We start from the raw sequence: 115,343 nt of genomic DNA on the forward strand, positions 1-115,343 counted from the left end.
TTGGATTGCGTACATCTGCAAAAAACAGGTCGGCTGTCAGGCCGCCTTCGCGAGCAAGCTCGCTCCTACAGTTGGATTGCGTACATCTGCAAAAACAGGTCGGCTATCAGGCCGCCTTCGCGAGCAAGCTCGCTCTCACAGAAAAGCGAGAGCAGATCGCTTCTGCTCCTCACCACTCAACAGGATGAGCGTTAGCTCGGCTGCAGCTTTTGATCTTAAGGCCCGTCGGCAGGCTGAGTGGAGGGATTGATCCGGGGGTGGGAGCGCAGCGACCGTTCGACGAAGTCGAACACATCGAGAGGAGGTGCAGCGAAGCAAACCGTAGGCGATGCGCCCGGATCAATCCCGGAGCGAAGGAACCCCGAGCCCCAGCGAGCGGGCCGAACGTCAGGGCAAAGACCTTTGGTTCCTTTGGGGCGTTTGCCAAAGGGACTCGCTGTAAGAGCGAAACCGCCAGCGGCAGCACCCGCAGAAACGGATATACACCCAACCCCCCAAGAACATGGTCGGCCCAAAGGCCGCCACGTCACAAAAGAATCAAGCGCCCTTACGCACCCGGAACCAAGCCGCATACAACGCCGGCAAAAACAAAAGCGTCAGCGCAGTCGCAACAATCAACCCACCCATGATCGCCACCGCCATCGGCCCAAAAAACACACTACGTGACAACGGAATCATCGCCAGCACCGCCGCCAGCGCCGTCAACACAATCGGCCTGAAGCGTCGAACCGTAGCCTCGATAATCGCCTGCCAAGGCTTAAGCCCCGAAGCAATGTCCTGCTCGATCTGATCCACCAGAATCACCGAATTGCGCATGATCATCCCGGACAACGCAATCGTCCCCAGCATCGCCACAAACCCGAACGGCTGACGGAACACCATCAAAAACAACGTCACCCCGATCAACCCCAGCGGCGCCGTCAAAAACACCATCACCGTGCGCGAAAAACTGCGCAACTGCACCATCAGCAAGGTCAGCACCACCACGATGAACATCGGCACCCCGGCATTCACCGACTTCTGCCCACGCTCGGAATCCTCCACCGTACCGCCGACATCCAGCAGATAACCATCGGGCAACTCGGCGCGAATCGAATCCAGCGTCGGCATGATCTGCTTCACCAATGTCGCCGGCTGCTCCTTGCCATAAATATCCGCACGCACGGTCACGTTCGGCAGACGATTGCGATGCCAGATAATCCCTTCCTCAAAGCCATATTCCAGCGTGGCAATCTGCGACAACGCCACACTGCGGCCGTTATCCGTCGGCACCGCCAGACTCGGCAACAAGGACAATTCAGTGCGTTCATGCACCGTGCCGCGCAGCAGAATCTCGATCAATTCGTTGTCTTCGCGATACTGACTGACACTCGACCCGGTCAACGAACTCTGCAGGAATTTCGCCAGATTGGCCGTGCTTACACCCAATGCTCGCGCGCGATCCTGATCGATGTTCAGGTACACGACCTTGCTCGGTTCTTCCCAATCCAGATGCACATTGACCACATGCGGATTCTCGCGAACCTTGGCCGCGACCTTGCGCGCCAACGCCCGGACTTCTTCGATATGTTCACCGGTGACGCGGAACTGCACCGGATAACCAACCGGAGGACCGTTCTCCAGACGCGTCACCCGCGAACGCAGGGCCGGGAATTGCTCGTTAAGCGTCTCGATCAACCAACTGCGCAGCGCTTCACGTTCCTCAATGGTTTTCGCCAACACCACAAACTGCGCAAAACTGGCCGCCGGCAACTGTTGATCCAAAGGCAGATAAAAGCGCGGCGATCCGGTGCCGACATACGCCACATAATTATCAATACCGGCGTGATCCTTGAGCATCGCCTCCAGACGTTTCACCTCACCGGTGGTATTGGCCAGCGACGCGCCTTCGGCCAGCTTCAGATCGACCATCAACTCCAGTCGATTGGAAGCCGGGAAAAACTGCTGCGGGACGAAACGGAACAACATCACCGAGGCGATAAACAGCCCCACCGTCAGCACGATCACGGTCTTGCGGTGCGCCACGCACCACTCCACCAAGCGCCGAACGCGCTGATAAAACGGCGTGCCGTACGGATCAGCCTGACCATCGGCGGTACCATGTTTGGCCGCATGAATTTTCGCCAGATCCGGCAGGAGTTTTTCCCCCAGATACGGCACGAACATCACCGCCGCCACCCAGGACGCGAGCAAGGCGATGGTCACCACCTGGAAGATCGAACGGGTGTATTCGCCAGTGCCGGATTGCGCCGTGGCAATCGGCAGAAACCCGGCGGCGGTGATCAACGTACCGGTGAGCATAGGGAACGCGGTACTGGTCCAGGCATAACTCGCCGCGCGGATGCGATCAAAGCCCTGCTCCATTTTGATCGCCATCATTTCCACGGCGATGATCGCGTCATCCACCAGCAAGCCCAGCGCCAGCACCAACGCACCAAGGGAGATCTTGTGCAGGCCGATGCCGAGGTAATACATGCAGGCGAAGGTCATCGCCAGCACCAGTGGAATGGTCAGTGCCACGACCATGCCGGTGCGCACGCCGAGGGAGAAGAAGCTCACCAGCAAGACAATCGCCAGCGCCTCGACCAGCACCTGGACGAACTCGCCGACTCCGGTTTTCACCGCCGCCGGCTGATCGGAAACCTTGCGCAATTGCATGCCGGCCGGAAGGTTTTTCTGGATGCGCGAGAACTCGCCTTCCAGCGCTTTACCCAGCACCAGAATGTCGCCGCCATCCTTCATCGCCACCGCGAGACCAATCGCATCTTCGCCCATGAAGCGCATGCGCGGCGCCGGTGGATCGTTGAACCCGCGACGCACATCGGCGACATCGGAGATGCGGAACGTACGATCGCCGACGCGGATCGGGAAGTTCTTTATCTCCTCGACCGTCTGAAAATTCCCCGAGACCCGTAGCTGCAAGCGCTCGCTACCGGTTTCAAAGAACCCGGCGGTCGACACCGCGTTCTGTTCTTGCAGCGCTTGTTGCACTGCTGCCAGCGGCAAGCCAAGGGTCGCCAGTTTGACGTTGGACAGTTCGACCCAGATTTTCTCGTCCTGCAAACCGAGCAAGTCGACCTTGCCGACATCCTTGACCCGTTGCAGCTGGATCTGGATGCGGTCGGCGTAATCCTTGAGCACCGCGTAATCGAAACCGTCCCCGGTCAGCGCATAGATATTGCCGAACGTGGTGCCGAACTCATCGTTGAAAAACGGCCCCTGAATATCCGGCGGCAAGGTCTGGCGAATATCACTGACCTTCTTGCGCACCTGATACCAGAGGTCGGGGATTTGCTTGGAATGCATCGAGTCGCGGGCAATGAACGTGACCTGCGATTCGCCGGGGCGCGAGAACGACACGATGCGCTCGTACTCACCGGTTTCCATCAGTTTCTTTTCAATACGCTCGGTGACCTGCCGCGAGACTTCCTGCGCGGTCGCCCCCGGCCAACGGGTTTGAATCACCATGGCTTTGAACGTGAACGGCGGGTCTTCACTCTGGCCGAGTTTGGTGTAGGACAACGCACCGACGATGGCCAGCAAAAGCATCAGGAACAGTACGATCTGGCGATTACGCAGCGCCCATTCGGAAAGGTTGAAGCGCATCGGGGCTTACTCCTTGTTCGCCAGATTGACCACGCGATTGGAGCGATCCACCGGACGCACCTGCTGCCCTTCGAGCAACACATGCACGCCAGCAGCCACCACCCAGTCACTGGCGTTCAAGCCTTCGAGCACCGGCACGGTTTTCTCGCCGAACGGGCCGATGCGCACCGGGGTTTTCTTCAAGGTGTTGTTGGCGCTGACGACCCAGACGTAGGTCACACCGTTTTCGGCGGTGAGTGCCGAGAGCGGCACCGAGAGGGAAACGCTATCGGCCGATTGCACAAACACCCGGGCGCTCTGCCCCAGTTCGGCCGGGACTTTGCCGCTGACGAAAGAAATGCGCGCAGCGAAAGTGCGCGAGCGTGGATCGGCGGCGGGCGACAATTCGCGGATTTGCCCGGCGAAGCGCTGGTTCTGCTGTGTCCACAGTTCGACGGTCACAGGCTGGCCAACCTTGAAGCGCCCGAAGCTCTGCTCCGGCAGGCTGATCAGTACTTCGCGCTCGCCATCAGTGGCAAGAGTGAAAACAGTCTGTCCGGCGGCAACCACTTGGCCGACTTCCACCGAGCGTTTAGCCACCACGCCATCCTGCGGCGCGCGCAGCACCGCGTAACTGGCCTGATTGGTCGACACGTTGAATTCGGCTTTGATCTGTTTAAGGCGGGCTTCACCGGAGCGGTAAAGGTTTTCGGCGTTGTCGTAGGCCGAGCGGCTGACCATCTGCCGATCCATCAGGGTCTTGTAGCGATCACGTTCGGCGCGGACCAGATTGAGATTGGCTTCGGCGGCAGCCACCTGGGCGCGAGTGGCTTCCAGTTGCAGGCGCACGTCCTGCGGATCGAGTTCGGCGAGTGGCTGATCAGCCTTCACGCGCTGACCTTCATCGACCAGTCGTCGGCTGACTTTGCCGCCAATGCGGAATGCCAGATCCGGTTCGTAGCGGGCGCGCACCTCGCCCGGATAACTTTCCATCGCCTGTGCCGAAGGCTCTGGCTGCACCACCATGGCTGGTCGCACGGCGACTTGCGTCGCCTCTTCCTGACCGCATGCTGACAAAAGGAACGCCAGACTCACTGGCAACGCGAGGGACAACGCATGGCGGAACATGGTGACGGACCTTTCGCTAATGGTGCTTGGAATAATTATACTGGCGGGTATGTTATTAATAGCAAACTCACCAGTCCAGTATTAAAAGCGAAGAATGTCGAACAATCTTTCAGCTCCAAACGGCCCGGGCCGCCCCAAGGATCTGGCCAAGCGCCAAGCGATCCTCGACGCGGCGAAAATTCTGTTTCTGAGTCATGGCTACGCCAACACCAGCATGGACGCGGTCGCCAGCGAGGCCGGCGTGTCGAAGTTGACGGTCTACAGCCATTTCAACGACAAGGAGACGCTGTTCTCCGCCGCCGTGGTGGCCAAATGCGAGGAGCAATTACCGCCGCTGTTCTTCGAATTGCCCGAAGGCATCGCCGTCGAAAATGTGTTGCTGAACATTGCGCGAGGCTTTCATCACCTGATCAACAGCGATGAATCGGTGAATCTGCACCGTTTGATCATGGCGCTCGGCAGTCAGGATCCGAAGCTGTCGCTGATCTTCTTCGAGGCGGGTCCGCAACGCATGGTGCAGGGCATGGAACGGCTGTTGACGCGCATCCACGAGACCGGCGCGCTGAGCATCGATCTGCCGCGCAATGCTGCTGAGCATTTCTTCTGCCTGATCAAGGGCGCGGGGAATTTTCGTTTGTTGTATGGCTGTGGTGAACCGTTGAGCGAAGAGGCTTCGGAGAGCCATGTGCAGGAAGTGGTGGGGTTGTTTATGCGTGCTTACAGGTCCTGACTTTTAAGGTGTCTGAGGGGACGCCTTCGCGAGCAAGCTCGCTCCCACATTGGAATGCATTTCAAATGTGGGAGCGAGCTTGCTCGCGAATGGGGGCAACTCGGTTTAAGGCTTGAGCGCTTTCTTCGGGTAGATATCGTATCGACTGGACTTGCCATCCAGCGCATGACTCGGCTTCGGCCCCGCAATGCACGGCGCCTTGCGCGGTCGCTTGACCACCACCCGGTGCGTCGCCAACGCCAACGCGGCTTCGAGCAACGCCGGGGCATCCGGATCATCGCCCACCAACGGCCGGAACAGACGCATTTCCTTTTTCACCAGCGCGGTCTTCTCACGGTGCGGAAACATCGGGTCGAGGTAGATCACCTGCGGCGCCTCACCCTCCCAGTTCTGCATGACCTCGATGGAGTTGCCCTTGAGCAATTTCATCCGCGCCACAATCGGCGCCACGTCGAAATCTTCCGCCGCGCGCGCCAGACCATCCTCCAGCAAGGCGCCGATCAGCGGCTGGCGTTCGATCAGGCTCATCTCGCAACCGAGGCTGGCCAGCACGAACGCATCCTTGCCCAATCCCGCCGTGGCATCCAGCACCCGCGGGCGCACGCCCTGAGCGATGCCGACAGCCTTGGCGATCATCTGCCCGCTGCCGCCGCCGTATAGCCGACGATGCGCCGCGCCACCCTCAACAAAGTCGACCCGCACCGGCCCCGGTGCGTCCGGGCCGAGCTGTTGCAACTGCAAACCCTGGTCGCCGACCTGCAAGGCGAACTCGCCGTCCGCCACTGCAAGCGGCAGACCGAGGCGTTCGGCCCACTGCTCGGCTTGCGCTTCAAACGTCGGGCCGAGGGCCTGGACATGGATGCGGCAGGCCGCGGGTTGCTCGATCATGGAAAACACGCTCAAAAATTCAAGGATCGGCAAAAACCGCCGATAATTCATTCAACGCGCATTTTGCCAGAGCTGAGCGTCAACCGAAAAAAATGTCAGGCATTCTTCCCACATCGATTGGCTACATCTCGCCCCATGGCGACTTTAGCCGTCACAACACTCAAGCACTGAGCGGCGTCAGTCACCTGTGGCAGGATTTCTTTGCCCAAGCGATGGCCGAACAGACGAGTGAAGTGGTGCCTGCCTGCGGTACATTTCCGCCGGTTGACCTGAGCAGCCCGGAAGAACCGACCATCGGCAGCGAGCTGCACGCGCACATCGTCAGCCAGCGCGAGTGCGATGTGGTGGAAACCGAAGTGCGTCCGCCAGAGCCGCTGTTCCTGCCAATCGCCGAATTCGAAATGGAACTGCTGGACAAGCCGTTCCCGCCATTCCCGCCAGAAGAACTGCAAGCTCAGCAGGCGCAGCAGGATTTCGACAGCAGTTGGGTTCGCCCGGTGGTGATCAACAATGGTCAGCCCGTTCCAGAGCCTGGCCCGGCCCCGCAGAAGAAGCCGCTGTACTTGCCGATTGCCGAGTTCGATCTGGATCTGCTGCAGAAGCCTTACCCGCCGTTCCCGCCGGAAGAAATCGTCGAGCAACAGAAAGCACTGGATTTTGATAACGGTTGGGCGCGCCCGATCGTTCTGCAGAACCTGCGCCTCGCCGCCTAAGCCTCAGCGACACACGCTCCAGCGTCCGACATCGACATGAAAGTGATTGCGGTGGGCGGTGTTGTAATCCGGACCCAAAAACACACTGAACGCCTCGCAGGCGCCATCGCGCACCTGACGCAGAAATTGTGCGTCTTGATTTTGCTTCGGCCAGTCCTTGAGCACGCTGATGCTGCGGCCGTCGGCGAGACGAAACCCGGCGATGTCCAGCGCATCGGCACTGGCATGGCGGCTGAGCGCGCCGCTTTCGCGATTGTAGATATTGCGACAGGCGAAGCTGCCGAGGTGATCAAGGCGTGCGACCTTCTGCCCGTACACGGATTGTGCAGCAGGTTGCAGCGTGTGCTGTTCAAACATCGCGTAGGCCACCGCCAGCGGACAACTGGCGAGGAAACTGCTGCTCAGCGCCACCTCACCGCCCTGTACGCGCAAGGCACCGATCAGCGGGCACTTGGCGTCCGGGCTATCGGCTTGTCGCGTGACCCGCAGATCAGAGCTGTTCAACGCCTGGGCACAGAGTTCAGGATCACTGCGCAAACGCATCAGCTTGTAGCCGGTCAGCCAGTTGGGCGCGGTTTTTACGTCCAGTGGCGCCCATGGATTCCATGACGGCGGCACGTCCAGCCAACCGCGCCACACACTGATCAACGCGCCGCCAGTGATCAGCAACACGGTTAGCGCGATCCACCGCCCCATGCTCAGCCTTTGAAGAATTGATTGGCTTTGGCGTACGGCATCGACTGCGAGGTAAACCCGAAGGTGCCGGATTGCTGGATTTCTTCAGCGGCACGGAAGAATTCGCCGAACGCCGCCAACGCCAGTGCCGAACCGGTACTGATGCGCCGCACGCCCATTTCTTGCAGCTCCTGCACGGTCAGTTTCAAACCGCCGGACATCAGCACATTGACCGGTTTCGGCGCCACCGCACGCACCACTGCCAGCACTTCTTCGGCGTTGCGCAAACCTGGCGCATACAACACGTCGGCCCCTGCCTCGGCGAAGGCCTGCAGGCGGCGAATGGTGTCGTTGAGATCGGGATTACCGTGCAGGTAGTTTTCCGCCCGCGCGGTGAGGATGAAGGGAAAAGGTAGCGTGCGCACCGCAGCGACAGCGGCCTCGATGCGCGCCACAGCGTGTTCGAAGCAGTAGATTGGCGCATCCGCGCGGCCCGTGGCGTCTTCAATCGAACCACCAACAGCGCCGGCCTCGGCAGCACGCAGCAGACTCTTGGCGCATTCAGCCGGGTCATCAGCGAAACCGTTTTCCAGATCCACCGCTACCGGCAAATCGGTGGCAGCGACAATCGCGCGGACATTGGCCAAGGTCTCATCAAGGCTCAACGCGCCATCGGCCTTGCCTTGGGAAAACGCATAACCGGCACTGGTGGTCGCCAAAGCCTGATAGCCAAGACTGGCGAGCATTTTTGCCGACCCCGCATCCCACGGATTAGGAATCACGAAAATCCCCGATTGGTCATGCAGGGCTTTGAAGGCGTGGGCTTTACGGGCTTGGGCATCCATCGGCAGACTCCTGGGCAGAAAAAAATCCGCTTCAGAGCAGGCCAAGTTGCTCCGCGGCGGGTTCTCTGTATAGCGCAGGCAGCGCTGGCAGGCCAGGCAAACGTTGCATCAGTTGTGCGTGAAAACGTTGCGCCAGTTTCGCCGCCAGCAGGTTATCGGCGGTGTGCAGGAAGATGTACGGCGTGCGGCCCTCTTCGATCCACTCGGCGATTTTCGCCACCCACGGCACTAGGAACGGGTCGTTGGCTTCCAGTTCCGGATGGCCGATAAAACGCACTTGCGGGAACTGGGTGAACGCCGCCGGGCGCGTCGGCACGCGTGGCTTTTTCGATTGCGCGTGGATTACCGAAGATTCAGTCGACAAGCAACTGAACAGCGCACGCGGGTCGAGGCAGATGCGCTCAACGCCACGATCCAGCAGCAGGCGATTGAGCAGACGTTCGCTCTCGCCCTTGGCGAAGAACTGTTCATGGCGCACTTCCACCGCCAACGGGCAATCCAGCGCATCAATAAACGCCGCCAGTTCCGGCAGCCGCTGCGGCGTGAAGCTTTTCGACAGTTGCAACCACATCGGCGAGACGCGCTCACCGAGGGGTTTGAGTAATTGCAGAAATGTTTCGGCGGCGGTCAGTTGCTCGCGCAGGTCACCGCTGTGACTGATGTCGCCGGGGAATTTGGCGGTGAAGCGGAAGTGCTCGGGCATGACCTCGGCCCAACGCTGCACCGTGGCGGGCGACGGGCTGGCGTAGAAGGTCGTGTTGCCTTCAACGGCGTTGAACACTTGGGAATAGAGACCGAGGAAATCGGAGGTTTTGGCGTCTACCGGGTACAGATACTCGCGCCAGGCGTTTTCGCTCCAGGACGGACAACCGAGGTAGTAAGGCAGACCCATCAGATATACAGATCGAGGCCCAGCACGTCTGCATCCCAATCGACAAAACCGGCGGTGCTCAGGTAGCTGGCGAGGGCCATCGCTACGCTTTTGCTCATGGCGCGGTGGTAAATCATGTCTTGTTGGCGGGCGGGCAGATTGCTCAGGCGTTGCGCGGCGGCTTTGGCGGCAGCACGGGCAGCCAGTTGCTCTTCAGTCGGAAATTCCAGCTCACCGTCGATGTCATCGACGGACTCATCCACAGTCACATGGCCTTTGCGAGGCTTGCGCTTGATGGGGTAGGACTGAGAGGAAAGGCCGTCTATACGCATAATTTCATGCTCGGTATCGATGATGGCAATTTAGCGGCACTTGACCGACTTAGCAAACTGCCGAGTGATAACTAGAACACATAAAGCGCAAAAGGTTTAAAGCGAGGGATTAGAAACTGACGATTGGCGGATTCGCGGGCGACTTAATTCCCTGTGGGAGCGAGCTTGCTCGCGAAGAGTTCAGCACATTCAACATTGATATTGGCTGACCAGAAGCCTTCGCGAGCAAGCTCGCTCCCACAGGGTTCGTGACGAGTTAGCGGGCTTTCGGGGTGGCGACTTTATCGCGCAGGTAAACCGGTTGCGCATCGTCAGCCGGGATCGACTCGCCGCGCTCCCAGGCGAAGCGCGCCAGGGTCAGCAAGTCTTCGGCGTGGGGCAGCATGGCGGCATCGGAACCGGTCAGATTGACCGCGATGCGCTCGGCATAACCCCAACCGGTACCAGCACCGAACCAGTCGCCACTGGCATCGGCCGGCAGCGCCGCGACTTCCGGCGGCAACACCGCTTCGGCACCAACCAGACGCATCTCCCCCGCCGTCTCGCGGTAGCAGCCCCAATACACTTCATCCATCCGCGCATCAATGGCCGCCGCGACCTGGCTCACGCCACGCTCGCGCAACGCCCGCTGCGCCAGCACGGCCAGGTTGGAAACCGGCAATACCGGACGATCCAGCGCAAACGCCAGACCCTGCACCACACCGATGGCAATCCGCACCCCGGTGAACGCACCCGGCCCACGACCGAAAGCAATCGCATCGACCGCTTGCAACGTGGTGCCGGCGTCGGCCAGCAGTTGCTGGATCATCGGCAGCAGTTTCTGCGCGTGCAGGCGCGGGATCACCTCGTAATGGCTCGTGACCTTGCCGTCATGCAGCAAGGCAACGGAGCAAGCTTCAGTCGCGGTGTCCAGGGCCAGCAAGGTGCTCATCGATGTTTCCAAAACAGGTGTGGGAAAAAGGGCGTCAGTATAAACAACTACGGCCCGCAAGCGGGCCGTGGATGATGCAGCCGATCAGACTTTTCAGCTCAGCGCTGCCAGCACCTTGGTGGTGATTGCATCAACCGAACCAACGCCTTCGATGTGGCTGTACTTTGGCTTGCCGTTGGCAGCCGACAGCTTCTGGTAGAAATCCACCAGCGGCTTGGTCTGCGAATGGTAGACCGACAGGCGATGACGCACGGTTTCTTCGGTGTCGTCCTTGCGCTGTACCAGCTCTTCGCCGGTGATGTCGTCTTTGCCTGCGATTTTCGGCGGGTTGTAGACGATGTGGTAAACGCGGCCGCTGGCTTCGTGAACACGACGGCCGGCGATGCGTTGAACGATTTCTTCGTCTTCAACAGCGATTTCAACCACTGCATCCAGCTCAACGCCGGCAGAAACCAGAGCTTCAGCCTGCGGAATGGTGCGCGGGAAGCCGTCGAACAGGAAACCGTTGGCGCAGTCTGGCTGAGCGATGCGGTCCTGAACCAGTGCGATGATCAGGTCATCCGACACCAGGCCGCCGGCATCCATGATGCTCTTGGCTTGAACGCCCAGTGGAGTACCGGCCTTGACCGCTGCACGCAGCATGTCGCCGGTGGAAATTTGTGGAATGCCGAATTTTTCGGTGATGAACTTAGCCTGAGTACCTTTACCGGCCCCGGGAGCTCCCAGCAGAATGACGCGCATTAGATGTGCTCCTCAATTTTTTTATAAAAAGCTTTTACAAAACAAAGGATTCGCCTCTTGGGACGAATCCTGAAAATACGGGTCGTGGCCGCATAAACGGCCAAAGGCTGATCAAGATACACAGCAGGCTGCGCCCACACAAGACGCCAAAAGTCGGAGAAACCGACGCCCCCCGCGACCTCGCGACGCGGTAACCCAAGTCGCAACCCCATCATTAACTGTCGCCTCGCGGCACTTTCGCCGGTCAGGCAACGCGACAGCCAAGTCTTCGTCCGGCTACCGCGCACCCGACAAAAACCTTAGCCGGTATTTCGCAAACCAGCGGCAATCCCCGCCACAGACACCAGCAACGCCTGTTCCACCGGGCTGCCCTGCTCGACATCCTGCTGCCGCGAACGGGCCAGCAGTTCGGCCTGCAATAGATGCAGCGGGTCGAGGTAGGTGTTGCGCAGGCGGATGAATTCAAGGGTGTCAGGGCTATGTGCCAGCAGTTGCGACTGGCCAGTCAGGCCGAGCACCACCGCGCACGCCTGCGACAATAGGTCGCGTAACTGCGCGCCCAACGGCAGCAGATCAGGCTCGACCAGACGCTGATCGTAGGACAGCGCAATATCCGCATCAGCCTTGGCCAGGACCATTTCCAGCATGTCGATACGCGTACGGAAGAACGGCCATTGTTCGCGCATCTGCCCGAGCAACTCGCCCTCACCGCGCTCCAGCGCCTTGCTCAGCGCCGACTCCCACCCCAGCCACGCCGGCAGCATTAGCCGCGTTTGTGTCCAGCCGAAGATCCACGGAATCGCCCGCAGACTTTCGATCCCGCCGGCGCGGCGTTTGGCCGGACGACTGCCCAGTGGCAAGCGACCCAACTCCTGCTCTGGCGTGGACTGACGGAAGTACTCGACGAATTGCGGATTTTCCCGCACGACCTGGCGATAAGCGCTGACGCCATCGGCCGCCAACTCGTCCATCAAGTGACGCCATTCTGGTGTCGGCGGCGGCGGTGGCAGTAGCGTTGCTTCAAGCACCGCCGCCAGATACAGATTGAGGTTTTGCTCGGCGATGTCCGGCAGGCCGAATTTGAATCGAATCATTTCCCCCTGCTCGGTGGTGCGGAAACGCCCGGCCACCGAGCCCGGCGGTTGCGACAGAATCGCCGCATGCGCCGGGCCACCGCCCCGGCCCACGGTGCCGCCGCGACCGTGGAACAGCAGCAGTTCGACTTGTTGCTCGCGGCAGATTTCCACCAAGCGTTCCTGCGCGCGATATTGCGCCCACGCTGCCGCCGTGGTGCCGGCGTCCTTGGCCGAATCGGAATAGCCGATCATCACTTCCTGCGGACCTTGCAGCCGTGCGCGGTAACCCGGCAGCAGCAACAGCCGCTCCATCACCGGCCCGGCGTTGTCGAGGTCGGCGAGGGTTTCGAACAACGGCACCACGCGCATCGGCCGCAGCACGCCGGACTCTTTGAGCAGCAGTTGCACGGCGAGCACATCGGAAGCTGCACCGGCCATGGAGATCACGTAGGAACCGAGCGAAGCGCCCGGCGCCGCGGCAATTTCCTTGCAGGTGTTGAGCACTTCGGCGGTGTCAGCGGACGGTTTGAAATGCGCTGGCAGCAGTGGCCGACGATTGCTCAGTTCGCGGGTCAGAAAGGTGATGCGCTGCTCTTCGTCCCAGTCTTCGTAGCGACCGAGGCCGAGGTAATCGGTGATTTCAGTCATCGCCGAGCTATGGCGTGACGAGTCCTGGCGCACATCCAGACGCACAAGGAACAGGCCGAAGGTCACCGCCCGACGCAGACAGTCGAGCAACGGACCATCAGCGATCACGCCCATGCCGCACTCGTGCAGCGAGTTGAAGCACAGCTCCAGTGGATCGAGCAGATCGCGGTTGTTGTGCAGCACGTCTGTCGGCGCTGGCGTCGGTGCAGTCAGCGCAGCGTGTGCCCAATTGCGCGTGGCGCGCAGGCGTTCGCGCAGTTGCTTGAGCACCGCACGATACGGTTCGGCGCTGTCGCCGGCCTTGGCTTTGAGTGCATCGCTGGCCTGTTGCATCGACAATTCGGCGGCAAGATGATCGACATCACGCAGGTACAGATCGGCGGCCATCCAGCGCGCCAGCAGCAACACTTCGCGGGTCACCGCAGCGGTAACGTTGGGGTTGCCATCACGGTCGCCACCCATCCATGAGGCGAAGCGAATCGGCGCGGCTTCCAATGGCAGACGCAGGCCGGTCGCTTCATACAACGCCTTGTCGGCCTTGCGCATATGGTTGGGAATCGCCTGCCACAGTGAGTGTTCGATCACCGCGAAACCCCATTTGGCTTCATCGACTGGCGTGGGGCGCGTGCGGCGGATTTCTTCGGTGTGCCAGGCTTCTGCAATCAGCCGTTGCAGGGTGTTTTGAATCTGTTCGCGTTCGGCGCTGGTCAGGTCGCGATGATCCTGCGCGGCGAGTTGCCCGGCGATCGCGTCGTACTTCTGGATCAGCGTGCGCCGCGCCACTTCGGTCGGGTGCGCAGTAAGCACCAGCTCGATTTCCAGCCGCGCCAGTTGCCGGGCCAGCGATTCGGCGCTGTGGCCTTCACTGCGCAAACGCGCGAGCAATTCCGGCAGCACGCGGGATTCGAACGGCGCCGGCTGCGACTCCTCGCGACGATGAATCAACTGATACTGCTCGGCGATGTTCGCCAGGTTGAGAAACTGGTTGAACGCGCGCGCCACGGGGAGCAATTCGTCTTCGCTCAATTGATTGAGGCTGGCGCTCAGTTCGGCGTCCATAGAACCACGCCGATCGGCCTTGGCGCCCTTGCGGATCTGCTCGATCTTGTCGAGGAAAGCCTCGCCGTACTGATCTCGAATGGTGTTGCCCAGCAGCTCTCCGAGCAGGTGAACGTCTTCGCGCAAGCGTGCATCAATATCGGTCATCAGCAATTCCCCAGCAGTAATCCGGACGGCTTAGAAACGAGTGCATGACCTAGAGAGTGCCGCTCTACGACGCTTCTTACAAGCATCCGACCAAGGGACGTTAAACCTTGTGGGCGAAAGCTAGTCTCAACAGTAAGCCGCACAACGGCTTGCCGCCGGCCCCGGCGGACACTCACCCAGACCTGCCATGAGCAGGTGCGAAATGAGGTCATCATGAAAATTCGTGAACTCGCCCAGCATTGGGAAGAAAACGCCAAGGGTCGCCTGACCGACACTGGCTACGCGATTCATCTGGACGTTGAAGCTGCTGCGCGTCTGGCAGCGATTACCGAGATGTACCCCAAACGTCATGTCGAAGAATTGCTTGGCGAACTGATCGGCGCGGCGCTTGAAGAGTTTGAAGCGAGCCTGCCGTATGTGAAGGGTTCGACGGTGGTGGCGACCGATGAGGAAGGTGATCCGCTGTATGAAGACGTCGGGCCTACGCCGCGTTTTCTGGCCCTTTCGCGCCGGCATTTGCATGACCTCTCGGCCGCAGCAGGCAAGCAAAAACACTGACACCACACAGATCAAACTGTAGGAGTGAGCCTGCTCGCGATGGCGGATTTTCAGTCGACATTTTTGTTGTCTGATACACCGCTATCGCGAGCAGGCTCACTCCTACAAAGATCGTATTCCAGTTCAAAATCAGTGTGTTTTCGGGATCCGAAAACTCCGCGCGTACCGCTTCATCCCGCCAAAGTTCCCGCTCTAGAGCCTTGTCCATTCGATCAAAAATTATTTTGGCGATAGGCCATCTTTTCTGAACTTTTGAAAAACGCCTCCGGTCGGAACCTGTAACCACGCCTGGAACGAGCGTTTCAAAAACGCCTTTCACACGACGCTTTCGGCTCCTCGACCAGGATGGATTCAGTTGTTTTCAGGAGATGCCTAATGGAGTTGAAGACCATGAAAAACCAAACCTCGTTTACCCACCTGCGCGGTCTGAAACTGGCGGCTCTGGCCATCGGCACCAGCTTCGTACTGGCCGGTTGCGCCGGTAACCCACCGACCGAGCAATACGCCGTGACCCAGTCGGCGGTGAACAGCGCCGTCAGCGCTGGCGGTACCGAGTTCGCTGCCGTTGAGATGAAGCAAGCACAGGACAAACTGAAACAAGCCGAAATCGCCATGCACGACAAGAAGTATGACGAAGCTCGCATCCTGTCCGAGCAAGCCGAGTGGGACGCTCGCGTCGCCGAACGCAAGGCTCAGGCCGCTAAAGCCGAACAGGCTGTGAAGGATTCCCAGAAAGGTGTTCAGGAACTGCGTCAGGAAAGTCAGCGCACCGTGCAGTAAGCGCGCATCCCGACCGCAAAGCTGAATCTCTTACCGATAGAAAGGACGACAAATTATGCGTAAGCAACTGATGATCCCCGCTCTCCTCGCCGCAAGTGTTGCCTTGGCTGCCTGCTCGACTCCGCCTAACCCGAATCTGGAAAACGCGCGCACCAACTACGCCGGCCTGCAAGCCAACCCCCAGGCGAGCAAAGTCGCGGCACTGGAAACCAAAGACGCCAGCGATTACCTGGACAAGGCCGACAAGGCCTACCTGGACAAGCAAGACGCGGCCAAGGTTGACCAACTGGCTTACCTGACCAACCAGCGTGTGGAAGTGGCCAAGCAGACCATCGCCCTGCGCACTGCGGAAAATAACCTGAAGAACGCCGCCGCCCAACGTGCCCAGGCGCGTCTGGATGCTCGCGATCAGCAGATCAAACAACTGCAGGACAGCCTGAACGCCAAGCAGACCGATCGCGGTACGCTGGTGACTTTCGGTGACGTACTGTTCGCCACCGACCGTGCTGACCTGAAGTCCAGCGGTCTGGTCAACATCAACAAACTGGCGCAGTTCCTTCAGGAAAACCCGGATCGCAAAGTGATCGTCGAGGGTTACACCGACAGCACCGGGACCGCCAGCCACAACCAGTCGCTGTCCGAGCGTCGCGCAAACTCCGTGCGCACCGCACTGGTGAAAATGGGCGTTGATCCAGCGCGCATCGTCACCCAAGGCTACGGTAAGGAATACCCGGTTGCCGAGAACGGCAGCGCTTCCGGCCGTGCGATGAACCGTCGTGTGGAAGTGACCATTTCCAACGACAACCAGCCAGTGATGCCACGTTCGGCGGTCAGCTCGAACTAAGCGCCCTGCTGTAACGCAAAAGCCCCGCCTGACTGAGTCAGGCGGGGCTTTTTTGTGCGGGCTGAAATGGTGGCCCCTCACCCCAGCCCTCTCCCGAGGGAGAGGGAGCCGATTTATGGCGCTTTCAGAATTTGTGTTCGACGCGATGGATCAGGTCGGCGCAACTCGAAAGAACACCTCGGTCAGTCCCCTCTCCCTCTGGGCGGTCCGACGTTTCGGGAGGGTTAGGGTGAGGGCTGGTCCTGCAGAATCACTGCTCAAGCTTCTGCGGGGTTTCTTCGCCCATGCAGCGCACGGCTTTTTTCTGTGCGTTGATCAACACACCGGTCAGACCTTTCTGCTCGGTATCGAACAACACCAGCACCCCATCAATGCACTGCGCCACTTGCGGCGCGGGGTCCAGCGAGACTTTGTAATCCTCACCCGGAACAGTCTTGAGCATGGTGAATTCGTTGAGCAGCAACGCATCCTCGGGTTTGGCGAAGTGCAGGTAGCCGTAGTACCACAGCGCCCCGACGGTGCCGAGGATGCTGCAGATACCGGTGATGATCAGCGGGATGGCGTTACGTTCTTCAGTCATTGCGGACTCTCGTCTTCAGAATTCGGGGGTGTCGGATAATTGGGGATTTCGCCGAGGCGGCGCAGGCCGTTGAAGTGCTCGGGATCGTCGAGGTAGCGCAGCATGACCTGGCGCCACACCGGGTCGCCGAAGGTCTGCACATGGCCGCCACGGGTCAGTTGCAGCACGCGCGGCGGTGGCGCCGCTTGATACAGACGGATGCCGTTGGACAGCGGCACCAGTGGATCGTCGATACTGTGGAAGATCAGTTTCGGCACGCCGTTGAGTTGCGGCATCGAGTTGATCGCGCTGTCGCTGTCCGGCACCAGCCACGACAACGGCACCTGAAATGGCCAGGTCAGCCACGAAGTGCTGAGCGCGTATTGGCCGACGCTGCGATAGCTCGCGGGCACGCCGTCGAGCACCAGCGCTTTCAGCTGTTTTTGCCGCTCGGGATGCTGCACCAGCCAATGCACCGCCATCGAACCGCCGAGGCTTTGGCCGAGCAGGATCAGCGGCTTGCCTTTGACTTCCGGCGCCTTGTCCAGCCATGCGAACGCGGCGTCGATGTCCTGATAGATCGCCGGCAGGCTCGGTTTGCCTTCGGACAAGCCATAACCGCGATAGTCGACCAGCAGCACTTGATAGCCGTTTTTTGGCAGCCACCAGCTCCCGCCCAAATGCATAGGCAGATTGCCGCCATTGCCGTGCAGGTGCAGGACTGTGCCTTTGACCTCTACGCCGGGTTTGGCCGGCAGCCACCAAGCGTTGAGCTTCAAGCCATCCGCCGTGACCAGGGTGACGGTGCGGTATTCGAGCTTGGCTTTTTCCGGGGTGAAGATCTGGCCCGGCTCAGGGTAGAACAACAGCGAACTGCAACCGCCGAGGGTCAGGAGCAGGCAAATGATGCCGAGGATTCTCATCCGGTGAAACCTCGCAGAATTTGGTAATACGATTCGGAGAAAAACATATAACCCTGTGGGAGTGAGCTTGCTCACGAAGGCGGAGTGTCAGTCGACATATGCGCTGAGTTTCAAACCGCTTTCGCGAGCAAGCTCGCTCCCACAGGTTAAGGGTTTGGCTTAAAGGATATTGGAGTAATCCGCTTCGATCCGGTCCAGGCTCAAATGGTTGAGGAAGTTGGAGAAGCACATCCACGCCGACAACGCATTCAAATCGCGGAACTGGTCAGGCAGATACTTCGGCGGTACCACCAATCCTTCATCCACCAGTTGGCGCAAGGTACGCATGTCTTCCAGCGTGGTCTTGCCGCAGAACAACAACGGAATCTGCTCAAGCTTGCCCTTACGCACGGCCAACTGAATGTAGTTGTAAACCATGATAAAGCCCTTGAGGTAGGACAAGTCTTTGGTGAATGGCAGCCCCGTCGGCGTCGATCCACGGAAAACGCGACTGGCGTTGCCGTAACTTTCCGCCATCTCGAAGCCCTGCTCACGGAAGAATTCGAAAACCTGCAGGAAGTCCGCGCCCTCCTCGACCATATGAATGGCGCGGGTGCGGTTGGTCAGTTTGCGCAGGCGGCTCGGGTAGGAGGCGAAGGTGATGATTTCCATCAGGATCGCCAGGCCTTCCTGGGTCACCGTCGACGACGGTGGGCCTTTGGACAGGAAGGTGCAGATCGGCTGGTTCAAACCGTTGAGCGTGGTGCCCACGTGGACCAGGCCTTCGTGGACTTCCAGCGCGCGCACGTCACGGTCGTTGAACATCGCGTCGGTGCGGATCTTGATGTAGTCAGCGCCTGCCGCTGCGTCGGCAACAATGCCGTCGGACTCGAATACGCGGATGGTTTCTTCGGCCTCGCCGAACACTTTGTTCAGACGGGTTTGCAGCAGATGCACGGCGTCCTTGGCGGTGAGGATCTTCGGCTCGTCCTTCAAATCGCCACGGCCATCAATGTTGTTCAGGTAGTCGGACATCATCAGGCCGAGGTCGGCCAGGGTCGGGTCACCGGCGTGGAACGCATCAGACGCGGCGCCATACAACTCTTGGGAGATCAGACCGAAATCTTCGGTACCGCGCGCTTCGAGCATGCGCACCACCATGCGGTATTCCTTGCACATGCGCCGCATGATCTGCCCGACCGGGTTGAACTGGCCAAGCTGGCGGGTGATGTCGCGCTCGATGTTCTGGAACTCCAGCTTGACCTTGCTCGAATCGAAACTCAGCGGCCGATTGAGGTAGTAGTCGCGATCCACCGCCGGCATTTCCTTGCCTTTGGCCTTGAGGAACCCCTTGCGAATGTTCTCGTCCCACTTGACGGCGTCGAGCACACGGATCGGCGTCTGCGCCAGCACAATGCGATCGGACAACATGCGTATCGTCTGCTGGTAATCGTCCACCCGAAACTCCTGTAGAAAACCTGACGTAATGAATTATTGGGCGCGGGCCTGGCGCTGGTAGCGCACGGCTTCCACGAAGACATCGGAATTGGCCGGATCATCGAGGTAAGCAAAGACCTTATCGAGGTTACTGTCGACTTGCACGCCGTCGCCATCGTCGGTCTGGAAGGCCTGACCGTCGAGGGCTTTTTGTTTGATCGCCTGGTTGATCTGCTCGAGATCGAGGTTGTAGACCACCAGTTCGTGTTTGTCGGTGAGTTCGAAGCCGGCGATGGTGAAGTGGCCACCGTACTGCGCCGGGACTTTCGCCGACAGATACCAGCGGCTGCCATGGCGCGACACAGTGAAGGGATAGGCTTCGCGTTCGCGGGGTTTGGCCTTGAAGTACGTGACAGCCTGATAGCGGTCCTTGCCCAGGCGCGTCAACTCAAGGTTCATCGGCTCGCCCCAGGCGTTGGTGCTCGACCATTTGCCGAGCAGGCCCTTGGGCGCCGGGTCACTGGCGGTCAGCGGCTCCTTGAAGGTCACCAGACAGCCACTGAGCAGCAGGAACGACAAGGCGATCAGCACGCCACGCCAGGCTTTCATTCAATACTCCCTATGAACACAAGGCCCTTAACATCGCCACATTACCCTGTGGGAGCGAGCCTGCTCGCGAAAGCGGTGTGTCAGGCAACAGAGATGTTGAATGTCAGACCGCATTCGCGAGCAGGCTCGCTCCCACAGGGTGAAGCAACAGCGGATTACACCGACGCGAGCACCAGATGCATATAGCGCGTCAGAATGCCGAGCATGTCCTCTTCGGCCAAAGGCTCGGCGTCGTTGAGCAGGCCCTGATATTCCATCCGACCGATAATCGCCGTCAACACCTTGGCATCCTGTTGCGGTTCACGCGAGCCCAGCACCTGGAACAACTGGCAGGTGCCCTGCAACAGAATCTGCTGATGCGAACGCACCAGAATCGCCAGACGCGGATTAAGCAATGCTTCCTGACGGAACGCCTGTTCAGCCATCAAATGTTCACGACGGTTAACCAACTGACGATGCACGTAGTCAGCCATCAACCGCGCGATGTCATCAGCCAGTTGCGAGCGCGACTCCGGGCTGCCGTCGCCACTGACGACCATTTCGCGCAGCAAACCTTCGTTGTTGACCCACAGCTTGGCCATGTACGCCGCGCTGCGTTCAACGTATTGAGCGAAGGTATCGGTGAGCAGGTCGTCGATATCCTTGAAGTAATAGGTGGTCGCCGACAGCGGCACTCCGGCCTCGGCCGCCACCGCGCGGTGGCGCACGGCACGCACACCGTCACGCACGACAATGCGCATCGCCGCGTCGAGAATGTCCTGGCGACGCTGCTCACTGCCCTGTCGGCTGGCCTTGCGACCCTGGTACTGAACGCTTTCAGCGACCGCAGTGGCGATACCCGCTGCACCTTCTTGAGCTATTGCACCCATCACGACAGAACTTCCTCTGCAATTCAAAAGTAACCAATTGATACATTTGTACCAGACAGGCAATAAAAAGCCGCCTGTTTTAGGCGGCTTTTTAACTGAAACGTTTACGCTTGCGGTCGCATGTGCGGGAACAGGATCACATCGCGAATCGACGGCGAGTTGGTCAGCAACATCACCAGACGATCGATGCCGATACCTTCACCGGCCGTTGGCGGCATGCCGTACTCCAGCGCGCGCACGAAGTCGGCGTCGTAGTGCATGGCTTCGTCGTCGCCGGCGTCCTTGTCGGCCACCTGCGCCATGAAGCGCTCGGCCTGGTCTTCCGCGTCGTTCAACTCGGAGTAGGCGTTGGCGATTTCACGGCCACCGATGAACAGCTCGAAGCGGTCGGTGACGTTCGGGTTGTCGTCGTTGCGACGCGCCAGCGGCGACACTTCAAACGGGTACTGAGTGATGAAGTGCGGCTGTTCCAGCTTGTGCTCGACCAGCTCTTCGAAAATCATCACCTGCAGTTTGCCCAGACCTTCGAAGCCCAGCACCTTGGCGCCGGCCTTCTTGGCGATGGCGCGCGCCTTGTCGATGTCGTTCAGATCATCGGCGGTCAGCTCAGGGTTGTACTTGAGGATCGAGTCGAACACCGACAGGCGCACGAACGGCTCGCCGAAGTGGAACACCTTGTCGCCGTACGGCACGTCGGTGCTGCCCAGTACCAGCTGCGCCAGTTCACGGAACAGTTCTTCGGTCAGGTCCATGTTGTCTTCGTAATCGGCGTACGCCTGATAGAACTCCAACATGGTGAATTCAGGGTTGTGACGAGTCGAAACGCCTTCGTTACGGAAGTTGCGGTTGATCTCGAAGACCTTTTCAAAACCACCGACCACCAGACGCTTCAGATACAGCTCTGGCGCGATACGCAGGAACATTTCCATGTCCAGCGCGTTGTGGTGGGTTTCGAACGGCTTGGCCGCAGCGCCGCCCGGAATGGTCTGCAGCATCGGCGTTTCGACTTCGAGGAAGTCGCGCTTCATCAGGAAGCTGCGGATGTGCGCGATCACTTGCGAACGCACGCGGAAGGTCTGGCGCACGTCTTCGTTGACGATCAGGTCAACGTAGCGCTGACGGTAGCGCTGTTCGGTGTCGGTCAGGCCGTGGTGCTTGTCCGGCAGCGGACGCAGAGATTTGGTCAGCAGACGCACGCTGGTCATTTCAACGTACAGGTCGCCCTTGCCGGAACGCGCCAGGGTGCCTTCAGCGGCAATGATGTCGCCCATGTCCCAGGTTTTCACCGCGGCGAGGGTGTCTTCCGACAGGGTTTTACGGTTGACGTAGACCTGGATGCGACCGGTCATGTCCTGGATCACCATGAACGAGCCACGGTTGAGCATGATGCGACCGGCAACCTTGACCGGGATTGCAGCCTCTGCCAGCTCTTCCTTGGTCTTGTCCGCGTACTGTTTCTGCAGTGCATCGCAGTAGTTTTCGCGGCGGAAGTCGTTCGGGAAGGCGTTGCCCTTGGCGCGCTCGGCAGCCAGCTTTTCCTTGCGCAGGGCGATCAGGGAGTTTTCTTCCTGTTGCAGGGCTTGCGGGTCGAGTTGTTGGTCGCTCATGTCTTTAGATATTCCATCAGGTTCGTTGCCCCCGGGCCTTGCGGCCCGGGGATCGCCAGCAGGGCTGGCTCCTACAGGGATCGGGTTGAATCAGCCGATCCTGTAATGCGTCTTTTACAGCCCGGATTTCAGGCTGGCTTCCAGGTATTCGTCGATATCGCCGTCGAGTACCTTGTCGCAGTCGCTGCGTTCGATGTTGGTGCGCAGATCCTTGATCCGCGACGCATCGAGCACGTACGAGCGAATCTGGTGACCCCAGCCGATGTCCGACTTGGTGTCTTCCAGCGCTTGCGACGCGGCGTTGCGTTTCTGCATTTCCTGCTCGTACAACTTGGCCCGCAGCATTTTCATGGCGGTGTCCTTGTTGGCGTGCTGGGAACGTTCGTTCTGGCAGCTGACCACGGTGTTGGTCGGTACGTGAGTGATACGTACGGCCGAGTCGGTGGTGTTTACGTGCTGACCACCGGCACCGGAGGAACGATAGGTGTCGATCCGCAGGTCTGCCGGGTTGATTTCGATTTCCACCTTGTCATCGATCTCCGGCGAGACGAAAACCGCGGAGAACGAGGTGTGACGACGGTTGCCGGAGTCAAACGGGCTCTTGCGCACCAGACGGTGTACGCCGATTTCGGTACGCAGCCAGCCAAAGGCGTATTCGCCCTTGATGTGCACGGTCGCACCTTTGATACCGGCGACTTCACCGGCCGACAGTTCCATGATGGTCGCGTCGAAACCGCGTTTATCCGCCCAGCGCAGGTACATGCGCAGGAGGATGTTGGCCCAATCCTGGGCTTCGGTGCCGCCGGAACCGGCCTGGATGTCCAGGTACGCGTTGTTCGGATCCATTTCATGGCTGAACATGCGGCGGAATTCCAGCTTGGCCAGATTTTCCTCGAGACGGGCCAGCTCGGCGACGACATCGCCCACTGCGCCTTCGTCGTTTTCTTCGACGGCCATGTCCAGCAGGTCGCGGCAATCGGCCAGACCGCCGTTCAGTTCATCGAGGGTATCGACGATCTGCGCCAGCGCAGCGCGCTCGCGGCCCAGTTCCTGGGCGTATTCAGGTTTGTTCCAGACGCTCGGATCTTCAAGCTCGCGATTGACTTCGGTCAGACGCTCATGCTTTTGATCGTAGTCAAAGATACCCCCGAATAGTTTCGGAGCGCTCGGACAGGTCCTTGATGGTGTTCAGGATCGGGTTGATTTCCATGACGGGCAGCACTCGTTGGCGAACTTTTGAAAGCCGGCGAGTATAACGTAATCAGGCTGTGACGGCAGCCCGTCTGGCGGGTGTGGGGATCATTAAAGCCTTTGCCCTCACCCTAACCCTCTCCCAGAGGTAGAGGGGACTGATCAGGGGATATTCGGGAGGTACGCCGACGTGAAAGGGCTTTGCCGAATCCATAATCGCCAAGGCTTTCAGGCGGAAATTGGCGTATGGGCCTGCCCTCACCCTAGCCCTCTCCCAGAGGTAGAGGGGACTGATCGGGGGATATTCGGGAGGTACGCCGACGTGAAAGGGCTTTGCCGAATCCATGATCGCCAAGCTTGAAGATCCATAATCGACTCGGTCGATCAGGTCGATGTTCAGCGCCAGACACCCCGGTCGGCCCCCTCTCCCATTGGGAGAGGGCTGGGGTGAGGGTCAGCGTTTACTCGATCCCGACCTGATTACGCCCATTGTTCTTCGCCAGGTAAAGGCCACGATCCGCCGCCGAAATCAGCAACCGACAATCACTACCCGCCTGCGGCACCATGGTCGCCAGACCAATACTGATGGTCAGGCTCGCCCCTTCCGCCGGGGTGTTGTGCGGGATTTTCAAGGATGCCACGGTCTGGCGCAGTTTCTCCGCGACCAGCCGCGCGCCGCCCGGCGAGGTGTTCGGCAGCACCAGCACAAACTCCTCACCGCCATAACGCGCCGGCAGATCTGACGGTCGTGCGCTGGCCTCGCGGATCGCCGTAGCGACCTTGCGTAACGCTTCGTCGCCTTCAACGTGACCAAAGCTGTCGTTGTAGGACTTGAAGTAATCGACGTCGATCATCAACAGCGACAACTGACTCTGTTCCCGCAGTGAGCGGCGCCACTCCAGTTCCAGGTACTCGTCGAAGTGCCGGCGGTTGGACAGCCCGGTCAGGCCGTCGGAGTTCATCAGGCGTTGCAGCACCAGATTGGTGTCGAGCAATTGCTGCTGGCTGACGCGCAGCGCGCGGTACGCCGCGTCGCGCTGCAGCAAGGTCATGTAGGAACGCGAGTGATAGCGGATGCGCGCCACCAGCTCGATGGTATCCGGCAGTTTCACCAGGTAATCGTTGGCGCCGGCAGAGAACGCCGCGCTCTTGATCAGCGGGTCTTCCTTGGTCGACAGGACGATGATCGGAATGTCCTTGGTCGCCGGGTGATTGCGGTATTCGCGCACCAGGCTCAGGCCATCGAGGCCGGGCATCACCAGGTCCTGGAGAATCACCGTCGGTTTGATCCGCACCGCCTGGGCAATGGCCTGCTGCGGGTCGGAGCAGAAGTGGAAGTCGATGTTTTCTTGATTCGACAGCCCACGGCGCACCGCTTCGCCGATCATCGCTTGATCGTCCACCAACAACACCATGGCGGCGTTTTCGTCGGTTTTAATGTCGTCGATCTGTAAGTCATTCATGGGCGGTCACCTGAGTACTGCGGGGGCCAGGATTGCGGATAAACCTGTTCATTTGGGAAAAACCTCCAGCAATCGTGGCGCTATCTTTTCCAGCGCACGGATTTCAACCGCGGCATCAATCGCCGCGGCGGCTTTGGGCATGCCGTACACCGCACTGCTTTGCTGATCCTGCGCGATGGTCAAGTAACCCTGCTGGCGCATGAGCTTAAGCCCTTGCGCGCCGTCGCGTCCCATCCCGGTCAATAAAACCCCGATCGCGTCGCCATTCCAATAACTGGCGACACTTTCGAAAAACACATCGATCGAGGGGCGGTAGATCTCGTTGACCGGCTCGGCGGTGTAGGCCAGCGTGCCGTTTTTCAACAAGCGAATATGGTGGTTGGTGCCGGCCAGCAACACGGCGCCGGCCTGCGGCGGTTCGCCTTCACGGGCCAGACGCACATCGAGGCCACTGGCGCTGGCCAGCCATTCGGCCATGCCGGCAGCAAAGACCTGATCGACATGCTGCACTAGCACAATCGCCGCCGAGAAATCCTTGGGCAAGCCTTTGAGCAGCACCTCCAGCGCCGCCGGCCCGCCTGCAGATGAGCCGATCGCCACCAGTCGCTGACACGACGCAGAACTGCGCTGGGCCGTCGGCGTCGGCCGCGAGCGCGTGGGTTTCTCGCCGATCAGCCAGCCGATATTGAGGATCTTGCGCAGCAACGGCGCCGCCGCTTCCTGGGCATTGCCGGCGCCGAGCGCCGGGGTATCGACCACGTCCAGCGCGCCGTGGCCCATGGCTTCGAAGACCCGGTGCACGTTCTGCTGGCGATCGACCGTCACAATGACGATCGCGCACGGGGTTTCGGCCATGATCCGGCGCGTGGCTTCGACGCCGTCCATCACCGGCATGATCAGATCCATCAGGATCAGATCCGGAGTATTTTCAGCGCACAGTTGCACTGCCTCGGCACCATTGCGGGCGACCCAGACCACCTGATGGGCTGGCTCGAAGGCCAGCGCCCGGCGCAGGGCCTCCACCGCCATGGGCATGTCGTTGACGATGGCGATCTTCATGCCCGCGCTCCTCCAATAAGCTCGACCACTGCGTCGAGCAGGGCGTCGTCATGAAAACTGGCTTTGGCTAAATAATAGTCGGCGCCGGCATCGAGGCCACGGCGGCGGTCCTCTTCCCGATCCTTGTATGACACAACCATCACCGGCAGCGATTGCAGACGGTTGTCGCGGCGCAGCAGGGTGACCAGCTCGATGCCGTCCATGCGCGGCATGTCGATGTCGGTGATCAGCAAATCGAAGTCTTCCGAACGCAGCGCGTTCCAACCGTCCATGCCGTCCACCGCCACGGCGACATCGTAGCCGCGATTGAGCAGCAGTTTGCGTTGCAGCTCGCGCACGGTCAGCGAGTCGTCGACCACCAGCACCCGCTTGCGCGCCGCCTCGGCAGCTTGATTGCCGTGACGCGCGATGCGCTCAAGGCGCCCGGTATTGAGCAGTTTGTCCACCGAGCGCAGCATGTCTTCGACGTCGACGATCAGCACCACCGAGCCGTCATCAAGCAAGGCGCCAGCGGAGATGTCCTGCACTTTGCCCAGACGCTCATCGAGCGGCAAGACCACCAGCGTGCGTTCGCCAATAAAGCGCTCCACGGCAACCCCGTAAACCGCATCGCGCTCACGGATCACCACAACTTTAAGGGTTTCGCCACTGTTCTGGCTGGCCGGGCGGTTGAGCAACTGGCTGGCCGCAACCAGCCCGACGTGCTGGCCTTCGTGCCAGAAATGCTGACGGCCTTCGACCTGCACGATGTCCTCCGGCGCCAAATCACACATGCGTTCGATGTGCGCCAGCGGGAAGGCGTAGGCCTCTTCGCCAACTTCCACCACCAGACTGCGCACCACCGACAAGGTCAGCGGTACTTCCAGATGAAAGCGACTGCCCTCTCCCGCCGTTTGCTCCAGCACCACGGCCCCGCGCAACTGGCGAACCATGTGCTGAACGGCATCGAGGCCAACGCCCCGTCCAGACACTTCGGTGACCGTGTCGCGCAAGCTGAAACCGGGCAGGAACAGGAACGTCAGCAGTTCTTCTTCGCTCAGTTGCGCAGCGGTTTCGGCTGGAGATAACTGCCGCTCGACAATACTGCGGCGGACCTTCTCCAGGTCGACGCCATTGCCGTCATCGCTCAACTCCAGCACTAGCAGACCGGCCTGATGCGAGGCGCGCAGGCGGATCAAGCCTTCTTCCGGTTTGCCCTTGAGCAGCCGTTGTTCCGGGGTTTCGATGCCGTGATCGACCGCATTGCGCAGCAAATGCGTCAGCGGTGCTTCGAGTTTTTCCAGCACATCGCGATCGACCTGGGTTTTCTCGCCTTCGATCTCCAGCCGTACCTGCTTGCCGAGGCTGCGGCCCAGATCGCGGACCATGCGCACCTGACCGGTCAGCACGTCCGCAAAGGGCCGCATGCGGCAGGCCAACGCCGTGTCGTAGAGCACTTGTGCGCGCTGGCTGGCCTGCCAGGCGAACTCGTCGAGTTCGGCGTTTTTCTCGCTCAGCAATTGCTGGGATTCGGCGAGCAAACGGCGCGCGTCCTCCAAGGCTTCCAGCGCTTCAAGGCTCAGCGCGTGTTCCTTGAGGTGCACGTTGAGATTTTCCAGCGCACGCAAGCCGTTGTTCTGCATGCGTTTGAGGCGCTGCATGGTCGCCAGATGCGGTTTGAGGCGCTGGGTTTCCACCAGCGACTTGCTCGACAGATCGAGCAAACTGTTCAGGCGTTCAGCGGTGACCCGCAGCACCCGTTCGCCACCTTCGGTGGTGCGTTTGCTTTTGCGTGGCGCCGGTTCAGAGGGTTCGACCGGGGCTTCGATGATCGGCGCTGGCGTCAGTTCAAATACGGGCGGCGCTTGAAGTTGCAACTCGGCCATCGGCGGCGCAACGAACGCTGCCGGCGGCGTCGACGGATCGAGCAAACCCGCCATCAACGCCACATAAGTTTCAATATCGCTCGGCTGCGGCGCATTGGTCGGTGTGGCGATGCGCATCAGCAAATCGGTGCCCTGCAACAGCGCATCGATGTGTTCGGGCCGCAGCAACAAGCGCCCTTCCTGCGCGCTGACCAGGCAATCTTCCATGACATGGGCGACGCTGACGCCGCTATCGATGCCAACAATTCGCGCCGCGCCTTTGAGCGAATGCGCCGCGCGCATGCACGATTCCAGTTGATCGGCCTGGGTCGGGTTGCGCTCCAGGGCCAGCAATCCGGCGCTGAGCACTTGGGTCTGGGCTTCGGCTTCGAGGCTGAACAGCTCAAGCAGCGAGGCGTCGCGCATTTGCTCGGGGGTCATGTGAGGCTCCGGGTCACGGCGGACAGCAGCTGTTCTTCATCCAGCCAACGCAGGCTGCGACCGCGATACTGCAGAACACCACGGGTGTATTTGGCACTGGCTTGCGCGCCGGATTGCGAGGCGGCATCAAGAATGCGCTCGTCGATGGCATGAATACCGTCGACCTCATCCACCGGCACCACCACCGGCCCGCCACGGGCGGCGATGATCAGCATCCGCGGCATGATGCGCGCGCCGGTGGCTGGCGCGGCGTTGCCATCCAGATCGAGCAATTCAACCAGCGACAGGCAGGCCACCAACGCGCCGCGCACATTGGCCACACCGAGCAATGCGCGTGAGCGCTGGTGCGGCAATGAATGAATCGCCTGCAGTGGCGCGACTTCGACGAGACTGCGCGTCGCCAGCCCCAACCATTCTTCACCGAGCCGGAACATCAGTAGCGAGCGGGTTTTCACATCGCTTTCGACAGCGATCGCCACCGGGTCGCGTTCGTCCTGTTGCAACGCATAACGGTCGAGCAGGCGCGTGGCGGCGGCGGAATACACCGAACAATTGCGGCAATGAATGTGGTCTTCGAGCAGCGGACAGGACTTGTCGCCATGAATGCCGATGCGGTTCCAGCAATCGTCGATGGCCCGGGCGTCTTCGTGGGTGACGTTCAAGGTGTCGGACGGGATCATCGTTTACGCTCACTGTCGGCGGTGCGGCCGCTGCGGGCGGCACGCTCCTGCAATCGTCTGGCACCCGCTGTATCGCCCTGAGCCTGCAACAACGCGGCCAGGTGCATCAACGCTTCAGGGTGTTGCGGTTCGAGGTACAACGCCTTGCGGTAGAAGCCCTGAGCTTCGAGGGTCAGGCCGGCGACGTCGCTGAGCAGACCGAGCCAGTAAAACACCTGAGCCACCGGTTCATGGCTACGCAAATACTGTTCGCAGGCCGCCCGGGCTTCAGCGCTTTTGCCTTCGTTGGCCAGCGCGGCGATATTGGCCAGCAGGGTCGCCGCATCCGGGTTGGCACTTTTGCTGGCGGTCGGCAGTGGCGTTACGGCGGCAAACGGTCGAGTGCGCACTGGTGCTGGCTGCGTGCTGCGAGGCGGTTGGGTGACCGGCACCACAATGGGCTTGGGCGTTGGCAACGGCTCGGGGTGCGGATCGCTGTGGCGACTGAACGCGAAGGATTGCGGGATACCGATCGAACGCATGCCCAGACGCCCGAGCAAACTGCCCTCGGCCGGGCCGATAAACAGCACGCCATCGAAATGGGTCAGGCGCTTGAGCACCTCGAACACCTGCTTCTGCGTCGGCTGGTCGAAATAGATCAGCAGGTTGCGGCAGAACACGAAATCGAACGCTGGCTCGCTGGTCAGCAGCGTCGGATCGAGCACATTGCCGACCTGCAAACGCACTTGCTCACGCACATAGTCATTGACCCGATGGCCGTCCTGCTCAGGCGTGAAGTGCCGTTCGCGAAAGTCCAGATCCTGGCCGCGAAACGAATTCTTGCCGTACAGCGCACGCCGCGCCTTCTCCACCGACAGCGGGCTGACGTCCATGCCATCGACCTTGAACTGATGCGGTTTGAGCCCGGCATCGAGCAAGGCCATGGCAATCGAATAGGGTTCTTCGCCGGTGGAACATGGCAGGCTGAGAATGCGCAAAGCACGCATATTGTTCAGTTCAGCGAGGCGATTGCGCGCCAGTTTGCCCAGCGTGGCAAAAGACTCTGGATAACGGAAAAACCACGTCTCGGGGACGATCACCGCTTCGATCAGCGCCTGTTGTTCGTCTCGCGAGCCTTGCAGCAATTGCCAATACTCATCGGCATGCGCGGCTTGCGAGAGTGTCGTGCGCTGGCGCACAGCGCGCTCGATGATCGCCGGGCCAACCGAGGTCACATCGAGGCCGATGCGCTCCTTGAGAAAGTCGAAAAAGCGCTGATCACTGCTCATGACTGCGCCTCAAGCTGCGCCGGACTCAGCGGCGGATCGGGGAACAGCAAAGTACGCACGGCGTCATCGAGCAAGTCATTGACCCGTACCCATTGCACCAATCCCTGGGCATCTTCACGCACCGGGCCGAGGTAAGGCGCCGCGCGGTTGTCGAGGCCGTAAGGCTGAAACTCTTGCGGATGGCAACGCAGGGTGTCGGTGGCCTGTTCGAGAATCAGCCCGAGCCATTGCGCGGGTTGCGCTTCATCCGGCCGATAATTGACCAATACCAGACGGGTGCTGGTGCGCGCCTCGGCGGGATGACCGAAGGTCAATGCGCTGAGGTCGATCACCGGCACCACCGCACCGCGATAGGCGAACACCCCGGCGACCCACTGCGGCGCCCGGGCGATTGGCTTGAGCGGCAGGCGCGGCAGCACTTCCGCCACTTCGGTGGCGCGCAAGGCGTAGCGCTCGCTGCCGATGCGAAACAGCAGGAATAACGCCGTCTTCGCCACCTGCGCGGCGCTGCGTTTGGCGAGGATTTCGCTCATCAGACTTTGAATCGCGAAACGCCGCTGCGCAGCCCGACGGCCACCTGGCTCAGTTCGTCGATGGCGAAACTGGCCTGACGCAGCGACTCGACGGTCTGGCTGCTGGCGTCGCCCAACTGCACCAGCGCGTGATTGATCTGCTCGGCACCGGTGGCCTGGGCCTGCATGCCTTCGTTGACCATCAACACCCGCGGCGCCAGCGCCTGCACTTGATGGATGATCTGCGACAGCTGCTCGCCAACCTGCTGCACTTCGGACATGCCACGGCGCACTTCTTCGGAGAACTTGTCCATGCCCATGACACCCGCCGACACCGCCGACTGGATCTCACGGACCATTTGCTCGATGTCGTAAGTGGCGACAGCGGTCTGATCCGCCAGACGCCGCACTTCGGTGGCAACCACGGCAAAACCGCGACCGTATTCACCGGCCTTTTCGGCTTCAATCGCTGCGTTGAGCGACAACAGGTTGGTCTGGTCGGCAACCTTGACGATGGTCACCACCACCTGATTGATGTTGCCGGCCTTCTCATTGAGGATCGCCAGTTTGGCGTTGACCAGATCGGCCGCGCCCATCACCGAGTGCATGGTGTCTTCCATGCGCGCCAGGCCTTGCTGGCCGGAGCCGGCCAGCACCGAGGCCTGATCGGCGGCGGTGGACACTTCGGTCATGGTGCGTACCAGATCGCGCGAGGTAGCGGCGATCTCGCGCGAAGTCGCGCCGATCTCGGTGGTGGTCGCGGCGGTTTCGGTAGCGGTGGCTTGTTGTTGCTTGGAGGTGGCAGCGATTTCGGTCACCGAGGTGGTGACCTGCACCGACGAACGTTGCGCCTGGGATACCAGCGCAGTCAGCTCGGTCATCATGTCGTTGAAGCCGGTTTCGACGGCGCCGAACTCGTCCTTGCGGTCGAGGTTGAGACGCGAACTGAGGTCGCCGGTACGCATGGTTTCGAGAATCTGCACAATGCGGTTCATCGGCGCCATGATCGCGCGCATCAACAGCAAGCCGCAGGCACCGGCCGCCAGCACAGCCACCAGCAGCGAGACGAACATGCTGACCTTGGCCGCCGCCACCGCCTCGTCGATGTTGTTCATGGCCTGATCGGCGACTCTCTTGTTCTCGCCGATGATGTCGTTGAGCTTCATACGCCCGGAATACCAGGCTGGCGTCAGCTTTTCGTGGAACATCCTGACCGCGTCCGCTTCCAGGTTGCGCTTGTGCAGGTCCAGCACGGCATCCTGAATCTGGAGGTAGCCGTCGTGGTACTTCTCGAACGCGGCAAACTCGAGACGATCCTCGTCGGTCGCCATCGTCTTGCGATAGTTCTCCATCTGCTCCTGCAAACGCGCCTCGAAAGCCTTGTAGTCGGCCGCGTCCTCGCTGGAAATCCCCTGACCTTCCTTGAGTCCGAGCAGTTCTTGCGTCTGCATGTAACTGTCGACCCACGCGCCACGGATCATCGAGCTGTAATAGACGCCGGGAATCGCGTCATCACGCACGCTGTTTTCACTGGCCTCGATCTTCAGCAACCGCGAATAAGAGACGACAACCATCAGCAACATGATGGCGATAATCACCGCAAAGCTCGCCAAAATGCGTTGGCGCAACGTCCAGTTCTTCACAGTGATTCCTCGTGCCTAGTCGAAATGCGGGGAGTATAGCCGAGGGCGGTGTTTCATTTATAAGACGCTTTGTAACCCTCGGGCCTGTCCGCCTTGGTCGCGGGAGGGCTCTGGGCTAGGACTGTCCGACAATTGCGGGTGGGCGTGCCAGTGGGGTAATGGCAAAAAGAGGCGATAGATCTGTCATTGCCGCCGGGGTGCGGCGGAAAATGCCTTGGCGAGCAAGCTCGCTCCCACATTGGAACGCAATCCCCTGTGGGAGCGAGCTTGCTCGCGAAAGGGCCAGCCGGGTTTACACCGATGCGATGCGCACCTGCTTCTCCAACTCCACCTTCAACCCCGGCTCCAGCTTCAGTTGCCGCGCCAGTTCATCCAGATAGCTCTTCTCCATAAAGCTTTCCTCATCCACCAGCATCACACTGGCGATGTACATTTCTGCCGCCATCTCCGGCGTGCTCGCGGCCCGGGCGACGTCGGTCGGGTCCAAGGGTTTGTTGAGCTCGGCGTGCAGCCAGTGTTGCAGTTCCTGATCGTTGTCGAGTTTGGTGAATTCGCCTTCGATCAGTTGGCGTTCACGGTCATCGATATGGCCGTCAGCCTTGGCGGCCGCCACCAGTGCTTTGAGAATGGCCTGACTGTGCTGTTCGGCTTGTGCCGGTGGCAAGCGATCGAGGGTCTGCGGTTCGCTTTGTGGAGCGGTGCCTTTCTGGGCGTTGTAGTTACCGTAAGCCTTGTAGGCCAACACACCCAGCGCCGCGAGGCCGCCGTAGATCGCAACTTTGCCGCCGACCTTGCGCACTTTCTTGTTACCGAGCAGCAGGCCCATCGCACCTGCGGCCAATGCACCACCACCTGCACCTGACAGCAGACTGCCGAGGCCACCAGAGCCTGATGCGCCGCCGAGCAAACCGCCCAAGCCTCCGGCAGCCGGTTTGTTCTGCGTTCCGCCAGCCTTGTTCTGCAATAGATCCTGGCCGGACTTGAGCAGTTGATCGAGCAATCCACGGGTGTTCATGTTCCGCCTCCAAACAGGGGTTATCCGGATCTATAAGGCCCTCAGCCTAGTTCGAAAGTGCCCCTGTCCGACCTGCGAGTGTGCTTCCAGATGTTGCTCGCCCTGCAGCAGCCCTTCGTGAAAATAGATATACACTCAGGCCAATCTATAAAAACCGCCCACTGGGTAGCCCTTCTCATGATGACCCTGCGTCAGATTCGTCACTTCATCGCCGTGGCCGAGACCGGCTCGATCTCCGCCGCCGCGCAAACCGCGTTCATATCCCAATCGACCCTGACCCTGGCGATCCAGCAACTGGAAGAGGAAATCGGCGTCAGCCTGTTCAGCCGCCACGCCAAGGGCATGACGCTGACACACCAAGGTCATCAATTCCTACGCCAGGCGCACCTGATTCTGGCGACCGTGGACAACGCCAAACGCAGCCTGCAACAGAGTACCGATCAGGTTGCCGGGCAGTTGATCGTCGGCGTAACCAGTCTGGTCGCCGGTTATTACCTGGCGGATCTGCTCACCCGGTTTCAGCGCGCGTATCCCAATGTCGAAATCAGAGTGATGGAAGACGAACGGCCCTACATCGAGCATTTGCTGGTCAGTGGCGAGATCGATGTCGGCGTATTGATCCTCTCCAACCTCGAAGATCGCCACGCTTTGCAGACTGAAGTACTGACTCACTCACCGCACCGTTTGTGGCTTCCGGCCCAGCATCCACTGCTGGAGCACGACAGCATCAATCTCGCCGACGTCGCCCGCGAACCGTTGATTCAACTTAACGTCGATGAAATGGATCGCAATGCCCAGCGTTTCTGGCGCGGTTCCGGGCTGCAACCGAAAATCACTCTGAGAACCGCGTCCACCGAGGCCGTGCGAAGTCTGGTCGCCGCCGGATTGGGCGTGTCGATCCAGCCGGACATGACTTATCGCCCATGGTCGCTGGAGGGCGACATCATCGAAGCGCGTCCGATCGCCGACCTCAATCAGACCTTGGACGTCGGCCTGGCCTGGCGCCGTGGCACCGCGCGTCCCACATTGGTCGACCCATTCCTGACTGTCGCACGCGAGCAACCCCACGGCGGGCGCAAGCCATCTATTTAATCGAATGCTGCCTTCAGTATTTAGTATTTGTCGACCTCGGAGCCGCGCACTAGTCTTGCTGCATCTATAAGACGGCCGGCTCCCGGGTTTCAGGGAGCAACAATGGCCACACAAGAAAAGAGATCGCGGAAAATGGCTGGCGCGCAGACCCCGATGTGTACCGCGTTGTTGATTGATGGCGAACTGGTCGCCGGGGAAGGTTTTGTCGAGCCGATTCTCAATCCGGCCACCGGCGAAATCCTCACGCACATCGCCGAAGCCAGCACCGAGCAAGTCGAAGCCGCCATCCTCGCCGCCCACCGCGCCTTCGCCGATTGGTCGCGCACCACGCCTCAGCAACGTTCGAACCTGTTGCTCGAGATCGCCAACGCCGTGGAAAAACACGCCGACCACCTCGCCCGCCTCGAATCGCTGAACTGCGGCAAGCCGTTGCACCTGGCGCGTCAGGACGATTTGACCGCGACGGTCGATGTGTTCCGTTTCTTCGCTGGCGCCGTACGCTGCCAGACCGGGCAGCTCAGTGGCGAATACCTGCCGGGCTACACCAGCATGGTCCGTCGCGATCCGATTGGCGTGGTCGCCTCGATTGCGCCTTGGAATTACCCGATCATGATGGCCGCGTGGAAAATCGCCCCGGCCCTCGCCGCCGGCAACACGCTGGTGTTCAAACCGTCCGAACACACGCCGCTGTCGATCCTCGCTCTGGCGCCAGCGCTGGCCGAAATCCTCCCGCGCGGGGTCATCAACATCATCTGCGGTGGCGGCGAAGGCGTCGGCAGCCATTTGGTCGGCCACGCCAAGGTGCGCATGGTCTCGCTGACCGGCGATATCGTTACCGGGCAGAAAATCCTCCAGGCCGCCGCGAAAACCCTGAAACGCACGCACCTCGAACTCGGCGGCAAAGCCCCGGTGATCGTCTGCAACGACGCCGACATCCAGGCCGTGGTCGATGGCGTGCGCACTTACGGTTACTACAACGCCGGGCAGGACTGCACCGCTGCCTGCCGGATCTACGCGCAGGCCGGGATTCACGACAAATTGGTCGCCGAACTCGGCGCCGCCGTCAGCAGCCTGCGCTTCGCCGGCAAACGTGATGCCGATAATGAGATCGGCCCGCTGATCAGCACCCGTCAGCGCGACCGCGTCGCCAGTTTCGTCGAGCGCGCCCTCGGCCAGCCGCACATCGAACGCGTGACCGGTGCGGCGGTGCACTCCGGTGCCGGTTTCTACTATCAGCCGACGCTGCTCGCCGGTTGCAAACAGAGCGACGAAATCGTTCAGCGCGAAGTGTTCGGCCCGGTGGTCACCGTGACCCGTTTCGACGAACTCGCGCAGGCCGTCGACTGGGCCAACGACTCCGAATACGGCCTCGCCTCGTCGGTCTGGACGCAGAATCTCGACAAGGCCATGCAGGTTGCCGCGCGCTTGCAGTACGGCTGCACGTGGATCAACAGTCATTTCATGCTGGTCAGCGAAATGCCCCACGGCGGGCTGAAGCGCTCCGGTTACGGCAAAGACTTATCCAGTGATTCGTTGCAGGACTACAGCGTGGTGCGGCACATCATGGCCCGCCACGGCCAGCATCTCTGACTACGCTAATAACAAGCCGCCAACGGCATGCTTCACCGCGTTCACAACTGCCCCGACCATAATTTAAAGAAGAGGGTTCAACCATGTTCGTGCACAAGACCGCACTGCTCAGTGCAATCACCACGGCCCTGCTGGCCAGCGCCAGCCTGCAAGCGGCCGAGCCGTTAAAGGCTGTCGGTGCTGGCGAAGGTCAGCTGGATATCGTTGCGTGGCCGGGTTACATCGAACGTGGTGAGAGCGACAAAGCCTATGACTGGGTGACCGGTTTCGAGAAAGAAACCGGCTGCAAGGTCAATGTGAAAACCGCCGCTACCTCGGACGAAATGGTCAGCCTGATGGCCAAGGGCGGTTACGACCTGGTCACCGCATCAGGCGATGCCTCACTGCGGTTGATCGTCGGCAAACGGGTGCAACCGATCAACACCGCGCTGATCCCGAACTGGAACACCCTCGACCCACGCCTGAAAGATGCGCCGTGGTACGTGGTCAACCAGCAGACTTACGGCACCCCGTACCAGTGGGGACCGAACGTGCTGATGTACAACACCAACGTGTTCAAGACTGCGCCGACCAGTTGGAACGTGGTGTTCACCGCTCAGGATCTGCCCGACGGCAAGCCGAACAAGGGCCGCGTGCAGGCGTATGACGGCCCGATCTACATCGCAGATGCGGCGCTGTATCTGAAGTCGACCAAGCCTGAACTGGGTATCAAGGATCCGTATCAACTGACCGAAGATCAGTACAAAGCCGTGCTTGATCTGTTGCGCGCACAGCAGCCGCTGATCCACCGCTACTGGCACGACACCACGGTGCAGATGAGCGACTTCAAAAACGAAGGCGTGGTCGCCTCCAGCGCCTGGCCGTATCAGGTCAACGGCCTGATGAACGAGAAACAGCCGATTGCTTCGACCATTCCCAAAGAAGGCGCCACCGGCTGGGCCGACACCACCATGCTCCACGCCGAAGCCAAGCACCCGAACTGCGCGTACAAGTGGATGGACTGGTCGCTGAAACCGAAAGTCCAGGGCGATGTGGCGGCGTGGTTTGGTTCGTTGCCGGCCGTTCCTGCGGCGTGCAAAGAAAGTGAGTTGCTTGGCGCTGAAGGTTGCAAGACCAACGGTTTCGACCAGTTCGACAAGATCGCCTTCTGGAAAACCCCGCAGGCCGACGGTGGAAAATTTGTGCCGTATAGCCGCTGGACCCAGGACTACATCGCGATCATGGGCGGCCGCTAGCTCTCAATAACGACGCGGTCTTCTCCCTTTCCCCCTCGCCCCCTTGAGGGAGAGGGCTGGGGTGAGGGGGTAGCTTTTGACCTTGCCTTTGACTTCAGAGCAACGGCCAATAAGCCACCCTCACCCCCCGCCCTCTCCCGGAGGGAGAGGGAGCTAAAAGCAGATCGCATCTCGTCCGCCGAATGTGTGAGCCAAGCAAACCGTAAAACGATTCAGATTTTTCAGAAGTCCAGGCAGGGCCGCTGCGACGGCCCTCGCCTTTTTGGAGCACCGCACCATGACGCTTGCAGTCCAGTTCACCAACGTTTCCCGGCAGTTCGGCGAGGTCAAGGCCGTTGACCGGGTTTCCATCGATATCGAGGACGGCGAGTTCTTTTCCATGCTCGGCCCATCCGGCTCGGGCAAAACCACCTGCCTGCGGCTGATCGCCGGGTTCGAACAACCGAGCGCCGGTTCGATCCGCATTCACGGGGCCGAGGCGGCCGGTTTGCCGCCGTATCAACGTGACGTCAATACAGTGTTTCAGGATTACGCGCTGTTCCCGCACATGAACGTCCTCGACAACGTCGCCTACGGTTTGAAGGTCAAAGGCATCGGCAAAACCGAACGGCATAAACGCGCCGAAGAAGCTTTGGACATGGTCGCCCTCGGCGGTTACGGCGCACGCAAACCGGTGCAGTTGTCCGGCGGTCAGCGCCAACGTGTCGCCCTCGCCCGCGCCTTGGTCAATCGCCCGCGTGTGCTGTTGCTCGATGAGCCGCTTGGCGCCCTCGACCTGAAACTGCGCGAACAAATGCAGAGCGAACTGAAGAAGCTGCAACGCCAGCTCGGCATCACTTTCATCTTCGTCACTCACGATCAAACCGAAGCGCTGTCGATGTCCGATCGCGTCGCCGTGTTCAACAAGGGCCGCATCGAGCAGGTCGACACGCCGCGCAATCTGTACATGAAACCGACCACCACTTTCGTCGCCGAATTCGTCGGCACCTCGAATGTGATTCGTGGCGATCTGGCGCGCCAGATCAGCGGCCATCCCCAGCCGTTTTCGATCCGCCCGGAACACGTGCGGTTTGCCGAAGGCCCGTTGGCCAGCCACGAAATCGAAATCAGCGGTCTGCTGCACGACATCCAGTACCAGGGCAGCGCCACGCGCTATGAACTGAAGCTGGAAAACGGCCAGACCCTGAGCATCAGCCACGCCAACACTCAGTGGGTCGACAGCAGCGCGCAGCACCAGACCGGCCAGCGCCTGAGCGCGCGTTGGGCACGGGAAGCGATGATTCCGTTGCACGACACCGTGGCGAGCGGGGTTTGATATGAGCACGCTCGCGATGACTGCCTCGCCGCCGTTGCGCAGATTTTCCAACCTGCTCTACCGCAAGCCGAACCTGTATCTGTCGATGCTGCTGGTGCCGCCGCTGCTGTGGTTTGGCGCGATTTATCTCGGCTCGTTGCTGGTGCTGCTGTGGCAGGGTTTCTACACCTTCGACGACTTCACCATGGCGGTCACTCCGGACCTGACCCTGGCCAATTTTGCCGCGCTGTTTCAGCCGTCGAACTTCGACATCATCCTGCGCACGCTGAGCATGGCCATCGTTGTGTCGATCGCCAGTGCCATCGTCGCGTTCCCGATTGCCTACTACATGGCGCGCTACACCACCGGCAAGACCAAGGCGTTTTTCTACATCGCGGTGATGATGCCGATGTGGGCCAGTTACATCGTCAAGGCGTATGCGTGGACGTTGCTGCTGGCCAAGGGAGGCGTGGCGCAGTGGTTTGTGCAACACCTTGGATTGGAGCCGGTGTTGCAGTTCATTCTGGGGATTCCCGGCGTCGGTGGCAGCACCTTGTCGACCTCGCATCTGGGGCGGTTCATGGTGTTTGTGTACATCTGGCTGCCGTTCATGATTCTGCCGATTCAGGCGTCGCTGGAACGTCTGCCGCCGTCGCTGTTGCAGGCTTCTGCCGACCTCGGCGCCAAGCCGCGCCAGACCTTTATGCAGGTGATTCTGCCGCTGTCGATTCCGGGCATTGCGGCCGGTTCGATCTTTACGTTTTCGCTGACCTTGGGCGATTTCATCGTGCCGCAACTGGTCGGGCCACCGGGCTACTTTGTCGGCAGCATGGTCTACGCGCAGCAGGGGGCGATTGGCAATATGCCTATGGCGGCGGCGTTTACGTTGGTGCCGATTGTGTTGATCGCGGTTTACCTGTCCATTGTCAAACGACTGGGGGCTTTCGATGCGCTCTGACTCTTCATCACAAGGGCAGGCCTCACTGGGCTTAAAAATCGCAGCCTGGGGCGGGTTGGTATTTTTGCACTTCCCGATCCTGATCATCTTCCTTTACGCCTTCAACACTGAAGAAGCCGCGTTCAGCTTTCCGCCGAAGGGCTTCACGCTGCACTGGTTCAGCGTGGCGTTTTCGCGGCCGGATGTTCTGGAGGCGATCAAGCTTTCATTGCAGATCGCAGCCATCGCCACGTTGATTGCCATGGTGCTCGGTACGCTCGCGTCAGCCGCGCTTTATCGCCGGGATTTCTTCGGCAAGCAGGGCATCTCGCTGATGCTGATCCTGCCGATCGCATTGCCGGGGATCATCACCGGGATCGCGCTGCTGGCAACCTTCAAGACGCTGGGGATCGAACCGGGGATGTTCACCATCATCGTCGGCCACGCGACCTTCTGCGTGGTGATCGTCTACAACAACGTCATCGCCCGCCTGCGCCGCACTTCGCACAGTTTGATCGAGGCCTCGATGGACCTCGGCGCCGATGGCTGGCAGACGTTTCGCTACATCATCCTGCCGAACCTTGGCTCGGCGTTGCTGGCCGGCGGCATGTTGGCGTTTGCGCTGTCGTTCGACGAAATCATCGTCACCACGTTTACCGCCGGGCATGAACGCACGTTGCCGTTGTGGTTGCTCAATCAACTTAGCCGACCACGGGATGTACCGGTGACCAATGTCGTCGCGATGCTGGTGATGATGGTGACGATGCTGCCGATTTTGGGCGCTTATTACCTGACCCGGGGTGGCGAAAGCGTTGCCGGTAGCGGCGGCAAATAAACATCTGAAAGACACCACTTTCCCCTGTGGGAGCGAGCTTGCTCGCGAAGAGGCCGTCACATCCGACATTGATGTCGACTGACACACCGCTTTCGCGAGCAAGCTCGCTCCCACAGGGTTATCGATTCGGCCAGAACAATAAAAGTATTAGTGAGGACAACAGACATGCAAACCAAACTCTTGATCAACGGCCAACTGGTCAACGGCGAAGGCCCGGCACAACCGGTGCTCAACCCCTCGCGCGGCGAAGTCCTGGTGGAGATCAACGAAGCCACTGAAGCTCAGGTCGACGCCGCCGTACGCGCTGCCGACAACGCGTTCGCCGACTGGTCGCAAACCGCGCCGAAAGACCGTTCGCTACTGCTGCTCAAACTCGCCGACGCCATCGAAGCCCACGGCGAAGAACTGGCCAAGCTCGAATCCGACAACTGCGGCAAACCCTACAGTGCCGCGCTCAACGACGAGATTCCGGCGATTGCCGACGTGTTCCGTTTCTTCGCCGGCGCCAGCCGTTGCATGAGCGGCTCGGCCGCTGGCGAATACCTGCCCGGCCACACCTCGATGATCCGCCGCGATCCGGTGGGCGTGATCGCCTCCATTGCGCCGTGGAACTACCCGCTGATGATGGTCGCCTGGAAAATCGCCCCGGCACTGGCGGCCGGTAATACCGTGGTGCTCAAACCGTCAGAGCAAACGCCTCTGACCGCGTTGCGTCTGGCTGAACTGGCGTCGGAAATATTCCCGGCCGGTGTACTCAATCTGGTGTTTGGTCGCGGTCCTACCGTTGGCAGCCCATTGGTTACGCACCCGAAAGTGCGCATGGTTTCGCTGACCGGTTCGATCGCCACAGGCGCCAACATCATTTCCAGCACCGCCGACAGCGTTAAACGCATGCACATGGAACTGGGCGGTAAAGCGCCGGTAATCATCTTCGATGACGCCGATATCGATGCGGCGGTGGAAGGCATTCGCACCTTCGGTTTCTACAACGCCGGGCAGGATTGCACGGCGGCCTGTCGGATCTACGCGCAGCAAGGCATTTACGACAAATTCGTCGAGAAGCTCGGCGCGGCGGTCAGCAGCATCAAGTATGGCTTGCAGGATGATCCGTCGACTGAACTGGGGCCGTTGATCACCGCGCAACATCGCGACCGCGTTGCCGGGTTTGTCGAGCGTGCTGTGGCGCAGCCGCACATTCGTTTGATCACTGGCGGTAAGGCTGTTGACGGTAACGGCTTCTTCTTCGAGCCGACGGTGTTGGCCGATGCGCAGCAGGACGACGAAATCGTCCGCCGCGAAGTATTTGGGCCGGTGGTTTCAGTGACCAAGTTCACTGATGAAGCGCAGGCGTTGGAATGGGCTAACGATTCGGACTACGGCCTCGCCTCCTCCGTGTGGACGGCAGATGTAGGACGCGCGCATCGCATGTCGGCGCGGTTGCAGTACGGCTGCACGTGGGTGAATACGCACTTCATGCTTGTCAGCGAAATGCCCCATGGCGGTCAGAAATTGTCTGGTTACGGGAAAGACATGTCGATGTATGGACTGGAGGACTACACCACGGTTCGGCATGTGATGTTCAAGCACTAAGCCTTTAAAAGCTTCGCGAGCAGGCTCGCGCCCACAGGAGTAAGTATTCCAAATGTGGGAGCGAGCCTGCTCGCGAAGGCGTCACCCCGGTATCAGGAAAGAAACCGGCACTACGCACCACCAGGATTCCACACCTAACAATAACTACCGAACCGGGCGGCGCCCACAAAGCCCCGCCACGGCCTCGGCCATCCGAAATCTGCCGATTTCACGGAGCAATCACACATGAGTGCCTCACCCGATCTCGCCGCAGCCGTTGCCGACAGCGATGCCGAACAACTGCGCAAACTGGGCTACACCTCGAACTTCAACCGCAGCATGAGTCTGTGGGAAAACTTCGCCTTGGGCTTCACTTATCTCTCACCGGTCGTAGGGGTTTATACCCTCTTCGGTCTGTGCCTCGCCGCCGGCGGGCCACCGATGTTCTGGGCCTATTTGCTGGTCGGTTGCGGCCAGTTGCTGGTGTGCCTGATCTTCGGCGAAGTGGTTTCGCAGTTCCCGATTTCCGGCGGTGTTTACCCTTGGGCACGCCGATTGGTCGGCAAGAAATGGGCATGGATGGTCGGCTGGATCTACTCCATCGCCCTCTGCGTCACCATTGCTGCAGTTGCGGTCGGCGCTGGCCCGTATCTGGCCGCCATGCTCGGTTTTGAGCCAAGCAACAACACCAACATCGTCATCGCCCTAGTGCTGACCCTGTTCGCCACACTGGTCAACCTCAGCGGCACCAAAGTGCTGGCGCGTATCGCTATGTTCGGCTTCCTCTGCGAACTGGTTGGCGCAGTGATCGTCGGTGTTTACCTGTTGGTGTTCGAGCGTCACCAACCGCTGAGCGTGCTGTTCAACACCTTCGACATCAGCGTTGACGGCTCATACCTGCCGGCCTTCCTCACCGCATCGCTGGCGGGGATGTTCCTCTACTACGGCTTCGAGGCCTGCGGCGACGTCGCTGAAGAAACCCCGAACCCGAGCGCAAAAATCCCGGTGGCCATGCGCATGACCATCTACATCGGCGGCATCGCGGCAATGTTCGCCTGCCTGGCGCTGATTCTCGCCGTGCCGGACATGCAAGCGGTGATCAACGGCACCGACAAAGACCCGGTCACCACCATCCTCAACAACGCCTTCGGCCCGGTCGGTTCGAAAGTGGTGATGGGCGTGGTAATGATTTCCTTCATCTCCTGCGTCATCAGCCTACAAGCAGCGGCAAGCCGTCTCCTGTACTCCTACGCTCGCGATGAAATGGTCATCGGCAGCCGACTGCTGAAAAAGATTTCTCCTACCACCCAAGTACCGGTTGCCGCACTGTTTGTGTCCGGCGTCCTGCCGGCCCTGATCATCGCCCTCGGCTTCTTCCTGCAAGACGCCGTGGCCACCATCGTCAGCTTCGCCGCCATCGGCATCTACCTCGCGTTCCAGATGATCGTCCTGGCCGCACTGTACGCCCGCAGTAAAGGCTGGAAGCCGAGCGGCAAATTCACCCTCGGCGCATGGGGCTGGCCGGTGAACATCGGCGCGCTGGTGTATGGCGTTGGCGCGATCATCAACATGGCCTGGCCACGTACGCCGGATGCGGCGTGGTACGTGAACTATGCGATGGTGTTGAGTACTGCGATCGTGATTGGCTTGGGCTTGGTTTACATGTGGATTGGCAAGCCGTATGACCATGGCAAGGCGCCGGCTGGGGATGCGTGGAAGGTGAGTCGCTAAGAAGAATCACCCCGGAATCGAGATTTGATTCCGGGGTCTCCTCGAAGCACTGTCATCAATTCATCAGTACGCCATTTGATATCGGCTTTACCTCTAACAGCTTCGAAGCGATCCAGATCGATCACCTTTCTCTTTTTACCCCTCGCTTCATCTTTGCTCACAGAATTGCTTCTCCCTTTTCCCGATTGCTAACTCATAAAGGAAAATCTTCGGTGCAGGGATGGTTTAGCAGCGGAATCTAAAAAAACAGGCATTTCCTACAGACACAGCCTGCCTGAAAAAGCCCCATTTCCTACGATGTGTGGCGAAAGGGTAGACTTGTCGCCGCAAGCGCCTGACCGATAGGCTTTATCCCGTCGCTGTTAATTCAGCGATCCGGGGTCGAAGCCGGGACATCATCAACATGACGCTCAGCGCCCACCATAGAAACCCAGGCATTTCTGTCTGTCAGTTTCGCTTTATGGCGGGCTGTGTGGCGCGGGCCTCTCGGCTTACATGTTGATCGAGAATGTTCCGACTTCGAACGCCGCACGGTTCGCCACCCAGATCTTTCGAAGGATTCGTGGCGACTCTCATTTCAACATGGAGTCAGAAATGCATTCGTCAAATTCAGATGAAACACACTCGCACTTCACCCCCACCATCTTCACCCGCCACAACCGTTTCCTCCACGCCTTCATGCAAGATCACGAAGCCTGGTTCTGTGTTCAGGATCTCGGTCGCTTGATGGGCTATCCGCTAAACGAACGCCTCACCCTGAAACTCGATCCCGACCAGCGTCGCAATGTCCTCCTGCGCAAGGACGGCGAAATCATCGATTGCGCGATGGTCAGCGAATCCGGACTGTTCGCCCTGCTCATCCATCACTTCGTCCCGGAAAACCGGCATCTGCGCCAATGGTTGAGCCATGAAGTCATCCCGATGCTGCGCGAAACCCAATCAAGCCCTGTGGAAAACCACCCGAGCTTGAGTTCAGTGCATTGGGCAGGCGTTACCGTGCCGCTGCTGCACTGGCAAAAGCAGGCGTGGGTCAAATGGCGGGATGTGCCGGAGTTGATGCGCGGCCAGCGGCCGTATCCAGTACTGGGAACGTGTAGCTGATCCAAATAAAAAAGGGGCGGACCTTTCAGTCCGCCCCTTTTTATTTCCACTCAAAACCGCGAAACACTCCGCATCGCATCCACCAGATACCGCATCGCAATCCGGTCATTCTCCGAAAGCTCCCGATAACGCTCCACCAGCTTCACTTCGTCAGAGCTGAGCCGGCGCCTTTTGCGGCCGCTGCCCAGGCAAGGAAAGATGCCCAACATGTCGGTGATCCCTTGTATTTTTGCCATGGACGATGTCCTTCAATACTTCAAAGAATTGCTAAACCACCACATCGCCCTGCCCCTTACAGCAGCGCCGTGTGCCCTACCGGTCAGCACCGGTCATGCCCATAGAATAGAAATTAAATCGGCGCTGAAAAGCGGTTTTTAGAGTAATTAGTCGAAAAAAGCAGATATGCCGTGTAAATCAGAATGCCCTGTCAGATGTTTAACCGACATGTCTTGTTTCATTGACACACTGGCGCGGTGAATCAACGAATTTTGCATTGCGAGCGAACCGTTTAAGCTAGCGGGCATCTGTTAATAGTCCGTTGCGTTTGGCCGAAGGCTTGTCCGAACCGTTATTTCTGATCCAGCACGTGCCAGGAACGGCGCGGGATTGCACACGACAGGTTGTATATATGCACCGCAGGAATTTGCTCAAAGCGTCCATGGCCATTGCGGCTTACACCGGTCTTTCGGCCACTGGCCTGCTGGCCAGCCGTGCATGGGCGGCCAATGGCGGCGCCGCCGATGGCGAGGCTCAGGCCTTCGACTTCGAAGCGCTTAAGCGCCAGGCCAAGCAACTGGCCGGCAGCGCCTATCAGGACACCAAACAGGTGCTGCCGCCAACCCTGGCGACCATGACCCCGCAGAACTTCAATGCGATCCGCTACGACGGCGAGCATTCGCTGTGGAAGGAAAACAAGGGTCAGCTGGACGTGCAGTTCTTCCACGTCGGCATGGGGTTCCGTCAGCCGGTGCGCATGTACAGCGTCGACGCCAAGACGCGCACTGCCCGCGAGGTGCATTTCCGCCCGGCGCTGTTCAACTATGAAAACACTTCGGTCGACACCCAGCAGCTCAAGGGTGACCTCGGTTTTGCCGGCTTCAAGCTGTTCAAAGCGCCGGAGCTGGATCGTCACGATGTGTTGTCGTTCCTCGGCGCCAGCTATTTCCGTGCGGTAGACGCTACTGGCCAATATGGCCTCTCGGCGCGCGGCCTGGCGATCGACACTTACGCCAAGAAACGCGAAGAATTCCCTGACTTCACCAAGTTCTGGTTCGAGACACCGGACCAGAACGCCACACGTTTTGTGGTCTACGCACTGCTCGACTCGCCGAGCGCCACTGGCGCTTATCGTTTCGACATCGATTGCCAGGCCGAACGCGTGGTGATGGAAGTCGATGCGCACATCAATGCGCGTACGGCGATCGAGCAATTGGGCATCTCGCCGATGACCAGTATGTTCAGTTGTGGCACCCACGAGCGCCGCATGTGCGACACCATCCACCCGCAGATCCACGACTCGGATCGTCTGGCGATGTGGCGCGGCAACGGCGAGTGGATCTGCCGCCCGCTGAACAACCCGGCGACCCTGCAATTCAATGCGTTTGCCGACACCGATCCGAAAGGCTTCGGTCTGGTGCAGACCGACCATGAATTCGCCAACTATCAGGACACCGTGGACTGGTACAGCAAGCGCCCGAGCCTGTGGGTAGAACCGACCACGGCGTGGGGCGAAGGCTCTATCGATCTGCTGGAAATCCCTACCACCGGCGAGACTCTCGATAACATCGTCGCGTTCTGGACCCCGAAAAAACCGGTGGCTGCCGGGGATTCGCTGAACTACGGCTACAAGCTTTACTGGAGCGCATTGCCGCCCGTGGGCACGCCGTTGGCACGGGTGCACGCGACCCGTTCCGGCATGGGCGGATTCACCGAAGGCTGGGCACCGGGAGAGCATTACCCGCCGGTGTGGGCGCGTCGTTTTGCCGTGGACTTCACTGGCGGTGGTCTGGATCGACTGCCGCAAGGCACCGGAATCGAACCGGTGGTGACGTGCTCGAACGGCAAGGTGCAGGATTTCAGCGTACTGGTGCTGGATGACATCAAGGGCTATCGGATTCTGTTTGACTGGTACCCGACCAGTGACAGCGTGGAGCCGGTGGAGCTGCGGTTGTTTATTCGCACCAACGATCGCACGTTGAGCGAGACCTGGTTGTACCAGTATTTCCCGCCGGCGCCGGACAAGCGTAAGTACCCTTGAGGGTTCTCCGGCGTCTGATTGGGCCTCATCGCGAGCAGGCTCACTCCTACAGGGTTATGTGTCGTTAACAAGATGTGTGTGCGACGCAGATCAACTGTAGGAGTGAGCCTGCTCGCGATAGCATCCGCCCAGTCAGCACAAAAACACCCAACAGAAACAAAGCCCCGGCCATCACTGACCGGGGCTTTTTGCTTTTTCACAACTCACTCAATCGCGCAAATCAGACTCATGAATCGGCTGATCACGATGCGTTGCCCGTTGATATTGCGCCGGCCACACCGCTTTGCGCCCCCCCAGATCATCGTCGGCATGCAGTGGCCAGTAAGGATCACGCAGCAGCTCCCGAGCGAGGAAAATGATGTCAGCCTGACAGGTGCGCAGAATATGCTCGGCCTGCGCCGGCTCGGTAATCATTCCCACGGTGCCGGTGGCGATGCCTGACTCTTTGCGCACACGCTCTGCGAAGCGCGTCTGATAGCCCGGCCCGACCGGAATTTCCGCGTTGGCCGCCGTCCCGCCCGACGACACATCGATAAGATCCGCGCCGAGGGTGTGCAGACGTCGCGCCAGTTCCACGGTTTCATCCGGGTTCCAGCCGTCTTCCACCCAGTCAGTGGCCGACACGCGAACAAACACCGGTAACTCCTCCGGCCAGACCGCCCTCACCGCTTCGGTCACTTGCAGCACCAGACGAATGCGGTTCTCGAACGATCCCCCGTACTGATCGCGACGCTGATTACTCAGCGGCGAAAGAAACTGGTGCAGCAGATAACCATGCGCCGCGTGTACCTCGACCACGCTGAAACCCGCCTTCAGCGCGCGTTTGGCGGCGTCGACAAACGCCTGAATGACGTCGGCGATCTGCCCTTCATCCAGCTGTTTCGGTTGCGTGTGCTGCGGATCGAAAGCAATCGGTGACGGGCCGACCGGTGTCCAGCCGCCATCATCGGGTTTGACACTGCCATGCTTGCCGATCCACGGCCGATGGGTGCTGGCCTTGCGCCCGGCGTGGGCCAGTTGAATCCCGGCGACCGCACCTTGGGCGGTGATGAAGCGGGTGATGCGTTGTAGCGGCTCGATCTGTTCGTCGTTCCACAGGCCAAGGTCTTCGGCGGTGATCCGCCCGTCGGCCGTGACCGCCGTGGCTTCGGTAAATACCAGACCCGCGCCACCTACCGCGCGACTGCCGAGGTGTACCAGATGCCAGTCGTTAGCGAGGCCGTCGACACTGGAGTATTGGCACATCGGTGACACCGCGATGCGGTTGGGCAGGGTCAGTTGGCGCAGAGTGAAGGGTTCAAGCAGCAGACTCATGGGGCACCTCTCAAATCAGTGGGCAGGCTCCAGGGTTCTGTTTGAATAGTCGACGAGTGACAGGAAAAAGATGCAGCACCCGCCCCCGCGGGCAAAAAATTCGACAAGACGTCACAAGGCCAATCAAGCAGTGCTTAGAGCCTAGTCGACAACCGGGGATGAGGGAGGGTTCAGAGTGATTCAGTGTGTGAAAGGACGCTTTCGCGAGCAGGCTCGCTCCCACAAAGGACAACACCGTACCTGTGGGAGCGAGCCTGCTCGCGAAGGGCTTAGCGCGGTTCGATGTGGGCAATCATCAACTGAACAGTCTCATTACCCCGAAACTCATTAACGTCGAGCTTATAAGCCAGTTCAACCCACTGAATCGTCGGGTTCGGCCAGATATCGCGGTCAACGCCGAAGGCAATACCATCCAGCTTCACCGAGCCACATTCGCTCTTCAGCACCACTTTCAGGTGCCGTTCGCCGACCACTCGCTGTTCGACCAACTGAAACACGCCATGAAACAGCGGCTCCGGGAAGTGCTGCCCCCAAGGCCCGGCATGGCGCAAGGCGCGGGCCAGTTCGAGGTGGAATTCTTCAACCGCCAGCGTGCCATCGGTCAGCATGCGCCCGGTCAGATCTTCTTCGCGAAGTTGCCTACGCACCTCAGCGTCAAAGGCCTCGGCGAAAAGCGGAAAATTCTCCTGCGGCAAGGTAAGACCAGCGGCCATTGCGTGGCCACCATACTTGGCGATCAGGTTCGGATGCTGCGCCGCCACCACGCTCAACGCGTCACGAATGTGGAAGCCTTGCACCGAACGCCCGGAGCCCTTGAGCAAGCCATCACCGGCATCGGCGAAGGCAATGGTCGGACGGAAATAGCGCTCTTTCATCCGCGACGCGAGAATCCCGATTACACCCTGGTGCCACTCCGGGTCGAACAGGCACAGACCAAACGGCATCGATTCGACCGGCAAGTCCTTGAGCTGCGCCAGCGCCTCGCGCTGCATGCCTTGTTCGATAGATTTGCGATCCTGGTTCATGCCGTCCAGTTGCGCGGCCATTTCCCGGGCCAGGTTGGCGTCGGCAGTGAGCAGGCATTCGATGCCCAGGCTCATGTCATCCAGACGTCCGGCAGCATTCAGGCGCGGGCCGACAATAAAGCCAAGATCGGTGGAGGTAATGCGCGCAGCGTCTCGCTTGGCCACTTCAAGGATCGCTTTGATCCCCGGCCGTGCGCGCCCGGCGCGAATCCGCTCGAGACCTTGATGCACCAGAATCCGGTTGTTGGCGTCCAGCGGCACCACATCGGCAACGCTGCCCAGCGCCACCAGGTCGAGCAGTTCACCGATGTTCGGCTGCGGCTTGTTCTCGTACCAGCCGAGACTGCGCAAACGTGCACGCAACGCCATCAACACATAGAAAATCACCCCGACGCCGGCCAGTGCCTTGCTCGGGAATTCGCAGCCGGGCTGGTTCGGGTTGACCAGCGCATCGGCCAGCGGCAGTTCATCGCCAGGCAAGTGGTGGTCGGTGATCAGTACATTGAGGCCGGCCTTTTTGGCAGCGGCCACGCCTTCGACGCTGGAGATGCCGTTGTCGACGGTGATCAGCAATTGCGGTTCGCGGGTCAGTGCGACCTCGACGATTTCCGGGGTCAGGCCGTAGCCATATTCGAAGCGGTTCGGCACCAGATAATCGACGTGCGCCGCACCGAGCAAGCGCAAACCAAGCATGCCGACGGTACTGGCGGTCGCCCCGTCCGCGTCGAAGTCGCCGACGATGAGGATGCGCTGGCGTTGCTCCAGCGCCGTCACCAGCAGGTCTACCGCCGCATCGATGCCCTTGAGTTGCTGAAACGGGATCAACCGCGCCAGGCTCTTGTCCAGCTCCGCCTCGGACTGCACGCCCCGCGCCGCGTACAAGCGGGTCAGCAAGGGTGGCAGATCACCGAGAAACGGCAGAGTGGCAGGCAGTTGACGAGGTTCGATACGCATGGGGTGACAGAGACTTCTCTTGATTACGTGGGATTATTGCGGTGGTGATGCGGGATCAGCCGCGCTCACCTTGCAGCCATTGCAACTGGACTTCGTGCTGACCCCGGTCGTCGGTGACGAAGATCGTGCCTTCGCTGATCATCACGTCCCACTTGATAACGCGGGGCATGTCCTTGGCCAGGGTTTCCAGTACTTCTTGCGGGACCGCTGCGATGTTGACGTTCTTCAGGTTTTTGATCGCCGGGATCACCTTGGTTTCCCAGACACGCAGGCTGCCGTAGGCCAGCAGGCTGGTGCGCTCGGTGCGACGCGAGCACCAGGTCAGGCGATCAGCGTCAGGCTGGCCAACTTCGATCCAGTGCAGAACACGGTCGTCCAGGCTCTTTTCCCACAGTGCAGGTTCATCCACGTCTGACAGACCGCGACCAAACGACAACTGCTCGTTGTACCAGAGGGCGTAGGCCAGCAGTCGCACGGTCATGCGCTCTTCGGTTTCCGAAGGGTGACGGGCGATGGTCTGCTTGACGCTCTCGTAGACACTGCGGTCGAGGTCGGTGAGGTTCAGTTCAAATTTGTAGGTAGTGGACGGCTGGGCCATGAACGGGCTTCTTGATACGAGGAAAGTCGGCAAGTCTAACCGATGCAGTAGGCAATCATCGAATTGATGGCGATCAAGCTGCGGCGTCTGACAGCCGGCTATGTTAAAACGCTGTATCCGCTCAGCCTTGTCCTACAGGATTTCGCATGCCGTTCACTAGCAAACCGCTCTCGGGTCTGAAAGTCATTGAATTGGGTACATTGATTGCCGGGCCGTTTGCCTCGCGTATTTGCGGCGAGTTCGGCGCCGAAGTGATCAAGATCGAGTCACCGGACGGCGGTGATCCGCTGCGCAAATGGCGAAAACTGTACGAAGGCACGTCGTTGTGGTGGTTCGTTCAGGCACGCAACAAGAAGTCGCTGACGCTGAACCTCAAACACCCTGACGGCTTGGCGATTCTGAAAAAACTGCTCAGTGAAGCCGACATCCTCATCGAGAACTTCCGCCCCGGCGTGCTGGAAAAACTGGGCTTGGGTTGGGAAACCCTGCACGCGTTGAACCCGAAACTGGTGATGGTGCGCCTGTCCGGTTTTGGCCAGACCGGGCCGATGAAGGATCAGCCCGGCTTCGGTGCGGTGGGTGAGTCCATGGGCGGCTTGCGCTACATCACCGGTTTCGAGGACCGCCCACCGGTGCGCACCGGAATTTCCATCGGCGATTCGATTGCCGCGCTATGGGGCGTGATCGGCGCGCTAATGGCGCTGCGTCATCGTGAGGTCAATGGTGGCACCGGACAAGTTGTCGATGTCGCGTTGTATGAAGCGATTTTCGCGATGATGGAAAGCATGGTGCCGGAGTTCGACGTGTTCGGTTTTATCCGCGAGCGCACCGGCAACATCATGCCCGGCATCACGCCCTCCTCTATCCACACCAGTGCCGATGGCAAACACGTGCAGATCGGCGCCAATGGTGACGCGATCTTCAAACGCTTCATGCTGATCATCGGCCGTGAAGACCTGGCCAATGACCCTACGCTGGCCAGCAACGACGGGCGTGACAATCGTCGCGACGAGTTGTACGGCGTGATCGATCGCTGGGTCAATTCGTTGCCGCTGCAATCCGTGCTCGACCTGCTCAATCAGGCCGAAGTACCGGCCAGCCGGATCTTCAGCGCCGAGGACATGTTCAGCGATCCGCAGTACCTGGCCCGAGAGATGTTCCTGCAGGCCAAGCTGCCCGGCGGCAAAGATTTCAAGATGCCGGGCATCGTGCCGAAACTCTCAGAGACACCCGGCAGTTCGGAATGGGTCGGACCGCAATTGGGTGAACACAATGCGCAGGTACTTCACGATCTTGGCTACGACGAGCGCCAGATCGCCAAGTTGCGCGAAGACGGAGCCATTTAAGCTGAAACGCCGGCAGACATCGCACACCAACCGCGCCCATCACTGGTGGACGTGGCGGTTGTTCGGCTTGTTGTTTTTACTCATGTTGTCGAACGGCGCGCAGGCGAAACCGACGCTGACCTGGTTACTGCGCGACCTGCCGCCCCTGACCATTTTTGAAGGCCCGAAAAAAGGCCAGGGTGTCATTGATCACCTCATGCCGATGCTGATTGCCGGCATGCCGCAATACGAACACAAGTTGATGCGAGTCAATCGAGCCCGAGGCATCCAGATGCTTCACGAAGCCTCCTTCACCTGCGACCCGTCGCTGATCTGGAGCAAGGAGCGCGCGCAATGGATCGCGTATTCCATCCCGGCCTTCCGCGCCGTCAGTAATGGGCTGGTGGTGCGTCAGAAAGATCGCGAAGTGTTGGCACCGTTTCTCGTGGAAGGTGAAATCGATCTGGCATCGCTTCTAGCCAATGGCCAAGTGAAAATCGGTGTCGTGGCGGAACGCAGTTACGGTGCAATAGTCGATGACTTGCTGCGCCAGGCCCCCACGGACGCCCTGACGCCTCATTACGGCAACGAGGCCCTGAACAATCTGCTGCTGATGCAGCGCCTGGGACGATTACAGGTGGTGCTGGGCTATTGGCCAGAAATTCGTTATCAGGCTCATCTGGCGCAAATCGCCGAAGACGAGTTGCTGTTTTATCCGATCCGCGGCACCGGTAAATACCTGTCGGGCTACATCGGCTGCTCCGACACACACCAGGGCCGTCAGGCAATCAGCGAAATAAACCAACTGCTGCGCACCCTTCCCCACGATCAACTGAACCAGTTGTACGCCGACTGGCTGGACCCCGCGATGCGAAGTGACTACCTCGAACAGGCCCGATCGTTCTTCGAGCAACAAGCGGCGCCATGAGCAAATCGCAGACAAAAGAAACCCCGAGAAGTGGGGAGACGACTCGGGGTTAAACGTGGCCTACATAAAGACCCGTAGCAGCAAGCGACAAGCACCGGAGCACAATGCTTGATCCTGCTGTTACCGGGTCTGACTGACAGGGATGCAGGAAGGTTCCCACAAAAAATATTTCATCTTTACAGCGCCGCACGTTTATCCAGCGCGGCGTTGCGCAATGCCGCGATCACACAGGGTTCCAGCCTTCCCTCCGCAATCAGAACGTCGCGGTGCAAGCCGTCAACGACATCGGTCAACTGGCGCTTGTCGGTCAGTTGTGCCTGATTGAATTCGCGTTCCACCACAATGGCGCCGTGACTGTTCTTCAAGGTCACCAGGCATTCGCCATGGGAACCGTTTGGAGACAACGAAACCTGATACGGGCTCAGAGCCTCACCGAGCAATAGACTGATACTTTCCATCTCGATCTCCACTCAATAGTCCGAAAACTGTGTGCCTGGGGCGTGTTCACAATAAATGACCACCGGCCCGAGAAGAAAGTTCTGCATACCGATCGCTCCGCTCCTGGAGTCACCGGTCTGTCAGAGCATGCACGGCGAAGATGACAGAAAAATAACCGTCCCCGTCAAACCTGGAGAGTTGGCGAAGCGGCGCTCAGGTAACTGTCGAGCAAACCGCGCATCAGCACCGCCGACACCGGGGTTTGCAGGCGCCCCAGCAGCCGCAGGCGGTGTTCACACAGCAAAGGCTCTAGATCGTTCAGCAGGCTTGGTGCGACCGTCCCCAGCAGGATCAACGCACGCGCCTCATGCCGTGTCGCCAGATGATGAATCAGCGCCAGGCCATCGCCACCCTTGAGTTGCGGATCGCAAATGGCGATGTCGACCGCGCCGCGATGACCCAGCGAAGACAGCGCAGAGGCCAGCGACGGCGCCGTCAGCACGTCATAGATGCCAATGGCATTGAGCATTTGATGCAATGCCATCAGCTGGAACGGATTGGGTTCAAGTATCAGGACTTTAAGCGAGCGCATAAGCGACCTCTGGAGGCGACAATCGCGGACTCTCACCGCAGTTGTTGTCACTCTAGGGCAGCCGTCCTAAGCCTCCCATCGGAAAAGTAGTCGCGTCTTATAGGACATTTCCCATCTTCATTGCAGACATCGACACCCGCTCTCTGTACGACGCAGGGTGATGTCCGTCCAGCCCCCCAAAAGTCCACGCAGTTTGCCGTCGGCGCTGTAGAACGGCACTGTCCACTGATAGACCTCGCGGGGACCACTCTTGAATTGCAATCGGCGCTTGCTGAAGCGCGACTTGCGGGTACGCAACTGCACCAGGAACTCGTCGTGCAGCATCAGCGCCGTAGCCTGCGGCAGCGCGTCAACCTCGATCAGCAACTTCCCCAGCACCTGATCCAGTCGAATCGACAAGGCCTCCTCATAGCTGCGATTGCACATGATCAGCCGCCCTTGCAGATCACGGACGAACACCGGGTCGGGCATGGAGTCGATCAACGCGTGCTGAAACGCCAGTTGATCGCCCAGATCCTTTTCCGCCGCGCGACGCAGTTTGATCACGGCCGTCAGTCGCCGATTCCATATCAGGAAAAGCAGGCCAAACACGCCGAGTCCGCCCATGCCCCAGCAACCCCATTCGAGCATCTGCTGCCAGACCGACGGCACGGGCACCGGTGCAACACCCTCAAGCCATTTCAGCCGGATCGCCCGTAACTCCGCCGCAGGAAAAGCCTCAAGGGCCTTGTTGAGAATACTCAAGAGCACTGGCATGCCTTTACGCACGGCCAGGTTATCCGCTTCCCATTTACCTTCGACCAGACCGCCCACCTTGAGCAACCCCAAAGGATACAGCTGAGCGCCGATTTCGTTCTCGATGGTGGCGTAAGCTTCACCGCTCTCGACCAGTGCTCGCGCCTCAGCGTAGGTCTTGACCGAGCGAATCTCGATCGACGGGAAGTCACGCCGGATCATGTCTTCCAGCGCATGCCGGGCCGGCAGCACCAACACCCGTTGACTCAATTGCTCAAAAGCCTCCAGCCGGGGCGCGTCAGCGCGGCCGACAAACACCCAGCCCGCACCACCAAATGCATGGCTGTAATCCAGAAACGCCTTGCGCTCCTCGCTCATGGCCAGGGTCGTACTGATATCCGCCGATCCGCTTTCCAGACGTTCGAGCATGTGATCGGTGGAAAACGACTCCTGATGCACAAAACGCAACCCGGTCATCGCCGTCACGCGCTTGAGTACATCATTATTCAAGCCGCTCCACTGCCCGTGCTCATCCTGGAACAGATACAACGGGTACTGCAACGACGTCACCTTCACCTCGGGGTTGTCTCGAATCCACTGACGCTCGTGCGCAGCCAGTTCGATGGGCTGGACCCTGGAAGTCGCGGCATCGTCATGCAGCGCCAGTTGCGCCGCCTCGCTGCTGCGCATCAAAGCCAGTAATCCGAACAAGAACAGCCCACTCAGTGCCGGTTTCAAACCTCTATAAAACAGCATTGCCACTTCCTTCGTGATCGACTCACCCGTCCTTCGTGGGTGAAAACCCGCACAGTGTGGCAGCAGAAACAAAAAAGCCCGTCAGGAGACGGGCTTCAAAATGTGACAGCTTTTACCGGCTTAAAGCGGCTTGCCGCGGTTGCCATGCTGGCTGACAAAGGCTTGCACGGCTTTCAGCTCGTTTGGCAAAACGGTGCAACGCTCGTTTCGCTCAAACAAATCAGAAAGATGTGCAGGTAGCTCGAGCGCTTTTCCTACACCGGCTTTCTCTACCGCATCCGGGAATTTCACCGGATGTGCGGTGCCGAGAATCACCATCGGGATATCGAGGCTACGACGGCATTCGCGCGCGGCCTTGACGCCGATCGCGGTATGCGGATCCAGCACTTCACCGGTCTGCTCGTAAACTTCGGCGATGGTTTCGCAGGTTTGCGCGTCGTCCACGGCCAGCGAGTCGAACAGCTTGCGGGCTTCGGTCCAGCGTTCTTGCTCGACGCTGAAACCACCACCCTGCTTGAACGTGTCCATCAGACCGGCGATGGCCGCGCCGTTGCGACCGTGCAGGTCGAACAGCAGGCGTTCGAAGTTCGACGAGACCATGATGTCCATCGACGGCGACAGCGTGGCGTGCAGGGTTTCCTTGACGTACTGATTGCCGCTCATGAAGCGGTGCAGGATGTCGTTGCGGTTGGTGGCGACGATCAACTGGTTGATCGGCAGGCCCATGTTGCGCGCCAGGTAACCGGCGAAGATGTCGCCAAAGTTGCCGGTCGGCACCGAGAACGACACCGAACGCGCCGGACCGCCCAACTGCAGGGCCGCGTGGAAGTAGTAGACGATCTGGGCCATGATCCGCGCCCAGTTGATCGAGTTCACCGCCACCAGACGCGTGCCTTTGAGGAAGCTCTGGTCGGCGAAGCTCGCCTTGACCATTTCCTGGCAGTCATCGAAGTTGCCTTCGATGGCGATGTTGTGGATGTTCTCGCCGAAAATCGTGGTCATCTGGCGACGCTGCACTTCGGACACACGGTTGTGCGGGTGCAGAATGAAGATGTCGACGTTTTCGCAGTGCTTGCAGCCTTCGATGGCCGCCGAGCCGGTGTCACCCGAGGTGGCGCCGACGATGACCACGCGCTCACCGCGTTTTTCCAGCACGTAGTCGAGCAGACGACCGAGCAGTTGCAGAGCGAAGTCCTTGAACGCCAAAGTCGGGCCGTGGAACAACTCCAGCACCCATTCGTTGCCGTTCAACTGACGCAGCGGCGCCACGGCGCTGTGCGAGAACACACCGTAGGTTTCTTCAAGGATCTTTTTGAAATCGGCATCCGGAATGCTGCCGGTAACGAACGGACGCATCACCCGGAAGGCCAGCTCGTGATACGGCAGGCCGGCCCACGAAGCGATTTCTTCCTGAGTGAAACGTGGCAGGTTTTCCGGAACGTACAGACCGCCGTCGGTGGCGAGACCGGCCAGCAGGACGTCTTCGAAATTCAGGGCCGGTGCCTGGCCGCGGGTACTGATGTAACGCATGACTGACTCCAATGGAGAGTGTTCACGACACCCGCCCCGTGCACGGGACGGGTGCAGGACAACGACTTAGTTCAGGTGCTCGACGCGGATCCGGACAACCGGACCATTCACGCCGGCCAGGGCTTCGAGGGCGGCGATCGCATCGTTGATACGTTGCTCGACCACGCGGTGGGTCAGCAGGATCATCGGCACCAGACCGTCTTGCTCTTCAACTTCCTTCTGCATGATCGACTCGATGTTGATGCCGCGCTCCGAGAGGATGCTCGCCACCTGAGCCAGTACACCCGGATGGTCCTTGGCCTGGATGCGCAGGTAGTAGGCGCTTTCGCAGGCTTCGATCGGCAGGATCGGATGGGCCGACAGCGAATCCGGCTGGAATGCCAGGTGCGGTACGCGGTTTTCCGGGTCGGAAGTCATGGCGCGAACCACGTCGATCAGGTCGGCAATTACCGACGAGGCGGTTGGCTCCATGCCGGCGCCAGCGCCGTAGAACAGCGTCGAACCAGCCGCATCACCGTTGACCATCACCGCGTTCATCACGCCGTTGACGTTGGCGATCAGGCGATCGGCCGGGATCAGCGTCGGGTGCACGCGCAACTCGATGCCGGCGGCAGTGCTGCGCGCCACGCCGAGGTGCTTGATGCGGTAGCCCAGCGCTTCGGCGTAGTTGACGTCGGCGGTGGTCAGCTTGGTGATGCCTTCGGTGTAAGCCTTGTCGAATTGCAGCGGAATGCCGAACGCGATGGAGGCCAGAATCGTCAGTTTGTGCGCGGCGTCGATGCCTTCAACGTCGAAGGTCGGATCGACTTCGGCGTAACCCAGTGCCTGGGCTTCGGCCAGCACGTCTTCGAAGGTACGGCCCTTCTCGCGCATTTCGGTGAGGATGAAGTTACCGGTGCCGTTGATGATCCCGGCCACCCAGTTGATGCGGTTGGCGGACAGGCCTTCACGGATCGCCTTGATCACCGGAATGCCACCGGCCACGGCCGCTTCGAATGCCACGATCACGCCTTTCTCGCGTGCCTTGGCGAAAATCTCATTACCGTGAACGGCAATCAGTGCCTTGTTCGCGGTGACCACATGCTTGCCATTCTCGATGGCCTTGAGTACCAGCTCGCGGGCAACGGTGTAGCCGCCCATCAGCTCTATGACGATGTCGATCTCAGGGTTCGTGGCCACTTCGAAGACATCGTTGGTAATCGCAATACCGGTCGTCTGGAACTGAGGCTTTGGCGTGCGCATGGCAATTTGTGCCACTTCGATTCCACGCCCGGCACGACGAGCAATTTCCTCGGCGTTGCGCTGAAGTACGTTGAAGGTACCGCCACCGACGGTCCCTAACCCACAGATGCCTACTTTGACCGGATTCACTGTGAACTCCCCATAAAACGGCCGACGCGGGGTCGGCCGGAAAACAACCGCGTGCTCGCGGCTCTCTATTGATGGCCCGGCGATGCAGCTGCCGGACCATGATCGTCACGGCTGACCGTGACGACGCGAATCACTTCGCGCCCAGCGCCAGTTTGGCGACTTGTGGCGCAGGCTGGTAGCCCGGAATCACTTGTCCGTCAGCCAAAACGATGGCCGGTGTGCCGTTCACGCCGATCGACTGACCTAGGGCGAACTGCTTGGAAACCGGGTTATCGCACTTGGCGGCCTTGATCTCCTTGCCATCGACCATTTTGTCCATGGCGGCTTTCTTGTCTTTCGAGCACCACACGGCTTGCAGTTGCTCGTCACCCGGCGAGTTCAGACCCTGGCGCGGGAACGCAACGTAACGCACTTCGATGCCGCGCTTGTTCAGCTCCGGCACTTCGGCGTGCAGCTTGTGGCAGTACGGGCAGGTGGTGTCGGTGAACACGGTGATGTGCGACTTGGTTTCGCCCACAGCCGGGTAGACCACGGTTTCGGCCACCGGGATGGCATTGATCAGTTTGGAGATGCCCAGGCGTTCGGTCTTCTCGGTCAGGTTGACCGGTTTGCCGTCCTTGAGCTGGAACAGGTAACCCTGCACGATGTACTGGCCATCGGCGCTGGCGTAGAGCACGCGGCTGCCCTTGAGCTTGACTTCGTACATGCCCGGCAACGGGCTGGCGCTGATGCTTTCTACCGGAACCTCGAGTTCGAGTTTTTCCAGGCTTTGACGAATGGCTTTGTCGGCCGCGTCATCGGCGACGGCAAAGGTGCTGACCAACGCAATGGCTGCGGCGGCGAAAATCTGGGTCAGACGCATGAGAACTCCTGAAGGCGGACAAATGGATCGATCAGAACGCCCGTGCCGGAACACCGGGTCATAACCGTCCATCGTGCAAACCGGCAAAGCCTAACACATAAGGTCACGGTGGCCGAATGCGCCTGTCGCCACACTTTCAGGACTGCGCAGATCCTTGTGGGAGCGAGCCTGCTCGCGAAAGCGGTGTGTCAGCTAAATGAACGCTGACTGACACTCCCTCTTCGCGAGCAGGCTCGCTCCCACAGGAATTTTTGTTCAGCCGCGCGGGTGGTGTTTGGCGTGCAGATCCTGCAATCGAGCGCGGGCGACATGGGTGTAGATCTGTGTAGTAGAGAGGTCGCTGTGGCCGAGCAACATCTGCACCACGCGCAAATCCGCGCCATGGTTGAGCAAGTGCGTGGCAAACGCATGGCGCAAGGTGTGCGGCGACAGCGACTTGCCGATCCCGGCAACCTTGGCCTGGTGCTTGATCCGGTGCCAGAAGGTCTGGCGGGTCATCTGCTCGCCACGCTGACTGGGAAACAGCACATCGCTGGGGCGGCCACCGAGCAATTCGCTACGACCATCACGCATATAGCGCTCGACCCAGACGATCGCCTCTTCGCCCATGGGCACCAGCCGTTCCTTGCTGCCCTTGCCCATCACCCGCAACACACCTTGACGCAGGTTGACCTGTTCCAGCGTCAGGCTGACCAGTTCTGTCACGCGCAAACCACAGGCATACAACACTTCGAGCATGGCGCGGTCTCGCTGACCAATGGCTTCGCTCAGGTCCGGCGCTTTAAGCAACGCCTCGACGTCGGCTTCCGACAGCGATTTGGGCAGAGGCCTACCGAGTTGCGGCATGTCGACGCGCAATGTCGGGTCGACGCTGATCATCTTTTCCCGCAGCAAATAGCGATAAAAGCCACGCACCCCGGAAAGAAATCTGGCAGTGGAGCGCGGTTTGTAGTTCTGCTCCAGACGCCAGGCCAAGTGATCAAGGATCAGCTCACGGCCGGCATTGATCAGTTCCAGGTTTTTCTCCTGCAACCAGCCATTGAACAGCGCTAGGTCACTGCGATAAGCGCCACGGGTGTTATCGGACAGGCCTTTCTCCAGCCATAAAGCGTCGAGGAATTGATCAATCAGTGGATGGTCGATGGCAGGCATGGGCGCTCAAGTCACACAGCCTCAAGACTGTGCGCAAATGTAGAGTGAACTGTAGGAATGGGCGCTAGTCTTTCATAGCCCGCTAATTCAAGGAACAGGGAGCATCAATGAACGAGCAGCAAATTCTCTTGGCATTTGGCGGGATCGGCGCGGCCGCGCTGGGTTGCCAATGGCTGGCCTGGCGCCTGAAGTTGCCGGCGATTCTGTTTCTGTTGCTGACGGGGATTCTGGTCGGCCCGGTGCTGGGCTGGCTTGATCCACAGGAGATGTTCGGGCCGCTGCTGATGCCGCTGGTGTCGCTGGCGGTCGCGCTGATTCTGTTTGAGGGCAGCTTGACCCTGCACCTGTCGGAGTGGAAGGAGATCGGCAGCGTCGTTCATCGTCTGGTGACCATTGGCGCGATCTCGACCTGGATCGTCATCGCGGTCGCCACGCATTTTCTGCTCGGCTTCGACTGGATGCTGGGCATCCTGTTCGGCAGCCTGACACTGGTCACCGGCCCGACCGTCATCGTGCCGATGCTGCGCGTGGTGCGGCCGAAAGCCTCGATCGCCAACATTTTGCGCTGGGAGGGCATCGTTATCGACCCGATCGGCGCCCTCCTCGCCGTGGTGGTTTACAGCTTCATCATTGCCAGCGCCGAAGGGCACGGCCTCAAGCAGAGTCTGTTCACCTTTGGCGGGGTGATTCTCTGCGGCGCGGTGTTCGGCATTGTCGGTGGCTGGCTGCTCGGCACCGTGATCCGCCGGCAATGGCTGCCGGAGTATCTGCATAACCTCGCCTCGCTGGCGGCGGTGCTGGGGATTTTCATTGCCGCCAACGAAGTGATGCATGAATCCGGCCTGCTGGCGGTAACGCTGATGGGCATGTGGCTGGCGAACATGAAAGGTGTGGATGTACGGCACATCCTGCACTTCAAGGAAAACCTCAGTGTGCTGCTGATTTCCGGGCTGTTCATCCTGTTGGCGGCGCGCCTGGATTTGTACGCGCTGATCGGACTGGGGCCGCTGGTGCTGATTCTGCTGTTGGTGATTCAACTGATCGCTCGACCGCTGAACGTGCTGCTCAGCACGGCCGGTTCCAGCCTGAGTTGGCGTGAGCGCGCGTTGCTGTGCTGGATTGCGCCGCGCGGGATCGTTGCAGCGGCGGTGTCGGCGATTTTCGCGATTCGCCTGCATGAGGCCGGGCACGAGGGAGCATTGCTGCTGGTGCCGCTGACGTTTGCGGTGATCATCGGCACTGTGGTCCTGCAAAGTGCGACTGCGCGGCCACTGGCCCGACTGCTCAAGGTCGCGGAGCCGGCGCCGAGTGGCTTCCTGATCGTCGGTGCCAACGGCCCGGCGCGGGAGCTGGGCAAGTCGCTGCAGCAACTCGGCAGTCGCGTGCTGCTGACCGATTCGAGCTGGGAAAATATTCGTGCGGCGCGCATGGAAGGATTACCGACTTACTTCGGCAATCCGGCCTCGCAACATGCCGATGCGCATCTGGATCTGGTCGGACTGGGGCATTTGCTGGCGCTGTCGCCGTCGGGTGAACTCAATACCCTGGCGGCGATGCGCTTTCGGCATGATTTCGGCCATCAGCGCCTGTTCGGTCTGGCCAGCGGCCATGAAAGCCGCCGCAGTGACAAGCACCGCGCCAGCCTTGAACATCGTGGCAATCAGTTGGGCAGCGAGGCGTTTACTTACGCGAAACTCGCCAGCCAGATGGGCCAGGGTGCGGAGTTATACAGCACGACGCTGACGGATGGTTTTGGCTGGGAGGATTACCGCGCGCTGCATGGTAATCGTGCGACCTTGCTGTTTATGCGCGATGACAGCGGGTGGGTGCATGTGGTGACGCCGGAGACTGCTTTGAAACCAGGATCCGGGTGGACGCTGCTGGCGTTGATTCAGCCTGAGGCCAGCGGCGCCTGAGCTGACGCCTTCGCGAGCAAACTCGCTCCCACAGGGTTCGTGTCGAACATAAAAACTGTGAACGACACACTTCCTGTGGGAGCGAGCTTGCTCGCGAAAGGCTCGACTCTAATCTGGATCAGGCAGCAAACCCGGGCAGCACCGGCACCGGCCGCTTGTCATCATCAATAGCAACAAAACTGAACTGCCCATGAATCGCCTTCTCGCGGCCATCACAGCTCATGCTCTCGACAAACACTTCCACCTCGACCTTGAGGCTGGTATTGCCGACCTTGATCACCTTCCCGACCAGCTCGACGATGGAACCGGCCGGGATCGCGTGGTTGAAGTCGATACGGTCAGTCGACACGGTCACCAGCGGCAAGCGGCAGAAACGCGTGGCGGTGATGAACGACACTTCGTCCATCCATGCCAGCGCTGTGCCGCCGAACAGGGTGTTGTGGTGGTTGGTGGTCGGCGGGAAGACGGCTTTGGTTACGCGAGTTACCGAGAGTTCGGTACGGCGCTGGATTTCCTGGTCGCGGGGAGTCATGGTTCTGGCCTGAAACGAAAATACGTTGAATAAATTGCAGGCAACAAAAAAGCAGCCCGTAGGCTGCTTTTTTCTGCATCGGAAGCTGGGCTTAAGCCAGTTTTTCCTTGATGCGAGCTGCTTTACCCGACAGGTCGCGCAGGTAGTACAGCTTGGCTTTACGTACGTCACCGCGACGTTTAACAGCCATGCTGTCGATCTGCGGGGAGTAGGTCTGGAAAGTACGTTCTACACCAACACCGTTGGAGATTTTACGAACGGTGAACGCACTGTTCACGCCGCGGTTACGCTTGGCGATTACAACGCCTTCGAACGCTTGCAGACGGGAACGATCGCCTTCCTTCACTTTCACCTGAACGACAATAGTGTCGCCTGGGGCGAAGGTAGGGATTTCTTTGGTCATCTGCTCTGCTTCGAGTGCAAGGATGATTTTGTTGGTCATGCTGTGCTCCTAAGGTAAATCGTTCGATCTACCATCGATACGTTGTTAACTATCGTCCCGCTCGCGGATGTATTCCTCGAGCAGCTTCTTCTCTTCTCCAGAAAGCGAGCGGCTTTCCAGAAGATCGGCGCGTCGTTCAAAGGTCCTACCAAGGGACTGCTGTAAACGCCAACGCCGGATATGCGCGTGATTGCCACTCAGCAACACGTCGGGAACACGCTGATCCGCATACACCTCAGGTCGGGTGTAGTGCGGGCAATCCAGCAGACCATCCGTAAAGGAATCTTCCTCAGCGGAATCCGCATGCCCTAAAGCTCCAGGCAGCAGTCGTGTAACCGCATCGATCAGGACCATGGCCGGCAGCTCGCCGCCAGACAGTACATAGTCGCCAATCGACCACTCTTCATCGACATGAGCCTCAATAAAGCGCTCGTCAATGCCTTCATAGCGGCCGGCAATCAGGATCAATGCATCCGATTGTGCCAGCTCGCGTACCGCCGACTGAGTCAGTTGACGGCCTTGGGGGGACAGGTAAATCACCTTCGCCGCCTCCCCGGCTGCTGCCTTGGCCTGAACCAGAGCATCTTCCAGGGGTTTGATCTTCATCACCATGCCCGGACCACCGCCAAACGGGCGATCGTCCACAGTGTGATGCCGATCCGTCGTGTAATCTCGCGGATTCCAACAGGTCAGCTGCAAGAGCCCCTGTTTGACCGCACGACTGGTGATGCCGTAGTCGCCGATGGCGGAAAACATCTCGGGAAACAAACTGATCACTTCTACGCGCAAATTAGCCACGTTTAGAAGTCCGCGTCCCAATCCACCTTCATCTCGCCCGCGGCCAGGTCGACAGCCAACACGCATTGCTCCGTATAGGGCAACAGGCGTTCGCGATCATCCAGGCTGCCAGCGCAAGGCTTGACGACCATTACATCATTGGCGCCGGTTTCCAGAAGATGATCGATTTTCCCGAGCAATTGCCCAAGGGTGTCGATGACCTTCAGACCTTCCAGCTGGTACCAGTAGTACTCGCCTTCGGTCAATTCAGCGAACAGATTGCGCGGCACGCAGATCTCATAACCGGCCAGAAGACGAGCTTCTTCACGATCATCAAGACCCTTGAGCTTTGCGACCAGAAACTTGTCGTTCCCGCGTCCACTGACCAGCTCGACCTGTTTCACATTGCCTTCGCGCTTGAGCGTCCAGGTTTTGTACTGCAACAGGTTTTCAGTCGGATCAGTAAAGGAATAAACCTTCACTTCGCCGCGAACGCCATGAACAGAATAAATTTTGCCAATAACGATCAAATCATCGGCAACAGCAGGCGTCGCGTTCATATTGCTCAGGCCGCAGCCTTGGCAGATTCCTTCAACAACTGAGCAACGCGCTCAGAAGGTTGTGCACCAACGCTCAGCCAGTAGGCTACGCGCTCTTGGTTCACGGACAGACGGGTTTCCTGACCACGTGCAACAGGGTTGAAGAAACCAACCTGTTCTTTGTGGGAGCCGTCACGCGGGTTACGCGAGTCGGTTACGGTCAGGTGGTAAAACGGGCGCTTTTTGGAGCCGCCAAGGGCAAGACGGATTGTTAGCATGTGAACATCGTTCCTGTAGTCGGTGCTGCAAATCTAAATGCACAGCGGGCATGGGTGCCCGAAAGGCCGCATATTCTAAGGAATATCCGGATTTTTGCAAATGACTTTTTCCGGCGCCTATGGCATGCCGTGCAGATCTGCATATAGAGCCGTCGATGAAAACGGCCAGTCAGCTCCCGCCGAGTGCGGGTTTGCTGTTGATCCCGCATCCTTGCGGGGCCTGCGCCAGTGCGACGACCGGCGAGATTCCAGTATCCCGTTTCACCCATTTCACTCACTTTTGGCGAGTGAAATGGGTGAGACGGGACACCTTACATTTTTGGCATGCCGCCGCCGGGCAACATTCCGCCCATGCCGCGCATCATTTTCGCCATACCGCCCTTGGCGGAGAATTTCTTCATCATCTTCTGCATCTGCTTGTGCTGCTTGATCAAGCGACCGATGTCCTGCACCTGGGTGCCGGAACCCATGGCGATCCGACGCTTGCGCGAACCGCTGATCAGCTCAGGGTCGCGGCGCTCGGCCGGGGTCATGGAGTTGATGATGGCTTCCATCTGCTTGAACTGCTTCTCTGCGGCGTTCTGGGCATTGCCCATTTGCGACAGGTTGACGCCGCCGATGCTCGGCAGTTTGTCCATGAGCCCGCCGAGGCCGCCCATGTTCTTCATTTGTTGCAGCTGATCGCGGAAGTCTTCTAGGTCGAAGCCCTTGCCCTTCTTCAGCTTCTTGGCCAGTTTGTCGGCCTTGTCCTTGTCGAGCGTCGCTTCAGCCTGTTCGATCAGGCTGAGCACGTCGCCCATGCCGAGAATCCGCGAGGCGATACGCTCGGGGTGGAACGGATCGAGCGCTTCGCTCTTCTCGCCCATACCGATGAACTTGATCGGCTTGCCGGTGATGGCGCGCACAGAGAGGGCGGCACCGCCACGGGCGTCGCCGTCGACCTTGGTCAGGATCACACCGGTCAGCGGCAGTGCATCACCGAAGGCCTTGGCCGTGTTGGCCGCATCCTGACCGGTCATGGCGTCAACCACGAACAGGGTTTCGACCGGGTTGATCGCGGCGTGCAACGCCTTGATCTCGCCCATCATCTCTTCGTCGATGTGCAGACGACCGGCGGTATCGACGATGACCACGTCGATGAATTTCAGTTTTGCTTCTTTAATAGCTGCGGTGGCGATGTCGACCGGCTTCTGGCTCAGGTCGGACGGGAAGAACGTCACGCCGATGTCGCTGGCCAGGGTTTCCAGCTGCTTGATCGCCGCAGGACGGTAGACGTCCGCCGACACGACCATGACCGACTTCTTCTTGCGCTCTTTAAGGAAGCGCGCCAGTTTGCCAGCGGTGGTGGTTTTACCCGCACCTTGCAAACCGGCCATCAGAATCACGGCGGGCGGCACAGCGCTCAGATTCAAATCTTCGTTGGCCGCACCCATCAGGCTTTCGAGTTCGGCCTGGACGATCTTCACGAACGCCTGGCCCGGCGTCAGGCTGCGCGACACCTCGGTGCCGACAGCGCGCTCCTTGACCGAATTGACGAAGTCCTTGACCACCGGCAGGGCGACGTCGGCTTCGAGCAACGCCATGCGCACTTCACGCAGGGTGTCTTTGATGTTGTCCTCGGTCAGCTTCGCCTTGCCGGTGACATGGCGCAGCGTCTGCGAGAGACGGTCGGTTAAGTTTTCAAACATTGCGCGATCCTTTCAGGCCCTGTGTAGACCGGGATAATGGCGGCCCAGACCGGAATCAACATGTGCTCGGCGAGCCTGCGGCGTGGGCAGGTCGCGGATTATAGCGAAGACTGCGGCTGGCGGACACCTCGCTGTCAGCTTCCTGAGTCTTTCGTGCCATGGCGGTTCTATGCCAAACTCAGCCCCTTTCGGGCCTGCCTAACAGGATTTATGCTCCCCTTGTCACCCAGTTTATTGACCACTCTCGCCGCCGCCCTTCTATATGCCGCTGCGACCCTTTATCAGAGCACTCGTCTGGCCACTGGTGCCAAGGCGAACAAACGCCTGCTGGTTAGCCTCGGCGCTCTCGCCGTGGTGGCCCACGCTGCCAGCCTGCTCACGCATCTACTGACCCCGATCGGTCTGGGCCTGGACTTCTTCAGCGCCTCGAGCCTGATTGCCGCGGCAGTGATCGCGCTGACACTGATTGCCTGCTCGCGAATCCCGGTGGAAAACCTGCTGGTGCTGCTATTTCCGCTGGGCGCGATCACGGTGCTGCTAGCGCAGTTCGCGCCGACCGGCACGGTGCAGATCATCGACGAAGAGCCGGGCATCCTCGCGCACATTCTGTTGTCGATCCTCGCCTACGGCATGTTTACCATCGCGGTGTTCCAGGCCTTGCTGCTGCTGGTGCAAGACCACCAACTCAAGCACAAGCACCCGTCCGGGTTGATCAAGAATTTCCCGCCGCTGCAAACCATGGAAAGCCTGCTGTTCGGCTTCCTCTGGGCCGGCTGGACACTGCTGTCGCTGTCGCTGATTTCCGGCTGGCTGTTCGTCGAGAACCTGTTCGCCCAGCATCTGGTGCACAAGACCCTGCTGGCCTGCCTGGCCTGGATCGTCTTCAGCGTGTTGTTGTGGGGCCGCAATCGTCTCGGCTGGCGCGGTCACAAGGCGATTCGCTGGACCCTCGCCGGTTTCTGCCTGCTGATGTTGGCGTATTTCGGCAGCAAACTGGTTCGTGAATACATCCTGCACATCTGACGGGCGGCATAAATGGACGGTTTGCCCCTAGGGCCGATGCTCGCGGTATTTGTCCTGCTGATTTTATGGTCGGGGCTGTTTACCGCCGTCGAAATCGCGCAGCAGCACCTGCTCGCGCAACGCAACGCCTCGCGCGCCAGCGATAAGCCGCTGGCGAAGCTGAGCTTCCCGCTCGACAGCCTTATTCTCTGCAACACCCTGTGCCGCGCTCTCGCGGTCGTCATCGCGACACTGCTGGCGATTTTCCTCTGCGAAGAAAACGGCCCATGGGCTGCGTGCCTCGGTGCCGGGGCAATCCTGCTGGTGTTCGCCGATTACTTCCCACGTACCGTCGCTCAGCGTTACCCCGATGCGGTGCTGGCGTTCGGCAATACCTTGCTGGCGGTGCCGCTGAAGATTGTTTATCCGTTTGCCTGGCTGTTCAGCCGTATCAGCGGTTTGCTGATGAGTCCGTTTGCGCGCAAGGTTCAGGTCGTGCAGCAAAGCGAAGATGACTCTCCCGTCGATCGCTACGACGATCCAGAGCATCCAGTGCGCGCGCACCCGGTCTCAGGCATTCATGCGCTGGACAATATTACGGTCAACGACATTCTGGTGCCGCGCAGTGACGTCGACGGCATCAACCTCGATGACTCGATCGAAGAAATCATCGAACAACTGCGGCATAACAAGCGCACACGCCTGCCGGTGTTCCATAGCGACATCAATCAGGTTGAAGCGGTGCTCAACACCCGGCAGATCCGGCACCTGCTGAACAACGGCGATCTGTCGCGCGAAGCACTGCTGGCCGCCAGTTACGAACCGTACTTCGTGCCGGAAAGCACGCCGCTGCAACTGCAACTGCTGAACTTCCACAAGCAGCAGCGGCGCCTCGGCATGGTCGTGGATGAGTACGGCGAAGTGCTCGGCATCGTCACGCTGGAAGACATTCTCGAAGAAATCGTCGGCGAGTTTGAAAGTGAGCACAGTCTGGATAATCCGCATATTCATCCACAGGGCGATGGCCGCATGGTCATTGACGGTGCCGCGTCGATCCGCGAGTTGAACAAGTGCCTGGGTTGGCATTTGCCGAGCGATGGGCCGAAAACGCTGAATGGGCTGGTGACTGAAGCATTGGAGACGATTCCGGAAAGTGCCGTTTGCTTGAAGATCGGGCGTTATCGGCTGGAGATTCTTGAGACTGAAGAGAACCGGGTTAGCAAAGTGCTGATTTGGCATACCTCTTCTGTGCCTGCTTTGGTGCCTGCCCGATAAAAATCAAAAGATCGGGCCGCGTTCGGACGATCTTTTGCTCTTGTTTGATTGTTAGCCTCCTTCCTATAATCGAAACGCTTATCCAAGCCCCCGCCAAACCTTGTGCTTACCCCGCACCCAACAGGTTTCGGCCATTTCTGTTGTACTCCGGCGACTGTTCCTACCTGAAACAGCGACCGCGCCTCATCCCACATCCCTGGGTGCTCGACCATAATAATTCGCTCCAATGGAGCTCATGACTGTCAGGGATCACCGCATGACGACCAGTACCGCTTACAGCGCCACCGCGCCTGCCCAGCCGACCAACTCCGCCACCCGCGTGGCCACGGCAAGTTTTATCGGCACGGCCATCGAGTTCTACGACTTCTATGTTTACGCCACCGCCGCCGCTTTGGTGATCGGGCCGGTGTTCTTTCCACAGACCTCTGGCACCGCGCAGATGCTGTCGGCGTTCCTGACCTTCGGCATTGCCTTCCTCGCTCGACCGCTGGGTTCGGCGCTGTTCGGCCACTTCGGTGACCGTATCGGGCGCAAGTCGACGCTGGTGGCCTCGCTGCTGTTGATGGGCGTGTGTACGACGCTGATTGGCGTACTGCCGGGCTACGCCACCATCGGCGCATGGGCGCCGATTCTGCTGTGCGTGCTGCGTTTCGGCCAAGGGTTGGGATTGGGTGGCGAATGGGGCGGTGCCGCCCTGCTCGCCACGGAAAACGCGCCGAAGGGCAAACGTGCGTGGTTCGGCATGTTCCCGCAGCTCGGGCCTTCGATTGGTTTTCTCGCAGCAAACGGGCTGTTCCTGACCCTGGCCATGACTCTCACTGACGAGCAGTTCCGCAGTTGGGGCTGGCGGATTCCGTTTCTGCTCAGCGCAGCGCTGGTGATGGTCGGTCTGTATGTGCGATTGAAACTGCATGAAACACCGGTGTTCGCCAACGCCATCGCTCGCCAGGAGCGGGTGAAAATACCGCTGGTCGAGCTGTTCAGTCAGTACTGGGCGCCGACATTGCTGGGCGCGGCGGCGATGGTGGTCTGTTATGCGCTGTTCTATATCTCGACGGTGTTCTCCCTGAGTTACGGGGTTTCCACACTTGGCTATAGCCGCGAAACCTTCCTCGGGCTGCTGTGTTTTGCCGTGCTGTTCATGGCTGCCGCGACACCTTTGTCAGCCTGGGCCAGCGACCGTTACGGGCGCAAACCGGTGCTGATCATCGGTGGCGTGCTGGCGATTCTTTCCGGGTTCCTGATGGAGCCGTTGCTGACTCAGGGTTCGACCTGGGGCGTGGCGCTGTTTCTGTGCATCGAGCTGTTCTTGATGGGCGTGACGTTTGCACCGATGGGCGCGCTGTTGCCTGAACTGTTCCCGACCCACGTGCGTTATACCGGTGCTTCGGCGGCGTATAACCTGGGCGGCATTGTCGGGGCCTCGGCCGCGCCGTTCTTTGCACAGAAGCTGGTGGCGATGGGGGGATTGGGTTATGTCGGCGGGTATGTGTCGGGGGCGGCGGTGCTGAGTTTGATTGCGGTGCTGTGCCTGAAGGAAACGCGTGGCAACGATCTGAATCAGGTTGCCTGACAGAAGATCAAAAGCTTCGCGAGCAGGCTCGCTCCCACAGGTTTTTGGGGTTGGTCACAGATTCTGTGTTCACCCAATCCCATGTGGGAGCGAGCCTGCTCGCGAATGTCGCGACTCGGTTTAGAGCTCGACCACAACAGCCTGAGCAGCGCGGGTCGCCTTGGCACGAGCGGCTTCGATCGACTCATCTCGCGCCAGCGCCACGCCCATGCGGCGCTGGCCATTCACTTCCGGCTTGCCGAACAGTCGCAGCGCCGTGTCCGGCTCGCTCAACGCAGCGCCGAGGTTGGCGAAAGCGGTCTGAGTCGACTGCCCTTCCACCAGAATCACCGCCGAAGCCGATGGCCCGAACTGACGGATCAGCGGTACCGGCAGGCCCAGAATTGCGCGAGCGTGCAGGGCGAACTGCGACAGATCCTGCGAAATCAGCGTTACCAGACCGGTGTCATGCGGGCGCGGCGAAACTTCGCTGAACCACACCTGATCACCCTTGATGAACAGCTCAACGCCGAACAGACCGCGACCACCCAGCGCTTCAGTTACCGCTTTGGCAACGCGCTCGGATTCAGCCAGGGCAACCGGGCTCATGGCTTGCGGCTGCCAGGATTCCTGATAGTCACCCTTCTCCTGACGGTGACCGACCGGCGCGCAGAACGTAGTGCCGCCGATGTGGCGCACGGTCAGCAGGGTGATCTCGTAATCGAAATCGATGAAACCTTCGATGATCACCCGGCCTTTGCCGGCGCGACCGCCCTCTTGCGCGTAATCCCATGCCTTCTGCACGTCATCAGCGCTACGCAGCAGGCTCTGGCCTTTGCCCGACGAACTCATGACTGGTTTGACGACGCATGGGAAGCCCAGGTCCTGAACGGCTTTGCTGTAGTCCTCGAAGGTGTCGGCAAAGTGGTACGGCGAGGTCGGCAGATCCAGCTCTTCAGCAGCCAGACGACGGATGCCTTCGCGGTTCATGGTCAGTTGCGCAGCGCGCGCGGTCGGGATCACGGTGAAGCCTTCGGCTTCCAGTTCGACCAGCGTGGCGGTGGCGATCGCTTCGATTTCCGGCACGATGAAGTGCGGTTTCTCGGCTTCGATCACGGCACGCAGGGCAGCGCCGTCGAGCATATTGATCACGTGACTGCGATGGGCAACCTGCATGGCTGGCGCATTGGCGTAGCGATCGACGGCAATCACTTCAACGCCCAGGCGTTGCAGCTCGATCACCACTTCCTTGCCCAACTCACCACAGCCACACAGCAATACGCGGGTCGCGGTTGGCGACAATGGAGTTCCGATACGGGTCATCTCAGGTCCTCAAAGAAGCGGATCATCGAGGAAAGCAACGCCAGACGCGCTTTCCATGGGGAGAAAGCGCGGCATTTTACATGAACCTGAGGCTTTGGCTTCAGCCGGCGACGGCCTGTTTACGCTCGCGCCAGGCCATGATCAGCCAGACGGCAGTGACGCCGGCGAATTTCGAAGCCAGAGCGGTGATGATCACCGGCGGCGTCAACAGGTCGATCATGCCGAAGAAGATGAAGGTATCGAGCGGAATACTCAGCGCCGAACTGATCCACAAGCGGTCGCGCAGCGGCCGTTTGGTGATGCTGAACACCAGCCAGTCGATGCACTCGGAGACCGCGAACGCCGTGGCACTGGCCAATGCGATCGACGGATCGGAGGTGACATAAGACAGCACCAGCGCCGCCAGCATCGCCACGATCGCGCCGTGGCCGAAACGGGTTTGCACCATATCGCGCAGCACGAAGACCAAGCCGCCCCAGGCCGACCAGATGATGTCCAGGTGTGGCGCGGTGGAGAAGGCGAAGTTGATCAGCACAACGCTGCTGATGTAGGCGATGAGGAAAATCATGGAGGTGACCTGTCAGATTGGCGCACAGATTACTGGACCGGCAGATCAAGAGCTACCCCCTCACCCCAGCCCTCTCCCCCGAGGGGGCGAGGGGGAAAGGGAGCAGATCTTCGTTGAATCGACTCCCGAGTTCGACTCGATAACGCAGTTCGGTGCAGCTCGAACAATCCCGTTCCTTCAGGCGAGGGGAAAGGGAGCAGATCGGGGGCTTTTCAAACCTGAGCTCGACTCAATCGTTCAGGTCGGCGTATAGCGAAAGACACCTCGGTCAGTCCCCTCTCCCCCTGGGAGAGGGTTAGGGTGAGGGCACCCTCAAGCCGATCACGATTTCGAAGGGATCATCCACACCAACCCACTCGCCTTCGCCCGCTCATGACACAACCCCAGCACCACGCGGCGCTCGTCGTTGGTCATACGGCCCCAGCGGGTGATCTCCGCGACCGTACGCTGGCAGCCAGTACAAATGTCATCCTCATCCAGCGCACAAATATTCACGCACGGCGAGGCGACCGGTCTTTCGGCTGTGTTCATTCTTCCTGCTCAACCAGATCGCGGGCATAGCGCTGCGAGTTATGCACATAGTGGGCGGCGCTGGCTTCGAGCATCTTCTTCTGCGGCTCGGTCAGCTCGCGCACGACTTTGCCCGGCGAGCCCATCACCAGCGAACCATCCGGAATTTCTTTGCCTTCACCAATCAGCGAGTTGGCGCCAATGATGCAGTTTTTGCCGATCTTCGCGCCGTTGAGAATCACCGCGTTGATGCCGATCAGGCTGTAATCGCCAACCGTGCAGCCGTGGAGCATGGCGTTGTGGCCGATGGTCACGCCGGTACCGATGGTCAGCGGAAAGCCCATGTCGGTGTGCATCACCGTGCCGTCCTGGACGTTGCTGTTCTTGCCGATCAGGATCAGTTCGTTGTCGCCGCGCAGCACGGCGTTGAACCAGACGTTGGCGCCCTCTTCGAGTTTGACCTTGCCCACCAGTACGGCATTGGGGGCGACCCAGCTCTGTGGGTGGGTCTCGACACGGGCGTCGCCCAAGCGGTATTTCATCTTGTTTTCCTCAGGGCTCACGGTGAATGGCCATTCTGCCGATGGCTCAGGTATTGATGCGTTCAAGTATCAAGAAAGCTTTTTGGCGGTTGGTGCAGGCTGATCTTGGCGTCATAGAGCAGATTGATCAACTCGACGATCATGATCGCCGTCAGCCCCCAGATCTTGTACTCGCCAAAGCGGTAGCTCGGCACGTACCAGCTGCGACCCTGATAGTCGATGCGGTGCGTGTGTTCACGGGGGTCTTTGCGGAAGAATTCCAGCGGCACAGTGAACACTGCGGCAATCTCGGCATCGTTGGCCAGATACTCGACAAAATCAGGGATGACGCCGACATAAGGCGTGACCTTGATGCCGTGCAGGGAGATCAGCGGACTCAGCGGGCCGATGATTTCAACCAGGCCGGGTGGCAGGCCGATCTCTTCTTCGGCTTCGCGTAGCGCGGTGAAGATCAGGTCGGGGTCTTCCGGGTCGCGACGACCACCGGGGAACGCGACTTCGCCGCCGTGGGTCGAGAGCCCGCTAGCGCGCAGGGTCAGCACCAGTTCCGGCTCGTCACTGCGGGTGATCGGCACCAGAACGGCGGCCTCGGGGAAACGGGTGTCGGTCTCCAGCGTGCGCGGTGTGTGGTTGCTAACCCTATGCAGTAGCTCGTCCAGCATGAGTGTTCTCGATCTGTGCCTTACTCTGCATCATGCACCAATCGTTGCAAGCGCCCAAGCCCCCGAAACCCGCCGTGTCGCGAAACGACAACTTGCCGACCGGCACCGCTGCACGCCAAGATAGGCGCAGCATTCAGGAAGCCCAGCATGAAATTTTGCAGCCACTGCGGTAACCCGGTCACCCAGCGCATTCCCGAAGGCGATTCGCGGCTGCGATTTGTCTGTGACAGCTGTCAGACCATTCACTATCAAAACCCCAATATCGTCGCCGGTTGCGTGCCGACCTGGGGCACGAAAGTGTTGCTCTGCCGCCGCGCCATCGAGCCGCGTCTCGGCTACTGGACCTTGCCCGCCGGCTTCATGGAGAACGGCGAGACCATCGAGCAGGCCGCCGTACGCGAAACCGCCGAAGAAGCCTGCGCCCGGGTGCGCAACCTGAGTATCTACACGCTGATCGACGTACCGCACATCAGTCAGGTGCATGTGTTCTTCCGCGCCGAACTGGTCGACCTGGACTTTGCCGCCGGCCCCGAGAGCCTCGAAGTACAACTATTCGACGAAGCCGACATTCCCTGGGACGAGCTGGCTTTCCGCACGGTGGGGCGTACCTTAGAATGCTTCTTCGCTGATCGGCGTATCGAGGCGTATCCGGTTCGGTCTGAATCGATTCCTCCGTTGGCGCAGCCGGTCATTATTTAATCAAGACATTGGCATGATGGCCGACAAAAAGATCGCAGCCTTCGGCAGCTCCTACATGTACACATACATATAAAATGTTGGTTATCTGCGTCACTCCCTGGGGAATCGTTTCAATGCGCTGGTTGCTTGCCCTGTTTTGCCTGTCGTTCGTTACCGTCTCCCAAGCGTCATTCGTGACCACCGTGACGCCGTCGAATACACCTCTTATCGAAAAAGTTCTGGTGCTTAAATCCGCGCATCAACTGCAGTTGATCGCCGACGGCAAGCCGTTGAAGACCTATCGCATTTCCTTGGGCAAAGGCGCGAAGAAAGGCCCGAAGCTGATAGAGGGCGACAAGCGCACGCCAGAAGGTTTCTATTGGATCGACTGGCGCAAGACCAGCGACAAATTCAATCTGTCGATGCACATTTCCTACCCGAACATCAGCGATTCGGCCCGCGCCCGGCGTGAAGGCGTCGAGCCCGGCGGGATGATCATGATCCACGGCACGCCGGATTCGGAAGAGACCCCGGAAGACCTGTTCCACACCCTCGACTGGACTGACGGCTGCGTCGCCATGCGCAACGTTGATATGCGCGAAGTATGGAACATGGTACCGGACGGCACGATGGTCGAAATTCGCCCTTAAACCCTGACCACTGGTCACCTGCAAAAAAATAAATCAAAAGATCGCAGCCTGCGACAGCGCCTACAGAGGTGATACCACTCTCAACTGTAGGCGCTGTCGCAGGCTGCGATCTTTTGCTTTTTATAGGCCAACACTAATACCACTTGAAACCACACCCCCTAAAACCCGCCATTCCATTGGGCCAAAGCCTATTTTCGCGCGTTGACATGGTATTCAAGTGGTATTAATTTCCGCCCCACAAGCGAGCCACAACAATCCTATACTCGCGACGGAAATGCCCTACATGAACGACCTCCATACCCTACGCCCGGACGACTCCCAGCCGACGCCGCTGTACCTGCAGCTAGCGCGCAATCTGGAAGCAGCGATTCATGCCGGGCAGTGGAAGTCCGAACAGGCGATGCCTTCGGAGCGCAACCTCAGCGAGCAACTGGGCATATCCCGGGTGACGGCACGCAAGGCGCTGGAAGTTCTGCTTGATCAAGGCCTGATTCGTCGCCTGCAAGGTTCCGGCACCTTCATCACCCCTCGCCTCGAACAACCGCTGTCGCGCCTTTCGGGTTTCAGCGAGATGCTGCGCCTCAAGGGTTTCGTACCCAGTTCGCAATGGCTGGAACGCGAAATCACCCTGCCGACCCACGAAGAACTGATCCGCCTCAGCCTGTCGCCCAACGACAAGGTCGCGCGCATGAAGCGTCTGCGCAAAGCCGATGACACGGTGATGGCCATCGAAATGAGCACCCTGCCCGCCTCGATCATGCCCAAGCCGCAACTGGTCGGCGATTCGCTCTACGAATACCTTGACGGCATCGGCAAGCCGATCGTCCGCGCCCTGCAGCACATCCAGGCGATCAACGCCTCTGACGAGTTCGCCGCGCTGGTCGGCATTGCCCCCGGCACCGCGATGTTGCTGATGACCCGGGTCGGCTACCTCGAAGACAACACCCCGATCGAAGTCACCGACACCTATTGCCGCAACGACTACTACGACTTTGTTGCAGAGCTTCGTAGATAAAGAGCTGCGTCGATAAGCGCAGTCACAAGCGAGAACCAAAATGTCCGAAGACAACATCCTTACCGCCAGCGGCTGGATTCGCGGCCGGCTGGTCCACGAACACGGCAAAGTCGTGTCGATCGAAGGCGTGCCCTGCGATCCGGCCGACAATGACCTGCCGTATCTGCTGCCGGGTTTCATCGATCTGCACGTCCACGGCGGCGGTGGCAAAGACATCATGGAAGGCGCCAGCGCCTTCGAGACGATCACCAGAACCCACGTGCGTTTCGGCACCACCTCGCTGCTGGCCACCACCATGACCGCGCCGAGCGCCGAGATCTCCAGCGTCTTGAAAGAAGTCGGAGAGTTCTGCGAACAGCGTCCGCAAGGTGCCGCGCGAGTCCTCGGCGTACACCTCGAAGGCCCGTACATCAATCCGGGAAAACTCGGCGCGCAACCGAACTTCGCCCACACCGCGTTAATGGCCGAAGTCGAAGAATATCTGGCACTGGCGCCGATCCGGGTGATCACCATCGCCCCGGAAATCGCCGGCCACGACGGTTTGATCCGTGAACTGAGCAGCCGTGGCGTGCGCATGCAGATCGGCCACACCCTCGGCAGTTACGAGGAAGGCGTTGCCGCAATGGCGGCCGGTGCGACCAGTTTCACCCACCTCTACAACGCCATGAGCCCGCTGCATCACCGCGAGCCGGGCATCGTCGGCGCCGCGCTGGCCCACGCCAAATTCGCCGAGCTGATTCCCGACTTGCTGCACGTGCATCCCGGCGCTATTCGCGTGGCTCTGCGCTCAATCCCGTGCCTGTATTGCGTGACCGATTCGACCGCTGCCGCCGGCATGCCTGACGGTGAATACAAGCTCGGCAGCCACACCGTGACCAAATGCCTGGGCGGCGTACGCCTGCCCGACGGCACCTTGGCCGGCAGCACCCTGACCATGGATCAGGCCCTGCGCAACCTGGTGAAGATCGGTTTGCCGCTCGCCGAGGCCTCGCAGCGCCTGTCGCAATTTCCCGCCGACTACCTCGGCATAAACGAACGCGGGCGCCTGCAACCAGGGGCCTGGGCCGACTGCGTGCGGCTGGATCGCTCACTCACACTGACCGCCGTCATGGTCGAAGGAGAAGACATTGACTTCAAAAATGCTTGAGGAGGCGCTGTCCTCGTTCGAGGCCGTGCAAGCCCAACTGCAACAGCTCGACCCGCAAATGATCGAAATTGCCGGGCGCTTGCGCCGTCAGCCACCGCAAGTGGCAATGACTGTGGCGCGCGGCAGCTCCGACCACGCGGCGAGCTACTTCGCCTACCTGACCATGCAGCAACTTGGCGTGCCGGTGGCGTCGTTGCCGATGTCGGTGGTGACCATGCAGCAGGCGCCATTGAAGGTCAGCGGTCAGGTCGCGTTCGCCTTTTCCCAGTCGGGGCAGAGCCCGGACCTGGTCAACAGCCTGCGCCTGTTGCGCAAGCGTGGCGCGCTCAGTGTGTCGATGGTCAACGCCGCCGATTCGCCACTGGAAGCCGCGTGTGAATTCAGCGTGCCACTGCTCGCCGGGACTGAAAGCAGCGTCGCCGCGACCAAAAGTTTTATCGCCACCCTCAGCGCCAGCGCCCGTTTGATCGCGCACTGGAAAGAGGACAGCGAATTGCTCGAAGCCGGCAACGCCCTGCCTGAAGGCCTGCGCGAAGCGGCGAAACAGGACTGGAGCGTGGCCATCGAAGCACTGCGCGATTGCCAGCGTTTGATGGTCATCGGTCGCGGTGCCGGTTTTGCCATCGCCCAAGAGGCGGCGCTGAAATTCAAGGAAACCTCGGCGATTCAGGCCGAAGCCTTCAGCAGCGCCGAAGTGCGTCACGGCCCGATGGCACTGATCGACGAACACTATCCGTTGCTGGTTTTCGCCCCACGCGGTGCCGAGCAGGCTGGCCTGTTGAGCCTCGCGGCGGAAATGCGCCAACGCGGCGCCCGCGTGTTGCTGGCCGCACCGGATGACGTGACCGAGCGCGACCTGACCCTGACCCGCGCCGAACACCCGGCCCTTGATCCGATTCTGGCGATCCAGAGTTTCTACGTGATGGCCGCCGGTCTGGCGGTGGCCCGTGGCATGGACCCGGATCAGCCGCGCCACCTGAGCAAAGTGACCCGCACGCATTAATTGAAGCAAGCCTGTAGGAGCTGCCGAAGGCTGCTCCTATAGGGGACATCGAACCGAGATATAACCGATGAGACCGAGCCATGCACAACAACAATAAAGAGCTGACCCTCAGCGCCCCGCTCAGCGGCCCGGTGCTCACGCTCGCCAAAGTCCCGGACGCGGTGTTCGCCAGCGGCGCCATGGGCGACGGCATTGCTATCGACCCGATCAACGACACGCTGTATTCGCCGTGCGCCGGAATGATCATTCACGTTGCCCGCACCGGCCACGCGCTCACCGTGCGTGCCGACAACGGCGCGGAGATCCTTCTGCATCTGGGCCTCGATACCGTTGAGTTGAACGGCGAAGGCTTCTCGATGCTGGTCAAGAATGGCACCCGCGTCAGCAAGGGCCAGCCGTTGTTGCGCTATGACCTGGACAAGGTCGGCCAGCAATGCAAAAGCCTGGTCAGCCTGTTGATCCTGACCAACAGCCAGGATTTTCAGGTGCGGCCGATTACGCTCAAAACAGTGAAGGTCGGCGAGCCGTTGCTGCACATTATTGCGCGCAACGGTCTGGCCGCGAGCGCAGCAGTCATCGACGGGCCTGAGGTTCATGGCCATGTTCTGGTAGCCCATCGCGGTGGTTTGCATGCCCGCCCGGCTGCGCTGATTCGGCAAACTGCGCAAGGGTTCAAGAGCCAGTCGCAACTGCACTTCGCCGGCAAATCGGCGCCGTGCAACAGCCTGATCGGTTTGATGGGCCTGGCCGTTGGCGAGCAGGATGAGGTGCAGGTCAGTTGCCAGGGGCCGGACGCTGAAGCGGCGTTGCAAGCGTTGCTTACGGCGTTGGCCACCGCGCTGCCGGATGATCATCACGCTGCGGCGCCGGTCAATGCTGCCACTCTTAAGCGCCCGGCCGAGGCTGGCGTGTTGCACGGTGTCTGCGCTGCGCCAGGACTGGTTGGCGGGCCGCTGTTTCGTTTGAACGCGATCAGTTTGCCAGCGGATGCGGGCAATCATGATCCGCTACGGCAACAGCAGGTGCTCGACACGGCGCTGACTCAGGTCCGCAACGAAATCGACGCCACCCTCGCGCAAGCGAAAAAACACAGGAATGCCGACGAAGAAGCGATCTTCGCCGCGCATCTGGCTCTGCTGGAAGATCCGGCGCTGCTTGATGCTTCGCAACACTCCATCGAACAAGGCACTGCAGCCACTCACGCCTGGAGCCAGTCAATCGACGTGCAGTGCGAAATGCTGCAGCACACCGGCAGCGCGCTGCTGGCCGAGCGCGCCAACGATCTGCGTGACCTCAAGCAACGGGTGTTGCGGGCATTGCTTGGTGAAGCGTGGCATTACGACGTACCGGCCGGTGCCGTCGTCGCGGCGCATGAACTGACGCCTTCGGATCTGCTGCAACTCAGTGCGCAAGGCGTTGCCGGGTTATGCATGGCCGAGGGTGGCGCGACGTCGCATGTGGCAATTCTCGCTCGCGGCAAAGGTCTGCCGTGCATGGTGGCGTTGGGTTCTGCGTTGCTTGATCAGCGACAAGGCCAAGCGGTGGTGCTCGATGCCGACGGAGGACGCCTCGAACTGACGCCAGATGCCGAACGCCTGGCTGAAGTTCAGCAGGCGCAACTCGACCGTCAGCAGCGCCGCGACGCACAGCAAGCCAAGGCTCACCTGCCTGCAGAAACCCGCAACGGCGTGACCATCGAAGTCGTCGCCAACGTTGCCTCCAGCGGTGAAGCGGTAGATGCCTTCGCCAACGGCGCTGATGGCGTTGGTCTGTTGCGCACTGAGTTTTTGTTCGTCGATCGTCAGACCGCGCCGGATGTCGAAGAACAGCGTGCGGCCTATCAAGGCGTACTGGATGCGATGGGCGATCACTCAGTGATCATCCGCACCATCGACGTCGGCGGCGACAAGCAACTCGACTACCTGCCGCTGCCCGTCGAGGCCAACCCGGTGCTCGGCCTGCGCGGCATTCGTCTGGCTCAGGCGCGCCCGGAAATCCTCGACCAGCAACTGCGCGCGCTGCTGCAAGTCAGCCCGCTGCGCCGTTGCCGGATCCTGTTGCCGATGGTCACCGAAGTGGATGAGTTGCTGCACATCCGCCAACGCGTAGATGCGTTGTGCCTGGAGCTGAAGATCACCCAACGCCCGGAAATCGGCGTGATGATTGAAGTCCCTGCCGCCGCATTGCAGGCCGAACAACTGGCCGAACATGCGGACTTCCTTTCCATCGGCACCAACGATCTCTCCCAATACACCTTGGCCATGGACCGCGACCACGCCGGCTTGGCCGCTAGGGTCGACGCCCTGCACCCGGCGCTGCTGCGCCTGATCGCCATGACCTGTGAAGGCGCGGCAGTGCACAAGCGTTGGGTCGGCGTCTGCGGCGCCCTCGCCTCCGATCCGCTGGCCACACCCGTTTTGATCGGCCTCGGCGTGAGCGAACTGTCGGTCAGCCCAGTGCAGATCGGTGAAATCAAGGACCGCGTGCGTCAACTGCACGAAGCCGAATGTCAGCGCCTGAGTCGCGACCTGCTCAAGCTGAGCAGCGCCGCCGCCGTGCGTCACGCCTGTCATCAACATTGGCCTCTGCGCTAACAAAAACAAAAAGGACAAACGCCATGTACCAACTCTTCATCGAAGGCCTGCAACGCCTCGGCCGCGCGCTGATGCTGCCGATCGCGATCCTGCCGATTGCCGGCCTGCTGCTGCGTCTGGGTGATACCGACCTGCTGAACATCGCGATCATCCACGATGCCGGCCAAGTGATCTTCGCCAACCTGGCGATGATCTTCGCCATCGGCATCGCCGTCGGTTTCGCCAAGGACAACAACGGCACCGCCGGCCTCGCCGGAGTGATCGGTTATCTGGTGATGATTTCCACGCTCAAGGTGCTCGACGCGAGCATCAACATGGGCATGCTCGCCGGGATTGTCAGCGGCCTGATGGCGGGCGCGCTGTACAACCGCTTCAAGGACATCAAGCTGCCGGAGTATCTGGCTTTCTTCGGTGGTCGACGGTTTGTGCCGATTGTCACAGGGTTCGCGGCGGTCGGTTTGGGTGTGGTGTTCGGTTATATCTGGCCGCCGATCCAGCACGGCATCAACGCGTTTGGTGCGCTGATGATGGAAAGCGGCAGTATCGGCGCGTTCGTGTTTGGCGTGTTCAACCGCCTGCTGATCGTCACCGGCCTGCACCATATCCTCAACAACATGGCGTGGTTCGTGTTCGGCAACTTCACCGATCCAACTACCGGGGCTCTGGTGACGGGTGACCTGTCGCGCTACTTCGCCGGTGATCCGAAGGGCGGCCAGTTCATGACCGGCATGTTCCCGATGATGATCTTCGGCCTGCCCGCCGCGTGCCTGGCGATGTATCGCAACGCCCTGCCGGAACGGCGCAAGGTGATGGGCGGGATTTTTCTGTCGATGGCTTTGACGTCGTTTTTGACTGGGGTGACCGAGCCGATTGAATTCGCCTTCATGTTTCTGGCGCCGTTGTTGTATCTGCTGCATGCGCTGCTGACCGGGTTGTCGATGGCGATCACCAATGCGCTGAACATCCATTTGGGTTTTACCTTCTCTGGCGGCTTCATCGACATGGTGCTGGGTTGGGGTCGGTCGACCAATGGCTGGTTGGTGATTCCGGTCGGACTGGCTTACGCCGTGGTGTATTACGCGGTGTTTGATTTCTGCATTCGTCGCTTCAACTTGAAGACGCCAGGGCGTGAGGATGTGGCGACGGCTGAAAAAGCGGTTTTCGCGGAAAACGAACGCGCCGGGGCTTACATCAAGGCATTGGGTGGCGCTGAAAATCTACTGACGGTCGGCGCCTGCACTACGCGGTTGCGCTTGGAAATGGTCGATCGCAACAAGGCGTCCGATGCTGATTTGAAAGCGCTGGGTGCGATGGCGGTTGTGCGTCCTGGCAAGGGTGGCAGTTTGCAGGTGGTGGTCGGTCCGCTGGCCGACAGCATTGCTGATGAGATTCGCCTGGCGATGCCGGCCTTGGGGCGTGCGGTTCTTGCTGAACCTGTTGCGGTTGTCGAAGAGCCGAAAGCGGTTGTGGTCGCAGGCACCGAAGCTCAGCAATGGCTGAATGCGCTGGGTGGTGGCGACAACGTGCTGCAACTGGATTGCATTGCCATGAGCCGGATTCGCTTGCTGTTGGCGGATGGCAAGGCGCTGTCCGAGGCGCAGTTGAAGGAGCTGGGTTGTCAGGGTGTCAGCCAGTTGGAGGGTGGGGTTTGGCACTTGTTGGTGGGTGACAAAGCTGCGAGTTTGAGTGGAGCACTTGAAGCGCTGATCAATCGCAGTGAGGTCAGTGCCAAGGTTTAGAGGTCTGGTGTCTGGATCGGCCTCATCGCTAGCAGGCTAGCTCCCACAAGGGAGTGCGTTTCAATTGTGGGAGCCAGCCTGCTGGCGATGAACGATGACGCGGACGTCAGGTTTGTGGGTCGACTCGATCCAGCGCTCGGTTTACCGCCAGTTCGGCGAGCATGACGATTTGCTGGATGCCCAATGCCGTGCTGCGCTGCGAACCGCTTAGCTCATTGGCGAAGTTGCTGGCGGCGGTGCTTGCCGAGGCTAACGATTCGCAGGCGTGGGCGAGCAGGCTTTCGGTGTCGACCTCTGGGCGGACCATGAACATGGTGCTCGGTCGGCAGGGCTTTGCGGGTTCGGGGCACAGGTAGAAGTCGAGGGCGCGTTTGATGGCTTCGCGGTTTCGGGCCTGGTCTTCGGCGCGGAGGGCTTCTTCAAGTGGGGTTTTGGTTTCGGGGGGGGGTCGGGAATTAGCTTGTCCAAAATTCAACTCCTGCTACAGCAAGTGAGGATGCCATCGTTCGCCGGATCTCACGCGGCGAAGAGGTGGCAGCTATGTGCAGGGTGAGATCCACCGGAGCAGGCAACCGGCCAGACCGAAGTCTGCCCGCACACAGCCGCCATAAAACAGGCAGCAGATTGAGCTGGCGCCAATTATCGTGGTGTTGGCGCTAGTTGCAAGCATTCCGGGGATCTCACGCCCGGTCGCTGAATTGGCAGCGACAGACAAAGCCTAGAGAGCAGGCGTCCGACGGACAATCTGAAAACCTTGTGGGAAGGTTCTGCTACTTCGACACTGCTTTAAACAGTCAAAAGCAAACCCTCACCCTAGCCCTCTCCCAGAGGGAGAGGGGACTGACCGAGGTGTCTGGTGGATGTACGCCGACGTGAAATACCGAGTCGAATTCAGATTCTGAAAAGCCCAAAAATCGACTCCCTCTCCCTCGGGAAAGGGCTGGGCGGGCGGCGATCTGATCAGGGGCGAATCCAGCACAAAACCCCAGTCGATCACACACCACTCAAACAGGATGAGCGCCAGCTCGGCTGCCCCCCCACATTGCTGGCACTGTCAACTGTCAGGTCTGACAGTTGACCGCCTCGATCGACCTTATTACGTTGGCTGAATCAGGCAGTTTTTATGTCGTAGCCTCGATAACCCGAAGCTCAATTCATTAAGGATGGCTGCGACATGGCAAAGAAAATGACGGACGCAGAACAACTGGAACATCTGAAAAAAACCTTCAGAGCTCTTGATGAAAATTCAGACGGAACTCTTACTTTCGAAGAGTTCGCCAACGGTGCTCAAGGCTTTGAAAAAACCATGAGAACTTGGGTTTGGGATGAATACAACAAGGATCGGAACAGCAAATTAACCCTAAAAGAGTACCTGGCCCAAAAAAAAACGAAGCCCGCCGAATAGTTTCCTAACCTCCAGGCCGCCATCGCTGACAAGCCAGCTCCCACAGAGCAAAGCAACACCACCACCCCGCTCCTCACCACTCAATAGGCCGAGTGTCAGCTCGCCTGCTCTTGATCTTGATCCACCGGCCCCGTCGGCAGGCTGAGAGGAGGGATTTATCCGGGGGTGGGAGCGCAGCGACCGTTTGGCGCAGCCAAATGCATCGAGAGGAGGTGCAGCGAAGCAAACCGTAGGCGATGCGCCCGGATGGATCCCGGAGCGAAGGAACCCCGAGCTTTAGCGAGTGGGCCGAACGTTGGGGCAAGCGTTTTTTTGCTTACTTTTTTTAGGCGTTTGTAAAAAAAGTGAGTCGCCGTAAGGGCGAAACCGCCAGCCGCAGCACCCGAAGAAACGGATATTCACTCAGTCAGCCAGAACATGGTCGCCTGTCAGGGCGCCATCGCGAGCAGGGGGCTCACTCCTCCAGAACAGCAAATCGCAGGCAACAAAAAACCCGCAGACAATCACTCATCTGCGGGTTTCTTGTTTCAGCAGCAAGAAAAATCAGAAATCTTCCAGCCGCCACACCTCATAAGCCGGCGTCTCGTAGGGATGGCTCAACTTGAGCGCCGCCACAACAGCCACGATCAACTCATCCGCCACTACAAGCTCAACCTTCCATTCCTCAACCCGCTCAACCTGCCCTGCCTCACCAATAAACGGCTGACTGCCGTCCAAAGGTCGAAACTGGCCCAGACCAAGCACCTGCCACGCACAGTGGTCATAGTCACCGATCCGCCCACCACCGGCAGCGAACACAGCCCCTTTGACCACCTCGACATGACTGTCAGGAACAAAAAACGCCAGCTTGTACACGAGGATCAGTTAACCCAGACACGAGCATTACGGAACATACGCATCCAGGGTGCATCCTCGTTCCAGTCTTCCGAACGCCACGAGTTCTGCACCGCGCGGAACACACGCTCCGGGTGCGGCATCATGATCGTCACACGGCCATCACGGCTGGTGAGACCGGTAATCCCGCGCGGCGAACCGTTCGGGTTGGCCGGATAACGCTCAGTGACCTTGCCATGGTTGTCGACGAAACGCATCGCCACGCAACCGGACAGATCGGCTTCCAGCAGGGCTTCTTCGCTGGAGAACTCGGCGTGACCTTCACCGTGAGCGATGGCGATCGGCATACGCGAACCGGCCATGCCTTGCAGGAAGATCGAGTTCGACTCCTGAACCTGAACCATCGCCACGCGCGCTTCGAACTGCTCGGAACGGTTACGCACGAAGTGCGGCCAGAACTCGCTGCCCGGAATCAGCTCGTGCAGGTTGGACATCATCTGGCAACCGTTGCACACGCCGAGGGTGAAGCTGTCGTTACGTTCGAAGAAGCCCTGGAACGCGTCGCGGGCGCGGCTGTTGAACAGTGCCGACTTGGCCCAGCCTTCGCCGGCGCCGAGAACGTCGCCGTAGGAGAAACCACCGCAGGCCACCAGACCTTTGAACTCGTTCAGGTCGACACGGCCGGCCAGAATATCGCTCATGTGCACGTCGATCGCGTTGAAACCGGCGCGGTCGAACGCGGCGGCCATTTCCACCTGACCGTTGACGCCCTGCTCACGCAGCACGGCAACCTGTGGGCGGATGCCTTTCTTGATGTAAGGCGCGGCGATGTCCTGATTGACGTCGTAGCTGAGCTTGACGCTCAGGCCCGGGTTGTCTTCTTCCAGCAGCACGTCGAATTCTTGCTCGGCGCAGTCGGCGTTGTCACGCAGACGCTGGATCTGGTAGCTGGTCTCGGCCCACTGACGTTGCAGCAGACGACGCTGGCCTTCGAACACGGTGTCACCGTTGAAGGTGATGTTGATCTGGCCATTGTTGATCGGCTGACCGATCACCGACACGCAGTCGCCCAGACCGGCCGCGCTGAATTGCGCGAGGATGTCTGGCGTTGCGTCCTGACGAACCTGGATCACGGCGCCCAGTTCTTCGTTGAACAGGATCGCAGCGATTTCTGCCGAGGACTCGGCAACGCTGTCGAGGTTCAGGCTCAGACCGCAGTGGCCGGCAAAGGCCATTTCCACCACGGAAGTCAGCAGACCACCGTCGGAACGGTCGTGGTAAGCCAGCAAGTGACCGTCGGCGTTGAGGCCCTGGATCACCGCGAAGAAGGCTTTCAGGTCTTCGGCGTCATCGACGTCCGGCGCGTGTTTGCCAAGCTTGCCGTGAACCTGTGCAAGGATCGAGGCGCCCATACGGTTCTGGCCGCGACCGAGGTCGATCAGGATCAGGTCGGTGGTGCCCTTGTCCATGCGCAGTTCCGGGGTCAGGGTCTGACGGATGTCAGCCACTGGCGCGAAACCAGTTACGATCAGCGACATCGGCGAGGTCACGGTTTTTTCTTCGCCGTTATCGTTCCAGCGGGTGGCCATGGACATCGAGTCCTTGCCCACCGGAATGGTGATGCCCAGCTCAGGGCACAGTTCCATACCGACCGCTTTCACGGTGTCGTACAGACGCGCGTCTTCGCCCGGGTGGCCGGCCGCCGACATCCAGTTCGCCGACAGTTTGATGTCGGAGATCTTGTTGATGCGCGAAGCGGCAATGTTGGTCAGGGTTTCGCCGATGGCCATGCGGCCCGACGCCGGAGCGTCCAGCAGAGCCAGCGGAGTGCGCTCGCCCATCGCCATCGCTTCACCGGTGTAGACGTCGAAGCTGGTGGCGGTGACGGCAACGTCGGCCACCGGAACCTGCCATGGGCCAACCATCTGGTCACGGGCCACGAGGCCGGTGATCGTGCGGTCACCGATGGTGATCAGGAAGCTCTTGCTCGCCACGGCCGGGTGATGCAGAACGCGTTCGATGGACTCGCTGATGTCGAGGTTCGACGGATCGAAGTCATCGCCCAGTTCTGCCTCGCGAACCACCGAACGGTGCATGCGCGGGGCTTTGCCCAGCAACACTTCCAGTGGCATGTCCACCGGGTTGTTGCCGAAGTGGCTGTCGGTCACGGTCAGTTGCGGCTCGGCAGTCGCCTCGCCGACTACGGCAAACGGGCAACGCTCACGTTCGCAGATCGCCTGGAAGCGCTCGAAGTCTTCCGGACCTACCGCCAGAACGTAACGTTCCTGGGATTCGTTGGACCAGATTTCGTGCGGGGCCATGCCCGGCTCGTCGTTGGGAATGTTGCGCAGTTCGAAACGGCCACCGCGGTCGCCGTCGTTGACCAGTTCCGGGAAGGCGTTGGACAGACCGCCCGCGCCCACGTCGTGGATGAAGCTGATCGGGTTTTTGTCGCCCAGTTGCCAGCAACGGTCGATGACTTCCTGGCAGCGACGCTCCATTTCAGGGTTTTCACGCTGCACGGAAGCGAAGTCGAGATCCGCCGAACTGGTGCCGGTGGCCATCGAGGACGCAGCGCCGCCACCCAGACCGATGAGCATCGCCGGGCCGCCGAGGACGATCAGCTTGGAGCCAACCACGATCTCGCCTTTCTTGACGTGTTCTTCGCGGATGTTGCCCATGCCGCCAGCGAGCATGATCGGCTTGTGGTAACCACGAACTTCGTCACCATGCGGGGTGGTGATCGATTGTTCGAAGGTACGGAAGTAGCCAGTCAGGGCCGGACGGCCGAATTCGTTGTTGAACGCAGCGCCGCCGAGCGGGCCTTCGATCATGATGTCCAGCGCGGTAACAATGCGCTCAGGCTTGCCGTACGGCACTTCCCACGGCTGTTCGAAGCCCGGGATCTGCAGGTTCGATACGGTGAAACCGGTCAGGCCAGCCTTTGGCTTGGCGCCACGGCCGGTTGCACCTTCGTCGCGGATCTCGCCACCGGAACCGGTGGACGCGCCCGGGAACGGAGCAATTGCGGTCGGGTGGTTGTGGGTTTCAACCTTCATCAGGATGTGCACCGGCTCCTGCACCGCGCCGTACTGGCGGGTTTCAGGATTCGGGAAGAAACGGCCGGCAACATTGCCGACGATCACCGAGGCGTTGTCCTTATAAGCCGACAGAACGCCTTCGCTGTGCATCACGTAGGTGTTCTTGATCATGCCGAACAGGCTTTTTTCCTGGTTCTCACCATCAATATCCCAACTGGCGTTGAAGATTTTGTGGCGGCAGTGCTCGGAGTTGGCCTGGGCGAACATCATCAGTTCGATGTCGTGCGGGTTGCGCTTCAAGCCATTGAAGGCGTCGACCAGATAGTCGATCTCGTCTTCGGCCAGAGCCAGGCCCAGCTCGGTGTTGGCCTTTTCCAGCGCGGCGCGACCACCACCGAGGATGTCGATTGCAGTCAGCGGCTTCGGCTCGGCGTGGCTGAACAGACCGGCGGCCTGCTCGAGGTTGGCCAGGACGATCTGGGTCATGCGGTCATGCAGCACGTCGGCAATCTGCTGCGCTTCAGCTTCGCTGAACTGACCGGCGACGTAGAAGGCGATACCGCGCTCCAGACGCTGGATCTTGCTCAGGCCGCAGTTGCGGGCGATGTCGCTGGCCTTGCTCGACCATGGCGAGATGGTGCCGAAACGCGGCAACACCAGAAACAGACGGCCGGTCGGCTCTTGTACCGGAACGCTTGGACCGTACTTCAGAAGGCGCGCAAGCACCTGCTGTTCGTCGCCGGTCAGGACGCCGGTGACTTCGGCGAAGTGAGCGAATTCAGCATACAGGCCACTGACAGCTGGAACCTTTTGGCTCAGTTGCTCAAGGAGTTTGCTGTGGCGAAAGGCAGAAAGGGCAGGAGCGCCGCGCAGGATCAACATCTTCGGGACAGCCTCGGGAAGGGGTGTGCTTTGAGGCCGTGCATTCTAGCCTAAACCGCCCTCAACATCACCCGAAACGCTACGCACGGTTGCACTCGGGTATCAATCTGTGTTTCCGACTTCAGAGTCAGGTAAATCAGCGATTCAGAGGCCGCTTATTTTTACTGTAACAAAATGCCGTCAAGCCCCGTTTCTGCGGGGTTTCGTGCAGTTTTGTGATCGCTAGCAGACTCGCCCTGCACTGTCGAGATATGGCGCCCGCAGCCGTTTGCGTATACTGCGCAGATGTTTTTCCCAACGGCTTTGCGTCCGCGGTACGCCAAATGGCTGATCGCAACCGGACTCTTCCTGATGCTTGGTGGCTGTGTTGATAAACCCAACACACTCGAGCGCGTAAAGGAGGATGGTGTGCTGCGGGTGATTACCCGTAACAGCCCCGCCACCTACTTTCAGGATCGCAGCGGTGAAACCGGCTTCGAATACGAGCTGGTGAAGCGTTTCGCCGACGATTTGGGCGTAGAGCTGAAGATCGAGACCGCCGACAACCTCGATGACTTGTTCGATCAGATCGGCAAGCCGAACGGCCCGGTGCTGGCCGCCGCCGGTCTGGTCAGCAGCGAACAGCGCAAGCAGCAGGTGCGGTTCTCGCACTCCTACCTTGAAGTCACCCCGCAGATCATCTATCGCAACGGCCAGTCGCGGCCGACCGATCCCGGCGATCTGGTCGGCAAGAAGATCATGGTGCTCAAGGGCAGCACCCACGCCGAGCAACTGGCGGAGCTGAAAAAGAAATTCCCCGGCATCGAGTATGAAGAGTCCGACGCGGTTGAAGTGGTCGACCTGCTGCGCATGGTCGATGAAGGCCAGATCGACCTGACCCTGGTCGATTCCAACGAAGTGGCGATGAATCAGGTGTACTTCACCAATATTCGTGTGGCCTTCGACCTCGGTGATGCGCGCAGCCAGAGCTGGGCGGTTGGCCCGGGCGAAGACAACAGTCTGCTCAACGAGATCAACGCGTATCTGGACAAGGTGCAGAAGAACGGCACCCTGCAACGCTTGAAGGATCGCTATTACGGCCACGTCGATGTTCTCGGCTATATGGGCGCCACGACCTTCGCCCAGCACTTGCAGCAGCGCCTGCCGAAATACGAACAGCACTTCAAGAATTACGCGAAGAAAGAGAAAGTCGACTGGCGTCTGCTGGCGGCCATTGGTTATCAGGAATCGCTGTGGCAGCCGACGGTTACCTCGAAGACCGGCGTGCGCGGGCTGATGATGCTGACCCAGAACACGGCACAGGCAATGGGCGTGTCCAACCGCCTCGATCCGAAGCAGAGCATCATGGGCGGCGCCAAGTACCTGGCTTATATGAAGGATCAGCTCGACGATTCGATCAAGGAGCCGGATCGCACCTGGTTCGCCCTCGCGGCCTACAACGTCGGCAGTGGCCACCTGGATGACGCGCGCAAGCTGACGGCCAAGGAAGGGCTGAACCCGGACAAATGGCTGGATGTGAAGAAGATCCTGCCGCGCCTGTCGCAGAAGCAGTGGTACAGCAAGACGCGTTATGGCTACGCCCGAGGCGGCGAGCCGGTGCACTTTGTGGCGAACATTCGTCGCTACTACGACATTTTGACCTGGGTGACGCAGCCGCAACTTGAGGGTGATCAAGTGGCTGAGGGCAATCTGCATGTGCCCGGTATCGACAAGTCAAAACCCGCTCAAGAACCTGCCCCGCTCTAATCAACACCCCAAATCAAATGTAGGAGTGAGCCTGCTCGCGATAGCGGTGGGTCAGTCAATTAATTTTGTCTGACACACCGATATCGCGAGCAGGCTCACTCCTACAAGGGTTTTGAGTTGAAGCTTAAGGCTTGGCAGCAGCCAGGATCAGCGCCTTCATTTCCGCTACCGCAGACTTGAAGCCCACGAACAACGCATGCGCCACCAGCGCATGGCCGATGTTCAGTTCGTTGATGCCTTTGATCGCCGCTACGGCTTCAACGTTGTGGTAGTGCAAGCCGTGACCCGCGTTAACGATCAGGCCTTGGGCCAGACCAAACGCCACGCCATCGGCGACACGCTTAAGCTCTTCTGCCACTTCGGTCGGGGTTTCGGCATCGGCGTAACGGCCGGTGTGCAGTTCGATGGCCGGCGCACCGACACGCTTCGACGCTGCGATCTGGCGCTCGTCGGCATCGATGAACAGCGACACTTCGCTGCCGATCTTCGACAGACGTTCAACCGCTGCCTTGATGCGCTCTTCCTGTCCCGCCACATCCAGGCCACCTTCAGTGGTCAGCTCCTGACGGGTTTCCGGGACGAGGCAAATGTGCGCCGGACGAATGCGTTCGGCAAACGCCATCATTTCTTCGGTGACGCCCATTTCGAAGTTCATGCGGGTTTGCAGCACATCCTTGAGCAACAGAACATCGCGCTCCTGGATATGCCGACGGTCTTCACGCAGGTGCACGGTGATGCCATCGGCCCCCGCCTCTTCCGCGTCCAGCGCCGCCTTGACCGGATCCGGGTAGCGCGTGCCACGAGCCTGACGCAGGGTGGCGACGTGGTCGATGTTCACGCCAAGAAGAATGCGATTGCTGGTGGTCACGGATGCGCGCTCCTGAAGAAAAAGATTCGGCGCACAGCATACACGGTGAAGGGTCTGTTTACGTCTGGGCGCGGCGGCAACGGGATGCTGGCTGAGTGCAGGGCAAGGCGCGAGGAACGAAGTTTGGTTGCGCCAAATGAGTTCCGAGCAACGCGGCCCTGCGCGCAGCCAGCGCCCGTTGCGCCGCGTCCAGACGTAAACAGACCCTTAGGGCTTGCGAAACAGCTCGCGACTGACGAGAGGGCGACCGCCCAGGTGAACAGCCAGTGCCTGACGCATCAAGCGCTTGGCGGCGGAGAGCGCGCCGGGGGCGGTCCAGTCGGCTTCGGCCATGGCCAGTAATTCGACGCCGTTGAACAGGCCGGGTTGCAGCAGAAAGACCCGCTCAAGCCCGGCATCCACTTGCAGACGATAAAGACCATCCGGCGCAACAGGTTCGCCATGGACGTCGGTATTCAACGAAAAGCCGTAACCGAGATCGTCCAGCAGCCGCCATTCGAAGGAGCGCAGCAACGGCTCCAGCGGACGACCTTCGGCCAATGCCAGCAAGGTCGCGGCGTAGTGATCGAAGACGCCTGGGTGCGGGTCTTCGGCAGGCAGCAGGCGAATCAGCAATTCATTGAGATAGAGACCGCTGAACAGCGCTTCACCGTTGAGCCACGCCGAGGTGCCAGAGCTCTCCATGCGCCCGACGTTCTTCAGCTCGCCCTTGCCACGAAACTCGACTTCCAGCGCCACGAACGGCCGCGCCAATGTCCCGGCCTTGCCCCGCGCACTGCGCAACACCGCCCGCAGCCGACCTTGCGGCGTGAGGAAGTCCACCAACGCACTGGTTTCGCGATAGGCGCGAGAATGCAGGACGTAGGCGGGTTGGGCGGGAGGCGGGTTTTGCGACATGGAGCTCTCATTGATAAAAACGCGGTTTTTTATTCACCCCAAAACCAATGTGGGAGCGAGCTTGCTCGCGAAAGCAGGGTGTCAGTCAACAAATATGTCGTCTGGCACTACGCCTTCGCGAGCAAGCTCGCTCCCACAGGTTTTTTCGGTGTTGCGACAACCGTGTACTTACAGGTCGCCGTAACCCAGCGAACGCAGCGCACGCTCGTCATCGGACCAGCCGCCCTTCACCTTGACCCACAGGTTGAGCATGATCTTGGAGTCGAACAGCAGCTCCATGTCCTTGCGCGCTTCGGTGCCGATGCGTTTGATACGCTCGCCCTTGTCGCCAATGATGATCTTCTTCTGGCCGTCACGCTCAACGAGGATCAAAGCATGAATGTGCAGGGTCTTGCCCTGCTGCTTGAACTCTTCGATTTCGACGGTGATCTGGTACGGCAGCTCGGCGCCCATCTGGCGCATGATTTTCTCGCGTACCAGTTCGGCGGCAAGGAACCGGCTGCTGCGGTCGGTGATCTGGTCTTCCGGGAAGAAGTGATCGTTCTCCGGCAGATGATCAGCGATAACCTTTTCCAGCGCGTCGAGGTTGTGCCCGTGCTGCGCGGAGATCGGGATGATCTGCGCGTTCGGCAACTGCTCCTGCAACCAGCTCAGGTGCGGCATCAGCTCGGCTTTGTCTTCGATGCGGTCGGTCTTGTTCAGCGCGACGATCAGCGGGCCGGTCACGTACTGCACGCGTTCCAGCACCATCTGGTCTTCATCGGTCCACTTGGTGCGGTCAACGACGAAGATCACCACGTCGACGTCTTTCAACGCTGCCGAAGCGGTTTTGTTCATGTAACGGTTCAGGGCCTTTTCGCCCCCCTTGTGCATACCAGGGGTATCGACGTAGATCGCCTGCACGTCACCTTCGGTTTTGATCCCGAGCATGTTGTGGCGAGTGGTCTGCGGCTTGCGCGAGGTGATCGCGAGCTTCTGGCCAAGGATGTGGTTCAGCAGCGTCGACTTACCGACGTTGGGACGGCCGACGATGGCAACATAGCCACAGCGAGTTGCGTTTGTATCAGTCATTGCCATTCTCCACGCCCAGGGCAATCAGTGCTGCGGCGGCCGCTACCTGTTCGGCAATACGACGGCTTACACCCTGACCTCGGCTTTTTTCATTCAGTAAGACAACTTCGCACTCGACGAAGAAGGTTCGGCAGTGCGGCTCGCCCTGGATATCAACCACTTCGTAGCGTGGCAGTTCACAACCTCGCGATTGCAGGTGTTCCTGCAGGCGGGTCTTCGGATCCTTGTTGGTATCGACCAGCGTCAGGCCTTCGAACTCGCCGGCCAGCCAGGCCAGCACGCGCTCGCGCGCCATGTCCATGCCGGCGTCAAGGTAGATCGCGCCGATCAAGGCTTCGAGGGCATCGGCCAGAATCGATTCGCGACGGAAACCGCCGCTTTTCAACTCACCGGAACCCAGTCGCAGGTAATCGCCAAGGTCGAAACCGCGAGCCAGTACGGCCAGCGTCTCACCTTTTACCAGGCGTGCGCGCAAACGCGACAACTGGCCTTCGCGGGCCAGCGGGAAGCGATCGAACAGTGCCTCGCCGGCGACAAAATTGAGGATGGCATCGCCGAGGAATTCCAGACGCTCGTTGTTGCGCCCGGCAAAACTTCGGTGCGTCAGGGCCAGCAGCATCAGCTCCTGATCCTTGAAGGTGTAACCGAGCTGGCGCTCGAGACGGCTTAGAGAAACGCTCACGGTTTACCCACGCTGAGTTCGTGGCTGAATTCCACTGCCATCGCCGGGATGCGGCGCAGGCCTGGGACAATTAACGCTGTGTTCAAAAATTAAATCCTGGCGATTGCGAAGCCGATTGTGCCGGCTCCAGAAATGCATTCGGCGCTGTGGTCAACAGCGCCGTGTGTAATTACTTGATCAGGCCAACCCGCGAAAAATTCGGCAGGTGACTGAGTTTTGATTCCGGCCAGCTCATCCAGACCGCGAAGGCCTTGCCGACGATATTCTGGTCTGGAACCATGCCCAGCAGATCCTTGGGAATGTTCGGATCATCCCAGTAGCGACTGTCGTTCGAGTTGTCGCGGTTGTCGCCCATCATGAAGTAGTGCCCGGCCGGCACGGTCCAGGTATGGTCCGGCGTGGCGCGGTAACGGCTCATTTCCTTGCGGATCAGGTGTTCGGCAGCGCCGAGCTTTTCTTTGTAGAACTCGGCGCTGCCGAGCATGCCTGGCTCCGGGCCGACCAACTGTTCGGCCACCGACTCGCCATTGATGAACAGACGCTTGTCGGCGGTGTAACGCACCGTATCGCCCGGCAGCCCGACTACACGCTTGATGTAATTGACGTTCGGATCACTTGGATAGCGGAACACCATCACATCACCGCGCTGCGGATCACCCACTTCGATGATTTTCTTGTCGATCACCGGCAGACGGATCCCGTAAGAAAACTTGTTCACCAGAATGAAGTCGCCGACGTCCAGGGTGGGTTTCATGGAGCCCGAAGGGATCTGAAACGGTTCCACAAGGAACGAGCGCAGCACCAGCACGATGAACAACACCGGAAAAAACGACTTGCCGTATTCGACCAGCAGCGGCTCTTTGTTCAGTTTTTCAACGACCACTACATCAGGCTGGCTGACACTGCCTTGATAGGAGGCAATGGCAGCACGCCGACGCGGCGCCAGGATCAACAGATCAAGCAACGCCAACAGGCCGCAGACGAACACGGCGATGACCAGCAACAGCGGGAAATTTAGTGACATAGGACCTAACTATCCAACCTGAGCACTGCGAGGAAGGCTTCTTGTGGAATTTCCACGTTGCCGACCTGCTTCATGCGTTTCTTACCGGCCTTTTGCTTCTCGAGCAGTTTCTTCTTACGGCTGACGTCACCGCCGTAGCATTTGGCCAATACGTTCTTTCTGAGCGCCTTGACGGTTGTCCGGGCAACGATCTGACCACCAATGGCGGCCTGAATGGCTACGTCGAACATCTGACGAGGAATCAGTTCTTTCATCTTCTCGGTCAACTGGCGACCTTTGTAGTGCGAGTTGTCACGGTGCACGATCAACGCCAGGGCATCGACCTTGTCGCCGTTGATCAGCACGTCCAGTTTCACCAGATTAGCCGATTGGTAACGATCGAAATGGTAATCCAGCGAAGCATAGCCGCGGCTGGTGGATTTGAGACGGTCGAAGAAGTCCAGGACCACTTCGTTCATCGGCAGGTCGTAGGTGACCTGCACCTGATTGCCGAGGAACAGCATGTCGACTTGAACGCCACGCTTCTCGATGCACAGGGTGATGACGTTGCCCAAGTGTTCTTGCGGCACCAGAATGTTGGCCCGCACGATCGGCTCGCGCATGTCTTCGATCGACGACACATCCGGTAGCTTGGATGGGTTGTCGACGTAAATCGTTTCACCGGTTTTCAGCACCAGCTCGAAAATTACCGTTGGCGCAGTGGTGATCAGGTCCAGGTCGTACTCGCGCTCGAGGCGCTCCTGGATGATTTCCATGTGCAACATGCCAAGGAAGCCGCAACGGAAGCCGAAGCCCAGTGCGTCGGAGCTTTCCGGGGTGTACTGCAACGACGAGTCGTTGAGGGTCAGCTTCTGCAGCGCTTCGCGGAAGTCCTCGAAGTCGTCGGAACTGACCGGGAACAGACCGGCGTAAACCTGTGGCTGGATGCGTTTGAAGCCGGGCAGCACTTCAACGTCCGGGGTCGAGGCCAGGGTCAGGGTGTCACCGACCGGTGCACCGTGAATGTCCTTGATGCTGGCGATGATGAAGCCCACTTCGCCGGCTTTCAAATCAGTGGTGGCGGTGTGTTTAGGGTTGAACACGCCCACGCTGTCGACCAGATGGATCTTGCCGGTGGACTTGACGAGGATCTTGTCGCCCTTCTTCACGCGGCCATGACGTACACGTACCAGGGAAACAACGCCCAGGTAGTTGTCGAACCACGAGTCGATGATCAACGCTTGCAGCGGATCTTCAATGTTGCCGGTCGGCGCAGGAATGGTATGCACCAGGCGCTCGAGTACTTCGTCGACACCCAGACCGGTTTTGGCGCTGCAGGTGACGGCGTCGGTGGCATCGATGCCGATGATTTTCTCGATTTCGTCTTTTACGCGATCAGGATCAGCCTGCGGCAGGTCGATCTTGTTCAGCACCGGCATGACTTCAAGGCCCTGCTCGATCGCGGTGTAGCAGTTGGCTACGGACTGAGCTTCAACGCCCTGACCGGCATCGACCACCAGCAAGGCACCCTCACACGCAGCCAGGGAACGGCTGACTTCGTAGGTGAAGTCGACGTGGCCCGGGGTGTCGATGAAGTTCAGCTGGTACTTGATGCCGTCTTTGGCGGTGTAATACAGGGTGACGCTGTGGGCCTTGATGGTGATCCCGCGTTCACGTTCCAGGTCCATGGAGTCCAGCACCTGGGCTTCCATTTCACGCTCGGCCAGGCCGCCGCACATCTGGATGAAGCGATCGGCCAGCGTCGACTTGCCATGGTCAATGTGGGCGATGATGGAGAAATTGCGGATATGACTCAAATCACTCACGGATCAACACTCAAAAAGGCTGCAGGCATGGCCCGCCGAAAAATAGCCGGGAATTGTACCTGATACACGGCGCAAGCGTCACGTTCGCCTGTCACCCGGATTGCATGCAAAAACGCCCCGATCTGTCGACCGAGGCGTTTTCGAGGTTTAAAACACAGGTCAATCGCCTGTCATCAACCGGCTCTTCGCAGCAGCCAGACACCCGCCAGCGCACAGACCCCGGCCGGCACCAGCACCGCAAACAGCGGCGAGAAACCGAACACCAGGCTCGACGGGCCGAGCAAATCCTGGACGATACGGAAGGTGAAGCCCACCAGCACGCCGGTAAACACCCGCTGACCGAGGGTTACCGAGCGCAGCGGACCGAAAATGAAGGAGATCGCCATCAGCACCAGTGCTGCGGTCACCAGCGGCTGCAACACCTTGACCCAAAATGCCAGCCAGTAGCGGCCGTTGCTCAGGCCCTGCTCGGACAGATAGTGGATGTAGCCCCACAAACCACTGATCGACAGCGATTCCGGTGCCATGACCACGGTGCTGAGCAATTGCGGGCTCAACGCCACGTCCCATTGCTCGCTCGGGGTATTGACGACTTCGGTGCTGCGTTCATGGAACAGCGTGGTGGCAACGTCGGTGAGCTGCCACTTGTTGCCGTCGAACTCGGCCTTCTTGGCGAAACTCGAACTCAGCAGGTGACGCTCTTTGTCGAAGTGATAACGGGTCACGCCATACAGCAGGCCGTTGGGTTGCACGGCGTTGATGTGGATGAATTCTTCACCCTGACGGTGCCACATACCGTGCTTGGCACTTTGCGCGTCGCCGCTGCCCTGCGCCAGCGAGCGATTGGCCTGGGCCATGCTCTCGGTTGCCGGAGCAACGTATTCGCCGATCAGCACGCCAGCCAGCATCAGCACCAGCATGGGCTTCATTACAGCCCACACGATACGGCCGATGGACACGCCAGCGGCGCGCATGACGGTCAGCTCACTGCTACTGGCCAGACTGCCGAGGCCGATCAGGCAACCGATCAACGCCGCCATCGGCAGCATTTCGTAGAGACGGCGTGGCGCGGTCAGCAACACAAAGCTGAGGACATCGACGAGGGTGTAGGTGTCGCTGACGTCGCCCATCTCATCGATGAAGGCGAACAAGGTTGCCAGACCGAGAATGATTGCCAGCACGGCAATGATCGCCATGAACACGCTGCTGCCGATGTAGCGGTCGAGTTTAACCACGGGCCACCTCCAGCGCTGCAGCGCGACGGCTGGCCATCTTCAGACGCAGCGGCTCCCAATAGAGCAAACCGAGACCGATGAACAGGAAGATCGCATGCACCCACCACAGGCCCAGGGCTGGCGGAATCTTGCCTTTTTCAAGGGCGCCGCGGGCGGCAATCAGAATGGTCAGGTAAGCCATATAAAGAAGAATCGCCGGCAGCAGCTTGAGGAAACGCCCTTGGCGCGGATTGACTCGCGACAGCGGCACCGCCATCAGGGTCACGATAAACACCAGTAGCGGCAGGGACACACGCCATTGCAGTTCGGTTTTGGAGCGGATGTCATCGCTGCCCAGCAGAGACGAGGTCGGCATGGCGTCACGGTCGGTGACTTCTTCGCTGACGTCTGGCTTGGGCAGCAGCACACCGTAGGTTTCGTAGTGAATGGCGCGGTAATCGGCCTGACCCGGGCTGCCGTCGTAGCGGTAGCCGTTATCGAGGATCAGATAGCGGTTGCCGTCGGGGCGCACTTCCTGGCGACCGCTTTCGGCCACCAGCACGGAAATCCCGCGATCCTTTTGATCGGCACCGAGGTTTTTCTGCGAAATGAATACGCTGCCCAGATTGACGCGATCGTCGCTCAGGGTCTCGGTATAGGTGACCCGAGTGCCATCACGCAGGGCCTGAAAGCGACCCGGCTCGAGGGTGTCGAATTCGGTCAGGGCGTCTTGCTTGTTCAGCAGCAACTGGAATTGATTGGCGCCTTGCGGGGCCAGGCCCAGGCTCAGCCATGCCACCACCAGTGCCACCAGCGTCGCCGGGAACAGCGTCATGCGAAACAGCTTCTGCTGGCTCATGCCGGTGGCCGAAAGCACCGTCATCTCGCTTTCCAGGTACAGGCGACCGTACGCCAGCAGGATCCCGAGGAACAGGCCCAGCGGCAGAATCAGTTGCAGGAACCCCGGCAGACGAAAGCCCATGATCAGGAACAGCGAGCCCGGATCGAGCTGGCCGGCAGCGGCCTGAGCGAGGTATTTGATGAAACGACCGCTCATGATGATGACCAGCAGCACGGCACTCACGGCGCTGAGGGTCAACAGGACTTCGCGGGACAGATAACGGAAGACGATCAAACCAGACACTCCAGGGTTGTCAGGCTAAGGCGGCCAAACAAGCAAACACATCGACCGGCCCGCAACGCAGAGCCGTCGAAAAAAGATGCGGCATTATCCTGTGATTGAGGGCGCCTGTCACTGCGCACACTCATCCATGTCTGTAATCCTTTGCAGATCGTACAACCTAGGGGGCTTTCTCAATTAGTTTTCACACCGCGCCGGGTCTGCTGTTGTGCTGGGCAAGGCGCGAGAAGCGTGGTTTGGTCATTCCAAATAAGCTTCGAGCAACGCAGCCCTGCACAGCAGCAGGCCCGGCCCTTCGGGTTGTGCCTTAAAGCCGGCCAGTCTGCGTTGCAGGCCTTGGAAAGGGAACAACCATTCCCAGCGGCCTGCGCCTTGCCTGGCTGGCTTTAAGGCGACAACGCGGTGTGAAAACTAATTGAGAACGCCCCCTAGGGTTGTCAGGCGCGGGGAGCGGGGTTCAAACTGCGGCCCTTGTCGCAGGCTTTGGCCTGCGCCTCTTCTCTCTATAAGCAGGCGACTGCGGACACCGTCGAACGCCTGCGTGTTGACCATTCATTCAGGGATCCGGACATGGAACTGGTTGTAAAAAGCGTTAGCCCAGAAACGTTGAAAACCGCCACCCTGGTGGTTGCCGTCGGCGAAGGCCGCAAACTCGGTGTCGCCGCCAAACAGGTCGACGAACTGAGCGGTGGCGCGATCAGCGCCGTCCTCAAGCGTGGCGATCTGGCTGGTAAAGTCGGTCAAAGCCTGCTGCTGCACAGCCTGCCGAACCTGAAAGCCGAGCGCGTGTTGCTGGTCGGCGTGGGCAAGGATGAGGAACTGGGCGACCGTCCATTCCGTAAAATCGTTGCCGGCATTCTCAACACCCTGAAAGGTCTGGGCGGCAGCGACGCCGTGTTGGCACTGGATGAAATCATTGTCAAAAACCGCGACAGCTACGGTAAAACCCGTCTGCTGGCAGAAACCCTGGTTGATGGCGAATACACCTTCGACCAGTTCAAGAGCCAGAAAGCCGAACCGCGCGCCCTGAAGAAAATCACCCTGCTGACCATCAAGGCTGCTCAGGCCGAAGTGCAGCGCGCGGTGAATCACGCTACTGCGATCGCCAACGGCATGGCCTTCACCCGCGATCTGGGCAACCTGCCGCCGAACATCTGCCACCCGACTTTCCTCGGCGAACAAGCCAAGAACCTGGGCAAAGAGTTCAAGGATCTGAAAGTCGAAGTCCTCGACGAGAAGAAGATCAAAGCCCTGGGCATGGGCTCGTTCTACGCCGTCGGCCAGGGCAGCGAGCAACCGCCGCGCCTGATCGTCATGCAATACAACGGCGGCAAGAAATCCGAGAAGCCGTACGCACTGGTTGGTAAAGGCATCACCTTCGACACCGGCGGCATCAGCCTGAAACCGGGTGCCGGCATGGACGAAATGAAGTACGACATGGGCGGCGCAGCCTCCGTGTTCGGTACCCTGCGTGCCGTGCTTGAGCTGAAACTGCCAATCAACCTGGTGTGCATCCTCGCCTGCGCGGAAAACATGCCGAGCGGCAATGCCTCGCGTCCGGGCGACATCGTCACCACCATGAGCGGCCAGACCGTGGAAATCCTCAACACCGACGCCGAAGGCCGTCTGGTGCTGTGCGATGCGCTGACCTACTCCGAGCGTTTCAAGCCGCAAGCGGTGATCGACATCGCCACCCTGACCGGCGCTTGCGTCGTGGCACTGGGCGCACACACCTCGGGCCTGCTGGGCAACAACGACGAACTGATCAGCCAACTGTTGAGCGCTGGCCAGACTGCCGACGACCGCGCCTGGCAATTGCCGCTGTTCGACGAATACCAGGAGCAACTGGACAGCCCGTTCGCCGACATCGCCAACATTGGCGGGCCGAAAGCCGGCACCATCACTGCTGCGTGCTTCCTGTCGCGCTTCACCAAGAACCTCAACTGGGCGCACCTGGACATCGCCGGCACCGCATGGACCAGCGGCGGCAAGGACAAAGGCGCAACCGGTCGTCCGGTGCCCCTGTTGACCCAGTACCTGCTGGATCGCGCCAAAGCCTGAACCCGCTGACAAGCGGCGTCACTTTCCGGTGACGCCGCTTGCTGCTCTGGAACCGCAATGACCAAAGTCGACTTCTATATCCTGCCCAGCGCTGACCCTTCGGCGCGCCTGGACTTTGCCTGCAAGCTCACCGAGAAAGCCTGGCGCATGGGCCATCGCATCTACCTGCATTGCAGCGATGCCGCTCAGCGCGACGATCTCGATGCGCGCTTGTGGGCATTCAAGGGCGAAACCTTCGTGCCGCATGGCCCGGCTGACAGCGAACCGGACGGTTTGATTGTGTTGGGATTGGGTGATGACTGCGGTCAGCACCAGGATTTGCTGGTCAACCTCGACCTGAAAGTCCCGGCCTTCGCCAGCAAATTCGCCCGTGTGGCGGAAGTGGTGGTGGAAGATCCGACAATTCGGGCGGCCGCGCGGGAGAGTTTCCGTTTCTACCGCGAACAGGGCTATCCTCTGCAAGACCACCGTTTACAGCGACTCTGAGCATTCCAATGGACACTCCGAAACCGCAACAAAAGTCCGCGCACCTGTTGGATGATCTTGAATCGATCCGCCAGTTGCTCGGCGATGACAACCTGCAACCACCGCTGCTGACCGACACGGTCGACGATGGCGAACAGGAACAGATTCCGATGTTGTTTGACTCTGTCGGCGCCGAACCGGCCGCAGTCGCAGTCGCAGTCGAACCGCAACCCGCTCCAACTCCGGCGCCGGCCGCGCAACCTGCGCCCCCCGCGAATAAAGGCCCGGACGCCCTGCTCCACCTGGACAGCGAACTGCGCGCCGCCGCGCAATTGATCATGCAAGACGTGATCGATGACTTCGCACCGCACATCGAAACCGAAATCAAGCGCCGGCTCGATGCACGCATGGAACGGCTGCTCAGCCAATACGAATAACCCCCCAACCCCTGTGGGAGCCAGCCTGCTGGCGATAGCAGCACCTCGGTTTACCTGAAAAACCGCAGCGCCTGCATCGCGAGCAGGCTCACTCCTACATTTAGATCCCCTCAGGGCCCGCCCCGCTCGCCCTCGGCCCCATGCCCCGCTATACTCGTCGGCTTTTCCTGAATTAATGCCAATAGGGTCCCGCCGCGCATGGATAAGACCTACCAGCCGCACGCCATTGAAACTTCCTGGTACAACACCTGGGAGTCCGAGAACTACTTCGCCCCGCAAGGCGCGGGCGACTCCTACACCATCATGATCCCGCCGCCGAACGTCACCGGCAGCCTGCACATGGGTCACGGTTTCAACAACGCGATCATGGACGCCCTGATCCGTTTCCGCCGCATGCAGGGTCGCAATACCCTGTGGCAGCCGGGCACCGACCACGCCGGCATCGCTACGCAAATGCTGGTGGAGCGTCAACTGGAAGCCACCGGCCAGAATCGTCACGATCTGGGCCGCGAGAAATTCCTCGAGAAGGTCTGGGAGTGGAAGGATCAATCCGGCGGCAACATCAGCCGTCAGATCCGCCGCCTCGGCTCGTCCGTCGACTGGAGCCGCGAGCGCTTCACCATGGACGACGGTCTCTCGGAAGCGGTCAAAGAAGCCTTCGTGCGCCTGCACGAAGACGGCCTGATCTACCGCGGCAAGCGTCTGGTCAACTGGGACACCAAACTGCACACGGCGATTTCCGACCTCGAAGTGGAAAACCACGACGAGAAAGGCTTCCTGTGGAACCTCAAGTACCCGCTGGCCGATGGCGCGAAAACCGCTGATGGCAACGATTTCCTGATCGTCGCGACCACCCGTCCGGAAACCATGCTCGGCGACTCCGCCGTTGCGGTGAACCCGAACGATGAGCGCTACCAGGCTCTGATCGGCAAGTTTGTCGAGCTGCCACTGGTTGGCCGCCGCATCCCGATCATCGCCGACGATTACTGCGATCCTGAATTCGGCACCGGTTGCGTGAAAATCACCCCGGCCCACGATTTCAACGACTACGAAGTCGGCAAGCGCCACAACCTGCCGCTGCTGAACATCTTCGACAAGAATGCCAACGTGCTGCCGGCAGCCCAGGTGTTCAACCTCGACGGCACGCTCAACGACAGCATCGACGGCGCGATTCCAGCTGAGTACGCCGGTCTTGAGCGTTTTGAAGCGCGTAAGCAAATCGTTGCTGCGTTCGACGCCGCCGGCCTGCTGGTCAGCGTCAACGACCACGGCCTGAAAGTACCGAAAGGCGACCGCTCCGGCACCATCATCGAGCCGTGGCTGACCGACCAGTGGTACGTATCGACCAAGCCTTTGGCCGAGCCTGCGATTGCCGCTGTTGAAGACGGCCGTATCCAGTTCGTGCCGAAACAATACGAAAACATGTACTTCTCGTGGATGCGCGACATTCAGGATTGGTGCATCAGCCGTCAGCTGTGGTGGGGCCACCGGATTCCGGCCTGGTACGACGAGTCGGGCAAAGTCTACGTCGGTCGCGACGAAGCCGAAGTGCGTGCCAAGCACAACCTCGGCCCGGACGTGGCGCTGCAACAGGACAACGACGTACTCGACACCTGGTTCAGTTCCGGCCTGTGGACGTTCTCCACCCTCGGCTGGCCTGAGCAGACCGAGTTTCTGAAGAAATTCCACTCCACCGACGTACTGGTGACGGGCTTCGACATCATTTTCTTCTGGGTTGCCCGGATGATCATGCTGACCATGCACCTGATCAAAAACGAGGACGGCACCCCGCAAGTGCCGTTCAAGACCGTTTACGTGCACGGCCTGGTGCGCGATGGCCAGGGCCAGAAGATGTCCAAGTCCAAGGGCAACGTCCTTGACCCGCTGGACATCATCGACGGTATCGAGCTGGAAGAACTGGTGCAGAAGCGCACCTCCGGCCTGATGCAGCCGAAACTGGCGAAGAAGATCGAGAAGCAGACCCGCGACGAGTTCGCCGACGGCATCGCCAGCTACGGCACCGACGCCCTGCGCTTCACCTTCTGCTCGCTGGCCTCGACCGGTCGCGACATCAAGTTCGACATGGGCCGCGTTGAAGGCTATCGCAACTTCTGCAACAAGATCTGGAACGCCGCGCGCTATGTTCTGGACAAGGGCGAAGACTGCGGCCAGAACGGCGAAGCCTACGAGCTGTCGCTGGCGGATCGCTGGATCATCTCGCAGCTGCAACGCACCGAAGCCGAAGTGACCCGTCAACTCGATCAGTTCCGGTTCGACCTCGCCGCGCAAGCGCTGTACGAATTCATCTGGAACCAGTACTGCGACTGGTACCTGGAACTGTCCAAGCCCGTGCTGTGGGACGAGAACGCGCCGGTTGAGCGTCAGCGCGGCACTCGCCGTACGCTGGTTCGCGTACTGGAAGTGGCGCTGCGTCTTGCGCATCCGTTCATGCCATTCATCACTGAAGAAATCTGGCAGCGCATCGCGCCGCTGGCCGGTATTCAGGGCAAGACGATCATGCTGCAAGCGTGGCCAGTGGCCAATGAAGAGCGCATCGATCCGGCTGCCGAAGACGACATCGAATGGCTCAAGGAACTGATGCTCGGCACGCGTAACATCCGTGGCGAAATGAACATCGGCCCTGGCAAGCCATTGCCGATCTACCTGAAGAACGTCAGCGCTGAAGACCAGCGCCGTCTGACCGAGAACGAAGCGCTGCTGAAGAAGCTGGCACGTCTGGAATCGATCACTGTTCTGAAGGCTGGCGAAGAAGCACCGCTGTCCGCCACCGCACTGGTTGGCGAGATGGAAGTGCTGGTACCAATGGCCGGCCTGATCGACAAGGGCGCTGAACTGGCGCGTCTGGACAAGGAAATCCTGCGTTTGCAGGGCGAAGTCCAGCGCGTCGGTGGCAAATTGTCCAACGCCGGTTTCGTCGACAAGGCCCCGGCCGAAGTCATCGAGAAGGAACGCGCCAAACTGGCCGAGGCTGAACAAGCCTTGGGCAAACTGGCCGAGCAACATGCGCGGATTGCCAGTCTGTAACTGGTAAATCGCATTAAAAAGGCGCGCCACCCGATCGGGTGACGCGCCTTTTTTATTGCCTACTTTCCTTCATCCACTGCCAATCCCTGTGGGAGCGAGCTTGCTCGCGAAGAGGCCGTGTCAGGCGAAAGTGATGTTGACTGAGAGGACGCTTTCGCGAGCAAGCTCGCTCCCACAGAGATCGGTGGTGTTGCTGATATTGAGTTCGCAGCGGCTGGATGTGGGACAATACCCGCCACTTTCAGCCATACCCGAATCGACCACGCCCATGAACGCCCCCCGCACACCCAAACCTGCGCGCAAGAAGCCTGACACCGCGACCCCGGCCAAGACCGTCGAGCCGCGTGAAAAGGCCAGCCTGCACCCGCGCAATCGCCACCAGGGTCGTTACGACTTCCCGGCGCTGATCAAAACCACTCCGGAACTGGCGAAGTTCGTGATCACCAACCCGTACGGCAAGGAAAGCATCGACTTCGCCAGCCCCGATGCGGTGCGCGTGTTCAACCGGGCGCTGCTCAAGTCGTTCTATGGCATCCAGCATTGGGACATCCCGGCAGACTACCTCTGCCCGCCAGTTCCAGGCCGTGCCGATTACGTGCACTTCCTCGCCGATTTGCTGGCGAGCATGAACGACGGCAAGGTCCCGCGCGGCGCGATCGTCAACGTGCTGGACATCGGCATGGGCGCCAACTGCGTGTATCCGCTGATCGGTAACAGCGAATACCGCTGGCACTTCCTCGGCTCGGAGATTGATCCGACTGCTGTGGCGGCCGCCAGAGCCATCGTTCAGTCCAACGACCTGAACAAAGTCATCCAGCTGCGCCAGCAGGAAAACCGCAAGCACATCCTGATCGGTCTGCTGGAGCCGGGCGAGCGCTTTGACCTGACCATGTGCAACCCGCCGTTCCACGCCTCAATGGACGAAGCGACCAAGGGCAGCGAGCGCAAATGGCGCGCATTGGGCAAGGCTGACCCGAAACGCAAACTGCCGGTGCTGAACTTCGGCGGTCAGTCGGCGGAGTTGTGGTGTGAAGGTGGCGAGGCGCGTTTCGTGACGCAACTGATCGCCGAGAGCGCCAACTTCCAGCATAAGGTGCTGTGGTTCAGTACGCTGGTGTCGAAAGCTTCGAACTTGCCGGCCATCGAAACCGCACTGAAAAAAGCCGGCGTGCTGGAAAGCCAGGTCGTCGAGATGTCTCAGGGCCAGAAGCAGAGCCGCTTTGTGGCCTGGACCTTCCAGACCAAGTCCGAGCAGCAGATCTGGCGCCGCGAGCGCTGGGTTCGCTAAACACCGCATCGCCGGACACAAATCAATTGTGGGAGCGAGCTTGCTCGCGAATGGGGAGCATCAGTCAATTCAACTCTGACTGACACACTGCCTTCGCGAGCAAGCTCGCTCCCACATGGGATCTAAGTGCTTGCCAAATCGCAGGCACAAAAAAACCGTGCCCGGATCACTCCGGTGCACGGTTTTTTATCGCTGCGTCTTACTTGTTCACAGCGTCGGTCAGGCCTTTGGCCACAACCAGCTTGATCACTTTCTTAGCAGGGATTTCGATGGCAGCGCCAGTCGAAGGGTTACGGCCAGTGCGGGCAGGACGCTCGGTCACTTTCAGCTTGCCGATACCTGGCAAGGTGATTTCGCCGCCGTTTTCCAGCTGATCGGCAACGATTTGGCCCAGTTGGTCCAGAGCGTTACGCGCGGTGGTTTTCGGCGCGTCGATAGCTTCAGCGATGTCGGCGATCAGTTGGTCTTTAGTAAGAGCCATGTAGTGTTCCTTCCCTATCAAATTCATATGGATTGCAGAGTGCAGTGTCAGCCATCGAGCCCGATCTTCTGGATCTGGCACCCTCGGCGATAACCACGACGAGTCGGGTTATAGATACCGAAATCAGGGTTTGGTTCGACCTGACAAATGCTGATTGCACGCTTAACGCAGTGACTTCGCGTAAGACCGGGCAAAACTAGCACAGAGACGGGGAAATATCCGCCTCTAGCTACCCATTTGGTCAGCTTTATTGCGCTAAATCGGTAAAAAACTGCATATGCGTCAGTGCGCGCCCCGGTTTTGCCCTACAACCCGCGCCAAAACCAGTGGTTGCGGTACACTTAGCGCTTTTTCGGGGGAGCCTGCCCTCCTCCCTTCCTACAGCCGAGAAGCCCATGCCGATCCGTCATTGCATCGTCCACCTGATCGACAAAAAACCCGACGGCACGCCCGCAGTTCTGCACGCCCGTGACACGGAACTGGCCGAGTCTGCAGCCATCGAGAACATGCTCGCCGACCTCAACGAGAGCTATAACGCCAAACAGGGCAAAGCCTGGGGCCTGTTCCATCCGGAGTCCGGCGCGTTCCCGTTCAGCGGCTGGCTGAAGGAATACATGGAAGGCAGCAAGGACTTCACCGCGTTCAGCAAAGTCGGGGTCGAGCACCTGCAGAAGCTGATGGAAGAGTCGAACCTGTCGGTCGGCGGTCACGTATTGTTCGCCCACTATCAGCAAGGCATGACCGATTACCTGGCCATCGCCCTGCTGCACCACAGCGAAGGCGTGGCGGTGACCGATGAGCTGGACGTGACCCCGTCGCGTCACCTCGACCTCGGCCAGTTACACCTGGCGGCGCGGATCAACGTTTCCGAGTGGCAGAACAACAAGCAGTCCAAGCAATACATCTCGTTCATTAAAGGCAAGAACGGCAAAAAGGTCTCCGAGTACTTCCGCGACTTCATCGGTTGCCAGGAAGGCGTCGACGGCCCGGGCGAGACCCGCACGCTGCTCAAGGCTTTCAGTGACTTCGTCGAAAGCGAAGACCTGCCGGAAGACTCCGCCCGCGAGAAGACCAAGACCCTGGTCGATTACGCCAGCAGTCAGGCCAAACTCGGCGAACCGATGGGTCTGGAAGAGCTGTCGGAGCTGATCGACGAAGAGCGCCCGAAAGCCTTCTATGATCACATCCGCAACAAGGATTACGGCTTGTCGCCGGAGATCCCGGCGGACAAACGCACCCTGAATCAATTCCGCCGCTTTACCGGCCGCGCCGAAGGCCTGTCGATCAGCTTTGAAGCACACCTGCTGGGTTCGAAGATCGAATACGACGAAGAGGCTGGCACCCTGGTGATCAAGGGCCTGCCAACGTCGCTCACCGATCAGTTGAAGCGCCGCAACTGATGCTCGGCAATGTGCTGAAGAAGGTTGCACTGGTTCTGCTGGTGGTGGTCGTCTATCAGAACTGGGGCAAGATCGAGCGGCTGTTCAACCCGTCGCAGATGGTCTCGGAGCAGACACGGGCGCAGGCCAATGTCGTGCTCTACGCCACTGACTGGTGCGGCTACTGCAAGCAGACCAAACGCTTTCTCGACAGCAAAGGGATTGCGTTCAAGGAGTTCGATATCGAGAAGGATGCCGAGGCGCGCAAGGCGTATGAGGCATTGGGTGGACGCGGGATTCCGTTGATCGACGTGAATGGCACGTTGATTCGCGGTTTTGACCCGGACGAAATCCTCGCCGCCCTGAAATAACCTGTAGGAGTGAGCCTGCTCGCGATAGCGGTGTGTCAGTCGATAAATCCGCCATTGACACACCGCTATCGCGAGCAGGCTCACTCCTACAAAGTTTTGCATCAGACTTGAGAGATCAGCGGGCTTCGATGCGGAAGCCGAATCGCGGGAAGTGCACATGCACCACGCCGCCACGCTCGTCTTCGCGACGAATGATCAGCTCTTCACTGCCGGCAAACAGCAACTCACCCACCACCGGATCAACCCCGTAATCCGTCGCCGAGACTGCCACCTGCTGGCCAGCCTTGAAGCCGTTCGGATCAACAAACTGCTCATCCGGCAATGCCGCCGGCGTCGCATTGCGTGCAACCTCAAGCGCCTCCTCGGAGGTCATCGCACTCGCCGCGCCATGACCAAAGCCCAGCACTCGACTCAGCCACGCCGAAACCGCCGGATACTCATCCACCAGCGGCGCCGTCACATGCGTCGCCTTGAGGAACCACATGGGATGCGCCAACGCAAAGTCGGCAATCGACGGTTCGCCGAACAGGAAGTCGCCTTGCTCGCGCTGCAACTGCTGCTCCAGCCGCACCATGATCGTCGGCCATTGATGCTTGGCCTGTTCGGCGGACAGACGTGTGGCACTGCCGCCCGAGAACAAACCGGCGCGGTCGGCAATAAACGCTTTGATCGCTTCCGGCGGCAACTTGGCAAAACGCACGGCCACAGATTCCGGCTGAAACACCAGACTCACCGCATGCTGGAACACTACCGAGTCAGCCCAAGTGGCGAAACTGGCGGTGGTGAACTCCTGACCTTCGGGGAAGAACGCTGGCAAAGCCTTCTCTTGCTCGAGACGACGAGCGATCAACGAAGTGTCGCAGTAGATGTCAGCGCCAATCTGCAACACCGGTGTCTTGCGATAGCCGCCAGTGAGCGCGGTCAGATCCGGTTTAGGCATCACCGGCGAAATATGCACCGAGCGCCACGACAAGCCTTTGAACCCCAGCAGCAGACGGGCCTTCTCGGCAAATGGAGAGGTCGGGTAATGGTGGAGAATCAACTCGGACATGCTCGGCTCCGCCGCTCAGATAGTGAGCCCGCAGCTTAGCGTGCATTTGCTTAGCAGCCTACAGATCTGCCTGATGGGAACTGATCAGTCAGATTGATAAGACGAGACCAGACATTCCTTGGCGCTCTTTCTGAGTTTTTTGATCAAACGTTCCTGGCGCAGCGCATCGCTCTTGTCGCGGCACAGTTCGGTATAAACCAGCGCCATCGCCGGGCTGGAGAGGAAGAACCGTGCGCCTTTGCCACTTTGATGCTTGGCGAAACGACGCACCGGATCGTCACTGATCCCGCAGTACAACGAGCCATTGGCGGCGCGCACGAGGTAGACGAACCAGGACTTGCTCACGGGTTCGGCAACTTCGACAGATTTTTCGCTAAGGCTGGTCACTTCGGGATCTGAACGTGTAGGAAAACAGGCGGCGATCTTATCAGCGACCGGCCTGGAATGCCTTCAGTCCCTTCAACGCCTGGGCGCGCACGGCGTTGCGCACCAGTGGTGTCCAGCCCAGCAGCAGGCCTTTGAAACCGAGGGCCTGACGCGACCAGCGCCATAGATCGAAGTGATCGTGGTGCTCGCAGATCTTGCCGTCACGGAAGACGAAGCGGGCCTGGATATCGTTGATGACGATGTTGCCGGTCTGGCTGAACAGGTAGGTCGCGACCCAATGTGCGCCACCGCTGCGCTCATCGGCGCGGACGTTGTCGAAGGTCAGCGAGAAATCCTTGGCCCGAGTGGTGAGCATGCGCCACATGTCGCCGGCGTCGCGCCCGCGCAGTTCGCCGAAGGCCGGATCACTGAACACGACGTCGTCGGTGTAGCAGGCGGCCATGGCTTCGGCATCGAGGCGCTGGAAGGCCTGGTAGAAGCGGGTGATCAACGCGGCGTGGGCTTCGCTCATGGGCAAACTCCAAAATAGGTACAGAGTGCCAGCACGATAATCTGCAATGCGCAGAAACACTATCGGCATTCGTAAACCGAATACCACGCAAGATCTTCAAGGCGCCCCAAAAACTGTGGGAGCGAGCTTGCTCGCGAAGAGGCCGGCACATTCAACATGATCTTTGCCTGAACCACCGTCTTCGCGAGCAAGCTCGCTCCCACATTGGATATCACTGGCCCCAAAAAAGGGTTATGCGTCAGATTTTTTCGCTTTGCACTTGCACGTACAACGCACGCCCGGCGCCGAGGCCGGCGATGATCGCACCGGTGCCAATGATGCCGAAGATCCAGCCCACGGCATTCCAGCCGCCGGTCCAGTCATGCACCACGCCGACCGCGAACGGCCCCATCGACGCCAACGTGTAACCGAAACCCTGAGACATGCTCGACAGATTCGCCGCAACATGCGAATCACGCGAACGCAGCACAATCAACGTCAGCGCCAGACTGAACGTACCGCCCTGCCCCAGCCCCAACAGAATCGCCCAGCCCCACAGGCCTTCGATCGGCGCGTACAGGCAACCGAACAGCCCGCCAAGAGTCAGCGCCATGACCACGACGATCGCCAGACGCTGATCCTTGCCGCGCGTCGCCAGCCACGGCGCAGCCAACGAACTGGCGAGCTGGATGATCACCGAACCGGACAACACCAGACCGGCCTGGGTCGGCGTCAGGCCGCGACCAATCAGGATCGACGGCAACCAGCCGAACACGATGTAGGCCAGCGACGATTGCAGGCCCATGTACAAAGTCACCTGCCAGGCCAGCGGATCACGCAGCAGCCCGCGCACACGATAAGCGACATTGTGCGCGCCATGTTTCTGCCCGACTTGCGGCAGCCAGAACACCGCTGCAACCAGCGCCGGAATCACCCAGAAACCCAGGCCCATCGCCCAACTGTGACCGAAATGTTCACTCAGCGGCACGCTGGAACCCGCCGCCATCGCCGCGCCCAGACACAGCGCCATGGTGTACACGCCGGTCATGGTGCCCGCATGTTTGGCGAAGTCGCGCTTGACGATGCCCGGCAGCAAAACTCCGATGATGCCGATACTCGCGCCGCCCAATACGCTGCCAGCGAACAGGCCGATCTCGCCGAAGTTGCTGCGCAAGATAATCCCGCCGGCCAGTGTCAGTAGAATTCCCAACACCACCCGTTCAGCGCCAAAACGCCGCGCCAGAATCGGTGCCAGTGGGGCGAACAATCCCAGGCACAGCACTGGCAGTGTGGTCAGCAAACCGGCCTGAGCCGCCGACAAACCGAGGCTTTTCGACACATCACTGAGCAGCGGCGCCATGCTCGACAGCGCCGGACGCAAATTCAGCGCGACCAGAATCAAGCCGAGCAGCAACAACCACGGCCGGCGCACCAGCGGATGGCTTTGTTGCACTTGCTCGTCGTCAGCCTCGGCATCGATCAGCAGCTCTTCGAGTTCTGCCGTGCGTTTGGGGGTTGTGGATAGCTCACTGCGGGACATGGATTTCTCGGTTTCAAGGTTCATTGATCAACTGCCTCGACAAAGCTTTGGCCCGTTCCGGGTCGCGTTGCTCGACCGCATCGAGTAACTCGATATGCAAGTCGAACACTTCCTGACGGCGCGGGATGATATTCAGGGTCTGGCGCAATTGCGCGCCGACGATGCTGGAGAAATAGCGATAAAGCTCGCTGAGGGTCGGATTGTGCGCGGCGTCGACCAGACGACGGTGGAACACCAGATCGCAGGCGATGTAGGTGTCGAGATCGCCGTGGTAGTGGCTGCCGCTGGTGCCGAGCGCTTCACGCAATGCGACGAGGTCCTCGTCGGTACGGCGCAACGCCGCCAGGCCGATGGCCTCGACTTCGAGGATGTGCCGGGTTTCCCGCGCCTGATCGAGCGAGCAGCGCGACAAGGCCTTGAGCGTGTCGAGCGGATCGACCACGGCGCGCAGGTAACTGCCATCGCCCTGGCGAATCTCGATCAGTCCGGAAAACGCCAGCACGCGCATGGCTTCGCGCACGGTGTTGCGGCTGATACCCAGCTCGACGCACAGCTCGGGTTCGGTCGGCAAACGCTCGCCAACCTGCCAGGCACCGCTGTTGATGCGCTGACGAAGCTGATCCAGAGCCTGATCGACCAGGGATCGCTTAACGAGTGGAGAAATGTCTGACATAGGATTTTCCCTTTCATCCAATCATAGGATGAATTTTCTGACATGTTAGTCAGACCCGTGTAGGACGGCAACCACCTAGGGTCAATCGGAGACACATGGAGCGGGATTTTCGATTGGTCAAAATTACCCTTTAAGGGTAATTTCTGGGACAGGGTTTTGGTTTCTTATGGAAAAGAACACACCCCATTATGAGCTGGCGGTGATCAAGGCTGAGGTGAGGCGGTTAGGTCGAAAAGCTTTCACCAAAGCTTCGGTTAAATCAGCTGAGAAACTCGGCTTCAACCTCAGCGAAATGCTAAAGATCGTTTTCGAGCTACAAACCAGGATGTTGTACAAATCGATGACGACTTATGACGATCATCGAATCTGGCAAGACGTGTATCACATCAATTCACGAGATCAGGAGATTTACATCAAGGTGACCTATCGCCCCGGCGGCAGCCCACCGGTAATCTCCTTCAAGGAGAAAAACCCATGAAAACCCAGCAATGTGTCAGCTGCGGTGCACGTGAGGGAATGAGGCATTTCCAGGGTCGCGGAGAAACCCTGAGTGTCAAAGGCATGGAGCGCCGTGTAGACGATCTATCTGGTTGGGAGTGCCAGAAGTGCGGTGAAGTGGAATGGGATTTCGACACCGATAGTGCTGAGCGTTATTGTGATGCCGGTGATGAGTTGGTTCTCGCTGGCAGACAAATGATCGGCGCCGAGATGAAACGAATTCGACGCAAATTGCACCTGACGCAGAAAGAGACAGTGCAACTGCTCTCTGGTGGCGGGCATAACGCATTCTCTCGCTACGAACGGGGCGAGTTACTTCCCCCAAAAGCATTGGTGCTGCTGATGCGCTTATTGGATCGTCATCCCTACATGCTCGTCGATATCCAGACCTTGGCTGAAGGCGCAGACCTGCGAGGTTTCACGCACACAGTGCACAAGGAACACGAAACCCTTACCGTTTCCTGACCCACAAAAAAACAAACCCGGCACAAGGCCGGGTTTGTTTTACTCACAAACCATCAATGCAAAATCTGACTCAAGAACAACTTAGTCCGCTCATTCTGCGGATTATCGAAGAAGTCATTCGGCGCCGCTTGCTCAACGATTTCACCTTTATCCATGAAGATCACACGGTTGGCCACGGTGCGGGCAAAGCCCATTTCGTGAGTCACGCAGAGCATGGTCATGCCGTCTTCAGCCAGGCCGATCATGGTGTCGAGTACTTCCTTCACCATCTCCGGATCGAGCGCTGAAGTCGGTTCGTCGAACAGCATGATTTTCGGTTTCATGCACAGCGCGCGGGCGATCGCCACACGTTGTTGCTGACCACCGGACAGTTGCCCCGGGAATTTGTGCGCCTGCTCCGGAATGCGTACGCGCTCCAGGTAATGCATGGCGATTTCCTCGGCCTTGCGCTTGGGCATCTTGCGTACCCACATCGGCGCCAGGGTGCAGTTCTGCAAAATGGTCAGGTGCGGGAACAGGTTGAAGTGCTGGAACACCATGCCGACTTCACGGCGGATCGCTTCGATCTGCTTGAGGTCGTTGGTCAGCTCCACGCCGTCGACGACGATGCGGCCCTGCTGATGTTCTTCCAGACGATTGAGGCAACGAATCGTCGTCGATTTACCGGAACCCGACGGCCCGCACAGGACGATACGCTCGCCTTGTTTGACGTTGAGGTTGATGTCTTTGAGCACGTGGAACTGGCCGTACCACTTGTTGACGCCCTGCATCTGAATAATGCCTTCAGGACCTACAGGCT

The 115,343-nt window shown here is 59.8% G+C and carries 103 protein-coding genes and 1 pseudogene (1 of these 104 only partly in view); 39 read left to right on the forward strand and 65 right to left on the reverse strand.

Annotation, left to right across the window (positions count from 1 at the left end):
- Window positions 1-537: 537 nt before the first annotated feature.
- Together BMY54_RS21005 and BMY54_RS21010 are read right to left on the reverse strand one after the other, a co-directional pair.
- Window positions 538-3,606 (reverse strand): efflux RND transporter permease subunit, encoded by a 3,069-nt coding sequence (locus BMY54_RS21005; RefSeq protein WP_093436655.1) that lies wholly within the window; start codon window positions 3,604-3,606, stop codon window positions 538-540.
- Window positions 3,607-3,612: 6 nt separating this feature from the next.
- Complete coding sequence (locus BMY54_RS21010; protein WP_093436658.1) at window positions 3,613-4,713, reverse strand: efflux RND transporter periplasmic adaptor subunit; 1,101 nt, start codon at window positions 4,711-4,713, stop codon at window positions 3,613-3,615.
- 94 nt (window positions 4,714-4,807) lie between these two features.
- Between BMY54_RS21010 and BMY54_RS21015 the strand changes: the two genes are divergently transcribed.
- Window positions 4,808-5,443: a TetR/AcrR family transcriptional regulator gene (locus BMY54_RS21015; RefSeq protein ID WP_093436662.1), complete on the forward strand. Its 636-nt coding sequence runs from the start codon at window positions 4,808-4,810 to the stop codon at window positions 5,441-5,443.
- Window positions 5,444-5,548: 105 nt separating this feature from the next.
- On the opposite strand, the gene BMY54_RS21020 is transcribed toward BMY54_RS21015, so the two are convergent.
- Entirely contained in the window at window positions 5,549-6,331 is a 783-nt protein-coding gene (locus BMY54_RS21020) for a class I SAM-dependent methyltransferase (protein ID WP_093437040.1), read from the reverse strand.
- A gap of 92 nt (window positions 6,332-6,423) precedes the next feature.
- Here BMY54_RS21020 and BMY54_RS21025 point away from each other — a divergent pair, with 92 nt between their 5' ends.
- Window positions 6,424-7,044 (forward strand): energy transducer TonB, encoded by a 621-nt coding sequence (locus BMY54_RS21025; RefSeq protein WP_093436665.1) that lies wholly within the window; start codon window positions 6,424-6,426, stop codon window positions 7,042-7,044.
- 3 nt (window positions 7,045-7,047) lie between these two features.
- On the opposite strand, the gene BMY54_RS21030 is transcribed toward BMY54_RS21025, so the two are convergent.
- The 7 genes from BMY54_RS21030 to ppc form a co-directional block, all read right to left on the reverse strand.
- On the reverse strand, window positions 7,048-7,740 hold the full coding sequence (locus BMY54_RS21030) for an extensin-like domain-containing protein (protein ID WP_093436668.1): 693 nt from the start codon (window positions 7,738-7,740) through the stop codon (window positions 7,048-7,050).
- Window positions 7,741-7,742: 2 nt separating this feature from the next.
- Window positions 7,743-8,564: an isocitrate lyase/PEP mutase family protein gene (locus BMY54_RS21035; protein ID WP_093436671.1), complete on the reverse strand. Its 822-nt coding sequence runs from the start codon at window positions 8,562-8,564 to the stop codon at window positions 7,743-7,745.
- Between the two features lie 31 nt (window positions 8,565-8,595).
- Complete coding sequence (locus tag BMY54_RS21040) at window positions 8,596-9,456, reverse strand: DUF72 domain-containing protein (RefSeq protein WP_093436674.1); 861 nt, start codon at window positions 9,454-9,456, stop codon at window positions 8,596-8,598.
- The gene (locus BMY54_RS21045; protein WP_093436677.1) at window positions 9,456-9,767 is read right to left on the reverse strand and encodes a hypothetical protein; all 312 of its coding nucleotides are present in this window, start codon (window positions 9,765-9,767) and stop codon (window positions 9,456-9,458) included. The genes BMY54_RS21040 and BMY54_RS21045 overlap by 1 nt, the downstream gene beginning before the upstream one ends.
- A 256-nt stretch (window positions 9,768-10,023) precedes the next feature.
- Window positions 10,024-10,698, reverse strand: a complete 675-nt coding sequence (gene tsaB, locus BMY54_RS21050; RefSeq protein WP_093436680.1) for a tRNA (adenosine(37)-N6)-threonylcarbamoyltransferase complex dimerization subunit type 1 TsaB — start codon at window positions 10,696-10,698, stop codon at window positions 10,024-10,026.
- 93 nt (window positions 10,699-10,791) lie between these two features.
- On the reverse strand, window positions 10,792-11,439 hold the full coding sequence (adk, locus tag BMY54_RS21055) for an adenylate kinase (RefSeq protein WP_093436683.1): 648 nt from the start codon (window positions 11,437-11,439) through the stop codon (window positions 10,792-10,794).
- Between the two features lie 299 nt (window positions 11,440-11,738).
- On the reverse strand, window positions 11,739-14,369 hold the full coding sequence (gene ppc / locus BMY54_RS21065) for a phosphoenolpyruvate carboxylase (protein WP_093436690.1): 2,631 nt from the start codon (window positions 14,367-14,369) through the stop codon (window positions 11,739-11,741).
- Between the two features lie 213 nt (window positions 14,370-14,582).
- Here ppc and BMY54_RS21070 point away from each other — a divergent pair, with 213 nt between their 5' ends.
- From BMY54_RS21070 to BMY54_RS21080, 3 genes are all read left to right on the forward strand, one after another.
- Window positions 14,583-14,927, forward strand: coding sequence for a pilin assembly protein (locus tag BMY54_RS21070; RefSeq protein WP_093436693.1), 345 nt, complete (start codon window positions 14,583-14,585; stop codon window positions 14,925-14,927).
- 375 nt (window positions 14,928-15,302) lie between these two features.
- Window positions 15,303-15,707 (forward strand): DUF4398 domain-containing protein, encoded by a 405-nt coding sequence (locus tag BMY54_RS21075; RefSeq protein ID WP_093436697.1) that lies wholly within the window; start codon window positions 15,303-15,305, stop codon window positions 15,705-15,707.
- Window positions 15,708-15,762: 55 nt separating this feature from the next.
- The gene (locus BMY54_RS21080) at window positions 15,763-16,551 is read left to right on the forward strand and encodes a lipotoxin F family OmpA-related lipoprotein LptF (protein WP_007908901.1); all 789 of its coding nucleotides are present in this window, start codon (window positions 15,763-15,765) and stop codon (window positions 16,549-16,551) included.
- A gap of 250 nt (window positions 16,552-16,801) precedes the next feature.
- On the opposite strand, the gene BMY54_RS21085 is transcribed toward BMY54_RS21080, so the two are convergent.
- The 15 genes from BMY54_RS21085 to BMY54_RS21160 all read right to left on the reverse strand — a co-directional run bounded on the left by BMY54_RS21085 (window position 16,802) and on the right by BMY54_RS21160 (window position 33,650).
- Window positions 16,802-17,131: a PA3694 family proteiin gene (locus tag BMY54_RS21085; RefSeq protein ID WP_034154859.1), complete on the reverse strand. Its 330-nt coding sequence runs from the start codon at window positions 17,129-17,131 to the stop codon at window positions 16,802-16,804.
- Window positions 17,128-18,033 (reverse strand): alpha/beta hydrolase, encoded by a 906-nt coding sequence (locus BMY54_RS21090; protein WP_093436700.1) that lies wholly within the window; start codon window positions 18,031-18,033, stop codon window positions 17,128-17,130. Before BMY54_RS21090 ends, BMY54_RS21085 begins: the two co-directional genes overlap by 4 nt.
- A 159-nt stretch (window positions 18,034-18,192) precedes the next feature.
- A complete protein-coding gene (locus tag BMY54_RS21095) occupies window positions 18,193-19,443 on the reverse strand; it encodes a flavohemoglobin expression-modulating QEGLA motif protein (protein WP_175559644.1) in 1,251 nt (416 codons plus the stop codon).
- Between the two features lie 60 nt (window positions 19,444-19,503).
- The gene (locus BMY54_RS21100) at window positions 19,504-20,058 is read right to left on the reverse strand and encodes a hypothetical protein (protein WP_093436706.1); all 555 of its coding nucleotides are present in this window, start codon (window positions 20,056-20,058) and stop codon (window positions 19,504-19,506) included.
- A 155-nt stretch (window positions 20,059-20,213) separates the two neighbouring features.
- On the reverse strand, window positions 20,214-20,927 hold the full coding sequence (locus tag BMY54_RS21105; RefSeq protein WP_034154855.1) for a TetR/AcrR family transcriptional regulator: 714 nt from the start codon (window positions 20,925-20,927) through the stop codon (window positions 20,214-20,216).
- A 104-nt stretch (window positions 20,928-21,031) separates the two neighbouring features.
- Complete coding sequence (lysS, locus tag BMY54_RS21110; protein ID WP_038357812.1) at window positions 21,032-22,534, reverse strand: lysine--tRNA ligase; 1,503 nt, start codon at window positions 22,532-22,534, stop codon at window positions 21,032-21,034.
- A 114-nt stretch (window positions 22,535-22,648) separates the two neighbouring features.
- Window positions 22,649-23,744, reverse strand: a protein-coding gene (prfB, locus tag BMY54_RS21115) for a peptide chain release factor 2 (protein ID WP_099758102.1) whose coding sequence is annotated in 2 segments (ribosomal slippage) — window positions 22,649-23,671 and window positions 23,673-23,744 — 1,095 coding nt in all. Because the reading frame shifts where the segments join, the coding sequence is not laid out codon by codon here.
- A gap of 442 nt (window positions 23,745-24,186) precedes the next feature.
- A complete protein-coding gene (locus BMY54_RS21125) occupies window positions 24,187-25,188 on the reverse strand; it encodes a response regulator (protein WP_093436712.1) in 1,002 nt (333 codons plus the stop codon).
- Window positions 25,189-25,236: 48 nt separating this feature from the next.
- On the reverse strand, window positions 25,237-26,247 hold the full coding sequence (locus tag BMY54_RS21130) for a chemotaxis response regulator protein-glutamate methylesterase (RefSeq protein WP_093436715.1): 1,011 nt from the start codon (window positions 26,245-26,247) through the stop codon (window positions 25,237-25,239).
- Window positions 26,244-28,532, reverse strand: a complete 2,289-nt coding sequence (locus tag BMY54_RS21135) for a hybrid sensor histidine kinase/response regulator (protein ID WP_093436718.1) — start codon at window positions 28,530-28,532, stop codon at window positions 26,244-26,246. The genes BMY54_RS21130 and BMY54_RS21135 overlap by 4 nt, the downstream gene beginning before the upstream one ends.
- The gene (locus tag BMY54_RS21140) at window positions 28,529-29,212 is read right to left on the reverse strand and encodes a chemotaxis protein CheW (RefSeq protein ID WP_093436721.1); all 684 of its coding nucleotides are present in this window, start codon (window positions 29,210-29,212) and stop codon (window positions 28,529-28,531) included. Before BMY54_RS21140 ends, BMY54_RS21135 begins: the two co-directional genes overlap by 4 nt.
- Window positions 29,209-30,480: a CheR family methyltransferase gene (locus BMY54_RS21145; protein WP_093436724.1), complete on the reverse strand. Its 1,272-nt coding sequence runs from the start codon at window positions 30,478-30,480 to the stop codon at window positions 29,209-29,211. Before BMY54_RS21145 ends, BMY54_RS21140 begins: the two co-directional genes overlap by 4 nt.
- The gene (locus BMY54_RS21150; protein WP_093436727.1) at window positions 30,477-31,013 is read right to left on the reverse strand and encodes a chemotaxis protein CheW; all 537 of its coding nucleotides are present in this window, start codon (window positions 31,011-31,013) and stop codon (window positions 30,477-30,479) included. The genes BMY54_RS21145 and BMY54_RS21150 overlap by 4 nt, the downstream gene beginning before the upstream one ends.
- Entirely contained in the window at window positions 31,013-32,635 is a 1,623-nt protein-coding gene (locus BMY54_RS21155) for a methyl-accepting chemotaxis protein (protein ID WP_093436731.1), read from the reverse strand. Before BMY54_RS21155 ends, BMY54_RS21150 begins: the two co-directional genes overlap by 1 nt.
- Before the next feature lie 292 nt (window positions 32,636-32,927).
- Entirely contained in the window at window positions 32,928-33,650 is a 723-nt protein-coding gene (locus BMY54_RS21160; protein WP_093436735.1) for a tellurite resistance TerB family protein, read from the reverse strand.
- 177 nt (window positions 33,651-33,827) lie between these two features.
- On the opposite strand from BMY54_RS21160, the gene BMY54_RS21165 reads away from it, so the two are divergent.
- The 9 genes from BMY54_RS21165 to BMY54_RS21210 all read left to right on the forward strand — a co-directional run bounded on the left by BMY54_RS21165 (window position 33,828) and on the right by BMY54_RS21210 (window position 45,034).
- On the forward strand, window positions 33,828-34,742 hold the full coding sequence (locus tag BMY54_RS21165; RefSeq protein WP_093436738.1) for a LysR family transcriptional regulator: 915 nt from the start codon (window positions 33,828-33,830) through the stop codon (window positions 34,740-34,742).
- Window positions 34,743-34,874: 132 nt separating this feature from the next.
- Window positions 34,875-36,332, forward strand: coding sequence for a gamma-aminobutyraldehyde dehydrogenase (locus BMY54_RS21170; protein WP_093436741.1), 1,458 nt, complete (start codon window positions 34,875-34,877; stop codon window positions 36,330-36,332).
- Window positions 36,333-36,415: 83 nt separating this feature from the next.
- Window positions 36,416-37,567 carry a putative ABC transporter substrate-binding protein YdcS gene (gene ydcS, locus BMY54_RS21175; RefSeq protein WP_093436744.1) on the forward strand — a complete coding sequence of 384 codons (1,152 nt, stop codon included), beginning with the start codon at window positions 36,416-36,418 and terminating at the stop codon, window positions 37,565-37,567.
- Between the two features lie 277 nt (window positions 37,568-37,844).
- Window positions 37,845-38,882, forward strand: coding sequence for an ABC transporter ATP-binding protein (locus BMY54_RS21180; RefSeq protein ID WP_093436747.1), 1,038 nt, complete (start codon window positions 37,845-37,847; stop codon window positions 38,880-38,882).
- 16 nt (window positions 38,883-38,898) lie between these two features.
- Entirely contained in the window at window positions 38,899-39,819 is a 921-nt protein-coding gene (locus tag BMY54_RS21185) for an ABC transporter permease (RefSeq protein ID WP_007908947.1), read from the forward strand.
- Window positions 39,809-40,633: an ABC transporter permease gene (locus tag BMY54_RS21190; RefSeq protein WP_093436751.1), complete on the forward strand. Its 825-nt coding sequence runs from the start codon at window positions 39,809-39,811 to the stop codon at window positions 40,631-40,633. Before BMY54_RS21185 ends, BMY54_RS21190 begins: the two co-directional genes overlap by 11 nt.
- 165 nt (window positions 40,634-40,798) lie before the next feature.
- A complete protein-coding gene (locus BMY54_RS21200; RefSeq protein WP_093436754.1) occupies window positions 40,799-42,223 on the forward strand; it encodes a gamma-aminobutyraldehyde dehydrogenase in 1,425 nt (474 codons plus the stop codon).
- A gap of 225 nt (window positions 42,224-42,448) precedes the next feature.
- Entirely contained in the window at window positions 42,449-43,933 is a 1,485-nt protein-coding gene (locus BMY54_RS21205) for an APC family permease (protein ID WP_093436757.1), read from the forward strand.
- Window positions 43,934-44,527: 594 nt separating this feature from the next.
- Complete coding sequence (locus BMY54_RS21210) at window positions 44,528-45,034, forward strand: BRO-N domain-containing protein (protein ID WP_093436762.1); 507 nt, start codon at window positions 44,528-44,530, stop codon at window positions 45,032-45,034.
- 50 nt (window positions 45,035-45,084) lie between these two features.
- On the opposite strand, the gene BMY54_RS21215 is transcribed toward BMY54_RS21210, so the two are convergent.
- Entirely contained in the window at window positions 45,085-45,270 is a 186-nt protein-coding gene (locus tag BMY54_RS21215) for a hypothetical protein (protein WP_007908956.1), read from the reverse strand.
- Between the two features lie 392 nt (window positions 45,271-45,662).
- On the opposite strand from BMY54_RS21215, the gene BMY54_RS21220 reads away from it, so the two are divergent.
- On the forward strand, window positions 45,663-47,291 hold the full coding sequence (locus tag BMY54_RS21220) for a glucan biosynthesis protein D (protein WP_093436766.1): 1,629 nt from the start codon (window positions 45,663-45,665) through the stop codon (window positions 47,289-47,291).
- Window positions 47,292-47,498: 207 nt separating this feature from the next.
- Here the strand turns inward: BMY54_RS21220 and BMY54_RS21225 are convergent, their stop codons facing one another.
- The 3 genes from BMY54_RS21225 to BMY54_RS21235 all read right to left on the reverse strand — a co-directional run bounded on the left by BMY54_RS21225 (window position 47,499) and on the right by BMY54_RS21235 (window position 51,182).
- Window positions 47,499-48,605 carry an NADH:flavin oxidoreductase/NADH oxidase gene (locus BMY54_RS21225; RefSeq protein WP_093436771.1) on the reverse strand — a complete coding sequence of 369 codons (1,107 nt, stop codon included), beginning with the start codon at window positions 48,603-48,605 and terminating at the stop codon, window positions 47,499-47,501.
- A gap of 269 nt (window positions 48,606-48,874) precedes the next feature.
- Window positions 48,875-50,584 (reverse strand): single-stranded-DNA-specific exonuclease RecJ, encoded by a 1,710-nt coding sequence (gene recJ, locus BMY54_RS21230; RefSeq protein WP_093436775.1) that lies wholly within the window; start codon window positions 50,582-50,584, stop codon window positions 48,875-48,877.
- Window positions 50,585-50,639: 55 nt separating this feature from the next.
- The gene (locus tag BMY54_RS21235; RefSeq protein WP_007908961.1) at window positions 50,640-51,182 is read right to left on the reverse strand and encodes a YaeQ family protein; all 543 of its coding nucleotides are present in this window, start codon (window positions 51,180-51,182) and stop codon (window positions 50,640-50,642) included.
- Window positions 51,183-51,328: 146 nt separating this feature from the next.
- Between BMY54_RS21235 and BMY54_RS21240 the strand changes: the two genes are divergently transcribed.
- Window positions 51,329-52,528: a CaiB/BaiF CoA transferase family protein gene (locus tag BMY54_RS21240; protein WP_093436780.1), complete on the forward strand. Its 1,200-nt coding sequence runs from the start codon at window positions 51,329-51,331 to the stop codon at window positions 52,526-52,528.
- Window positions 52,455-53,435: a TIGR02285 family protein gene (locus BMY54_RS21245; RefSeq protein ID WP_175559645.1), complete on the forward strand. Its 981-nt coding sequence runs from the start codon at window positions 52,455-52,457 to the stop codon at window positions 53,433-53,435. Before BMY54_RS21240 ends, BMY54_RS21245 begins: the two co-directional genes overlap by 74 nt.
- Before the next feature lie 176 nt (window positions 53,436-53,611).
- On the opposite strand, the gene BMY54_RS21250 is transcribed toward BMY54_RS21245, so the two are convergent.
- From BMY54_RS21250 to xerD, 7 genes are all read right to left on the reverse strand, one after another.
- Window positions 53,612-53,893, reverse strand: coding sequence for a DUF3509 domain-containing protein (locus tag BMY54_RS21250; protein WP_093436783.1), 282 nt, complete (start codon window positions 53,891-53,893; stop codon window positions 53,612-53,614).
- Between the two features lie 164 nt (window positions 53,894-54,057).
- Entirely contained in the window at window positions 54,058-54,465 is a 408-nt protein-coding gene (locus BMY54_RS21255) for a response regulator (protein ID WP_093436788.1), read from the reverse strand.
- A gap of 117 nt (window positions 54,466-54,582) precedes the next feature.
- Complete coding sequence (locus tag BMY54_RS21260; RefSeq protein WP_093436791.1) at window positions 54,583-55,956, reverse strand: transporter substrate-binding domain-containing protein; 1,374 nt, start codon at window positions 55,954-55,956, stop codon at window positions 54,583-54,585.
- A gap of 120 nt (window positions 55,957-56,076) precedes the next feature.
- On the reverse strand, window positions 56,077-57,486 hold the full coding sequence (thrC, locus tag BMY54_RS21265) for a threonine synthase (RefSeq protein WP_093436796.1): 1,410 nt from the start codon (window positions 57,484-57,486) through the stop codon (window positions 56,077-56,079).
- Between the two features lie 66 nt (window positions 57,487-57,552).
- A complete protein-coding gene (locus BMY54_RS21270) occupies window positions 57,553-58,857 on the reverse strand; it encodes a homoserine dehydrogenase (RefSeq protein ID WP_093436800.1) in 1,305 nt (434 codons plus the stop codon).
- A gap of 130 nt (window positions 58,858-58,987) precedes the next feature.
- Window positions 58,988-59,719, reverse strand: a complete 732-nt coding sequence (gene dsbC / locus BMY54_RS21275; protein WP_007908974.1) for a bifunctional protein-disulfide isomerase/oxidoreductase DsbC — start codon at window positions 59,717-59,719, stop codon at window positions 58,988-58,990.
- Between the two features lie 255 nt (window positions 59,720-59,974).
- Window positions 59,975-60,871 carry a site-specific tyrosine recombinase XerD gene (xerD, locus tag BMY54_RS21280; RefSeq protein WP_093436805.1) on the reverse strand — a complete coding sequence of 299 codons (897 nt, stop codon included), beginning with the start codon at window positions 60,869-60,871 and terminating at the stop codon, window positions 59,975-59,977.
- Window positions 60,872-60,978: 107 nt separating this feature from the next.
- On the opposite strand from xerD, the gene BMY54_RS21285 reads away from it, so the two are divergent.
- Entirely contained in the window at window positions 60,979-62,787 is a 1,809-nt protein-coding gene (locus tag BMY54_RS21285; protein WP_093436811.1) for a cation:proton antiporter, read from the forward strand.
- Between the two features lie 118 nt (window positions 62,788-62,905).
- Here the strand turns inward: BMY54_RS21285 and BMY54_RS21290 are convergent, their stop codons facing one another.
- The 6 genes from BMY54_RS21290 to ffh all read right to left on the reverse strand — a co-directional run bounded on the left by BMY54_RS21290 (window position 62,906) and on the right by ffh (window position 67,043).
- A complete protein-coding gene (locus BMY54_RS21290) occupies window positions 62,906-63,319 on the reverse strand; it encodes an acyl-CoA thioesterase (RefSeq protein WP_093436815.1) in 414 nt (137 codons plus the stop codon).
- 91 nt (window positions 63,320-63,410) lie between these two features.
- Window positions 63,411-63,761, reverse strand: coding sequence for a 50S ribosomal protein L19 (gene rplS / locus BMY54_RS21295; RefSeq protein ID WP_003175895.1), 351 nt, complete (start codon window positions 63,759-63,761; stop codon window positions 63,411-63,413).
- Between the two features lie 45 nt (window positions 63,762-63,806).
- Window positions 63,807-64,559 (reverse strand): tRNA (guanosine(37)-N1)-methyltransferase TrmD, encoded by a 753-nt coding sequence (gene trmD / locus BMY54_RS21300; RefSeq protein ID WP_008081628.1) that lies wholly within the window; start codon window positions 64,557-64,559, stop codon window positions 63,807-63,809.
- Window positions 64,560-64,561: 2 nt separating this feature from the next.
- Window positions 64,562-65,098 (reverse strand): ribosome maturation factor RimM, encoded by a 537-nt coding sequence (gene rimM, locus BMY54_RS21305; RefSeq protein WP_093436819.1) that lies wholly within the window; start codon window positions 65,096-65,098, stop codon window positions 64,562-64,564.
- 5 nt (window positions 65,099-65,103) lie between these two features.
- Window positions 65,104-65,355, reverse strand: coding sequence for a 30S ribosomal protein S16 (gene rpsP / locus BMY54_RS21310; protein WP_016986371.1), 252 nt, complete (start codon window positions 65,353-65,355; stop codon window positions 65,104-65,106).
- A 311-nt stretch (window positions 65,356-65,666) separates the two neighbouring features.
- Window positions 65,667-67,043, reverse strand: coding sequence for a signal recognition particle protein (ffh, locus tag BMY54_RS21315; RefSeq protein WP_093436823.1), 1,377 nt, complete (start codon window positions 67,041-67,043; stop codon window positions 65,667-65,669).
- A 210-nt stretch (window positions 67,044-67,253) separates the two neighbouring features.
- Between ffh and BMY54_RS21320 the strand changes: the two genes are divergently transcribed.
- The 3 genes from BMY54_RS21320 (at window position 67,254) to BMY54_RS21335 (ending at window position 70,893) form a co-directional block, all read left to right on the forward strand.
- On the forward strand, window positions 67,254-68,066 hold the full coding sequence (locus tag BMY54_RS21320; protein ID WP_034154823.1) for a cytochrome C assembly family protein: 813 nt from the start codon (window positions 67,254-67,256) through the stop codon (window positions 68,064-68,066).
- A gap of 12 nt (window positions 68,067-68,078) precedes the next feature.
- Window positions 68,079-69,320, forward strand: a complete 1,242-nt coding sequence (locus BMY54_RS21325; protein WP_093436827.1) for a transporter associated domain-containing protein — start codon at window positions 68,079-68,081, stop codon at window positions 69,318-69,320.
- A gap of 256 nt (window positions 69,321-69,576) precedes the next feature.
- Entirely contained in the window at window positions 69,577-70,893 is a 1,317-nt protein-coding gene (locus BMY54_RS21335) for an MFS transporter (protein ID WP_093436835.1), read from the forward strand.
- Between the two features lie 120 nt (window positions 70,894-71,013).
- Here BMY54_RS21335 and purT read toward each other — a convergent pair whose 3' ends face one another.
- The 5 genes from purT to BMY54_RS21365 all read right to left on the reverse strand — a co-directional run bounded on the left by purT (window position 71,014) and on the right by BMY54_RS21365 (window position 74,477).
- A complete protein-coding gene (gene purT, locus BMY54_RS21340) occupies window positions 71,014-72,195 on the reverse strand; it encodes a formate-dependent phosphoribosylglycinamide formyltransferase (protein ID WP_093436840.1) in 1,182 nt (393 codons plus the stop codon).
- 100 nt (window positions 72,196-72,295) lie between these two features.
- Entirely contained in the window at window positions 72,296-72,763 is a 468-nt protein-coding gene (locus BMY54_RS21345; protein WP_016986366.1) for a VUT family protein, read from the reverse strand.
- Between the two features lie 321 nt (window positions 72,764-73,084).
- Window positions 73,085-73,294 (reverse strand): DUF1289 domain-containing protein, encoded by a 210-nt coding sequence (locus BMY54_RS21355; RefSeq protein WP_093436849.1) that lies wholly within the window; start codon window positions 73,292-73,294, stop codon window positions 73,085-73,087.
- Complete coding sequence (locus BMY54_RS21360) at window positions 73,291-73,815, reverse strand: gamma carbonic anhydrase family protein (RefSeq protein WP_034154816.1); 525 nt, start codon at window positions 73,813-73,815, stop codon at window positions 73,291-73,293. Before BMY54_RS21360 ends, BMY54_RS21355 begins: the two co-directional genes overlap by 4 nt.
- Before the next feature lie 62 nt (window positions 73,816-73,877).
- Window positions 73,878-74,477, reverse strand: coding sequence for a CoA pyrophosphatase (locus tag BMY54_RS21365; RefSeq protein WP_093436852.1), 600 nt, complete (start codon window positions 74,475-74,477; stop codon window positions 73,878-73,880).
- 147 nt (window positions 74,478-74,624) lie between these two features.
- On the opposite strand from BMY54_RS21365, the gene BMY54_RS21370 reads away from it, so the two are divergent.
- The 7 genes from BMY54_RS21370 to nagE all read left to right on the forward strand — a co-directional run bounded on the left by BMY54_RS21370 (window position 74,625) and on the right by nagE (window position 83,303).
- The gene (locus BMY54_RS21370) at window positions 74,625-75,176 is read left to right on the forward strand and encodes an NUDIX hydrolase (RefSeq protein WP_007909002.1); all 552 of its coding nucleotides are present in this window, start codon (window positions 74,625-74,627) and stop codon (window positions 75,174-75,176) included.
- 113 nt (window positions 75,177-75,289) lie between these two features.
- Window positions 75,290-75,805 (forward strand): L,D-transpeptidase family protein, encoded by a 516-nt coding sequence (locus BMY54_RS21375; protein ID WP_093436857.1) that lies wholly within the window; start codon window positions 75,290-75,292, stop codon window positions 75,803-75,805.
- Window positions 75,806-76,088: 283 nt separating this feature from the next.
- Window positions 76,089-76,820, forward strand: coding sequence for a GntR family transcriptional regulator (locus BMY54_RS21380; RefSeq protein ID WP_093436861.1), 732 nt, complete (start codon window positions 76,089-76,091; stop codon window positions 76,818-76,820).
- A gap of 40 nt (window positions 76,821-76,860) precedes the next feature.
- Window positions 76,861-77,967, forward strand: a complete 1,107-nt coding sequence (gene nagA, locus BMY54_RS21385; RefSeq protein ID WP_093436865.1) for an N-acetylglucosamine-6-phosphate deacetylase — start codon at window positions 76,861-76,863, stop codon at window positions 77,965-77,967.
- Window positions 77,948-78,970: an SIS domain-containing protein gene (locus tag BMY54_RS21390; protein WP_093436869.1), complete on the forward strand. Its 1,023-nt coding sequence runs from the start codon at window positions 77,948-77,950 to the stop codon at window positions 78,968-78,970. The genes nagA and BMY54_RS21390 overlap by 20 nt, the downstream gene beginning before the upstream one ends.
- Before the next feature lie 80 nt (window positions 78,971-79,050).
- Entirely contained in the window at window positions 79,051-81,564 is a 2,514-nt protein-coding gene (gene ptsP / locus BMY54_RS21395) for a phosphoenolpyruvate--protein phosphotransferase (protein ID WP_093436874.1), read from the forward strand.
- 23 nt (window positions 81,565-81,587) lie between these two features.
- Entirely contained in the window at window positions 81,588-83,303 is a 1,716-nt protein-coding gene (nagE, locus tag BMY54_RS21400; RefSeq protein ID WP_093436878.1) for an N-acetylglucosamine-specific PTS transporter subunit IIBC, read from the forward strand.
- A gap of 106 nt (window positions 83,304-83,409) precedes the next feature.
- Here nagE and BMY54_RS31400 read toward each other — a convergent pair.
- Window positions 83,410-83,771: pseudogene (locus tag BMY54_RS31400) on the reverse strand (DUF6124 family protein).
- A gap of 706 nt (window positions 83,772-84,477) precedes the next feature.
- Between BMY54_RS31400 and BMY54_RS21410 the strand changes: the two are divergent.
- Window positions 84,478-84,708, forward strand: a complete 231-nt coding sequence (locus BMY54_RS21410) for an EF-hand domain-containing protein (protein WP_093436882.1) — start codon at window positions 84,478-84,480, stop codon at window positions 84,706-84,708.
- Window positions 84,709-85,251: 543 nt separating this feature from the next.
- Here the strand turns inward: BMY54_RS21410 and BMY54_RS21415 are convergent.
- Both BMY54_RS21415 and purL read right to left on the reverse strand, forming a co-directional pair.
- The gene (locus tag BMY54_RS21415; protein ID WP_042607740.1) at window positions 85,252-85,563 is read right to left on the reverse strand and encodes a YqfO family protein; all 312 of its coding nucleotides are present in this window, start codon (window positions 85,561-85,563) and stop codon (window positions 85,252-85,254) included.
- A 5-nt stretch (window positions 85,564-85,568) separates the two neighbouring features.
- Entirely contained in the window at window positions 85,569-89,465 is a 3,897-nt protein-coding gene (gene purL, locus BMY54_RS21420; protein WP_093436887.1) for a phosphoribosylformylglycinamidine synthase, read from the reverse strand.
- A 285-nt stretch (window positions 89,466-89,750) separates the two neighbouring features.
- On the opposite strand from purL, the gene mltF reads away from it, so the two are divergent.
- Window positions 89,751-91,211 carry a membrane-bound lytic murein transglycosylase MltF gene (gene mltF / locus BMY54_RS21425; protein WP_093436891.1) on the forward strand — a complete coding sequence of 487 codons (1,461 nt, stop codon included), beginning with the start codon at window positions 89,751-89,753 and terminating at the stop codon, window positions 91,209-91,211.
- A 124-nt stretch (window positions 91,212-91,335) separates the two neighbouring features.
- Here the strand turns inward: mltF and pdxJ are convergent, their stop codons facing one another.
- The 8 genes from pdxJ to lptF all read right to left on the reverse strand — a co-directional run bounded on the left by pdxJ (window position 91,336) and on the right by lptF (window position 99,907).
- Complete coding sequence (gene pdxJ, locus BMY54_RS21430; RefSeq protein ID WP_093436895.1) at window positions 91,336-92,079, reverse strand: pyridoxine 5'-phosphate synthase; 744 nt, start codon at window positions 92,077-92,079, stop codon at window positions 91,336-91,338.
- Window positions 92,080-92,286: 207 nt separating this feature from the next.
- Entirely contained in the window at window positions 92,287-92,976 is a 690-nt protein-coding gene (gene recO / locus BMY54_RS21435; RefSeq protein WP_093436899.1) for a DNA repair protein RecO, read from the reverse strand.
- Window positions 92,977-93,144: 168 nt separating this feature from the next.
- On the reverse strand, window positions 93,145-94,047 hold the full coding sequence (gene era / locus BMY54_RS21440; RefSeq protein ID WP_007909024.1) for a GTPase Era: 903 nt from the start codon (window positions 94,045-94,047) through the stop codon (window positions 93,145-93,147).
- Window positions 94,040-94,729 carry a ribonuclease III gene (gene rnc / locus BMY54_RS21445; RefSeq protein WP_093436904.1) on the reverse strand — a complete coding sequence of 230 codons (690 nt, stop codon included), beginning with the start codon at window positions 94,727-94,729 and terminating at the stop codon, window positions 94,040-94,042. The genes era and rnc overlap by 8 nt, the downstream gene beginning before the upstream one ends.
- A 169-nt stretch (window positions 94,730-94,898) precedes the next feature.
- A complete protein-coding gene (gene lepB, locus BMY54_RS21450) occupies window positions 94,899-95,753 on the reverse strand; it encodes a signal peptidase I (protein WP_093436909.1) in 855 nt (284 codons plus the stop codon).
- Between the two features lie 5 nt (window positions 95,754-95,758).
- The gene (lepA, locus tag BMY54_RS21455; protein WP_008083639.1) at window positions 95,759-97,558 is read right to left on the reverse strand and encodes a translation elongation factor 4; all 1,800 of its coding nucleotides are present in this window, start codon (window positions 97,556-97,558) and stop codon (window positions 95,759-95,761) included.
- A gap of 173 nt (window positions 97,559-97,731) precedes the next feature.
- Window positions 97,732-98,793 carry an LPS export ABC transporter permease LptG gene (gene lptG, locus BMY54_RS21460; protein ID WP_093436914.1) on the reverse strand — a complete coding sequence of 354 codons (1,062 nt, stop codon included), beginning with the start codon at window positions 98,791-98,793 and terminating at the stop codon, window positions 97,732-97,734.
- Complete coding sequence (gene lptF, locus BMY54_RS21465) at window positions 98,786-99,907, reverse strand: LPS export ABC transporter permease LptF (protein WP_093436918.1); 1,122 nt, start codon at window positions 99,905-99,907, stop codon at window positions 98,786-98,788. The genes lptG and lptF overlap by 8 nt, the downstream gene beginning before the upstream one ends.
- Before the next feature lie 576 nt (window positions 99,908-100,483).
- Between lptF and BMY54_RS21470 the strand changes: the two genes are divergently transcribed.
- The 5 genes from BMY54_RS21470 (at window position 100,484) to rlmF (ending at window position 107,209) form a co-directional block, all read left to right on the forward strand.
- On the forward strand, window positions 100,484-101,974 hold the full coding sequence (locus tag BMY54_RS21470) for a leucyl aminopeptidase (protein WP_093436923.1): 1,491 nt from the start codon (window positions 100,484-100,486) through the stop codon (window positions 101,972-101,974).
- A gap of 57 nt (window positions 101,975-102,031) precedes the next feature.
- On the forward strand, window positions 102,032-102,460 hold the full coding sequence (locus BMY54_RS21475; RefSeq protein WP_007909049.1) for a DNA polymerase III subunit chi: 429 nt from the start codon (window positions 102,032-102,034) through the stop codon (window positions 102,458-102,460).
- An 8-nt stretch (window positions 102,461-102,468) separates the two neighbouring features.
- A complete protein-coding gene (locus tag BMY54_RS21480) occupies window positions 102,469-102,876 on the forward strand; it encodes a DNA polymerase III subunit chi (protein ID WP_093436927.1) in 408 nt (135 codons plus the stop codon).
- A gap of 198 nt (window positions 102,877-103,074) precedes the next feature.
- Window positions 103,075-105,921: a valine--tRNA ligase gene (locus tag BMY54_RS21485; protein ID WP_093436932.1), complete on the forward strand. Its 2,847-nt coding sequence runs from the start codon at window positions 103,075-103,077 to the stop codon at window positions 105,919-105,921.
- A 268-nt stretch (window positions 105,922-106,189) separates the two neighbouring features.
- Entirely contained in the window at window positions 106,190-107,209 is a 1,020-nt protein-coding gene (rlmF, locus tag BMY54_RS21495) for a 23S rRNA (adenine(1618)-N(6))-methyltransferase RlmF (protein WP_093436942.1), read from the forward strand.
- Window positions 107,210-107,408: 199 nt separating this feature from the next.
- Here rlmF and BMY54_RS21500 read toward each other — a convergent pair whose 3' ends face one another.
- The gene (locus tag BMY54_RS21500) at window positions 107,409-107,690 is read right to left on the reverse strand and encodes an HU family DNA-binding protein (protein WP_003221909.1); all 282 of its coding nucleotides are present in this window, start codon (window positions 107,688-107,690) and stop codon (window positions 107,409-107,411) included.
- A gap of 395 nt (window positions 107,691-108,085) precedes the next feature.
- Between BMY54_RS21500 and yejK the strand changes: the two genes are divergently transcribed.
- Both yejK and BMY54_RS21510 read left to right on the forward strand, forming a co-directional pair.
- Window positions 108,086-109,090 (forward strand): nucleoid-associated protein YejK, encoded by a 1,005-nt coding sequence (yejK, locus tag BMY54_RS21505; RefSeq protein WP_093436946.1) that lies wholly within the window; start codon window positions 108,086-108,088, stop codon window positions 109,088-109,090.
- Window positions 109,090-109,440 (forward strand): glutaredoxin family protein, encoded by a 351-nt coding sequence (locus tag BMY54_RS21510; RefSeq protein WP_093436950.1) that lies wholly within the window; start codon window positions 109,090-109,092, stop codon window positions 109,438-109,440. Before yejK ends, BMY54_RS21510 begins: the two co-directional genes overlap by 1 nt.
- Window positions 109,441-109,555: 115 nt before the next feature.
- On the opposite strand, the gene BMY54_RS21515 is transcribed toward BMY54_RS21510, so the two are convergent.
- From BMY54_RS21515 to BMY54_RS21535, 5 genes are all read right to left on the reverse strand, one after another.
- A complete protein-coding gene (locus BMY54_RS21515) occupies window positions 109,556-110,491 on the reverse strand; it encodes a glutathione S-transferase family protein (RefSeq protein WP_093436954.1) in 936 nt (311 codons plus the stop codon).
- Window positions 110,492-110,575: 84 nt separating this feature from the next.
- Window positions 110,576-110,878 (reverse strand): GIY-YIG nuclease family protein, encoded by a 303-nt coding sequence (locus tag BMY54_RS21520; protein ID WP_093436959.1) that lies wholly within the window; start codon window positions 110,876-110,878, stop codon window positions 110,576-110,578.
- A gap of 40 nt (window positions 110,879-110,918) precedes the next feature.
- Window positions 110,919-111,389 carry a nuclear transport factor 2 family protein gene (locus BMY54_RS21525; RefSeq protein ID WP_077571232.1) on the reverse strand — a complete coding sequence of 157 codons (471 nt, stop codon included), beginning with the start codon at window positions 111,387-111,389 and terminating at the stop codon, window positions 110,919-110,921.
- Between the two features lie 238 nt (window positions 111,390-111,627).
- Window positions 111,628-112,932 carry a CynX/NimT family MFS transporter gene (locus BMY54_RS21530; protein ID WP_093436962.1) on the reverse strand — a complete coding sequence of 435 codons (1,305 nt, stop codon included), beginning with the start codon at window positions 112,930-112,932 and terminating at the stop codon, window positions 111,628-111,630.
- Entirely contained in the window at window positions 112,922-113,581 is a 660-nt protein-coding gene (locus tag BMY54_RS21535) for a FadR/GntR family transcriptional regulator (protein ID WP_093436967.1), read from the reverse strand. Before BMY54_RS21535 ends, BMY54_RS21530 begins: the two co-directional genes overlap by 11 nt.
- Window positions 113,582-113,747: 166 nt before the next feature.
- Between BMY54_RS21535 and BMY54_RS21540 the strand changes: the two genes are divergently transcribed.
- Window positions 113,748-114,059, forward strand: coding sequence for a type II toxin-antitoxin system MqsR family toxin (locus tag BMY54_RS21540; RefSeq protein WP_093436972.1), 312 nt, complete (start codon window positions 113,748-113,750; stop codon window positions 114,057-114,059).
- The gene (locus BMY54_RS21545; protein ID WP_034154577.1) at window positions 114,056-114,544 is read left to right on the forward strand and encodes a type II toxin-antitoxin system MqsA family antitoxin; all 489 of its coding nucleotides are present in this window, start codon (window positions 114,056-114,058) and stop codon (window positions 114,542-114,544) included. The genes BMY54_RS21540 and BMY54_RS21545 overlap by 4 nt, the downstream gene beginning before the upstream one ends.
- Window positions 114,545-114,597: 53 nt before the next feature.
- Here BMY54_RS21545 and BMY54_RS21550 read toward each other — a convergent pair whose 3' ends face one another.
- Window positions 114,598-115,343 carry the 3' portion of an amino acid ABC transporter ATP-binding protein gene (locus BMY54_RS21550; protein WP_008080191.1) on the reverse strand. The gene runs 19 nt beyond the window's last position, so only the last 746 of its 765 coding nucleotides appear in the window; the start codon falls outside the window, past its right edge — the gene reads right to left on this strand; its stop codon occupies window positions 114,598-114,600.

The sequence above is a fragment of the Pseudomonas sp. ok266 genome, from assembly GCF_900110195.1.
GTDB lineage: Bacteria > Pseudomonadota > Gammaproteobacteria > Pseudomonadales > Pseudomonadaceae > Aquipseudomonas > Aquipseudomonas neuropathica.

What these genes read in the sequence shown, in the direction of transcription:
- BMY54_RS21005 (WP_093436655.1), bottom strand. Translation starts at nt 3,606, where the DNA reads ATGCGCTTCAACCTTTCCGAATGGGCGCTGCGTAATCGCCAGATCGTA.
- BMY54_RS21010 (WP_093436658.1), bottom strand. Translation starts at nt 4,713, where the DNA reads ATGTTCCGCCATGCGTTGTCCCTCGCGTTGCCAGTGAGTCTGGCGTTC.
- BMY54_RS21015 (WP_093436662.1), top strand. Translation starts at nt 4,808, where the DNA reads ATGTCGAACAATCTTTCAGCTCCAAACGGCCCGGGCCGCCCCAAGGAT.
- BMY54_RS21020 (WP_093437040.1), bottom strand. Translation starts at nt 6,331, where the DNA reads ATGATCGAGCAACCCGCGGCCTGCCGCATCCATGTCCAGGCCCTCGGC.
- BMY54_RS21025 (WP_093436665.1), top strand. Translation starts at nt 6,424, where the DNA reads ATGTCAGGCATTCTTCCCACATCGATTGGCTACATCTCGCCCCATGGC.
- BMY54_RS21030 (WP_093436668.1), bottom strand. Translation starts at nt 7,740, where the DNA reads ATGGGGCGGTGGATCGCGCTAACCGTGTTGCTGATCACTGGCGGCGCG.
- BMY54_RS21035 (WP_093436671.1), bottom strand. Translation starts at nt 8,564, where the DNA reads ATGGATGCCCAAGCCCGTAAAGCCCACGCCTTCAAAGCCCTGCATGAC.
- BMY54_RS21040 (WP_093436674.1), bottom strand. Translation starts at nt 9,456, where the DNA reads ATGGGTCTGCCTTACTACCTCGGTTGTCCGTCCTGGAGCGAAAACGCC.
- BMY54_RS21045 (WP_093436677.1), bottom strand. Translation starts at nt 9,767, where the DNA reads ATGCGTATAGACGGCCTTTCCTCTCAGTCCTACCCCATCAAGCGCAAG.
- tsaB (WP_093436680.1), bottom strand. Translation starts at nt 10,698, where the DNA reads ATGAGCACCTTGCTGGCCCTGGACACCGCGACTGAAGCTTGCTCCGTT.
- adk (WP_093436683.1), bottom strand. Translation starts at nt 11,439, where the DNA reads ATGCGCGTCATTCTGCTGGGAGCTCCCGGGGCCGGTAAAGGTACTCAG.
- ppc (WP_093436690.1), bottom strand. Translation starts at nt 14,369, where the DNA reads ATGACCGATATTGATGCACGCTTGCGCGAAGACGTTCACCTGCTCGGA.
- BMY54_RS21070 (WP_093436693.1), top strand. Translation starts at nt 14,583, where the DNA reads ATGAAAATTCGTGAACTCGCCCAGCATTGGGAAGAAAACGCCAAGGGT.
- BMY54_RS21075 (WP_093436697.1), top strand. Translation starts at nt 15,303, where the DNA reads ATGGAGTTGAAGACCATGAAAAACCAAACCTCGTTTACCCACCTGCGC.
- BMY54_RS21080 (WP_007908901.1), top strand. Translation starts at nt 15,763, where the DNA reads ATGCGTAAGCAACTGATGATCCCCGCTCTCCTCGCCGCAAGTGTTGCC.
- BMY54_RS21085 (WP_034154859.1), bottom strand. Translation starts at nt 17,131, where the DNA reads ATGACTGAAGAACGTAACGCCATCCCGCTGATCATCACCGGTATCTGC.
- BMY54_RS21090 (WP_093436700.1), bottom strand. Translation starts at nt 18,033, where the DNA reads ATGAGAATCCTCGGCATCATTTGCCTGCTCCTGACCCTCGGCGGTTGC.
- BMY54_RS21095 (WP_175559644.1), bottom strand. Translation starts at nt 19,443, where the DNA reads ATGTTGTCCGATCGCATTGTGCTGGCGCAGACGCCGATCCGTGTGCTC.
- BMY54_RS21100 (WP_093436706.1), bottom strand. Translation starts at nt 20,058, where the DNA reads ATGAAAGCCTGGCGTGGCGTGCTGATCGCCTTGTCGTTCCTGCTGCTC.
- BMY54_RS21105 (WP_034154855.1), bottom strand. Translation starts at nt 20,927, where the DNA reads ATGGGTGCAATAGCTCAAGAAGGTGCAGCGGGTATCGCCACTGCGGTC.
- lysS (WP_038357812.1), bottom strand. Translation starts at nt 22,534, where the DNA reads ATGAGCGACCAACAACTCGACCCGCAAGCCCTGCAACAGGAAGAAAAC.
- BMY54_RS21125 (WP_093436712.1), bottom strand. Translation starts at nt 25,188, where the DNA reads ATGAATGACTTACAGATCGACGACATTAAAACCGACGAAAACGCCGCC.
- BMY54_RS21130 (WP_093436715.1), bottom strand. Translation starts at nt 26,247, where the DNA reads ATGAAGATCGCCATCGTCAACGACATGCCCATGGCGGTGGAGGCCCTG.
- BMY54_RS21135 (WP_093436718.1), bottom strand. Translation starts at nt 28,532, where the DNA reads ATGACCCCCGAGCAAATGCGCGACGCCTCGCTGCTTGAGCTGTTCAGC.
- BMY54_RS21140 (WP_093436721.1), bottom strand. Translation starts at nt 29,212, where the DNA reads ATGATCCCGTCCGACACCTTGAACGTCACCCACGAAGACGCCCGGGCC.
- BMY54_RS21145 (WP_093436724.1), bottom strand. Translation starts at nt 30,480, where the DNA reads ATGAGCAGTGATCAGCGCTTTTTCGACTTTCTCAAGGAGCGCATCGGC.
- BMY54_RS21150 (WP_093436727.1), bottom strand. Translation starts at nt 31,013, where the DNA reads ATGAGCGAAATCCTCGCCAAACGCAGCGCCGCGCAGGTGGCGAAGACG.
- BMY54_RS21160 (WP_093436735.1), bottom strand. Translation starts at nt 33,650, where the DNA reads ATGAACACCCGTGGATTGCTCGATCAACTGCTCAAGTCCGGCCAGGAT.
- BMY54_RS21165 (WP_093436738.1), top strand. Translation starts at nt 33,828, where the DNA reads ATGATGACCCTGCGTCAGATTCGTCACTTCATCGCCGTGGCCGAGACC.
- BMY54_RS21170 (WP_093436741.1), top strand. Translation starts at nt 34,875, where the DNA reads ATGGCTGGCGCGCAGACCCCGATGTGTACCGCGTTGTTGATTGATGGC.
- ydcS (WP_093436744.1), top strand. Translation starts at nt 36,416, where the DNA reads ATGTTCGTGCACAAGACCGCACTGCTCAGTGCAATCACCACGGCCCTG.
- BMY54_RS21180 (WP_093436747.1), top strand. Translation starts at nt 37,845, where the DNA reads ATGACGCTTGCAGTCCAGTTCACCAACGTTTCCCGGCAGTTCGGCGAG.
- BMY54_RS21185 (WP_007908947.1), top strand. Translation starts at nt 38,899, where the DNA reads ATGACTGCCTCGCCGCCGTTGCGCAGATTTTCCAACCTGCTCTACCGC.
- BMY54_RS21190 (WP_093436751.1), top strand. Translation starts at nt 39,809, where the DNA reads ATGCGCTCTGACTCTTCATCACAAGGGCAGGCCTCACTGGGCTTAAAA.
- BMY54_RS21200 (WP_093436754.1), top strand. Translation starts at nt 40,799, where the DNA reads ATGCAAACCAAACTCTTGATCAACGGCCAACTGGTCAACGGCGAAGGC.
- BMY54_RS21205 (WP_093436757.1), top strand. Translation starts at nt 42,449, where the DNA reads ATGAGTGCCTCACCCGATCTCGCCGCAGCCGTTGCCGACAGCGATGCC.
- BMY54_RS21210 (WP_093436762.1), top strand. Translation starts at nt 44,528, where the DNA reads ATGCATTCGTCAAATTCAGATGAAACACACTCGCACTTCACCCCCACC.
- BMY54_RS21215 (WP_007908956.1), bottom strand. Translation starts at nt 45,270, where the DNA reads ATGGCAAAAATACAAGGGATCACCGACATGTTGGGCATCTTTCCTTGC.
- BMY54_RS21220 (WP_093436766.1), top strand. Translation starts at nt 45,663, where the DNA reads ATGCACCGCAGGAATTTGCTCAAAGCGTCCATGGCCATTGCGGCTTAC.
- BMY54_RS21225 (WP_093436771.1), bottom strand. Translation starts at nt 48,605, where the DNA reads ATGAGTCTGCTGCTTGAACCCTTCACTCTGCGCCAACTGACCCTGCCC.
- recJ (WP_093436775.1), bottom strand. Translation starts at nt 50,584, where the DNA reads ATGCGTATCGAACCTCGTCAACTGCCTGCCACTCTGCCGTTTCTCGGT.
- BMY54_RS21235 (WP_007908961.1), bottom strand. Translation starts at nt 51,182, where the DNA reads ATGGCCCAGCCGTCCACTACCTACAAATTTGAACTGAACCTCACCGAC.
- BMY54_RS21240 (WP_093436780.1), top strand. Translation starts at nt 51,329, where the DNA reads ATGCCGTTCACTAGCAAACCGCTCTCGGGTCTGAAAGTCATTGAATTG.
- BMY54_RS21245 (WP_175559645.1), top strand. Translation starts at nt 52,455, where the DNA reads ATGCGCAGGTACTTCACGATCTTGGCTACGACGAGCGCCAGATCGCCA.
- BMY54_RS21250 (WP_093436783.1), bottom strand. Translation starts at nt 53,893, where the DNA reads ATGGAAAGTATCAGTCTATTGCTCGGTGAGGCTCTGAGCCCGTATCAG.
- BMY54_RS21255 (WP_093436788.1), bottom strand. Translation starts at nt 54,465, where the DNA reads ATGCGCTCGCTTAAAGTCCTGATACTTGAACCCAATCCGTTCCAGCTG.
- BMY54_RS21260 (WP_093436791.1), bottom strand. Translation starts at nt 55,956, where the DNA reads ATGCTGTTTTATAGAGGTTTGAAACCGGCACTGAGTGGGCTGTTCTTG.
- thrC (WP_093436796.1), bottom strand. Translation starts at nt 57,486, where the DNA reads ATGCGTTACATCAGTACCCGCGGCCAGGCACCGGCCCTGAATTTCGAA.
- dsbC (WP_007908974.1), bottom strand. Translation starts at nt 59,719, where the DNA reads ATGCGTCTGACCCAGATTTTCGCCGCCGCAGCCATTGCGTTGGTCAGC.
- xerD (WP_093436805.1), bottom strand. Translation starts at nt 60,871, where the DNA reads ATGCCTGCCATCGACCATCCACTGATTGATCAATTCCTCGACGCTTTA.
- BMY54_RS21285 (WP_093436811.1), top strand. Translation starts at nt 60,979, where the DNA reads ATGAACGAGCAGCAAATTCTCTTGGCATTTGGCGGGATCGGCGCGGCC.
- BMY54_RS21290 (WP_093436815.1), bottom strand. Translation starts at nt 63,319, where the DNA reads ATGACTCCCCGCGACCAGGAAATCCAGCGCCGTACCGAACTCTCGGTA.
- rplS (WP_003175895.1), bottom strand. Translation starts at nt 63,761, where the DNA reads ATGACCAACAAAATCATCCTTGCACTCGAAGCAGAGCAGATGACCAAA.
- rimM (WP_093436819.1), bottom strand. Translation starts at nt 65,098, where the DNA reads ATGAACGCGACGCCTGCTGTTGCCGATGATTTGATCGTTATTGGCAAA.
- rpsP (WP_016986371.1), bottom strand. Translation starts at nt 65,355, where the DNA reads ATGCTAACAATCCGTCTTGCCCTTGGCGGCTCCAAAAAGCGCCCGTTT.
- ffh (WP_093436823.1), bottom strand. Translation starts at nt 67,043, where the DNA reads ATGTTTGAAAACTTAACCGACCGTCTCTCGCAGACGCTGCGCCATGTC.
- BMY54_RS21320 (WP_034154823.1), top strand. Translation starts at nt 67,254, where the DNA reads ATGCTCCCCTTGTCACCCAGTTTATTGACCACTCTCGCCGCCGCCCTT.
- BMY54_RS21325 (WP_093436827.1), top strand. Translation starts at nt 68,079, where the DNA reads ATGGACGGTTTGCCCCTAGGGCCGATGCTCGCGGTATTTGTCCTGCTG.
- BMY54_RS21335 (WP_093436835.1), top strand. Translation starts at nt 69,577, where the DNA reads ATGACGACCAGTACCGCTTACAGCGCCACCGCGCCTGCCCAGCCGACC.
- purT (WP_093436840.1), bottom strand. Translation starts at nt 72,195, where the DNA reads ATGACCCGTATCGGAACTCCATTGTCGCCAACCGCGACCCGCGTATTG.
- BMY54_RS21345 (WP_016986366.1), bottom strand. Translation starts at nt 72,763, where the DNA reads ATGATTTTCCTCATCGCCTACATCAGCAGCGTTGTGCTGATCAACTTC.
- BMY54_RS21355 (WP_093436849.1), bottom strand. Translation starts at nt 73,294, where the DNA reads ATGAACACAGCCGAAAGACCGGTCGCCTCGCCGTGCGTGAATATTTGT.
- BMY54_RS21360 (WP_034154816.1), bottom strand. Translation starts at nt 73,815, where the DNA reads ATGAAATACCGCTTGGGCGACGCCCGTGTCGAGACCCACCCACAGAGC.
- BMY54_RS21365 (WP_093436852.1), bottom strand. Translation starts at nt 74,477, where the DNA reads ATGCTGGACGAGCTACTGCATAGGGTTAGCAACCACACACCGCGCACG.
- BMY54_RS21370 (WP_007909002.1), top strand. Translation starts at nt 74,625, where the DNA reads ATGAAATTTTGCAGCCACTGCGGTAACCCGGTCACCCAGCGCATTCCC.
- BMY54_RS21375 (WP_093436857.1), top strand. Translation starts at nt 75,290, where the DNA reads ATGCGCTGGTTGCTTGCCCTGTTTTGCCTGTCGTTCGTTACCGTCTCC.
- BMY54_RS21380 (WP_093436861.1), top strand. Translation starts at nt 76,089, where the DNA reads ATGAACGACCTCCATACCCTACGCCCGGACGACTCCCAGCCGACGCCG.
- nagA (WP_093436865.1), top strand. Translation starts at nt 76,861, where the DNA reads ATGTCCGAAGACAACATCCTTACCGCCAGCGGCTGGATTCGCGGCCGG.
- ptsP (WP_093436874.1), top strand. Translation starts at nt 79,051, where the DNA reads ATGCACAACAACAATAAAGAGCTGACCCTCAGCGCCCCGCTCAGCGGC.
- nagE (WP_093436878.1), top strand. Translation starts at nt 81,588, where the DNA reads ATGTACCAACTCTTCATCGAAGGCCTGCAACGCCTCGGCCGCGCGCTG.
- BMY54_RS21410 (WP_093436882.1), top strand. Translation starts at nt 84,478, where the DNA reads ATGGCAAAGAAAATGACGGACGCAGAACAACTGGAACATCTGAAAAAA.
- purL (WP_093436887.1), bottom strand. Translation starts at nt 89,465, where the DNA reads ATGTTGATCCTGCGCGGCGCTCCTGCCCTTTCTGCCTTTCGCCACAGC.
- mltF (WP_093436891.1), top strand. Translation starts at nt 89,751, where the DNA reads ATGTTTTTCCCAACGGCTTTGCGTCCGCGGTACGCCAAATGGCTGATC.
- recO (WP_093436899.1), bottom strand. Translation starts at nt 92,976, where the DNA reads ATGTCGCAAAACCCGCCTCCCGCCCAACCCGCCTACGTCCTGCATTCT.
- era (WP_007909024.1), bottom strand. Translation starts at nt 94,047, where the DNA reads ATGACTGATACAAACGCAACTCGCTGTGGCTATGTTGCCATCGTCGGC.
- lepB (WP_093436909.1), bottom strand. Translation starts at nt 95,753, where the DNA reads ATGTCACTAAATTTCCCGCTGTTGCTGGTCATCGCCGTGTTCGTCTGC.
- BMY54_RS21470 (WP_093436923.1), top strand. Translation starts at nt 100,484, where the DNA reads ATGGAACTGGTTGTAAAAAGCGTTAGCCCAGAAACGTTGAAAACCGCC.
- BMY54_RS21475 (WP_007909049.1), top strand. Translation starts at nt 102,032, where the DNA reads ATGACCAAAGTCGACTTCTATATCCTGCCCAGCGCTGACCCTTCGGCG.
- BMY54_RS21480 (WP_093436927.1), top strand. Translation starts at nt 102,469, where the DNA reads ATGGACACTCCGAAACCGCAACAAAAGTCCGCGCACCTGTTGGATGAT.
- BMY54_RS21485 (WP_093436932.1), top strand. Translation starts at nt 103,075, where the DNA reads ATGGATAAGACCTACCAGCCGCACGCCATTGAAACTTCCTGGTACAAC.
- rlmF (WP_093436942.1), top strand. Translation starts at nt 106,190, where the DNA reads ATGAACGCCCCCCGCACACCCAAACCTGCGCGCAAGAAGCCTGACACC.
- BMY54_RS21500 (WP_003221909.1), bottom strand. Translation starts at nt 107,690, where the DNA reads ATGGCTCTTACTAAAGACCAACTGATCGCCGACATCGCTGAAGCTATC.
- yejK (WP_093436946.1), top strand. Translation starts at nt 108,086, where the DNA reads ATGCCGATCCGTCATTGCATCGTCCACCTGATCGACAAAAAACCCGAC.
- BMY54_RS21510 (WP_093436950.1), top strand. Translation starts at nt 109,090, where the DNA reads ATGCTCGGCAATGTGCTGAAGAAGGTTGCACTGGTTCTGCTGGTGGTG.
- BMY54_RS21515 (WP_093436954.1), bottom strand. Translation starts at nt 110,491, where the DNA reads ATGTCCGAGTTGATTCTCCACCATTACCCGACCTCTCCATTTGCCGAG.
- BMY54_RS21525 (WP_077571232.1), bottom strand. Translation starts at nt 111,389, where the DNA reads ATGAGCGAAGCCCACGCCGCGTTGATCACCCGCTTCTACCAGGCCTTC.
- BMY54_RS21530 (WP_093436962.1), bottom strand. Translation starts at nt 112,932, where the DNA reads ATGAACCTTGAAACCGAGAAATCCATGTCCCGCAGTGAGCTATCCACA.
- BMY54_RS21535 (WP_093436967.1), bottom strand. Translation starts at nt 113,581, where the DNA reads ATGTCAGACATTTCTCCACTCGTTAAGCGATCCCTGGTCGATCAGGCT.
- BMY54_RS21540 (WP_093436972.1), top strand. Translation starts at nt 113,748, where the DNA reads ATGGAAAAGAACACACCCCATTATGAGCTGGCGGTGATCAAGGCTGAG.
- BMY54_RS21545 (WP_034154577.1), top strand. Translation starts at nt 114,056, where the DNA reads ATGAAAACCCAGCAATGTGTCAGCTGCGGTGCACGTGAGGGAATGAGG.